Source organism: Mycolicibacterium vinylchloridicum, assembly GCF_013404075.1.
In the GTDB taxonomy this organism is placed as follows: domain Bacteria; phylum Actinomycetota; class Actinomycetes; order Mycobacteriales; family Mycobacteriaceae; genus Mycobacterium; species Mycobacterium vinylchloridicum.
This window is the reverse complement of record NZ_JACBJQ010000003.1, coordinates 172,450-287,792: the sequence shown is the minus strand read 5'-3', so window position 1 is coordinate 287,792 and position 115,343 is coordinate 172,450. Positions and strand designations below refer to the sequence as shown.

At 66.5% G+C, this 115,343-nt stretch carries 87 protein-coding genes and 2 pseudogenes (2 of these 89 only partly in view); 36 read left to right on the top strand and 53 right to left on the bottom strand.

Annotated features, from left to right (window positions below; all coding sequences use genetic code 11):
• A protein-coding gene (locus tag HPC46_RS04810) for a phosphatase PAP2 family protein (protein WP_179467321.1) crosses the window boundary here: on the bottom strand, positions 1–214 show its 5' portion. The gene continues 455 nt to the left of window position 1, outside the view; the window shows 214 of its 669 coding nt (coding positions 1–214); it begins with the start codon at positions 212–214; the stop codon falls past the left edge of the window.
• A 39-nt stretch (positions 215–253) separates the two neighbouring features.
• On the opposite strand from HPC46_RS04810, the gene HPC46_RS04805 reads away from it, so the two are divergent.
• On the top strand, positions 254–736 hold the full coding sequence (locus HPC46_RS04805) for a hypothetical protein (protein WP_179467319.1): 483 nt from the start codon (positions 254–256) through the stop codon (positions 734–736).
• Between the two features lie 18 nt (positions 737–754).
• On the opposite strand, the gene HPC46_RS04800 is transcribed toward HPC46_RS04805, so the two are convergent.
• Positions 755–1,546: a trans-aconitate 2-methyltransferase gene (locus tag HPC46_RS04800; protein ID WP_179467318.1), complete on the bottom strand. Its 792-nt coding sequence runs from the start codon at positions 1,544–1,546 to the stop codon at positions 755–757.
• 99 nt (positions 1,547–1,645) lie between these two features.
• Between HPC46_RS04800 and HPC46_RS04795 the strand changes: the two genes are divergently transcribed.
• Entirely contained in the window at positions 1,646–3,421 is a 1,776-nt protein-coding gene (locus HPC46_RS04795) for an ArnT family glycosyltransferase (RefSeq protein WP_179467316.1), read from the top strand.
• 55 nt (positions 3,422–3,476) lie between these two features.
• A pseudogene (locus HPC46_RS04790) lies at positions 3,477–4,664 on the top strand (alpha/beta hydrolase family protein).
• A 1-nt stretch (position 4,665) separates the two neighbouring features.
• Here the strand turns inward: HPC46_RS04790 and HPC46_RS04785 are convergent.
• Positions 4,666–7,113 carry a hypothetical protein gene (locus HPC46_RS04785; RefSeq protein WP_179467314.1) on the bottom strand — a complete coding sequence of 816 codons (2,448 nt, stop codon included), beginning with the start codon at positions 7,111–7,113 and terminating at the stop codon, positions 4,666–4,668.
• Positions 7,114–7,153: 40 nt separating this feature from the next.
• Between HPC46_RS04785 and HPC46_RS04780 the strand changes: the two genes are divergently transcribed.
• The gene (locus tag HPC46_RS04780; RefSeq protein WP_179467312.1) at positions 7,154–7,576 is read left to right on the top strand and encodes a hypothetical protein; all 423 of its coding nucleotides are present in this window, start codon (positions 7,154–7,156) and stop codon (positions 7,574–7,576) included.
• On the opposite strand, the gene HPC46_RS04775 is transcribed toward HPC46_RS04780, so the two are convergent.
• Genes HPC46_RS04775 through HPC46_RS04765 form a run of 3 tightly spaced genes read right to left on the bottom strand, consistent with a single transcriptional unit; the run spans position 7,577 to position 10,379 of the window.
• Positions 7,577–8,476 carry a class I SAM-dependent methyltransferase gene (locus HPC46_RS04775; RefSeq protein WP_179467310.1) on the bottom strand — a complete coding sequence of 300 codons (900 nt, stop codon included), beginning with the start codon at positions 8,474–8,476 and terminating at the stop codon, positions 7,577–7,579.
• A gap of 40 nt (positions 8,477–8,516) precedes the next feature.
• Positions 8,517–9,515 (bottom strand): alpha/beta fold hydrolase, encoded by a 999-nt coding sequence (locus HPC46_RS04770; RefSeq protein ID WP_179467308.1) that lies wholly within the window; start codon positions 9,513–9,515, stop codon positions 8,517–8,519.
• Positions 9,516–9,542: 27 nt separating this feature from the next.
• Positions 9,543–10,379, bottom strand: coding sequence for an oxygenase MpaB family protein (locus HPC46_RS04765; RefSeq protein WP_218893733.1), 837 nt, complete (start codon positions 10,377–10,379; stop codon positions 9,543–9,545).
• A 144-nt stretch (positions 10,380–10,523) separates the two neighbouring features.
• Here HPC46_RS04765 and HPC46_RS04760 point away from each other — a divergent pair, with 144 nt between their 5' ends.
• Entirely contained in the window at positions 10,524–11,144 is a 621-nt protein-coding gene (locus HPC46_RS04760; protein WP_179467303.1) for a TetR/AcrR family transcriptional regulator, read from the top strand.
• Here the strand turns inward: HPC46_RS04760 and HPC46_RS04755 are convergent.
• Positions 11,141–11,719 carry a VOC family protein gene (locus tag HPC46_RS04755; RefSeq protein ID WP_179467301.1) on the bottom strand — a complete coding sequence of 193 codons (579 nt, stop codon included), beginning with the start codon at positions 11,717–11,719 and terminating at the stop codon, positions 11,141–11,143. The two genes, HPC46_RS04760 and HPC46_RS04755, sit on opposite strands and share 4 nt — an antisense overlap.
• 119 nt (positions 11,720–11,838) lie before the next feature.
• On the opposite strand from HPC46_RS04755, the gene HPC46_RS04750 reads away from it, so the two are divergent.
• From HPC46_RS04750 to HPC46_RS04735, 4 genes are all read left to right on the top strand, one after another.
• Positions 11,839–12,960 (top strand): alpha/beta hydrolase, encoded by a 1,122-nt coding sequence (locus HPC46_RS04750; RefSeq protein ID WP_179467299.1) that lies wholly within the window; start codon positions 11,839–11,841, stop codon positions 12,958–12,960.
• Positions 12,936–13,907, top strand: a complete 972-nt coding sequence (locus HPC46_RS04745; RefSeq protein ID WP_407665464.1) for a 2-hydroxyacid dehydrogenase — start codon at positions 12,936–12,938, stop codon at positions 13,905–13,907. The genes HPC46_RS04750 and HPC46_RS04745 overlap by 25 nt, the downstream gene beginning before the upstream one ends.
• Positions 13,900–15,225 (top strand): MFS transporter, encoded by a 1,326-nt coding sequence (locus tag HPC46_RS04740; RefSeq protein WP_179467297.1) that lies wholly within the window; start codon positions 13,900–13,902, stop codon positions 15,223–15,225. The genes HPC46_RS04745 and HPC46_RS04740 overlap by 8 nt, the downstream gene beginning before the upstream one ends.
• A 72-nt stretch (positions 15,226–15,297) precedes the next feature.
• Positions 15,298–17,496: an acyl-CoA dehydrogenase family protein gene (locus HPC46_RS04735; protein WP_179467295.1), complete on the top strand. Its 2,199-nt coding sequence runs from the start codon at positions 15,298–15,300 to the stop codon at positions 17,494–17,496.
• A gap of 11 nt (positions 17,497–17,507) precedes the next feature.
• On the opposite strand, the gene HPC46_RS04730 is transcribed toward HPC46_RS04735, so the two are convergent.
• Positions 17,508–19,331: a DUF1214 domain-containing protein gene (locus HPC46_RS04730; protein ID WP_179467381.1), complete on the bottom strand. Its 1,824-nt coding sequence runs from the start codon at positions 19,329–19,331 to the stop codon at positions 17,508–17,510.
• Between the two features lie 141 nt (positions 19,332–19,472).
• Positions 19,473–21,152 (bottom strand): long-chain-fatty-acid--CoA ligase FadD2, encoded by a 1,680-nt coding sequence (gene fadD2, locus HPC46_RS04725; RefSeq protein ID WP_179467293.1) that lies wholly within the window; start codon positions 21,150–21,152, stop codon positions 19,473–19,475.
• 66 nt (positions 21,153–21,218) lie between these two features.
• On the opposite strand from fadD2, the gene HPC46_RS04720 reads away from it, so the two are divergent.
• Positions 21,219–22,430 (top strand): DNA polymerase domain-containing protein, encoded by a 1,212-nt coding sequence (locus tag HPC46_RS04720; RefSeq protein WP_179467291.1) that lies wholly within the window; start codon positions 21,219–21,221, stop codon positions 22,428–22,430.
• Here HPC46_RS04720 and HPC46_RS04715 read toward each other — a convergent pair.
• From HPC46_RS04715 to HPC46_RS04635, 17 genes are all read right to left on the bottom strand, one after another.
• Positions 22,409–23,131: a siderophore-interacting protein gene (locus tag HPC46_RS04715; protein ID WP_179467289.1), complete on the bottom strand. Its 723-nt coding sequence runs from the start codon at positions 23,129–23,131 to the stop codon at positions 22,409–22,411. The two genes, HPC46_RS04720 and HPC46_RS04715, sit on opposite strands and share 22 nt — an antisense overlap.
• Positions 23,132–23,145: 14 nt before the next feature.
• The gene (gene eccE / locus HPC46_RS04710) at positions 23,146–24,015 is read right to left on the bottom strand and encodes a type VII secretion protein EccE (protein WP_179467287.1); all 870 of its coding nucleotides are present in this window, start codon (positions 24,013–24,015) and stop codon (positions 23,146–23,148) included.
• Complete coding sequence (gene mycP / locus HPC46_RS04705; protein ID WP_179467379.1) at positions 24,012–25,385, bottom strand: type VII secretion-associated serine protease mycosin; 1,374 nt, start codon at positions 25,383–25,385, stop codon at positions 24,012–24,014. The genes eccE and mycP overlap by 4 nt, the downstream gene beginning before the upstream one ends.
• Complete coding sequence (eccD, locus tag HPC46_RS04700) at positions 25,382–26,776, bottom strand: type VII secretion integral membrane protein EccD (RefSeq protein ID WP_179467285.1); 1,395 nt, start codon at positions 26,774–26,776, stop codon at positions 25,382–25,384. The genes mycP and eccD overlap by 4 nt, the downstream gene beginning before the upstream one ends.
• Positions 26,777–26,794: 18 nt before the next feature.
• Positions 26,795–27,640 carry an ESX secretion-associated protein EspG gene (locus HPC46_RS04695; RefSeq protein WP_179467283.1) on the bottom strand — a complete coding sequence of 282 codons (846 nt, stop codon included), beginning with the start codon at positions 27,638–27,640 and terminating at the stop codon, positions 26,795–26,797.
• A gap of 3 nt (positions 27,641–27,643) precedes the next feature.
• Positions 27,644–27,931 (bottom strand): WXG100 family type VII secretion target, encoded by a 288-nt coding sequence (locus HPC46_RS04690; RefSeq protein ID WP_005142986.1) that lies wholly within the window; start codon positions 27,929–27,931, stop codon positions 27,644–27,646.
• Entirely contained in the window at positions 27,931–28,224 is a 294-nt protein-coding gene (locus HPC46_RS04685; protein WP_179467281.1) for a type VII secretion protein EsxS, read from the bottom strand. The genes HPC46_RS04690 and HPC46_RS04685 overlap by 1 nt, the downstream gene beginning before the upstream one ends.
• A 13-nt stretch (positions 28,225–28,237) precedes the next feature.
• Positions 28,238–29,770, bottom strand: coding sequence for a PPE family protein (locus HPC46_RS04680; RefSeq protein ID WP_179467279.1), 1,533 nt, complete (start codon positions 29,768–29,770; stop codon positions 28,238–28,240).
• Positions 29,770–30,081, bottom strand: coding sequence for a PE family protein (locus HPC46_RS04675; RefSeq protein WP_179467277.1), 312 nt, complete (start codon positions 30,079–30,081; stop codon positions 29,770–29,772). The genes HPC46_RS04680 and HPC46_RS04675 overlap by 1 nt, the downstream gene beginning before the upstream one ends.
• Positions 30,078–34,073, bottom strand: a complete 3,996-nt coding sequence (eccCa, locus tag HPC46_RS04670) for a type VII secretion protein EccCa (protein ID WP_179467275.1) — start codon at positions 34,071–34,073, stop codon at positions 30,078–30,080. Before eccCa ends, HPC46_RS04675 begins: the two co-directional genes overlap by 4 nt.
• Complete coding sequence (gene eccB / locus HPC46_RS04665) at positions 34,070–35,599, bottom strand: type VII secretion protein EccB (protein WP_179467273.1); 1,530 nt, start codon at positions 35,597–35,599, stop codon at positions 34,070–34,072. Before eccB ends, eccCa begins: the two co-directional genes overlap by 4 nt.
• A 57-nt stretch (positions 35,600–35,656) precedes the next feature.
• Positions 35,657–37,486: a type VII secretion AAA-ATPase EccA gene (eccA, locus tag HPC46_RS04660; RefSeq protein ID WP_325096564.1), complete on the bottom strand. Its 1,830-nt coding sequence runs from the start codon at positions 37,484–37,486 to the stop codon at positions 35,657–35,659.
• A 98-nt stretch (positions 37,487–37,584) separates the two neighbouring features.
• Positions 37,585–37,782, bottom strand: a complete 198-nt coding sequence (locus HPC46_RS04655) for an MbtH family protein (protein WP_179467268.1) — start codon at positions 37,780–37,782, stop codon at positions 37,585–37,587.
• Positions 37,763–39,055, bottom strand: coding sequence for an NADPH-dependent L-lysine N(6)-monooxygenase MbtG (gene mbtG, locus HPC46_RS04650; protein ID WP_179467266.1), 1,293 nt, complete (start codon positions 39,053–39,055; stop codon positions 37,763–37,765). The genes HPC46_RS04655 and mbtG overlap by 20 nt, the downstream gene beginning before the upstream one ends.
• Positions 39,052–43,338: a non-ribosomal peptide synthetase gene (locus HPC46_RS04645; RefSeq protein WP_179467263.1), complete on the bottom strand. Its 4,287-nt coding sequence runs from the start codon at positions 43,336–43,338 to the stop codon at positions 39,052–39,054. Before HPC46_RS04645 ends, mbtG begins: the two co-directional genes overlap by 4 nt.
• Entirely contained in the window at positions 43,314–49,751 is a 6,438-nt protein-coding gene (locus HPC46_RS04640; RefSeq protein WP_179467261.1) for a non-ribosomal peptide synthetase, read from the bottom strand. The genes HPC46_RS04645 and HPC46_RS04640 overlap by 25 nt, the downstream gene beginning before the upstream one ends.
• A 41-nt stretch (positions 49,752–49,792) precedes the next feature.
• Entirely contained in the window at positions 49,793–53,233 is a 3,441-nt protein-coding gene (locus tag HPC46_RS04635; RefSeq protein ID WP_179467377.1) for a non-ribosomal peptide synthetase, read from the bottom strand.
• A 141-nt stretch (positions 53,234–53,374) separates the two neighbouring features.
• Between HPC46_RS04635 and HPC46_RS04630 the strand changes: the two genes are divergently transcribed.
• Positions 53,375–54,970 carry a (2,3-dihydroxybenzoyl)adenylate synthase gene (locus HPC46_RS04630; RefSeq protein ID WP_179467259.1) on the top strand — a complete coding sequence of 532 codons (1,596 nt, stop codon included), beginning with the start codon at positions 53,375–53,377 and terminating at the stop codon, positions 54,968–54,970.
• A 6-nt stretch (positions 54,971–54,976) separates the two neighbouring features.
• Here the strand turns inward: HPC46_RS04630 and HPC46_RS04625 are convergent, their stop codons facing one another.
• Complete coding sequence (locus tag HPC46_RS04625; protein ID WP_179467257.1) at positions 54,977–56,326, bottom strand: salicylate synthase; 1,350 nt, start codon at positions 56,324–56,326, stop codon at positions 54,977–54,979.
• 170 nt (positions 56,327–56,496) lie between these two features.
• On the opposite strand from HPC46_RS04625, the gene HPC46_RS04620 reads away from it, so the two are divergent.
• From HPC46_RS04620 to HPC46_RS04595, 6 genes are all read left to right on the top strand, one after another.
• The gene (locus HPC46_RS04620) at positions 56,497–57,216 is read left to right on the top strand and encodes a glycosyltransferase (RefSeq protein ID WP_179467255.1); all 720 of its coding nucleotides are present in this window, start codon (positions 56,497–56,499) and stop codon (positions 57,214–57,216) included.
• Positions 57,216–58,145 (top strand): efflux ABC transporter ATPase subunit, DrrA-related, encoded by a 930-nt coding sequence (locus HPC46_RS04615; protein WP_179467253.1) that lies wholly within the window; start codon positions 57,216–57,218, stop codon positions 58,143–58,145. Before HPC46_RS04620 ends, HPC46_RS04615 begins: the two co-directional genes overlap by 1 nt.
• Positions 58,142–58,882, top strand: coding sequence for an ABC transporter permease (locus tag HPC46_RS04610; protein WP_179467251.1), 741 nt, complete (start codon positions 58,142–58,144; stop codon positions 58,880–58,882). Before HPC46_RS04615 ends, HPC46_RS04610 begins: the two co-directional genes overlap by 4 nt.
• Positions 58,879–59,673, top strand: coding sequence for an ABC transporter permease (locus tag HPC46_RS04605; RefSeq protein ID WP_179467249.1), 795 nt, complete (start codon positions 58,879–58,881; stop codon positions 59,671–59,673). Before HPC46_RS04610 ends, HPC46_RS04605 begins: the two co-directional genes overlap by 4 nt.
• 323 nt (positions 59,674–59,996) lie before the next feature.
• Positions 59,997–61,412 carry a glycosyltransferase gene (locus HPC46_RS04600; protein ID WP_179467375.1) on the top strand — a complete coding sequence of 472 codons (1,416 nt, stop codon included), beginning with the start codon at positions 59,997–59,999 and terminating at the stop codon, positions 61,410–61,412.
• A gap of 40 nt (positions 61,413–61,452) precedes the next feature.
• Positions 61,453–63,999 (top strand): alpha/beta hydrolase, encoded by a 2,547-nt coding sequence (locus HPC46_RS04595; RefSeq protein WP_179467247.1) that lies wholly within the window; start codon positions 61,453–61,455, stop codon positions 63,997–63,999.
• Here the strand turns inward: HPC46_RS04595 and HPC46_RS04590 are convergent.
• From HPC46_RS04590 to HPC46_RS04570, 5 genes are all read right to left on the bottom strand, one after another.
• A complete protein-coding gene (locus tag HPC46_RS04590) occupies positions 63,996–65,234 on the bottom strand; it encodes a cation:proton antiporter (protein ID WP_179467245.1) in 1,239 nt (412 codons plus the stop codon). The two genes, HPC46_RS04595 and HPC46_RS04590, sit on opposite strands and share 4 nt — an antisense overlap.
• Before the next feature lie 4 nt (positions 65,235–65,238).
• Positions 65,239–67,032: a flavin-containing monooxygenase gene (locus tag HPC46_RS04585; RefSeq protein WP_179467243.1), complete on the bottom strand. Its 1,794-nt coding sequence runs from the start codon at positions 67,030–67,032 to the stop codon at positions 65,239–65,241.
• A gap of 169 nt (positions 67,033–67,201) precedes the next feature.
• Positions 67,202–68,755, bottom strand: coding sequence for a hypothetical protein (locus HPC46_RS35480; protein ID WP_179466906.1), 1,554 nt, complete (start codon positions 68,753–68,755; stop codon positions 67,202–67,204).
• 343 nt (positions 68,756–69,098) lie between these two features.
• Complete coding sequence (locus HPC46_RS04575; RefSeq protein ID WP_179467241.1) at positions 69,099–69,959, bottom strand: sugar phosphate isomerase/epimerase family protein; 861 nt, start codon at positions 69,957–69,959, stop codon at positions 69,099–69,101.
• 150 nt (positions 69,960–70,109) lie between these two features.
• The gene (locus tag HPC46_RS04570; RefSeq protein ID WP_179467239.1) at positions 70,110–70,709 is read right to left on the bottom strand and encodes a GNAT family N-acetyltransferase; all 600 of its coding nucleotides are present in this window, start codon (positions 70,707–70,709) and stop codon (positions 70,110–70,112) included.
• 85 nt (positions 70,710–70,794) lie between these two features.
• On the opposite strand from HPC46_RS04570, the gene HPC46_RS04565 reads away from it, so the two are divergent.
• Entirely contained in the window at positions 70,795–71,247 is a 453-nt protein-coding gene (locus HPC46_RS04565; protein ID WP_179467373.1) for an SRPBCC family protein, read from the top strand.
• The gene (locus HPC46_RS04560) at positions 71,240–73,030 is read left to right on the top strand and encodes a sulfatase-like hydrolase/transferase (protein WP_179467237.1); all 1,791 of its coding nucleotides are present in this window, start codon (positions 71,240–71,242) and stop codon (positions 73,028–73,030) included. The genes HPC46_RS04565 and HPC46_RS04560 overlap by 8 nt, the downstream gene beginning before the upstream one ends.
• On the opposite strand, the gene HPC46_RS04555 is transcribed toward HPC46_RS04560, so the two are convergent.
• The gene (locus tag HPC46_RS04555) at positions 73,027–74,211 is read right to left on the bottom strand and encodes a cytochrome P450 (protein WP_179467235.1); all 1,185 of its coding nucleotides are present in this window, start codon (positions 74,209–74,211) and stop codon (positions 73,027–73,029) included. The genes HPC46_RS04560 and HPC46_RS04555 overlap by 4 nt on opposite strands.
• 71 nt (positions 74,212–74,282) lie before the next feature.
• Here HPC46_RS04555 and HPC46_RS04550 point away from each other — a divergent pair, with 71 nt between their 5' ends.
• Entirely contained in the window at positions 74,283–75,410 is a 1,128-nt protein-coding gene (locus tag HPC46_RS04550) for a VOC family protein (RefSeq protein WP_179467233.1), read from the top strand.
• Positions 75,407–76,345, top strand: coding sequence for a fumarylacetoacetate hydrolase family protein (locus tag HPC46_RS04545; protein ID WP_179467231.1), 939 nt, complete (start codon positions 75,407–75,409; stop codon positions 76,343–76,345). The genes HPC46_RS04550 and HPC46_RS04545 overlap by 4 nt, the downstream gene beginning before the upstream one ends.
• On the opposite strand, the gene HPC46_RS04540 is transcribed toward HPC46_RS04545, so the two are convergent.
• Positions 76,336–76,920, bottom strand: a complete 585-nt coding sequence (locus HPC46_RS04540; protein ID WP_179467371.1) for a TetR/AcrR family transcriptional regulator — start codon at positions 76,918–76,920, stop codon at positions 76,336–76,338. The genes HPC46_RS04545 and HPC46_RS04540 overlap by 10 nt on opposite strands.
• Positions 76,921–77,031: 111 nt before the next feature.
• Between HPC46_RS04540 and mhpA the strand changes: the two genes are divergently transcribed.
• Positions 77,032–78,582 carry a bifunctional 3-(3-hydroxy-phenyl)propionate/3-hydroxycinnamic acid hydroxylase MhpA gene (mhpA, locus tag HPC46_RS04535; protein WP_179467229.1) on the top strand — a complete coding sequence of 517 codons (1,551 nt, stop codon included), beginning with the start codon at positions 77,032–77,034 and terminating at the stop codon, positions 78,580–78,582.
• Here mhpA and HPC46_RS04530 read toward each other — a convergent pair.
• Entirely contained in the window at positions 78,526–78,774 is a 249-nt protein-coding gene (locus HPC46_RS04530) for a hypothetical protein (protein ID WP_005142956.1), read from the bottom strand. The two genes, mhpA and HPC46_RS04530, sit on opposite strands and share 57 nt — an antisense overlap.
• 45 nt (positions 78,775–78,819) lie before the next feature.
• Positions 78,820–79,428, bottom strand: a complete 609-nt coding sequence (locus HPC46_RS04525) for a helix-turn-helix domain-containing protein (protein ID WP_179467226.1) — start codon at positions 79,426–79,428, stop codon at positions 78,820–78,822.
• A gap of 109 nt (positions 79,429–79,537) precedes the next feature.
• Between HPC46_RS04525 and HPC46_RS04520 the strand changes: the two genes are divergently transcribed.
• The 3 genes from HPC46_RS04520 to HPC46_RS04510 are packed head-to-tail and all read left to right on the top strand — an operon-like array spanning position 79,538 to position 83,526.
• Positions 79,538–80,881, top strand: a complete 1,344-nt coding sequence (locus HPC46_RS04520; RefSeq protein WP_179467224.1) for an NAD-dependent succinate-semialdehyde dehydrogenase — start codon at positions 79,538–79,540, stop codon at positions 80,879–80,881.
• Between the two features lie 4 nt (positions 80,882–80,885).
• Positions 80,886–82,079, top strand: a complete 1,194-nt coding sequence (locus HPC46_RS04515) for an acyl-CoA dehydrogenase family protein (protein ID WP_179467222.1) — start codon at positions 80,886–80,888, stop codon at positions 82,077–82,079.
• A gap of 1 nt (position 82,080) precedes the next feature.
• Positions 82,081–83,526: an aldehyde dehydrogenase family protein gene (locus tag HPC46_RS04510; RefSeq protein WP_179467220.1), complete on the top strand. Its 1,446-nt coding sequence runs from the start codon at positions 82,081–82,083 to the stop codon at positions 83,524–83,526.
• Between the two features lie 66 nt (positions 83,527–83,592).
• On the opposite strand, the gene HPC46_RS04505 is transcribed toward HPC46_RS04510, so the two are convergent.
• Positions 83,593–84,651 (bottom strand): zinc-dependent dehydrogenase, encoded by a 1,059-nt coding sequence (locus HPC46_RS04505; RefSeq protein WP_179467218.1) that lies wholly within the window; start codon positions 84,649–84,651, stop codon positions 83,593–83,595.
• A gap of 139 nt (positions 84,652–84,790) precedes the next feature.
• Here HPC46_RS04505 and HPC46_RS04500 point away from each other — a divergent pair, with 139 nt between their 5' ends.
• Both HPC46_RS04500 and HPC46_RS04495 read left to right on the top strand, forming a co-directional pair.
• Positions 84,791–86,791, top strand: a complete 2,001-nt coding sequence (locus HPC46_RS04500) for a PTS mannitol transporter subunit IICBA (RefSeq protein WP_179467216.1) — start codon at positions 84,791–84,793, stop codon at positions 86,789–86,791.
• A 10-nt stretch (positions 86,792–86,801) separates the two neighbouring features.
• A complete protein-coding gene (locus HPC46_RS04495) occupies positions 86,802–87,560 on the top strand; it encodes a DeoR/GlpR family DNA-binding transcription regulator (RefSeq protein WP_179467214.1) in 759 nt (252 codons plus the stop codon).
• Here the strand turns inward: HPC46_RS04495 and HPC46_RS35705 are convergent.
• Positions 87,557–88,501, bottom strand: a complete 945-nt coding sequence (locus HPC46_RS35705; RefSeq protein ID WP_179467212.1) for a helix-turn-helix transcriptional regulator — start codon at positions 88,499–88,501, stop codon at positions 87,557–87,559. The two genes, HPC46_RS04495 and HPC46_RS35705, sit on opposite strands and share 4 nt — an antisense overlap.
• Before the next feature lie 195 nt (positions 88,502–88,696).
• Here HPC46_RS35705 and HPC46_RS04485 point away from each other — a divergent pair, with 195 nt between their 5' ends.
• Positions 88,697–89,893 (top strand): TetR/AcrR family transcriptional regulator, encoded by a 1,197-nt coding sequence (locus HPC46_RS04485; RefSeq protein ID WP_179467210.1) that lies wholly within the window; start codon positions 88,697–88,699, stop codon positions 89,891–89,893.
• A gap of 2 nt (positions 89,894–89,895) precedes the next feature.
• Here HPC46_RS04485 and HPC46_RS04480 read toward each other — a convergent pair whose 3' ends face one another.
• From HPC46_RS04480 to HPC46_RS04460, 5 genes are read right to left on the bottom strand one after another with little or no spacing between them, the layout of a single operon-like run.
• Positions 89,896–90,666, bottom strand: coding sequence for an SDR family oxidoreductase (locus HPC46_RS04480; RefSeq protein WP_179467208.1), 771 nt, complete (start codon positions 90,664–90,666; stop codon positions 89,896–89,898).
• Positions 90,667–90,702: 36 nt separating this feature from the next.
• Positions 90,703–91,803 (bottom strand): 3,4-dihydroxy-2-butanone-4-phosphate synthase, encoded by a 1,101-nt coding sequence (locus HPC46_RS04475; RefSeq protein ID WP_179467206.1) that lies wholly within the window; start codon positions 91,801–91,803, stop codon positions 90,703–90,705.
• Positions 91,804–91,814: 11 nt separating this feature from the next.
• Complete coding sequence (locus tag HPC46_RS04470) at positions 91,815–92,864, bottom strand: alpha/beta fold hydrolase (RefSeq protein WP_179467204.1); 1,050 nt, start codon at positions 92,862–92,864, stop codon at positions 91,815–91,817.
• A 13-nt stretch (positions 92,865–92,877) separates the two neighbouring features.
• The gene (locus tag HPC46_RS04465) at positions 92,878–95,427 is read right to left on the bottom strand and encodes a 2Fe-2S iron-sulfur cluster-binding protein (protein ID WP_179467202.1); all 2,550 of its coding nucleotides are present in this window, start codon (positions 95,425–95,427) and stop codon (positions 92,878–92,880) included.
• 16 nt (positions 95,428–95,443) lie between these two features.
• A complete protein-coding gene (locus tag HPC46_RS04460; RefSeq protein ID WP_005142866.1) occupies positions 95,444–96,553 on the bottom strand; it encodes an LLM class flavin-dependent oxidoreductase in 1,110 nt (369 codons plus the stop codon).
• A gap of 244 nt (positions 96,554–96,797) precedes the next feature.
• Here HPC46_RS04460 and HPC46_RS04455 point away from each other — a divergent pair, with 244 nt between their 5' ends.
• The 5 genes and pseudogenes from HPC46_RS04455 to HPC46_RS34850 all read left to right on the top strand — a co-directional run bounded on the left by HPC46_RS04455 (position 96,798) and on the right by HPC46_RS34850 (position 103,156).
• A complete protein-coding gene (locus HPC46_RS04455; protein WP_179467200.1) occupies positions 96,798–97,694 on the top strand; it encodes an enoyl-CoA hydratase in 897 nt (298 codons plus the stop codon).
• Between the two features lie 17 nt (positions 97,695–97,711).
• A complete protein-coding gene (locus HPC46_RS04450) occupies positions 97,712–98,926 on the top strand; it encodes an acyl-CoA dehydrogenase (RefSeq protein ID WP_179467198.1) in 1,215 nt (404 codons plus the stop codon).
• A 1-nt stretch (position 98,927) separates the two neighbouring features.
• Positions 98,928–100,022, top strand: coding sequence for an acyl-CoA dehydrogenase family protein (locus HPC46_RS04445; RefSeq protein WP_179467196.1), 1,095 nt, complete (start codon positions 98,928–98,930; stop codon positions 100,020–100,022).
• Positions 100,019–101,515, top strand: a pseudogene (locus HPC46_RS34855) (long-chain-fatty-acid--CoA ligase); the annotation flags it as partial. The gene HPC46_RS04445 and the pseudogene HPC46_RS34855, both read left to right, overlap by 4 nt.
• 24 nt (positions 101,516–101,539) lie before the next feature.
• Entirely contained in the window at positions 101,540–103,156 is a 1,617-nt protein-coding gene (locus tag HPC46_RS34850; protein WP_233716226.1) for an AMP-binding protein, read from the top strand.
• Here HPC46_RS34850 and HPC46_RS04435 read toward each other — a convergent pair.
• From HPC46_RS04435 to HPC46_RS04420, 4 genes are all read right to left on the bottom strand, one after another.
• Positions 103,153–104,610, bottom strand: a complete 1,458-nt coding sequence (locus HPC46_RS04435; protein WP_179467192.1) for a peptide MFS transporter — start codon at positions 104,608–104,610, stop codon at positions 103,153–103,155. The genes HPC46_RS34850 and HPC46_RS04435 overlap by 4 nt on opposite strands.
• A gap of 95 nt (positions 104,611–104,705) precedes the next feature.
• Positions 104,706–105,608, bottom strand: coding sequence for a LysR family transcriptional regulator ArgP (locus tag HPC46_RS04430; RefSeq protein WP_179467369.1), 903 nt, complete (start codon positions 105,606–105,608; stop codon positions 104,706–104,708).
• Positions 105,605–105,877, bottom strand: a complete 273-nt coding sequence (locus tag HPC46_RS04425) for a hypothetical protein (RefSeq protein ID WP_179467190.1) — start codon at positions 105,875–105,877, stop codon at positions 105,605–105,607. Before HPC46_RS04425 ends, HPC46_RS04430 begins: the two co-directional genes overlap by 4 nt.
• Before the next feature lie 93 nt (positions 105,878–105,970).
• On the bottom strand, positions 105,971–107,221 hold the full coding sequence (locus tag HPC46_RS04420; protein ID WP_179467187.1) for a cytochrome P450: 1,251 nt from the start codon (positions 107,219–107,221) through the stop codon (positions 105,971–105,973).
• 74 nt (positions 107,222–107,295) lie between these two features.
• Here HPC46_RS04420 and HPC46_RS04415 point away from each other — a divergent pair, with 74 nt between their 5' ends.
• The 3 genes from HPC46_RS04415 (at position 107,296) to HPC46_RS04405 (ending at position 109,014) form a co-directional block, all read left to right on the top strand.
• A complete protein-coding gene (locus HPC46_RS04415; RefSeq protein ID WP_179467185.1) occupies positions 107,296–107,904 on the top strand; it encodes a TetR/AcrR family transcriptional regulator in 609 nt (202 codons plus the stop codon).
• Positions 107,905–108,708, top strand: coding sequence for a siderophore-interacting protein (locus tag HPC46_RS04410; RefSeq protein WP_179467183.1), 804 nt, complete (start codon positions 107,905–107,907; stop codon positions 108,706–108,708). It abuts the gene before it with no gap.
• 168 nt (positions 108,709–108,876) lie between these two features.
• Positions 108,877–109,014, top strand: a complete 138-nt coding sequence (locus HPC46_RS04405) for a hypothetical protein (RefSeq protein ID WP_179467181.1) — start codon at positions 108,877–108,879, stop codon at positions 109,012–109,014.
• Positions 109,015–109,037: 23 nt separating this feature from the next.
• Here HPC46_RS04405 and HPC46_RS04400 read toward each other — a convergent pair whose 3' ends face one another.
• The 6 genes in view from HPC46_RS04400 to HPC46_RS04375 are tightly spaced (at most 32 nt apart) and all read right to left on the bottom strand, a layout consistent with a single transcriptional unit that may run on beyond the window.
• Positions 109,038–110,561 carry a class I adenylate-forming enzyme family protein gene (locus HPC46_RS04400; RefSeq protein WP_179467179.1) on the bottom strand — a complete coding sequence of 508 codons (1,524 nt, stop codon included), beginning with the start codon at positions 110,559–110,561 and terminating at the stop codon, positions 109,038–109,040.
• A 26-nt stretch (positions 110,562–110,587) separates the two neighbouring features.
• Entirely contained in the window at positions 110,588–111,754 is a 1,167-nt protein-coding gene (locus HPC46_RS04395) for a thiolase C-terminal domain-containing protein (RefSeq protein ID WP_179467177.1), read from the bottom strand.
• Entirely contained in the window at positions 111,751–112,485 is a 735-nt protein-coding gene (locus HPC46_RS04390) for a Zn-ribbon domain-containing OB-fold protein (RefSeq protein WP_325096563.1), read from the bottom strand. Before HPC46_RS04390 ends, HPC46_RS04395 begins: the two co-directional genes overlap by 4 nt.
• Before the next feature lie 32 nt (positions 112,486–112,517).
• Positions 112,518–113,375, bottom strand: coding sequence for a hypothetical protein (locus tag HPC46_RS04385; protein ID WP_179467175.1), 858 nt, complete (start codon positions 113,373–113,375; stop codon positions 112,518–112,520).
• Between the two features lie 7 nt (positions 113,376–113,382).
• Complete coding sequence (locus tag HPC46_RS04380; protein WP_179467173.1) at positions 113,383–114,561, bottom strand: aromatic ring-hydroxylating oxygenase subunit alpha; 1,179 nt, start codon at positions 114,559–114,561, stop codon at positions 113,383–113,385.
• Positions 114,562–114,568: 7 nt separating this feature from the next.
• Positions 114,569–115,343 carry the 3' portion of a cytochrome P450 gene (locus HPC46_RS04375; RefSeq protein ID WP_179467171.1) on the bottom strand. It continues 455 nt past the right edge of the window, so 775 of the gene's 1,230 nt are visible here — the last part of the coding sequence; the start codon falls outside the window, past its right edge; it ends in the stop codon at positions 114,569–114,571.

Sequence of the window (115,343 nt, the reverse complement as noted above, 5' to 3'; positions counted from 1 at the left end):
CCCGAAAGCCGTTCGGTCCGAACACGGCGCACAGCACGGCCCAGAACGCCACCCACCCGGGCCGCGTGGCACCGACGTCGTGGAACGTCTGCAGCAACCGGGTGTCGACGACCGCCAGCCACGCCCAGTTCTGCACGTAGCCGACCCACATCGCCACGTAAACGATCACCCCGACGACAGCGGAGGTGAACAACCAGGATTTTGTCGGTGCCATCCCTTCTTCAGTACCACGAGATCTGGCACGATCTTCGGCGTGGCCGTATTCCTACGGAGGTTGTTCGGCATCGGCAAGCTCCCGCGCGAGATGCGCGAGCAGTTCGACAGCGAGGGCATCATCTACCTCGCCGAGTTCGTTCCTGTGACGCGCAGGTTCAGCGGCAAGGTGCCGGGGCATCGCGCCAGCGGAGCCATCGCGAGCTATGTGGGCTCCGTGGTGTTCACGTCCCAACGCGCGGTAGCCACCCTGTCCAGTGTGCCCAAGGTCGCCGGCCGCACGATGGACGTGCGCTGGAATGATCCCCAACAAGGCACCGTCACAGCCGAGATCTCCAGCAGCGGAATCACTTTGACGGTCGATATCGCGGGCGTCGACCCCCAGTTCAGCGGCCAGCTGTCGCTGACGTACAAACTGGACATTCCCGAGGACGTGCTCACCCGGATACCAACCCGACATCTGGCGTTCGACGTTCCTCCCGAATACGTCTACCGCGCAGTCGGAGTGCCACACAATCCGTGATTGCGGCTGTATCCACCGCTACCGTGCCGAGGCGGAGCGCGAGGGACTTCCCACCTGAGCGACCACGAAGATCCGGCGGAACGGGAAGTACGTACGGCCGTCGGGCCGCATCGGGTAGGCCTCATCCAGCAGCGGGATCAGCTCGGTGCGGAACTGTTGCCACTGATCGTCGGTCAGCTGATCGCGTACCGGGGTGAGCGCGGTGCCGGTGATCCAGTTCAGAACCGCATTGTCACCGCTGAGTTCGTGGAGATAGGTGGTCTCCCAGGCGTCGACGGTGCAGCCCGCGGCGGTGAGCAACTCGGCATACCGCATCGGCGTCTCCACCACGTTGGCATCCCGGAAATGGAAGTCGCCCAGCGCCTTTGACCAAGGCTCCTGATCGGCCAGCCACCGGATCGCCGCGTGTGACGGGGCGTCGAAGTTGCCGGGCACCTGAACGGCGATCCAGGCTCCCGGCTCCAGCAGCCCTGCCCAGCGCACCATCAAGTCGTTATGCCCCGGAACCCATTGCAGCGCGGCGTTACTGAACACGACATCGGTGCCGGGCCGCGGAGTCCACACTGAGATGTCGCCCAGTTCGGCGTCGATCCCTCGTTCGCGGGCCGCGTCGACCATCTCCGGTGAGCTGTCCACCGCCTCCAGCGCGGCGTCCGGCCAGCGCTGGGCCAACTGTTCGGTGAGATTGCCGGGCCCACAGCCCAGGTCCGCCACCCGCCGTGGTGACTCGGCCCCGATCCGCGCCAGCAGATCGAAAAACGGCCGTCCGCGCTGATCGGCGAACGCGAGATACGTCTGCGGATTCCACATGCCGCCACTTCACCACATCCGCGTCGACCATGAAATCCACAGTGACTTCCCAGCTGGGGCGACGCCGGTGCAGCAGCACTGTCGTGCACCGTGGTTCGGATGCATGCCAGCACGCGGTGGCAGGCCGTCGCCCTGACCTGCCTGCTGGCCGCCACCGCCGCGCTCTACCTCTGGAATCTGCCGATCAACGGCTACGGCAACGCGTTCTATGCGGCCGCGGCCCAGTCCGGGGCCAAGGACTGGACCGCGTGGTTCTTCGGTTCCCTGGACCCGAACAACTTCATCACCGTCGACAAACCACCGGCCGCGCTATGGGTGACGGGCCTGTCGGTCCGGCTATTCGGGATGAACAGCTGGGCGATCTTGGTACCGCAGGCGCTGATGGGGGTCGGGGCCGTCGCGGTCCTGTACTTCACGGTCCGCCGCACCGTGGCCAACCCAGCGCGCGGGGCGGTCGCGGGTCTGATCGCCGGAACCGTGTTGGCCCTGACCCCTGCCGCGACATTGATGTTCCGCTACAACAATCCTGACGCGCTGCTGGTGCTGCTGATGGTCGCGGCCGCGTACTTCCTGATGCGCGCGGTCACCGGTGCGTCGTGGCGATGGCTTGCTCTGGTCGGCGTCGCTCTGGGGCTGGCATTCCTCACCAAGATGCTGGCCGGTCTGATGGTGCTGCCCGCGTTTTGCCTCGCGTATCTGCTTTTCGCACCGACGAAGTGGTGGCGACGGGTGCTGCATCTGCTGGGGGCGGCTGTGGCGCTGGTCATCTCGGCCGGCTGGTGGGTCGCGATCGTCCAACTGTGGCCCGCGGCGTCGCGTCCCTACATCGGTGGCTCGACCGACAACAATGTGCTCAACCTCGCGTTGGGGTACAACGGCGTCGACCGCATCGTGGGTGGCGGTAACGCGGTCTCACACGGGCATCTCGGTGGCTGGAGCACCCATGCCGGGGTGCTGCGAATCCTGTCCGCGGAGATGGGTTACGAAGTGTCCTGGCTGCTGCCCGCCGTCCTGGTCGCGATCGTGGCCGCCGCATATCTTGCGCTGCGCCGCAGGCTGAACCGGATTGAAGCGGCGGGCTTCACCACGTGGACGGTGTGGTTCGTCGTCTGCACCCTGGTGTTCAGCTATATGACCGGCATGGTCCATCCGTACTACACCGTCGCGCTGGCACCGGCGGCGGGCGCGCTGATCGGGCTGGCCGCGGTACTGAGCAGATCGGCGGCGATCGCGATGGTGGTGGCCGCCGCGGCCTGGGCCATCGTCCTACTGCACCGCGCCGGGCTGGGGCCGTCGTGGTCGCGCTGGGCGATCGGCGCCAGTGCTGTGACGGCCGTGGCATTGCTGCTGGCAGCGTTGACGAAGTGGCCTCGGCTGACGCCGTTCGCGCTGGCGATAGCCCTGTTCGCCAGCCTCAGTGGGACTGCGATGTTTTCGGTCGCAACCGCGGCCACCCCGCACAACGGATCGATCCCGAATGCGGCCCACACCGCTGACGTGTGGCCTACTGTCGGATCGCGGTTCGCGAAGACGATGATGACGGGTGCCAGCTCCGGCACTGTCAACCCGCAATTGGCCACATTGCTCAGCGCCACCACAACCACATGGTCAGCGGCTACGTCGGGATCGCAGGCGGCCGCATCGCTGGAGATCGCTTCCGGCACCGCGGTCATGGCGATCGGCGGCTGGAGCAGCGACCCGGTGCCCACCTTGGCGCAATTCGTCGACGACGTGCACGCCGGCGAGATCACCTACTACATCGAGAGCGGGCGGATGCGCAGCCATGACCGCAATGGCGGGGAGATCGCCGACTGGGTACAGCAGCATTACCGACCGGTCAAGGTAGGCGGCGCGACGATATTTCGGCTCTTGTGAGACGCCTGTCCAGTTAACATCCAGGGAAGGTATCCACCGGCGAAAGGCCGCGACAATGACGTCGAACGTCGACCTGCCCATCCCTGTGCCCGATGTGCCGGGTGCCGACGCCGGTTACGAGGGTCTGCCCGAGCGCTCCGACCTGACCGCACTTCAGCGGCTGATCGTGGACTCATCTGCGGTCGCCGACATCGGGCTGCGCACGGCGATCGCCTCGCTGGTCGGGGTGTCGATGCTGCCGACGGTCGCCAAGAGCATCGTCCGCCGCTCGGACCTGCACCGCGAACGCAGCAACCTCGAGTTCTACGCCGAGCTCGCCGCGCGCCAGGACCCGGCGGCCTCGTTCCCCGCTCCCACCGTGTTGCCCACGGTGACAACGCGCCCGGCGAATCCGATTGCCCAGTAAATCGCCCACGGCAACGTCCAGAACATGCGGTTCGAGAGCAGTTTCGAACCGATCAACCCCAAGATGCGCAAGCAATGGAAACAGTTGGAACGCAACAACATCGTGTGGGCCCAGCATTGGCGTCACGACGACGGACCGCGGCCGACCCTGTGTGTGATCCACGGCTTCATGGGTTCGCCGTACCTGTTCAACGGGCTGTTCTTCTCGCTGCCGTGGTTCTACCGCACCGGCTACGACGTGATGCTCTACACGCTGCCGTTCCATGGCCGGCGCGCCGAAAAGGGTTCCCCGTTCAGCGGTTACGGCTTCTTCTCCCAGGGGATGGCCGGATTCGCCGAGACCATGGCCCAGGCAGTGCACGACTTCCGCTCCGTCATGGACTGGCTGCGCGACACCGGAGTGGACCGCATCGCGCTCACCGGAATGTCGTTGGGCGGCTATACCTCAGCGCTCGTCGCCTCCGCCGACGACCGACTCGAAGCGGTGATCCCGAACGTCCCGGTCGTCACCCCCGAGCGGACGTTCGACGAATGGTGGCCGGCCAACAAGCTGATCGAACTGGGCCGTACCTTCGGCACCATCAGCCGCGAGGATTCGGCCGCGGCGTCGGCGTACCACTGCGCCCTGAACTACCGGCCGTTGGTACCGCGTGATCAGCGCCTGATCATTACCGGCCTCGGTGATCGGCTGGCACCGCCGCAGCAGGCCGAAGCTCTGTGGGAGCACTGGGATCATTGTGCGCTGCACTGGTTTCCGGGAAACCACATCTTGCACGTCAGCCAGCCGGATTACCTTCGCCGGATGAACCGCTTCCTGCGGCCGTTCATGTGGGACTAGCTCAGATCTGGGGCGGGCCGGGATAGTCGGTGAGGCTTACCACCGGGCCCATCGCGGCCAGGCCGGACGGATTCTCGAGCCACTGGTCCCGGACAATGATGGTGCTATTCGGCAGATGGATCGTGAAGTCGCCGTAGGTACGCAGGTAGGCGTCGCCGTAGGAGAGGGTGCCGGTCGAGTACGGCGGCACATTCTGCTTGACCGTGGTTGATTCGGAGTCCTTCTCCTGAACCGATCCGGTGTAGAGAACGGTTGATTCGAATTCGATCTGCTGGCCGACGAAAAGACTGGACTTCTCCTTGATCTTGATCCCCCCGCCAGCAGACCAGCTGTCGGTCTCTGACTTGTAGGTGGTGAGCGTTTCGGAGAAAGAGTTTTCCTGCGAGGCGTTGTTGTAGTTGTATCGGTCCGGCGCAGTTACCGGTGCCGTGTAATAACTTTGGCCGGTGACATTGGCCCCGCACGAGCCCGGGGTTTGGCCCGCGTTGTTGTAATAGCACGCCGCGTCCACGGCGGCGGAGGCGAGGTTCGGATCCGATGTCAGGTCGAAGCTACTGAGGCTGGGCTGGATGATGTACATCACCTCAGCGGAATTCGGCTCGTCCTCGCCGCCATCCATGCACGCCGAGCTCTTGCACTGAACCGATGACCCCCCGTCGGGGTAATTCTTGAGGATCGCTTCGCTCACGGTCGTGGGCCCGCCGTCGTTCCGCTCCCATTTCACCACGGCCTCTTGAGCGCCGTAGGTGGCGTAGTCGACTTCGATCCGCACCATCTGGAACGGCTGAAGTACGTAGCCGACGGTCGGGGATTCGTCTTCTTCGATCTCGCCGTCGATAAAGATGAGCTTCTGCGGGTACGGCGTGAGATTGACGATTTCGTAACCGCGCGTGGACAGTTGGTCGGGGTGGCCGGTGATCAGCACCTTGGGCAACCCCAGGATCGCCCGGGTTTCATCCCTCACGAAGTCCCGGATCGCCGCACCGACCGACTTGCGCGCGGGGGCGGGATCTGCGACAGGTGCCGCGATATCCGCTGGCGTCGGATTGCTGACCGGTGCCGAGGTGTTCGTGGGCGCTGTCGGAGTGGAGTGCGAATTCGGGTAGGGATCCGGGCCGGTGCCGATGGCATAGTCGACCGTGGTCCAGATGGGTGGGGCCACCAGCGAGCCATCCTCGTTCTCGGCGTCGGCAGGAACGGGGCTGACGTATTCGATGTCCGGAATCTTGATGGTGACGTCCTTGTCGATCAACGTCATGTCGACGATGTCGTGATATTCGCCGTAGGACAGCTGAATCTGGCCGTACATGCCAGGCGCCACATTGACCGTCGCGCCTTGCTTGGTGATCACGCCGTCGCTCCAGCTGTGGCCATACTTCTGCTGGAGCACCGCGCTGATCTCCGTCTCAAAGTTCAGCGGTCCGAGGGAGAACTTGACCGAGCCGCCGGCAGCGATCTTCAGATTCTCTTCGATGCCGTTGGTTTTGACCGCCTCGTGGATGACCTCGTAAGTGTTTGCGGAATCCACGGTTCCGTAGTTGAAGACCGTATTGCCAACATTTTTCGCGGCGGAGTACACGACGCGCGAGTCGACGGCCTCCTGGGTGCACGTGCCTCGGTTCTCACACAGTGCCGTGGCAACGATCGCTTGTCCGACACCATCAGTGGGAGCGATCGTGATTTCGGTGCCCGCCTTCGGTAGGAAGAGAACCGTCTGGCTCACCGCTGCTTGAGGAGTCCCCGAGACGGGAGTCGGGGTGTTGAACACATCGGATTGCACATTGCTGCTCGACGGCGTGATGAAGGCGCTGTCGAACCGGACGTAGACCTCGAAGCTGTCGGTGCCGTCCGTCCAGTCCATGGTAGCCCGGCTGGAGGTGTCCTCATCGTTGTTGGTGTAGAACCCCATCTCGACCTGGCGCGCATTGTCCAGGACATAGCCATTCTGCGGGCCAAAGGCCAGCGGGTCATACGTCGTCAGGTTCGTCAGGGTCAGCGGCCGACCGGTCAGGTTGATGAACGTGACCTGAATGCTGGGTTGGGGAACCGGAATGTCGGTGCTGGACACACACTTCGAATCCACGCACGAGCCGGGGAAGTTCTCTTCCGCCCTGCCGCTGAGGTCGGCAAGCAGCGTCTGGACCGGTTGCAACAGCGAATTCAGCGCCAGCACAATGCGACTACCCACCGGGCCCAGGGGCACGGGGCCCGACGCGGCGACTGGTTGCCTGGCGAGCTGTCCGGTCGCCGACTCCGTGTCGCCCACTTCACGACGCGCGGCGGCCGCCAGCATCCATTCCGCCGGGGATCCTGGGGTATTGGTCAGCGGTGTGACCGTCGCGTTCAACACCGCCGTCACGAGGTCGGTGCCGGCGCGCATGATGGAGCCGGGCGCGGGCAAGGTGGCGAGTCGAAGCGTCGGTGTCGCGGCGGCGAGGTGCGGCTTCATCGTGATATGTGTTGGGGTGCGCGATGTTCCGGTCTGTGATGTGACTGTCGAGGCACTCAGCTTCGAGTCCTCAGATCCGGCCTTCGGCTTACCGGCCGAACCTCTGGGTTTCGGTTTCGCCGATCCGGTCTTCGCCGCCGGGCCGGTCGACGCCGAGTTCACCGACGACGAGCTGTCGTCGGAGGACGTATCGGCCGCGGCGATGGGAGCGGGACCGCCTGCCAATGCCACCCCGACCCCCAGCGCAACGGTTGCAGCTGCCGCGCGAGTGCTGAGCATTGCTGGCTTCATCGAGTCCTCCGACCTAGCGGTGAGCGCGTTGAACAGTGCGCCGCGGGCCCTCAATATTTATCAGCAATGCCAATTTATTGGCGGTTTCAAACTCTCTGTTAATCAGTTCATGGCGGGTCGTTCGTCGCAGATACGCTCACCGATTACCTTGTCCACCAAGGTGACTCGCTGACTAACCCTTGATCGCCCTCACCAAGGTGATACTGGCCAGCATGTTGGCCACTTCGGCGTCCGCGGAGTCGGCGGAACGGCCAACGCCCTTCAAGTAGTCCACCAACGTGGTTTCCTCGGCCGTCCAGCCCCGCTCACCGAACCACTGCGCTGCGGGCGCCACCTGCTCGTTGTAGACCAGCTGCCACCACTGGCCGCGCTCGTTGCCGACGGACTTCGCTTGTTGAACCTTCGCTTGAAAGGCGTCCCGGTCCATGGGCCTACCCTCCTCGACAGCGAGGTGGCTGCCCGTACTGGCCAATGCGTCGATGCCGGTGAACAGCTGCTCCTGCGCACTGGCGGGCAGGTAGATCAGCAGACCCTCGGCGATCCAGGCCGAGGGCTGAGCGGATTGAAAACCGCTGTCCCGCAGGGCCTGCGGCCAGTCGTCTCGTAGGTCGACCGCGATCTCGCGGCGCTCGGCCGTCGGGTTGGCGCCGTGCGCGGCGACGGCCTCGCGCTTGAATTCCAGCACTTGCGGCTGGTCGAGTTCGTAGATGGTCGTGCCAGGTGCCCAGTCCAGCCGGTAGGCACGGGAGTCCAGGCCGGCGGCCAGCAGGACGATCTGACGCACGCCGGCTTGCGCCACCCTTCGGAAATAAGCGTCGAAGTAGCGGGTCCGCGCGGCTTGGAAGGTGACGAAGTGTTGTCCGAATTGCTCCGATTTCAGCGGATGATCCGGTGCTTCGCCGTCCAGCACTGCGGCCCACTGACCACCGACGGCGCGACAGAACACCTCCGCAAACGGGTCAACGGCCAGCGGATCGGGCTTCTGCGCCTCCAGTGCACGCGCGGCCGCGACGAACAGTGCCGTCGAGCCGACACTGGTGGTGATGTCCCAGGTGTCGTCGTCAGTTCGCACTGCCGCGAGGGTACGCGCAATTTCTGACAGGCCTCACCGGTCAGCCTGCGGTCGGGCCGTCGCTTTGGTCGACCAGTACCGGACCGTCCGGCGCGTCACCCAATGTCTGCAGTCCGACGGCGTCGCCGGCGTGAGTCAGGCGCAGGACGTCTGCGAGTTGTTTCGGTGCGTCGCACTGCACGTAGTGGTCGCCACCCGGCACCACCCAGTAGCGGCTGCGCCCCGGCTTGTCCTTGATGTAGGTGTGCCACACGTGGTTGGCGACTCTCAGCGGTGCGACGGTGTCGTGGACGCCCCAGACGAGGGTCGTATCGACGGTGGTGGTGGCGAAGGCCTCGAGCCAGCTTGTTTCGTCCGCGGCTCGTTCGTGCAGATATTTGATGGTGTCCGGCAGGACTCGAATGCCGTCGTCGTGTGCGAAGCAGCGTGCCAGTGCGGCGATCTCGGGGTCGTCGAGGGTTCTGCGCGGCATGAACGTGCTCGCGCCGAGACCGGCTGCCAGCATCTCGGGCGTTGTCGCTGCCGCGGTCGCGCGCGAGGTCGAATCGTCGAGTAGCGCCTGTTGGAAGGCTGTGAGGTTGGCCAACGGCAGGTAGATGTTCCCATTGGTGATGATCAAGTCGACCGGCATCGCCGCGTTGGCCTCAGCCAGCATCGTCACAGCGATCATTCCGAGGCTGCTGCCGCGATCGTGGGTCACGATCGCATAGTTGTCCAGTTGCCAGACGTCTGTGATCAGGTGCACCAGCAGCCGCGCATCGTCATACAGCGAGTACACATACGGCGACGGTGGCTTGTCGGAGAGTCCGTACCCCGGGAAATCAACGGTGAATATCTCGAATTCCGAGCGCAATTCATGGGCCAGCGCGAAATAGTCGATGCTCGACGTCGGGAAACCGTGCACACACACCAGGGCAGGGGCGCCCTGGCTGCCACTACGGCGAACGAACACCTTGAGTTCTCGGCCGTCGTTCGCCGGCGTCGTCGAACGCCAACGAAGATGGGTGCCGCCCTCTTGCCACTGCGCGAAGATGCCCACCGCCGCAGCCTGCCACTGAAACAGCGATCACACCAACGGCCGACCGGTGCGGATTCGCCGATCCAGATCACGCAACAGCAGATTGAACGGGAACTCCCGGATGAACCGCGGCGCCAGGTTGTTCACGAACCGGATGCGCGCCATCAAACGATCGAACTTTCGCTGCATGTCCGCGTTCCACTCGAGCTGCATCTCGTCGCGGAAGCGCTGCGGCAGGAATCCGGTGGTGATGAGGAGGTTGAAGCGCTCGAGGGCCTGCTGTCCCGGGAGCCGAACACCACGGATCCGTGACACCGCGAACGGGTACAGGTACTCGCGGATCGTGTCGTCGATATGCACCTTGTCCAGCTGTTCCTGCCAATACCGGTCAAAGGCGGCCCGGTCGGGAGGCCACATCTCGGCGGGCACCTGCAGGGTGGTGGCCAGCGCCATCGCCTCGCGGTATTGCCGGTCGGCAGTCTCGTCGTCCGCCTCGCCGATGAAGACCCGGGCGATGTCGACGCCGCCCTTATAGAGGCAGGCTGCCACCCACAGCTGGAGATCCTTGTCGAAGGCGTTGTACTGCACCGGGCTATCAGGGGTTGAGTAGACCTGGGCGTGCGATTTGTTGACCGCACGCCGATAGGCCTTCTTCTGCTCCTCGCTGCCGCGAGTGGCCACCGCCAGGTAGGTGAACGTCGTCCGTGCCCGCTTCACCGGATGCCGGTCGGCCCGTCCGCTCTCGACCCGGCTCTCCATCACGCCGTAGCCGACGCCCGGCCGGGCCAGCTCCATGATCACGTTCGCCGGGCCGGCCAGAAGCGCGACACCCATCAGGCCGTCGTCGAAGCCTGGCCCGCGCTTCGGGCGGCGCCACGACGGCATCGGCGGCGCGCTCACTGCGCGATCGACATGACTGATGACAGGTTCGCGGACCGCCACTATGCGCCACCCAATTCCTGATCAAAATCTGACAACAGATGTTTCCGAATATTGCCGCCCTGGCCACAGCAATGTCAAGATGGGCTAATGACGCAGGCACGCCCGTACGGCGGCGTTGATGCCGCCGATCGGCTGGCCCGGCGCCGGGCCCGGCTGCTGCAGGCGGGGCTGGAACTGCTGGGCAGCGATGTCGACCCGGCTGAGCTCACCGTTCGTGGCATCTGCCGGGAGGCCGGCGTCGCCACCCGGTATTTCTACGAGAGCTTCGCCGATAAGGACGAGTTCGTGGCGGCGGTATTCGACTGGGTGGTCGCCGAGCTGGCCGCCACCACCCAGGCGGCGGTCGCCACCGCCCCCGTCGACGCGCAAAACCGGGCGGCCATGGCCAATATCGTGCGCACCATCGAACTCGATCCGCGGGTCGGACGGTTGATGTTCAGCTCGCAGCTGTCCAACGCCACGGTGGTCCGCAAGCGGCAGGAGTCCGGCGCCCTGTTCGCGATGCTGTCCGGCCAGCACGTCGAGGCTCTGTTGCACCGCCCGGCCAACGACCGGATCAAGGCGTTCGCGCACTTCGTCGTCGGCGGGGTCGGCCAGACGATCAGCGCATGGCTGGGCGGCGCGATCACGCTGACGCCCGCCGAGCTCGCCGATCAGCTCACCGCGATCATCGATGAACTCGGCGACCCCCGGCTGTTCCGCGACTAGTTGGCCGAAACCGGCTGCCTACGGTCGGCCGCCGTCTTGGGCTGCGTCGTAGCTTCATTTTCGGTGAATTCCCTTGTCCAGCACGCAAATTCGAGAACAATACCGTCCGGGTCCAGGAAGTAGAACGACCGCACATACACGCCAGGATGGAGCTCACGGGTGGCGCCCTGGGGGCTGTCGTCGTGGTTGAGCACCGGCCCGACCCGCACCCCCTTCTCCTTGAGCCGAGCGCGGTACTCGTCGAACTTCTCCTCCGGCACGTGGAAGGCCAGGTGGTTCATCGAGCCCACCGCGCTGACGATCGAGCCAAGCCCGGGCAGCGCCGCGGGCGTGGTGCTGCCCGCCGTGCCGTCAGGAGCCTCCGCGAACCAGAAGAACGCCACGCAGTCGCCGTTGCCCGCATCGAAGAAGAAGTGCTGCCCCAGGTTGTCGGGCAGATTGAGCGACTTGACCAGCGGCATCCCCAGCACATTCGTGTAGAAATCCTTCGTGCGTTCCATGTCGGCGCACACCAGCGCGACGTGGTTGATCCCGCCGAGTTCGAATTCCGGGTTGGTGTTGTGCGGCTTGATCATGTCGTGCCCCCACAGATACTGGTCAACTCTGGTAACCGAACCTAACACCGGATTCAGGCGTGTACATCGACGCCGGCGAATATCGTCTCCTCAGCGCCCACCGCGAGGAGGTCACCCACATGCCCACCCCCGGAGTCGTCCGCGAGTTCATCGGGGTGTCATCCCCCACTGCGCGCCGAGCCGGTGCCGGCGGACATCCCTGCCAGGGTCTCTACCACCGCGGGGTCGGCCGCAAGCCCAAGGTCGCCGTCATCGCCACCCACTATCAGATCGACTTCTCCGAGCACTACCTGGCCGACTACCTGGCCACCCGGGGCGTCGGCTTCCTCGGCTGGAACACCCGTTTTCGCGGATTCGAGAGCAGCTTTCTTCTCGACCATGCGCTGGTCGACATCGGGGTCGGGGTGCGCTGGCTGCGCGAAATCCAGGGTGTGGAAACGGTTGTATTGCTCGGCAATTCGGGTGGGGGCTCGCTGATGGCGGCCTACCAGTCGCAGGCAGTCGACCCGAATGTCACACCACTGGAAGGGATGCGGCCCGCTGCCGGACTGACCGAGCTGCCGCCCGCCGACGGCTATATCGCCAGCGCGGCCCACCCGGGCCGCCCCGATGTGCTGACCGCCTGGATGGACGCCGCCGTCGTCGACGAAAACGACCCGGTAGCCAGCGATCCCGAACTCGACCTGTTCGACGAGCGCAACGGTCCGCCGTTCACCCCCGAGTTCATCGCCCGCTATCGATCCGCCCAGATCGCCCGCAATCACGCGATCACCGACTGGGCCGAGACCGAACTCAAGCGGGTGCAGGCCGCCGGGTTCTCCGACCGGCCATTCACCGTGATGCGCACCTGGGCCGATCCCCGGATGGTCGACCCGTCCATCGAGCCCACGCACCGTCAGGCCAACCTCTGCTACGCGGGTGTGCCGGTGAAGGCCAACCGCTCCTCCTACGGCATCGCCGCCGCCTGCACGCTGCGCAATTGGCTGGGCATGTGGAGCCTGAAGACCGCCCAGACCCGCGCCGAGCCCCACCTCGCGCGGGTCGACGTCCCGGCCATGGTGATCAATGCCGAGCAGGACACGGGTGTGTTCCCGTCCGATGCCCAGCGGATCTTCGATGCGCTTGCCAGCACCGACAAAACCCGGTGCTCAATCGACACCGACCACTACTTCACCACCCCGGGCGCACGCAGCGAGCAGGCTGACACGATTGTGAAGTGGATCCACAAACGGTGGCGGTAAGAGTCCTGGCGCATTTCCTTCCCAGCGACAGCGTGCTGGACATCGTTGCACCGGAATCGGATTGGCTCGACATCCGGTGGTGCCACGAGGACGACGATCAGACACTGCACCGCGAACTGCCTGACGCCGAGGTGATCTGGCATGTGCTGAGGCCATTGACAGGCGCCGATCTGCGTCTCGGACCGCGGCTGCGCCTGGTGCACAAGCTGGGTGCCGGGGTGAACACCATCGACGTCGATACCGCGACCGAACTGGGGATCGCGGTGGCCAACATGCCGGGTGCCAACGCTCCCTCGGTCGCCGAGGGCACGGTGCTGTTGATGCTGGCGGCCCTGCGGCGGCTCCCCGCACTGGACCGCGCCACCCGGCGCGGACTCGGCTGGCCGACGGATGCCGGCCTCGGCGAGACCGTGCGCGATATCGGCAGTTGCACTGTGGGATTGGTGGGCTACGGCAACATCGCCAAACGCGTCGAACGGATCGTGCACGCGATGGGCGGCACCGTACTACACACCAACACTGCACGAGACGAAACCGACAGCTGGCGTCCGTTGCCCGACCTGCTCGCCGAAAGCGACATCATCAGCCTGCACCTGCCGCTCACGCCGGCCACCGACAAGCTCATCAATGCGACCGCATTGGCTGGGGTGAAACCACATGCTGTGCTGGTCAACACTTCTCGTGGTGGCATCATCGACGAGCCCGCCCTCGTCGATGCCCTGAGCAACGGCAGGCTGGCCGCCGCCGGACTGGACGTATTCGCGGCCGAGCCCGTCGACCCCGCCAATCCGCTGCTGAGCCTGGACAACGTCGTCCTGACCCCGCACGTCACCTGGTTGACCGCAGACACCATGCGCCGCTACCTCATCCAGGCCATCGACAACTGCCGCCGGCTGCGCGACGGCAGCGACCTGGTCAACGTCGTCAACGGGAGGCAGGATGGCTAGCGTATCCACCGGCGAGAAGTCACTGGAGACGCGCGCGCTGCGCAAGGTCATCATCCGTGTCGTGCCCTTTCTCATGGCGCTCTACTTCGTCAACTACCTGGACCGCACCAATCTCGGCATCGCCAAAGCCGATATCAGCGAGCACCTGCAGCTCACCGCGAGCATGTTCGGGCTGGCGTCGGGCATCTTCTTCATCGGGTACGTGCTGGTCGAGGTGCCGTCCAACCTGGCCCTGGAGCGTTTCGGCGCCCGCCGCTGGCTGGCCCGCATCGCGGTGTCGTGGGGAATCGTCGCGGTGGCAATCGGATTCGCACCCAATGCGGCCACCCTGCTGGTGCTGCGCTTCCTGCTCGGCGTGGCCGAAGCCGGACTGTTCCCCGGCGTGATCTTCTATCTCACCCGGTGGTTCCCCGCCGCGTACCGGGCAAGGATCGTCGCGATGTTCATGATGGCCAGCCCGATCGCCGCCGCCGTCGGAACTCCGTTGGCTGCGTGGATGATCCAGGCCGGCGAGGGCCTTTTCGGATTGGCCGGCTGGCAGTTCATGATGATCGGGGTCGGTCTGCCCGCGATCATCCTCGGCATCATCTGCTGGTTCTATCTCACCGACCGCCCCGCCGACGCGCACTGGCTGCGACCCGACGAACGGCAATGGCTGATCGATGTGCTGGCCCGCGAGGAACGCGATGTCGCAGGCACTTTCGAGTTCCCGCTACGCCGCGCGCTGACCAGTCCGCGGATCTGGGCGCTGTCGCTGGTCTACTTCGGCGTCGCCTACGGCCTGTACGCCCTGGCGTTCTTCCTGCCGTCCATCATCTCCGACTTCAAGAAGATGTTCGACGTGCACCTGTCGATCGTGCAGGTCGGCCTGATCACCTCGGTGCCCTACACGCTGGCCGCGATAGCCATGTACCTGTGGTCACGTCATGCCGACCGCAAGGGCGAACACGTCTGGCACGTCGCCATTCCAATGGGACTGGGCGGCTTGGCGATTCCGATCGCGTTGTATCTGCACAGCCCACTGCTGGTGATGATTCCGGTGAGTATCGCCGCCATGGGCGTCTTCTCCGCGATCCCCAGCTTCTGGGCGCTGCCCGCCCAATTCCTCACCGGCGCGGCCGCGGCCGGCGGAATCGGTCTGATCAACTCGATCGGCAACCTCGGCGGTTTCGCCGCGCCGTATGCCACCGGAGCGCTCAACCAGTTCACCGGCAGCGACAAGGCCGGGATGTGGGCGGTGGGAGTCATCATGCTGTTGTCAGCGGTCGTGGTGGTGATCCTGCGCGCGACCCCGCAACCGGTCAGGCCGCCAGAGTGATCCCATCGAGTGGGGCATGTCTGGGCGGGTAGCCTGGCTACCAACCCACCGGTTAATAGGGAAGGCACTCACATGCCCATCGCGATCACACCTGAGCACCACGACCTCGCAGATTCGGTGAAGTCGCTGGTCGCAAGGGTGGCACCGTCGGAAGTCCTGCATGAGGCCCTCGAGACTCCGGTGCCCAATCCGCCGCCGTACTGGAACGCCGCGGCTGAGCAGGGGCTGCACGGCCTTCATCTTGCCGAGTCGGTGGATGGGCAGGGCTTCGGCCTGTTGGAACTGGCGATCGTGATCGCCGAGTTCGGATATGGCGCGGTGCCGGGACCGTTCGTGCCCTCGGCGATCGCCAGCGCGCTGATCTCGGCTCATGACCCCGACACCAAGCTGCTGGGCCAGCTGGCTTCGGGCGAGCTCATCGCCACCTGCGCGCTGGAGTCCGGTCTGACCGCGACCCGCCAGGACAGCACGCTCGTCATCCGCGGCGAAGCCCGCTCGGTACTCGCAGGCGCGCAGGCATCGGTCCTGGTCTTACCGGTGGCGATCGACAGCGGCTCGGAGTGGGTGATCCTCGATGCCGCCGAATTGGAGATCGAACCGGTGGACTCGGTGGACCATCTACGGCCGGTGGCCCATGTACGCGCCAACGCCGTCGAGGTCACCGCCGACCAGGTGTTGTCCAATCTGTCCCAGTCGGCCGGGCGGGCGATCGTCACGACGCTGCTGTCAGCTGAGGCCGTCGGCATCGCCCGCTGGGCCACCGACACCGCCGCGGCGTACGCGAAGATCCGCGAGCAATTCGGTCGCCCGATCGGCCAGTTCCAGGCCATCAAGCACAAGTGTGCGGAGATGATCGCCACCACCGAGCGGGCCACCGCCGCGGTCTGGGACGCCGCCCGTGCACTCGACGAGGCCGCCGAAAAGTCCTGGGACAACCAACAAACCGCCTACGAGTTCGCCGCCGCGGTGGCCGCGAGCCTGGCACCCGCCGCCGCTCAGCACTGCGCGCAGGACTGCATCCAGGTGCACGGCGGTATCGGCTTCACCTGGGAGCACGACACAAACGTCTACTACCGCCGCACGCTGGGCCTGGTCGCCGCGTTCGGGCGGGCCAACGAATACCAGCAGAAGGTGTTCGACACCGCGACCGCCACGGGCATGCGGGCGATCAACATCGACCTAGACCCCGAGACCGAACAGCTGCGCGCCGAGATCCGAGCAGAAGTTGCCGCGCTGAAGGCAATTCCGCGCGAGGAGCGCAAAGCCGCGATCGCCGAGGGCGGCTGGGTCCAGCCGCACCTGCCCAAGCCGTGGGGCCGCGATGCCAAGCCGATCGAGCAGATCATCATCGCCCAGGAGTTCACCGCCGGGCAGGTGAAGCGCCCACAGATGGGCATCGCGGCATGGCTGATCCCGTCCATCGTGGCGTTCGGCGACGAGGAGCAAAAACAGCGCTTCCTTCCGCCGACCTTCCGCGGCGAGATGATCTGGTGCCAGCTGTTCTCCGAGCCGGGTGCCGGATCCGATCTGGCCAGCCTGACCACCAAGGCCACCAAAGTCGACGGCGGCTGGCGGATCACCGGCCAGAAGATCTGGACCACGGGCGCACAGTACGCGCAGTGGGGTGCGCTCCTGGCGAGAACGAATCCCTCTGCGCCGAAACACAACGGCATCAGCTATTTCCTGCTCGACATGAAAAGTCAAGGTGTGGAGGTCAAGCCGCTGCGTGAGCTCACCGGCCACGCGATGTTCAACACCGTGTTCATCGACGACGTGTTCGTTCCCGACGAGCTGGTGCTCGGCGAGGTGGACCGTGGCTGGGAGGTCAGCCGCAATACCCTGACCGCGGAACGGGTTTCGATCGGCAGTAGCGAGCCCGGGTTCTTGGCCAACCTCGACGGATTCGTCGACTTCGTGAACGGTGGACACTTCGATCAGATCGGTCATCACCGGGCCGGTGAACTGATCGCCGAGGGGCATGCGGCCAAGCTGTTGAACCTGCGCTCGACGCTGCTGACGCTGGCCGGCGGTGATGCGATGCCGTCGGCGGCGATCTCCAAGCTGCTGTCGATGCGCACCGGACAGGGCTATGCCGAGTTCGCGGTGTCGTCGTTCGGCATCGACGGAGCCATCGGCGATCCCGAAGCGCTACAAGGCAAGTGGGCGGAGTGGTTGCTGGGCAGCCGGTCGACCACCATCTACGGCGGCACCTCGGAGGTGCAGCTCAACATCATCGCCGAGCGGCTGCTCGGCCTGCCTCGCGACCCGTAGGCCGCGGCGGGTCAGGACTGCGGGTAGGGTGCCCAGCGCTTGTCGAAGCCGGCCTTGCGCAGGGCGAGCTGTTCGTCCCGCTGCGCCTGGGTGATCACGGCCGTCCCGTTCGTGTCATGGGTGAGCGCGTCGAGCTTGACCACCTCGGCTTGGACGCCGGGCTGAGCCGGGTCGTCGTCGTCCAGGTTCTGGAACCGCATCGAGATGATGCCCTGGTTGAGTCCTCCGGTCGAAATCCAGTTCGCCACAAGGGGATCAGTCTGCGAGATCACCACGGTGTATGTTCCGTCGTCGTTCTTGACAGCTTGGTCGGAGTTGAGACTGGTCTGCTCGTTCCAGTAGTCGTCGGTGATCGTCCAGTCGTTGTAGACCGGAATGCTGACGAACTTTGCGTTCCCGGGGTCGATCGTCAGCACGAGGGCCTCGTCGTCGGCGAGTTGGAAGTAGCCGTTGCTCTGCAGCTGATTGGCCAGGAACTCGGCGTTGCTGGCCGGTTGCGTCATGGTGTTGGGTTGGCGCGGCATCCCGGTGTCGGGGTCGGTGGTGGCCAGCGCCATGTACTTGGCTTCCTGATTGGCGCCACGGATCACCATCAGCAACGCGGTCAGTGTCCCGCGCACGATCGGCGCGTCGGCGATCGGCAACGGTGGGACCAGGGACACCAATTTGGCCAGCAGCGGGTTGTCGTTGACCACCGAGCCGAAGAACAAGAACCCGCCGAGCTGGGCGAAGAGGCTGTTCGGCGGACCGCTCACCTTGTGCACCGCCAGATCCATCGGCTCTTCGGTGTTCCAGTCCCCCAACGTGTTCCGCACCGCAACCAGGGTGGAGCTCGAGGTCAACTGCAGATGGTTCTTCTCCCCTGGCGCGGCCGGATCGCCGCTGACGGTAATCACGAACGAACCGTCCTCGCTGACGTCGATGTCCTTGAGGCTCAAGATCTTCGATGTCTTACCCGAACTACCTTCCAACACGCTGAAGGTGGTGTCGGCGGGAATCTCGTTGTAGAACCGCCCGGTGATGACGTACTCCGACGTCTTGTTGACCGGGATGAAGCGGTAGATGGTGTCGGGGTTGTCGTAGAGCAGACGCGAACCGCCGACGTCCACGCCGTACCAGCTGTGCGGAGGCGCAACCTGTGTGACGACCGCGGGGTTCATCGGGTTGAGGATCTGCTCGGAGAACGCCGAGGCGAGCGCGTACTCGTCGACCGCGTTGTCCAACGCGGCGAGATTCGCCGCGTCGGGTCCGCCGACGAGGGCGAACTGCTTCTCGGCGGCAGCCAGGAATCCTTGGCGCAGAATCAATTTCATCAGCTTGACCGGAATGGTGTTCACGGCCTCCATAGCCAGCTGTTCGCGCGAGATCTGTTGTTGAGTGCCAAGCGGACTGACCTCGTTGGTCAGGGTGACCACACTGGTGGCAGCGGCGCTCTGCTGCAGTGATGCCGCCCTGCGGCGGGTGTAGGCGACCGCGGCCACGTCGGCGGGCGATGCGGCGGGAGTGCCGGTGGGCCCGGTGCGGCCCGTGGAGGCGACGGTGCGACGCACCGCGGTCACCGTGGACGCGGCTGAGGCGGTGGTGACGCGAGCCGATCTGCCCTGAGCGTGCCGATCGGGGGCGCTACTGGACTTCTTGGCGGTCGTCGAGTGGGACGAGGAGCCCGGCGAATGCGCGGAGCCGCCGGTGTCGGCATGCGCGGTCGGCATGGCGATCGCCGCGCCGACGCCCAGGAAGACCGCGAGTGCACCCACGCGGCCGACGTACTTCGCGTAGCTCACGATCGGCGGCGCACTGTCGTCGACACTTCGGATGGGCCGGGCCGATGGACGCATCACGCCTCCGCACTGTGGGTGTCACTTGGTGAGTCTGGTGTAGCACAGATCACATTTACTATGCAACAGCCCATTGCCTTTGCCTCATTGATGAGACATGTGTCGGATGGTGTCTTACCTCCGAGTGCGCGGGGTGAGCTACTACTGCACCTCGATCTGGCGCAGCTCCCGTTTGAGGATCTTGCCGGTCGGGTTGCGCGGCAGTTCGGAGAGGAACACCACCTCACGCGGAACCTTGTAGCGCGCAAGGTGTTCGCGCACATAATTCTTCACCGCGTCCTCGGTGAGTTCGGCTTCCTCCCGCAGCACGACGAAAGCCCGCAGACGGGCGCCCCAGTCGGGGTCGTCGACACCGAGCGCGGTCGCCTCGACGACATCGGGGTGACCACTGATGAGATCCTCGACCTCGGCGGGGAAGACGTTCTCACCGCCGGACACGATCATCTCGTCGTCGCGTCCGCTGACGAACAGCAGGCCGTTGTGGTCGAAGTAGCCGACGTCACCCGACGACATCAACCCGTCGATGATCTGCTTGTGCCCGCCACCGGTATAGCCCTCGAACGGAAAGCTGTTACCGACGAAGATCCGGCCGACCTCGCCCTGGGGCACTTCGTTGCCGTTGTCGTCGAGAATCTTGATCGTCACGCCCTTGACGACCGGGCCGACGGTGGCCGGGTTCATCTGCAGGTCCTTCGGCCCGGCGATCGTCGCAAGCGCGACTTCCGTTGAACCATAAAGGTTGTAGACCACCGGTCCGAGATCCTTCAGTGCCCGCGTCGCCAGCTCCGCACCGAGCTGAGAGCCCGAGACGAACACGATCCGCAACGACGACAGGTCGGGCTTGGTGTCCATGGTCTCCAGCGCGTCGAGCATGCGCGAGAGCATGACGGGCACCACCACGATCGCGGTCACCTTGTGTTTCTCGATGTCCTCGAGCACGGTGGCGGGCTTGAACTTTCGGTGCAGCACCAGCGTCGAGCCCAACGTCAGCGCGATCGTGGCGTGCAGATAGCCCAAAGCGTGGAACATGGGTGACGGCAACGAGGTCACCTCACCGGCGCGGAACGGAACAGCGGAAAGTACGCCACCGATCGGCGCCAGAGTCGGCGGGGTGTTGCGCGTCGCGCCCTTCGGGGTGCCGGTGGTGCCGCTGGTGAGGATGACGATCGACGACCGCTTGGTGACCTTGGGCGCGGGATCACTGCTGGTGCGGGCAATCAGATCGGCCAGAGTCTCGTCGGTGCTCCCCGACGAATCGGCCGCGTCCGGATTGGTCCCCAGCGCGCGCAGCTTGCCCAGCGGCGGCTCGGCCAGCTTGACGGCCTCGGTGTACTCGTCGTCGTAGATGATCAGCTTGGCGCCCTCACGTTCGGAGACGTCCCTGATCTGCGGTCCGGAGAACTCGGTGTTCAGCATGATGGTGCGGGCACCGACCCGCGCGGCGCCGTAGTTGGCAATCACGAACCAGCGGTGGTTGCGGGCCAGGATGGCCACGCCGTCGCCGCCCTTGACTCCCTTGGCAAGCAATGCGTTGGCCACCGCGTGGGCAGCCTCGTCGAGTTCCTTGAACGTCATCGACCCCTCGTCGTCGATGATCGCCAACTTGTTGGGCGTACGCCGGGCGTTGAGCGCGGGAACCATGCCGATCTCGCCCCACCGGCGAATGTCGGCGACCATCGACACGAGGTTCTGCGGCGGCTCGAGCCGGAAGGCACCCGACTCGATCATCTTGACCAAATAGTGCAGCTCAGAGGAGCCACGCTCGGCCAACTGCTGTGCCTTGGCCAACACCTGAGCCGGCAGATCCATGAGACTGGGCATGCCTCCAACAATATGTGACCTAGGTCGCACCCAGGACAGAACGGCCAGCCTAATTACGATGGCCTCATGGCGGACGTCATGGACATCGGAGGCCGCCAGGTCCCGGTCAGCCATCCCGACAAAGTGGTCTTCCCGGCAGCCGGCGGCCGCAATCCGGTGACCAAGAGGGACCTCATCACCTACTACCTGGCCGTCGCCGACGGCGCGCTGCACGGTGTCGCCGACCGGCCGATGATCCTCAAGCGTTTCGTCAAGGGCATCACCGAGGAGGCCGTCTTCCAGAAGCGCGCACCCGAGAAGCGCCCGGACTGGATCGAGGTCGCCGAGCTGCGCTACGCACGGGGTACGTCGGCCAAGGAGGCGGTGTTGCACGACGCGGCCGGCCTGGTGTGGGCGATCAACCTCGGATGCGTCGATCTGAATCCGCACCCGGTCCGCTCGGGTGACCTCGACCATCCCGACGAGCTGCGAATCGACCTCGACCCGATGCCCGGCGTGCAGTGGCCCCAGATTCTCGATGTGGCGCAGGTGGCACGCGAGGTTCTCGAGGATCACGGGCTGACGGCCTGGCCGAAGACGTCGGGATCGCGGGGCTTTCACATCTACGCCCGGATCGCGCCGAACTGGCCCTTCAAGCAGGTGCGGCTGGCCGCCGAAACCGTGGCCCGCGAAGTGCAGCGCCGCGCACCGGCGCTGGCGACCAGCCAGTGGTGGAAAGAGGAACGCCAGGGCGTCTTCGTCGACTTCAACCAGAACGCCAAGGACCGCACGGTGGCGTCGGCCTATTCGGTGCGGGCCACCCCGGACGCCCGGGTCTCGACCCCGCTGACATGGGACGAGGTGCCGGGGTGCCGGGCCGGGGAGTTCACCATCTTGACGGTTCCGGCCCGCTTCGCTGAACGCGGCGATCCCTGGGAATCGATGGACGACTCGGTCGGTTCGCTGGACCCACTGCTGGCGCTGGCCGAAGAACTCGGGCCTGCAGAGAAGCCGCCGAAGGGCAACAAGCCGCTGATCGAGATCGCGCGCACCAAGACCCGCGACGAGGCGGTGGCCGCGTTGGATGTCTGGCGTGCCCGCTATCCCGACGTCGCGCAGGCGCTGCAACCGACCGACATCCTGGTCGACGGCATGCGCGGGCCGAGTTCGATCTGGTATCGCATCCGGATCAACCTCGAACACGTACCCGAGGCCGCGCGCCCACCCCAGGAGGAACTGATCGCGGATTACAGCCCGTGGGAAGGGTATTCGGGCCGTCAGGCTCCTTCGGCCCAGTAGGCCTGTGCCTTGATCGACGTCCGGGGGATGCGGTAGTCCTCACGCAGGATCTTTGCGACAGCGCGGGTCGTGCGGTTGTCGCAGGCGACCCAGCCGAAGTGGTCCTCGGCGTCGTAGGCACCTTCACTGACAGCTTCGACCAGCGCGGTGCCGGACACCCTTCGGTCGATCCAGAAGATCTCGGCATTCTCACCGACCGGTAGATCCACGTCGTCATCGTGGGCGGCAGCCAGGAACACCGTGGCCGGGGTCTCGCCGATCGAATCCAGCAACGAGTTGATCGCGGGCAATGACGCTGTGTCGCCGACGATCACGTAGCCCGCCGGCGGCGGCGTGGGCAGCGCGAAGCTGCTCCCGAGCACGGTGGCCCCGATCGTGTCGCCGGGCTGAGCCGCACAAGCCCATCGCGATGCGATGCCGTCGTGCAGTGCGAATTCGATGTCGACGGTGTCGCCCGCCGGATCGGGATTCACCAGTGTGTAGCCTCGCTGGTGCAGTTTCCCATTGTCGGGGAACCACATTCGGATCCACATCGTCGGATGAACCACTCGACCGGCCAGCATTCCGCCCGCATTGAAGTTCAGCCGCAGGTAGTGCTCACTGATCTGCTCGCGACCGGTCACGGTCAGTTCGTATTCACCGGCGCCGAACAGTTTGAGTACGGCACCCTGCCAGCCGCGGGTCGGCTTGTTGTCCACCATGTGGCTCCCTTTCGTCAATTGACCACGCGTGCACCTGATAACGGGTGCAGCGCAGCCAGTGCACTGGCCTGTCGCCCGGTGATCGCTACCAGCCCCGGCAGCGCCGCCGCCGGCCGGTCTTCGGTGCGGATCGCCGCGCCCGCCCTGACGCGGTCCGGCGACGACGTTCCCGCGATCTCCACCACTGTCCAGGATTCGGTGGCGCCGTCGCTCACCGCCGCCAGAGCTTCAGGGGTCGTGGCCGCGTAGGCGGTCAGGTGACCGCGTTGGTCGGTGACCGACCGCCACCGTTCGCACGCGTCCGCTGCCACCAGTTCCGGCAGCTGATTCGGGTCGGCAAGTGTAGCGGTCCAACCCATTTCACGGAGGTGGCCGATGAGCCTGCGGGCCGCGTTCTCGGCGGCATCCCGCAGTGGTATCTGCGCCGACCTGCCCTGAAGAGCACTCAGATTCCGCGCGGCGCTGACGGTCAGCCCGATCCACGTCGTCGCGCCGGCCCGAGCGGTATGGGTGGTGACGCGCACCGCATCGCACCGCAAACCATAACGATCGAGGTAACCCGCGAGCAGACCGTGCGGTAGTTCACGGTCGCGGTTGTCGACACGCACCAGCACCGTCGTGACCGCGTCGGCACCTGACACCCGTAGATCGGTCGGTGTGACGTGAATCGGTTTGCGGTGCAACAGTACCCGCAGACGCAGTCCGACGATCGTGGTCAGGTAGCGGCCGCGCCACCAGAGCAGGGCGAACATCGCCACTGCGACGGCGCCACCGAGGGCCCACCGGTCATTGGTCGACTGCCACGGGTAGGTGAGCACCCCCGAAACAACGGCCAGCAGTACGACGGTGAGGCGCCCAACGCCAGGGGCGGGTATGCCGGTCAATCCAGTTCCTCCTTGCGTCTGCGCGCGGTGACAACGACGACCGCGACGACGGCCGCGAGCACCGCCGTCCCGATGAAAGCCACCGTTCGCGACGTGTGATCTACCACCGGTGGCGGCGCAGGGGCCGCAAGTTGTTTGGTGGTTTGTGTCGCTGCGGTGTCGCTGCCCGGGTTGATCGTCCAGGTGAGGGCTCCGACCGGATCGAGAGTTCCGGCGCCGATCAGGTTGGAGGGGGCCTGTGCGCCGTTGTGAGCGGTCGACGTCAGTCGCCGCACCACTTCATCGGCGTGCATATCCGGGTTGCGGCTTCGGACCAGCGCCGCCGTGCCTGCGACATACGCGGCGGCGAAACTGGTTCCGTCCAGTGGTGCCATCCCGCCGCGGCCGTCGGGCATGCCATTGGCCAACCCGCCCGTCGAGTCGTTGCTGACCGACACGATGTTCTCGCCGGGCGCGGCGATGCCCACCCAGGGTCCGGCCATGGTGAAGTCGGCCGGCTGCCCCTGGGCTGTCAACGCCGCGACGGACAACACATATGGCTGCCACCAGGACGGTACTGACACCGAGGTCACGCCCGCCCAGTTGCGCGGATCGCCGGGCCGTGACGGATCGCCGACCGGATTCGATGCGCATTGCATTCCAGGTTCGCCGGTGGTGGTGGCACCGGAATTGCCTGCGGCCGTGACGATGACGACGTCCTTGTCGATCGCCGCGTAGCGCAGGGCCGCTCCGAGGGTCTGCTGATCGCCGAGTCGGTCGGGTGCCAGGCAGGCGGCCGTCGAGATGTTGATGACGGTGGCGCCGAGGTCGGCAGCGCGCACCACCGCTCGGGCCAACGTCTCGATCTCCACGCTGGCCTGCACCGAGGCGAGGTCCCGGCCGCCGGCGTTGGGTGAGAATCTCGGCGAGGTCTGCCGGATGGACAGCAGCCGCGCTCCTGGAGCCACGCCACTGAATCCGTCGGGGCCGGGTTGCCCGCCGATGATTCCGGCCACCAGCGTGCCGTGGCCGTCGCAGTCGGTCAGCCCGTCCCCGGCGGCAAGGTAGTCACCGCCACCGGTGACGTTCGGCAGCCGCGGTCCCGGTCGTACCCCGGTGTCGATGATCGCCACCGTCTGGCCGTCGCCGCGCGAATACGCAGCTGCGCCTGCAAGATCGAGCATTGTCTGGTTGGCGGTCACCACCCCGGGATCACTGCCCGGCCGGATCCCGGTGGTGACGCATTCGGAGCGTTGACTCATCCCACCGGTGGGCCCGGCCGCGCCGGGCGGTGGCGGTGTCGCGGGATCCGCGACGGGCGGGTCGACGGCACCGGCCGCCGGAGCGGTGACCAGCAGCACCACCGCGGCAACCGCGGCGGCCCGCATCATCGATCGAGGACCCATGTGAAGATGCCGGCCAGATAGAACACCACCGGGATCAATGAGGCGTCGAGACCGGCGGCCAGGAAGCCCACCAGGCGGCGCACCGGCAGCGAATACCGCTGCGCCGAAGCCGTATCCGGGTTGACTGCCACGACCACCCACACGGCGGTCAACGCGCCGAGCACCACCGCAGTCCAGAGCGCAGGGATGAAGCGCTGATCCACGACGTAGGCGACCAGCAGCCCACCGGCGACCAGGAACGGCTGGGCAAGCAGCCAGCCCTTGCAGGCCGCGGTGTCCCACACCCTGGCCCGCAACACTGCCGCGGCCGCGGCGGCCACCACCAGGTACCAGCCCCAGGCGCCCGGCGCTTCGGTACGCCCGGCCACCAGAAGTGAGCCTGCCGACGACAAGAGCACTGCGCCCGCGATCAGACCGGTCTGATGGGCTTCGCCGACGCGCACCCGGCGCGGCAGATCGGCAAGCAGCCGGGCCGCCGGGCTCGACGGCGTCGGATCACCGGGCGCCGGGATCACCGGCAACGGGAAACGCGCCCACATCGCCGCAAGCCCGGGTGCCGACACGGTGATCAGCAGGGCCAGCACGATCAATGCGCACCCGACCATCAGCGCGGGCAGTTGCCACAGGGACGTCGCGGCGGCCACCAGCAGGGCACCTGTCCCGACAACCGCTGTGGCGGTGAACAATCCGACACTGCGTTCGGTCTGGGTCAGGACGATCAATGACCATGCGGCCACACCCGCGGCCGCCAGCATCACCTGCGGAGCCCCCCACAGTCCCGGAACGGCCAGCCAGAAGGCCGCCGCGATCGGGAGCAGCGCCGCCGCCGACACCTGCGTCGCCACCCGAGCCGAGCGCGCCCGCAACAGCAGACCGGCGACCGCGGCGAGCACCGCCAGAGCGCTCACCGCATAGAGACCGATCACCGATGCGGTCGCCGCACGATGGGCGACAGCGATAACGGTCAACGCAACGACGAACACCGCCGCGGCCAGGCGCGCGCCCAACTGCAGGCGGTGCGGTCCCCAGGGTCTCTTGCGTGCCGCCGAGAAGATCACGGCCGCGTCGGCGATGTCCTCGACCACCCCTGGCGTCGTCGGCCCTTCCGGAATCGGCTGCAGGGCAAGCAGGTCGCCGTCGACCACGCCGACCGTGTCCAGGCTCGCATCCACGCTGAACGGCGCGCCACCGATCGGTGCCAGCGTCATCGGCGTGGGGACCGCTGTCTCTCCATCTGAGTCCGGCTGCGGTACAAGCCGTTTCACCGCGGGCAGTATCTCGCGCAGCGGCAGCTCGGCGGGCAAGGCCACGTCGGTGATCCGGCCGTACGCCAGCACGGCGACGCGCACGATCGGCAGCACCGGGGTTTCGGTCATTGTTGTTCTCTCTCTTGATCAGATGGTGGTGCTGGAGAAGTCGCGCGCCAGCGCGGCGGCGGGAAACCAGCGGCCGTCGGGCAGTGTCGCGGTGAGCCGATCGAGCGCCAGGGCGATCGCAAATGGGGTGCCGGGCGCGAAGGTCGAAAGCCACTCGCCGTCGGCGGCGAGTTCCGGGTTCACCAGCACGCGGCCCGCCTCGGCATCGATGATGCCCACACCGACCTCGCTGAGGGTGTGCACGCCGTCGCGGGCCGAGCCCGCACGCACCTCGACATAGCTGCGCGCCCCGGTGAACACCGATCGCACCACCGGGACCGCCGAGGCCGGCAAGCCCAAGTGGTCCAGGACGGCGCCGAGATCGGCTCCGGCACGCAAGCGTTCGTCGGCGCGAACCCCGACCCGGGTCGGCAGCACGAACTCGGTGAACCGCGCCGGCGCGCGACCGGCCAGGCCCGCCGTGACCACCGGGGCCAGCAGCGCGGGATCGGTGATGTCGACTTCGGTGAAGGTGACCAGCTCTCCGCTGCGCAGCGCCACGACGGTGCGGTCGCCACGCCGGGCCACCAGTCCGCGCAACAGATCAGCACCGCTGCCCCGCACGTAGCGGAGTTCCAGCCACCGCTCCGGCGCGCACACGGTGCGAACCCACCGCACCACCGTCGGATCCACTGACCCGTCGTCCGACATCACCCCCGTGCGGGTCAGTTCCGCGCGCAACCGGGCGAGTGTCAGCCCGGCTTCGCGCGCTGAGGTCAGGGGTGGCGTGATCGCCAGCACCCACGGAAGAGAGCCGGCGCCAACGCTGTCGGCAATGAGCCAGGCAGAATCGGCGGTCAGCTCGACCGCGTTATGTGCGGCCAAGTCTCAGCCCCACTTGGCACCTTCGGCTTGGTCGCGCGCCTGCATCGACAGCGTGTTGCTCTCGTGGGTCATCGACATCGCCCGATAGGCGCGCACCAGTTCCTCCATGGCCAGGTTCCATTGCGCCTGCCAAGCCTGGTACGTCATACCCGTCTCACCCTGCCAGGCGCCCTGCAGGGCGGACTGTTCGGTGGCGATGTCGGCGCCGACCGCCTGCAACGTCCCGGCATACCCGGCCATATCGCCGGCGTGCGCCATCATGGCCGGGTAGTTGTACATGATCTGGGACATCAGAAACCTCCGTATGTCGTTGCGGCAGCGGCATCTGCGGCGACATAGGTGCCGCCGGCCTCGCCAAGGTTGATCTGGGCGATGTCCAGAAGCGAGTTGACCTTCGCGGCAACCTCGACGAACCGCGCGTGCGCGGCCTGGAAGGCGGCCGACGACTCACCCATGTGGAAAGCCTGGGCGGACATCGCGGCCTGCTCGGCTTGAGCGATCGTGCTGCGCATCAGCGCGGTTTTGGCGCCGAACGCGGCCTCGGCGGCCACGAGCTGCGGTATGTGGGCGTCTAACATGCTCACTGCATTTCTCCAATCATTCTCGGTGGTAATTTGTTTCGTCGTCGGGATTGCTGTCCCAGGTGGTCGGCAACATCGGCATGGTGGGCCCCTCGCCTGTGGCGGTGGCGAGTTCGGTGAGCCCCGCGGCGGTCACACCGCGAGTCCGGGTCTTGGTGCCCGCGAAACCGATCGGTCCCGCGCCTCGATCCGAGGACGAGGTGCTCGGCTGCGGCGCCGGTTCCGGGGGCGGCCCGACATCACTGTCGAGGTCCATGTACTCGTCGCGGTGGCCACGGTCTTTGACCCGCTGGGCGCGCCGGCGTCTGGCTCGCTCTTTGGCCTGCACCGAGGACAGTGCGGCGGCCGCGGGGGCGGCTTCCGGTACGAGGGCCTTGCTGCCGCTGCCCTCGGTCAATGCCGGACCCGGATCTCCATCGGGGTCGGCGCCGCCGACGGCGTAGAAGATGCCCTGTGCCGCGGGTACCGGTGCGGCCGGCGCCGCGGGGGCGGCCGGCGCTGCGGAGGCCGCCGGCGCGGGGGCTGCGGGCGCTGGAGCAGCCGGCGCGGTCGAGGATACCGGCCACATGTTCGGTTGCTGCGGCTGTGCCGGCAACGCAACGGGTTCGGGGGCGAGGTCGGGCGCCGGCATGTTGGGCTGCAGAGCCAGCAGGCCCAGCAGCGGAAGCGCCGCCGCCGCGAGCGCAGGGAGCAGGAACGGCGAGCTCAACGCCAGCCCCCAGGTGGTCCATCCGACCGGCTGAAGGATCGCCTGATACACCAATGCCGACAGCAGCGGACCCCATGTCGCCCAGGCCTGAGCCGGGTTGGTCAGGAAGTCGACGATCATCTGCTGGATGCTCTGCACCGGGTGCGTAAGGAAGTCCCAGATCAGGTCGCCATCCGGAAGTGCCTTGACGTACGCCTCGAGCAGCTGGATGAGCCAGTTCGAATTGGTCAGCGAGGAACCGGATTCGCTGGCCTGAGGCGCCACGGCCGTCGCGGCCAGCGCCGAGGACGCCTCGGCACCCGGCAGCACGATCGTGGGGGCCGGCGAGGTCTGGGGCGCAGCGGCCAGCGCGGTGCCGGCCACGGCCTGATAAACACTCATCGTCGTGGCGGCCTGAATCCACATCCGAACGTAATCCGCTTCATTGACGGCAATCGGGATGGTGTTGATACCGAAAAAGTTGGTGGCCAACAACACCCCATGCACGGTGTGATTGGCGGCCAGCTCGACCAGCGTCGGCATGGTGGCCAGCGCGGTGCTGTACGCCGCGGCGGCAGTGTGGTGCTGTATGGCCGCCCCGGCACTGTTGGCGCTGGCCTGTTCGAGCCACGCCAGATACGGCGCGTGGGCCGCGACGTACTGCTCGGCGCTGGGCCCCTGCCACGACCCGGCCTGGACGGCAGCCAGAATCTGAGTGAGTTCCACTGCCGCAGCGGAGTATTCGGCGCTCAGTATCTGCCATGCCGAGGCAGCGGCCAGCAGCTCACCGGCGCCCGGCCCGGCACTCAGCAGCGCCGAGTGCACCTCCGGTGGTGAAGCGAGCCAGATTGGCGCGGTCATCAGCCTCCCCGTGCGATCAGGTAGGAGGCGGCCACGGCCGCATCGGTGGTGGCGTAGCCGGTACCCGACTCACCGATCGCGGCACCCGATCGGCCCAGTTCGGTGACGCCTTGGGCAGCGGTCGCCGCATGCTCCAGTCCTTGGGCACTGAAGCCGGCCGCGGCCTGCAGCGAGACGGGGTCGGCCGCCGGGGGCACCACGGCGGTGATCAACGGCGTCGCCGCCGCGTGCGCGGCGGCCAGCCGAGCGGTCAAGCCCTCTACCGCAGCGCTGGCCGAGATCAGGCCCTCAGGGATGACACGTAGGGTCATGATGGGTTGTCCTCTCCGAATCGGGTCCGAGATGTGCTGTGCGCGTGAGTGAATGGATTGACAAGTTGAATGTGGTCGAGGCCGTCGCTGTCGCCGAGCAGCATTGCGCGACCGACCGGCATCCTGGTGAACCGGTGCCCACGGATCTTGGCACCGTCGGCAGGGTTGCCCGACAGCATCACCACACCCGCCTGCAGGTCATTCATCCGACGAAGCAACGGGTTGGTCATCAGCGTGTGCGCTGATCCCCCGGCCCGGCCGGTGACGATCACGCGCAATCCGAGATCGCCTGCCGCCGAAAGCAATCCCAGTAGCGGCGTCCACGGCCGGTGGCCGGCGTACGGACCGCTCATGGCGGGGCCGTCGGGGATCTGATCGACATCGTCGACGATCAGGTAGTGGGTGTGCGCTGACCCGCCCTGGGTTCGGTAGTTCCATGAGGCCAGTTCGGCGGTGGGCAAGCCGGCCGGTGGCCGGCGCTGTTCGATGAGTGCTGCGAGTCCCATCACCGCCGGGGTGACCCGGTCGATATTCGCGCTGTACTCGTTGTCGACGAACAGCGGCTCGTCGACAAGGTGCAGGCGCCGGTCGAACACCGTGAACGCGACCTCCGATGCGGTCGAGTTCTCCCTGATGGTGCGGATCACATGGCGCAGCAGGGTGGTTTTGCCCGTCTTGCTGTCGCCGAACACCATCAACAGCGGATGCTCGGCGAAATCGTGCACCACCGCCGCCAGATCCAGCTCGCGCTGGCCCAGTACCACCCGCTCGCCGCCGCGGTACAGCGGCGCCACCTCGGCCGGATCGAGGTCGGCGGACAGCAACCGCACCGGCGGCGCCTGCAGCCCGGGATAGGCGGCGTTGATCGCCGGGATCCGCCCCAGATCGGGCTCGGCGAACAGGAAATGCTCACCGGCCATGGTCAGGCCGCGACCCGGCTGGTCGTGCGGCACCGATTCGGCGGGACGGCGCAGGCCGTCGGTCACCCGGACGTTGCTGTCACGCGGGTCAGGCAGGCGAAGCTCCAGACGCAACCCGAGACCGTCGCGCATCGCCAGCGGCACCTCGAGCCAGTTCGGCGTGGTGACCACGACGTGGATGCCGTGTGCCAGGCCGGTATTGGCCAGTTCGGCAACGACGGCCAGCAACGGGTTACGGGTGTTGAACTGATCGGTGTTGTCGCGACCGAAGGCGTAGAGATTGTCGATCAGCAGGAACACTTCGCCGTACTCGTCGGAGTGACCGCCCTGCCCTGCCGCAGTGCGCTGCCGCGACCGCAGTAGCTGCTCCAGCTCGCCGAACGTGCGCCGGATCCGCTCGGGCTCCAGCGGCGAGGCGACACTGCCCACATGGGCCAGGTCTTCCAGGCCGCGCAGCCGACCGCCGCCGTAGTCCAAGCAGTAGAACGTGACGTCACGCGGCGAGTGCAGTGCCGCGGCCGACAACACGAATGTCAGGAGCGCCGTGGACTTTCCGGACTTCGCGCCGCCGTGGATCACCATGTTGCCTGCCGACGACCCCGCCTCGAAGATCAGCGGGTCGCGGCGCATCTCGAAGGGGCGGTCGATCTCGCCGAGCGGCCAGCGCCACTGTCGTGGCGACACCGCCGCGTCGGCCAGTACCTCATCGAGCGGGATGGCGTCATCGAGCGGTGGTAGCCACAGTGGCGGTGCCTTCGGTCCGTACTGTGCCAGCTGATCGCCGATGGTGGTGATCAACTTGCGGGGCAACCCCGCCGGGGCGAACCGCTCGTCGGACAGCACCACGATGTCTTCGTCGAGTGCCGCCGGGCCGGCCGTGAACGGCACGGGCTCGGGTGCCGCGGGTACCACATAGGACGTGACGGGGCGCGGCGGATCGTAGATTCCGTCGACATAGGTGCTCCGGAACTTGATCGGCATTGCTCCCGGTGCGGGCACCAGGAATCCAACTCCCTTGTGCTCCTTGCCCGATTCGATGTGGTAGGCGTCTTCGGAACCGATGATCTGCCGGGATGCCGCGGGGCTGGCCACCTTGAGCCCGATCCGGTAGGAGGTGTTCTTGTCGATATCGCGGATACGACCGATGTCGAGCGTCTGTGACGCGAACAGGATGTGAATCCGGAACGAACGCCCCTTACGGGCGACGTAGTCGAACAGCTCGGCGTACTCGGGGTGCTCGGCCAGCATGAGCGTGAACTCGTCGGCCACCACGAACAGTGTGGGCAGCGGCGGAAGTTCGATCCCGACCTCTTCGGCGGCGGGGCGCGCAGCCTCATACTCCGTCACCGAGCCGAAGGCGCTGCCCTGCACGCGCCGTCCGAAATCGCGCAGCATGCTCTCGCGGCGGGCCACCTCACCGCGCAACGTGTCGGCGAACCGGTCGGCCAGCGACTTCTTCTCGGCCATGTTCGATATCACCGCGACCACCTGGGGGAAGTGGCGGAAGATATCGGCCCCTGCCTCACCCTTGAAGTCCACGTAGATCACGATGAGCCGGTCAGCGGAGTGCGTTGTCAACAGCGACAACAGAATCGACATCAGCGTCTGGGACTTGCCCGAGCCGGTCATACCGATCATCAGGCCGTGCGGACCCATCCCGCCTTCGGCCTCGTCTTTCAGGTCGAAGTAGAGCGGCAAGCCGGTGGCGGTGACACCGATCGGCACCCGCAGCTCCTCGTCCCGCAGGCGAGGCGCCCACACGTCGGCCACATCGAGCGCGGACGCGTCGGGAATGCCCATCAGCGTGGTGAAGCTCGCGCCGCGGGTGGCCGGCGACCGCAGGCCGGCGTGCGTCGGGTTGGAGTCCCAGCGCGCCAATCCGCGCGCGAGATGGACGGCTTCGGCCTGCGACATCTGGTCCGCGCGGTCGATATAGGGTTGCCAGCCGCCGGTTTCCCACCGCTGGATCGAACCGTCGGCGACCCGCAGAACGGGGCGCTCGGGATCGGGATACTGACCCGCGCGAGGCGCGGATTCTGTTGCGGCGATGTAGATCACCGTGACTCCGGACCACCCGGTCGCGAGCACCGAGTCCTCCGGTGCGTGGGCGGGGTCGTCGACGACGATCAGCAGGTGTCGCAACGGATCGTCTGAGTCGCTACCGAACAGTGGGCGCTGCGCCAGCGCCGGGCCGATGGACGCGATCAGGTCGTCGACGTCGGCGGCCAGGTAACGGGCCGGTCCACAACCGTCGAGTTGACCCGGAATATCGCTGTGTGGAAGCCATTTCAGCCAGGACCACTCTGGCGACTCCAGCTCGGGGCTGGCCAGCGCGATGCCGAGTGAAGCGGCATCCTGCCAGGTGATCGCCTGTCCCAGCCAGGCGCGCAGCGCCGCACGGACCTCGGCGGCGTCACCGACCACGGTGATCCGCGACACCGTCTTGAGGTCGATACCTCGCGGAGCGTCTCGGACGACACGCTGGGTGTCCAAGAGGGCACGTAATGCGCTGTGCGACACCGGTTCCAGATCGACCTCGTCTGCCGCGTCCTTGACCCGCAAGGTGGTGTGCAGCGGTACCGTGTGCAGTCCCGCTCGCACTACCAGGAAGTCGCTGTCGTGTGGGTCGCGCTCCCATTGCCGCCGCGAGCCGGGAACTGCGGCCAACGCCGCCGGATCGGGGTGCGACCACAACAGCGCGGCTCGTTGCGCGGCAGCCTCGGTGCGCACGTTGTCCCGGATCACCGACAGGTAGCGCAGGTAGTCGGCGCGTTCGGCGTCGACCTCTTCGGTGCGCATCTTGTTGTCGGTGCCCCGGTAAAGCGCGGTGGCCGCCAGTAACAATACGAAAGGAAAGAACAACGTCTGGGGTGAGATCAGCCGCATTCCGGTGGCGACCATCGCCACGATCATGCCGACGATCAAGAAGACGATCAGGAACGGCAGCGCCCGTCGCAGCAGCGAGGGCGGCACCACCCGAGGCAATTCAGGTGGTGCCTCGATCACGATTGCGCCCTTGTGGGTCTTCGGGCCGGGCATGCGCCGGCCCGCCTCAAAGATCAGCCGGCTCATCGGGGCTCCTGCTTCAGCGCGAGGCCAACGGCGTCATAGGCGATCAGCGCGTCGGATTGGGACAATGCCGGACCGGGCGCGAACAAGGTCAGCGCCGACCACGGGATCGGTAGCGGCGGCTGAGTCAGACCGAGTGCGGCGACGGCCTTTTCCGCGGTCTGGTGATCTCCGCCGATCCCATACCGGGCCCCGGTGTCGGAGATCCAGAACAGTGATCCGGCGGGCGGAGATGCCGGCTGCTGGCCGACGGTCTGCACGAAGTAGCCACGGCCCGGCGGCAGCGCGACCCGGGTCGCGGTACCCGGATTGGCACCGCCGACGAGGTCGACGGATCGCAGGCCGTCCGGCAGCGGCAGCATCGAACCCGACAGCAAGGTCAGCGAACTTGTCGCGGCGCCATCGACTTTGGTCCACATGGCACACGTCACCGGCGCATCGGCCGCGGCGACGAGCTTGACCGGCGCAGCGGGAAACGCCGCCACGTCGAGCTGCGACGAGACCGGCAGCCGGGCGATGTCGTCAGCGCCGAGGTGGGGCGGCTGCGCCAGCCCATAGGAATTGGCATTGCGCAGCACAGCGGCCAGCACGGGGCTGATCGGCTGCAGCCCGTCAGCCAGCACCGCGTAATTCATCGGGGTGGCGTCATTGCTGTAGGCGATCACCACGGCACCGATCGGGGCCGCGACGGGCAACGGATATCCCGCGGGCAGTCCGGCATCGGGGATCTGGGGTACTCGCAGCGCAGGAGCCTCCGGGACCGCGTTGAACAGGCCCGGCACGATCGACCGCGGCGCAGCCGGCGAAGCAGGCAGGCCCAACGCGTCGGTGACCGCTCGGTCAGCGAGGTCGATCGCACTGCGCCGGCCGTCCCACAACAGCCAGGTTCCCTCGGCGCCGCCGACCAGGATCGCGCGGCCGGCCGCCAGCGCATCGGCATGGGCGCCACCGCGTGCCACCGGCCCGCCGACCACCGAGGTGCCTGCGGCGTCCGCCGGCCCACCGGTGCCGTCGCACACCGTCCATGCAGCATCACGAGATGCGTTCTGCACCATGCGTTCCGGAGCTCCCGGTATGCCGATCATGCTGCCCCTGGCGAAGGTGTCCAGCTGCTCACTGCTGACGGTGGTGGGATCTACCGGGCGCCCGACAGCCAGCCGCGCCGACGTGAGATTCAGCACCGGATGCAGCCGGTCGTCGAGGCGAACGTAGAGCGCGGACGTCGAACGGTCGGCCAGCACCGGGTCACTGCCGGGCACGCCACCGGGACGCAGCCACGAGAAGACCAGGCAGCCGATCACCGCGGTCACCGCCAGCAGAACGCCCATCATCACGGCGCGGGACTGGCTTCGCAGGGGGTCGACCAGCATCCGGGTGTCGTGCAGCGCCAGCCCGGATGCGATGCGGCGCATGACGAATCGCCAGCCGGTCACCTGGTGACGGGTGATGAACCCGCGCCGGTATGTGACTTGCTCGGGGTTGTCGTTGGCAGGCGTCCGTGACGAGAAGGATCGGCGGTGGTCGGTCATGCGCCGCTCCTCCTCATCGCTCGTGCCTCGCTCTGCATCGTCGCCGGCGGTGGTCGGTCATGTGGGCACCGTCAGACCCAGACCGCGCAGCAGCGGAACCACCGCGTTGCGCACATCGGCGGCGGTGATGGTCATCATCTGCTCATCGGTGAAATCAGCACCGGCCAGGTCCATATGGTCCAACCTGAATTCTCTTTCCTCCTCGGAGCGTTCGACGACGTTGCGGACGAACCGGCCGTTGCCCGCGATATCGAGGCTGCGCCGGGCGACCCCGGCCGAATCCGGGGTCGTCGAGTTGGCCAGCTGACCGAACAGTTCCTCGAGGTTGTGCCGTGCCGCGGCCTCGAAGACGCTGTCGCGGTTCGCCGCCATGGACACGGCGATGTCGACGAGCTCGGCGGCCGAATAGGACGGGAATACGATGCTGCGGGTGAACCGCGATCGCAGGCCCTCGTTGGTGTCCAGGAAGCGGTCGAGGTCGGCGCGGTAACCCGCGATGATCACCACCAGCCGGTCGCGGTCGTTCTCCATCCGGGCCAGCAGGGTATCGATGGCCACCAGGCCGAAGTCGTTCTTCGCACCCGTCGCGACCAACGCATACGCCTCGTCGAGGAACAGCACACCGTCCAGCGCGCTGTCGATGATGGCGTTGGTTTTGGCCTCGGTCTCGCCGATGTGCTGGCCGATCATGTCGGCCCGGTGTACCTCGCGGACGTTCTCCCGCTTGAGAAGTCCGAGGCCGCAATAGATCTTGGCCACCACGCGCGCGATGGTGGTTTTACCGGTTCCCGGCGGGCCGGCGAACACCAGGTGGTGGGTGCGTTGGGCCACCGCCAGACCGCGCTCCTCGCGACGCAAGGCCATGGCGACCGAGCTCTTCAGTCGGGACACCTGGTCCTTCACCTCGTCGAGGCCGATGAACTCGCCGAGTTCCCGCTCAGCCTCTTCGAGCAACGCGGCCTTACGTTCACGCGCCTCGGGATCGACGAAATCGTCTGCGGTGGGCTCGGTTTCGATGTCCCACAGATCGGTTCTGGCGTCGATGCGGGCGGCGGTGGTGGTGGCGATACCGAACGTCGGATCGGACAGTGCCTGTTCGACCTGCTCGTTGCCCGGGTTCGCGGCGTAGAGGTCCTGCAACACGTCGGTGGCGGTGTCCTCGTCACCGTAGGCGCGCAATGACAGCGCCTTGGTCAGCGCACCGTCCACGGCGGCCACCGCCACCGGCCCTTCGGGCTCCTCGAGGTGGGACAGCGCGGGGGCGAACATACCGAGGCGGGCCAGGGCCACACCCAGGGAGATCTTGGCGGCGTGGGCGAACAGCGGGTCGAGGCCGGGGTCAGTGACCACCGGGGTCAGCAGCTTGACGACGTCGGCCCAACGCTGAGCCCGGTGCCGCAGGGCCGCGTCGACCCAGCGCGCCTCGCGCCAATCGGGCCTGCGGGCACGGATTTCGGACACCACCTCGTCGGCGGCATGGAAGTCACCCTCGATGGCCAGTCCGGCGGCGTGAGCCAACCGGAAGTCGTCCGGCGTGGTGGCGCGGAACCGCAGGTAGAGCCCGGTGTCATAGTCGAAGCCCAACGCCCCGGCCGGTAGCTCGATCCGCCGCTGCAGCGTGCCGCTGGTGTCGATGGTGCGGACCACCGCAGCGAGCACATCCACGGTGGTGGCGCCGGTGGCCGCGAGCCCGGTCCAGGCATCGCACTGGTCGTAGGCGACTCGTGTCAGCTCGGTGAATGCGCGGCGAGCGGCCACGATATCGGCGGGCCGTCGCCGGTCGTATACCGGCAGGCCAAGAGCCTTGCAGCAGGTCGCGAACCGGCTCACCAGGTCTGCGTCGAGGCGCGCTGCGCGCACTCTGGGGATTACCACACCGTTGTCCATGGGCATCGTTCCGGGGCAGCCGTCGATGCCACCCCCCACTCCTTAGGTTTGCCTAACCTGAAGAAAGTTAGCATTGCATAAGTAGCCTGTCGAGGCCCTCAGCGCAGGCTCTTGGGCCGCATGTCAGACCAGTTCTGCTCGACGAACTGCACACACTCGTCGCGGGAAGCTTCGCCGAACACCTGCCGCCAGCCTGCCGGGATCTCGGCGAAAGCGGGCCACAGGCTGTGCTGCTCCTCGTCGTTGACGAGCACATGAAACCGGCCATCCTCGGCGTCAAAGGGATTGGTACTCAACATTCCTCCTGGTTGTTGAATGTGCTTGGCGGGTGTTGCATCCTCCGCCGAGGACGCGGTCGGACAGCAGGCCCAGGCAGCTGAGGTTGGGAAAGCCCGGGCCTTGGCTGAGTCCGGACAGATTGGGCAGGAACAACTTCGGCGCGACCCCGGTCAGCGCAAGGTCGTCGCCGATGGCCTGCTGTAGCCGGTCGCTGGTCAGCGGGCCGTTCAGCCTGACCTCGAGCAGGTCCAGCACGTCCTGGCCCAGCAGCGGCAGAAACCACAGTGAGCCGGCCCCCGAACCGTCGATCACCAGGTCGAACCCGTGCACCGTCTCCAGCCGCTCGCCGTGCCGGTCGGTGTGCAGGGTGATCCTGATCCGGTCGTCGGCGGCAACACCATGCGCGACCCGGCCGCGCAGATGCCGGATGCGGTCGTCGGCCAGCAGTGAGTCCTGAACGCGCGCCGAGAACACCCCCCGGTCGGTGCGGGCCAGCACATCGCGCCGTTCGGCCACCGTCAGGCCGGCCCAGTCTGTCGGATCGCTGAACATCCGGTTCTCGAAAAAGCTCTCGCCCCTGGTGAACAACGTCGCCTGCGGGGAGATCACCGTGATCGTCGAGACCCGGTGCTTGAACAGTTCGTTGAGCATCGACGCGGCCGTCTCGCCGCCACCGATCACCGCAACCCGTTCGGCGTCGATGCGATCGTGGTCGGCAGCCAGCTGCCAGAACTGGGCAATGGAGAGGACCTGCGGATGCCCGGGCAGCACCGATCGATCGGGCTGGCCTGGGCCGGTGATCATCACCGCGTCGGCCGCGACGGTGTCGTCACGGGTATGCAGCAGCCACGACTGACCGTCCAGCGACAGCCGGGTGACCTCACCCTCGACCACGGTCAGCCCCGCGGCCTCGCCCACCCAGCACAGATAACCGGCCCACGTCTCGTGGGTGGGAGCCGGTTTGCCGCGGTCGACCCATTCGGCGAACTGCCCGGTCGCCACCAGATACGACTGCCAGCTCAGCCGCATCATCCGCTGGTCGAGTTCGGCGTTGCGGCCGGGAAGGAGCGTCGAGCGGTACGGGAATCCGACGTCCTTCTCCGGGCTGGTGCCCAGCCGGTGCCGGCCGTCCGTCCAGCCGCCGCCCGCCCGCCAATTCGCAGCGACTGCAGTCTGCTCGACCGCCACGATCTCCGGTGTGGCCACGCCCATCTCGCGCAGCATCGCGGCCTTGGCCGCCACGGCAACGGCTTTGGCTCCGGCCCCGAGGATCGCCAGCCGCCCGGTCATCGCGGTACCTCCGCCAGTTCCCGGAGGACGTCTTGCCAGATCGACTGCAGCGCAATCACATCCGCATCACTGAAGATGTCGGATAGCGTACGCCATTGGGTGACCAGCTTTCCGCCGGCGATCGCGGCGACGAGTGTCAGCTCGTGTCGTACCGCGAGGTTGGGCTCGGTCATGATCGGGACACCGGCGAGTAATCCCCGATCCAGTAACGAACCCGCGCCCAGGTCGAGCCGGCCTAGGTAATTCAGCAGCACCTGGGGGCCGCGGAACCCGCGGAGCCGCTCGGCAGTATCGGATCGCAGATAGCGCAGCAGGGCATAGTCGGTTGCCTCACCGGTTATCTCGGGCATCGGCTCGCCCGGCCTGATACGCAACGGATAGATGGCGCTGAGGAGACCGACCGTGTCATCGGCACCGGTACGTCCGTGCGTCTCCAGTGCCAGCAGCGGGACGGAGCCGGCCTGGCCACGCTGGTCGCGCCAGTGCGCGATCAGCCGGGCGCACGCATCGGCCAGCACGTCTTGGATCGGCGACGGTGCACGCAGCAGTGCCGAGGTGACGTCATCCTCGGTGACCGACACGGTGATCGCGAGGTCGCCGAACCGGTCCACCCGCGGACGAATTCGCCGGGCGCCCAGTGTCGGATCCTCGCCGTCGAGTTGCGCCAGCCAGAAGTCGACGGTGTCGAGCTTGCTCACGCGCTGGGCGAGCGTCTGTGCCCATCGGCGATAGCTGACCCGCTCACCGCCGACCAACTGGGTTCCTGGTGTGGACCAGTTGGCCGTCAGCTCCCCGAGCACGATGCGCCACGACGCGGGATCCATCGCCAGCACATGAACCACAAGAACGAGGACTCCCGCATCACCGGGACGGTGCAGCCACAGCGCCTCGATCAGGTGTCCGCGTTCCGGATTCATCCGTTCGATGGCCGCGGCGGCGTGCTCGGTGACCGTGTCGGCCAGCTCACCGCTCACCTCCACCTCGGTCAGCGGAATCCGCTGCCGGTCAGCGGGGAGGAACGTCATGGTCGGCAGATCGAGCCGGCTGCGGAACATCTCGTGCCCCGCCGCAATACCGTCCAGCAGCAGGCTCAGCCGTTCGGCGCTGGCATCCGCTGGCAGCGTGATCGCCTCGATCTGGGCCAGCCGGCGCGGATCGCCGTGCTCGTACAACCAGTGCACCGCGGGCAGGGCCGGGATCGGACCCTCCGGTTCCGGTCCGGCGGCCAGTTCTTCGGCGGTATCCCGGTCCACCGCGGCCGCCAGCTCGCGAAGTGTGCCGCATTCCAGAACCAGTCGGGCCCGCAGTGGCAGTCCCAGACGACGCGCGGCCTGAACCAACGACAGCGCGACGATGCTGTCGAGGCCCAACTCCAGCAGGTCGGCATCGATGTCGATGTCGGAGAGGCCCAGCAGTCCCGCAATCGCGTGGCCCAGTGCGACTTCCGTCGGCGTGCCGGGCAGCTCCGGAGTCTCGTCGGGGGTGGCCGCCGCGGCCAGCGCCGATTCGTCGACCTTGCCGTTGGCGGTCAGCGGGATGGTGTCGACGACCACCAGCCGGTGCGGCATCATGTAGCGCGGCAACCGGTTTCGCAGCGAGGTTCGCAGGGCCGGCACCGTAACATCACCCGCGACATAGGCGATCAGCCTGGGGCCTGCCGCCTGCCGGTGCACGGCGAGGTGTGCGTGCCGAGCGCCGGGCACGTCCTCCAGTACCGCCTCGATCTCCCCTGGCTCGACGCGATGGCCGCGGACCTGGATCTGGGCGTCGGCGCGGCCGATGAAAGACAGTGCGCCGTCCCGATCCCGGCGCACCAGGTCACCGGTGCGGTACATCCGGCCGCCGCCGGGCGCGGCGACGAACCGTGTCGCGGTCTCGGCGGGCCGGCCCAGGTAGCCGCGGGTCACCTGTTCGCCGGCCAGGTACAGCTCGCCCACCACGCCGTCGGGTACAGGGTGCAGCCATGCGTCGAGCACCACGGCGCCGGTGGAGCGGGTCGGATGACCGATGGCAGGTGAGTCGTGGTCGGTGATGGCCGCGACGACGGCCTCGACGGTCGTCTCGGTGGGTCCGTAGCAGTTGTGGGCCGCCAACAACGTTTGGGTGCAGGCTTTCCGGATATCGGTCCAGTCCGCCGACCCGACTGCCTCGCCGCCAAGTGCGAGCACCGACAGCAATCCGCGGTCCAGCAATCCGGCTCGGCGCAGGTTGCTGAACAGTGACGGAGTCACGTCGAGCATGTCGATCCGGTGCCGGTCGATGATGTCGACGAGCGCCTCGGCGTCGCGGCGGTCGGTCTCGTCGATCAGGTGCACGGTGTGGCCGAACAGGAGCCCGGCCAACGGCTGCCAGGCGGCGTCGAACGCGAAGGACCAGGCGTGCCCGATGCGCAGCGAACGGCCCAGCCGCTCGGCGGCGGGCCGCAGCATCCGCTCGACGTGATCGTCGATGTAGGCGAGCAGGGCTTGGTGAGTCCCGATGACGCCCTTGGGTTCTCCGGTCGTGCCCGAGGTGAACACCGCATAGGCGGCTTGCCTTGGCGCCGTGGGAGTCGAGAACCGCGGTGCAGTGTTGACTGCGGCCATGGTGTCTTCGTCGATGACCAGCGCGGCGCCGGTTTGGGCGAGGATCGACTGCACCCGCCCGGCCGGCATACCGTGTTCCAACGGCACGTACATCCCGCCGGCCTTGAGCACACCGATCATCGCCACCACGTAGTCGGCGCTTCTCGGCAGCCGGATCGCCACCGCGGTTTCGGCGCGCACGCCCGAGTCGGCGAGCAGTCCGGCGAGGCGGTCCGACCGTTCGTGCAACTCCCCGTAGCTCAGCTGGCCGCCTTCCCAGCACAGTGCGGTCGAATCGCTGTGCGCCACCGCGGCTTCGGCAAATCTGTCGGCCACCCCCCGCAGAGGTTCGGTGTGGGTCGGCTCAGGTGGGCCGATCGGGCGCGCCTCGCCGTCGAGCAGGATCGAGATCGCACCCAGCGGCCGGTCCCACCTCTCGATCAGCCGGCGCATCGTCTGCAGCACCCGTGCACCAAGCACATCAGCGGTCATCACACCCAGCGCGTTGTCGGTGACCTCCACCAGCAGCGTCAGTTCGGCACCCGTGCGGTAGGCAGCGATCGTCACCGGGAAGTGCGTCAGGCTCTCCATCGCGGCCGGCCGGAAGCTCACTGCGCCTGCCGAGAACTCTTGTCCGCCGACCACGCCCGAGGACGGGAAGCTCTCATAGACCAGCAGGGTGTCGAACATCTCGCCCACCCCGGCGAACGCGCGTAGCTGTGAGTGCGTGAGGTGACTGTGGTCGCGCAGCCGGGCCGCATCTCGCTGTAGCGCCGAACAGTGCTGGGCGACAGTTGTGTTCGGGTTCAAGCGCACCCGCAGAGGAATGGTGTTGATGAACAACCCCACCATGGTCTCCACGCCGGCCAGTTCGGGAGGACGGCCGGAGACGGTGACCCCGAACACGACATCGTCGCGGTCGGTCAGCCGCGACAGGATCAGCGCCCAGGCCATCTGCAGCAGTGTGTTGAGCGTGATGCCGCGCGAGCGGGACGCCGCGGCGAGCTTCTCGGCATCGGCGGCGGGCAGCGTCAACTCAGTACGTTTCGGGCGACCCTCAGCGTCGCCGCCCAGCGCCGGCGATAGCAGCGTCGGTCCCGGCGTACCGGCCAGGTGTTGGCGCCAAACCTGTTCGCCGACCGAAGGATCTCGATCGGCAAGCCAGCCGATGTAGTCGCGGTACAGCCGGGGTGATGGCAACGCGTCGGGGTTTCCACCGGCGCGGTAGAGGGTGAGCATCTCGCCGATGAACACCGGCAGCGACCAGCCGTCGATCACGATGTGGTGTGCGGTGACCACCAGACGCCAGCGCTGGCCGTGCAGTTCGATGAGCAGGAATCGGATCAGCGGGCCGTCATGCAGGGTGAACGGCCGGCTACGTTCGTGTTGTTCGAGTGCGGCCGCATGATCGTCGTCGGCCCGCACCTGCTTCCACGGCAGTTCCACTGCCGACGGCACGATCTGAACAGGACGTGGGAGGTCCTGATGCCAGAAGCTGGCGCGCAGATTGGGGTGGCGCACGAGCATTGCGCAAGCGCACTCTCGTAGCAGGTCGACGTCGAGCGGCCCGGTCACGTCCGCGGTCATCGCGATGACGTACGGGTCGTCGGCGTCGGGGCCGATCAGCGTGGCGTGTGAGTACAGGCCGAGCTGCAGCGGCGATAACGCCAAGACGTCGTCGATGTCGGACGTGGTCACGACGGATGCGCCTTCGACCATGACGATTTCAGTGCGTCCAGATCGCCCGCCGACAGTCCCGAAACGCTCATCGCCTCGTGCCGGGTGTCCGCGCCGGCCTCGGCCTGGCCGGCCGGCCCCTGCTCTTCGATCGCACCGGCCAGTGCTGCCACGGTCGGGTACTCGAAGATCATCCGCGGGTCGACGGTCAGGCCGACAGCCCGCATCCGCGCGGCCAGCTGCACCGACAGGATGCTGTCACCGCCGAGCGCGAAGAAGTCGTCGTCCCGCCCGATTCCCGCCACATCGAGCAGCTGGCCCATGGCTCCCGCGACGGCGCGCTCGGTGTCGGTCCTGGCCGGCTCGCTGGTCCCGGTGGTGTGTACCTCGGGCCGGGGCAGCGCGGGCCGGTTCAACTTGCCGGATTCGGTCGCCGGCATCGCGGCGAGCACGGAGATCGTCGATGGCGTCATGTAGCCCGGCAGTGCCGCAGCGACGGACGCGCGTACCGCGGCGGCGAACTCGGCAGGGTCGGACACCGGTTCGTGCGCAACCACGTAGCCGGCCAGGGTGGCCCCGCTGGGTCCGTCCCAGGTACGCGCGGCCGCGACGGCGACGCCGTCGGCGGCCTTCAGTGCCGCTTCGACTTCGGCGAGTTCGACGCGGAAGCCGCGCACCTTTACCTGGTGGTCGGTGCGGCCGACGAATTCCAGTCGGCCGTCCTCGGTCCACCGGCCGCGGTCACCGCTACGGTAGAACCGCGAGCCCGGCTCGGCTGCATAGGGATTCGGAATGAACCGAGTGGCGGTCAGCCCGGGTTGCTTCCAGTAGCCGCGCGCGATCTGCTCGCCCGCGTAGTACAGCTCGCCGACCACACCGATCGGCACCGGCTGCAGCGCGTCATCGAGAAGATAGACCTGCGAACCCTCCATCGGCCTGCCGATCTTGGGGGTGGGCAGGTCCAGCGGGCCACGGATCAACGCGCCCGAGGTTTCGGTGGCACCGATGGCATTCAGCAGCTCAACGGTTCTCGCCGAACTCTCACCCACGCAGGCGACAAGACGCTGCAGCAGTGAGACATTGACCGGCTCACCGCAGGTCACCAGGCGGCGTAGCGCGCGAACGGCGTCCGGCGCGTTGTCGACAAGAGCCGACACCAGACTGGCGACACCGGTGACCTGAGCCACCGAGTGCCGTTCGATGAGCCCCGCCAGCGCCTCGGCGTCACGGTGCTCGGCGTCGTCGGCGACGATCAGCGTCGATCCGGCCACCAGCCCGGCCAGTGTCTCGATGCACCCTTCCAAGAACGTCATCGGCGCTTGTGCCAGCCGAATGTCCCTGCCGGGCACCGGGTAATGCTTGAGCTGCCAGGTCAACCGGGTGCTCATTGCCCGGTGGGTGCCCACCACGCCTTTCGGCTTGCCGGTTGAGCCCGAGGTGAACATCAGGTACATCGGGTCGTCGGGACGCGGCGGGGCAAGCGGCGCAACCGGATCGGTGGCGTCCAGCTCCGCCCGAACTGCCGGGTCGTCCATCGAGATCAGTGTGACGCGAGAGGCAGCCGGCATCGACGCACCCGCTTCGGCGGTCACGACCACTACCTCGGGCGCGACATCGTCGAGCATGAATTGTTTGCGCGTCTGCGGATAGGTCGGATCCAGCGGGAAGAACCCGGCACCGGCCTTCATGATGCCGACCAGTGCGATCACCAGATCGATCCCGCGCCGCATCGACATCCCGACCAGCGAGCCCGGCCCGACACCGTGGCGCACCAGCAGGTGTGCGAAGCGGTCCGAACGGTGGTGCAGCGCAGGATAATCGAGGTGCTGGCCACCGCAGCGCAGCGCGATCCGGTCCGGCCCCCAGGCCCGGCCGGCCTCGAGCAGCCCTGGCACGGTGCGGGGCCGGTCGGGCGGCGACGGGATACCTCGGCTCTGTGCGAGCACCTGCTCCAACTCGGCGTCCCCGAGCAGGGTGACGTCCCGCAGCGTCGCGTCGGGGTCGGTGGCGAAGGCCTCGATGACCTGGCCGAGCCAGTTCGCGAATCGATGCATCGTCGAATCGTGGTACAGCTCGGTGCGGTAGATGAGGTGGCCTCGGTAGCCGTCGTCACCGACGAAGAAGTTCACGCTCAAATCGGCGTGGGCCACGTCGAAGGTCGGCTCCAGCGCGGTGAACCGGGTCTCCCCGTCTCCTCCGGCCTCGATGAGTTGATCTTCGGGCATCTCCTCGCGGACATGCACGACGACTCCGAACAGCGGGTTACGGGACAGCGATCGCACCGGGTTGACCGCGTCGACCACCCTGTCGAACGGAAGATCGGAGTTGGCGTAGGCGGCCAGCGCCATCTCGCGGGTCCGCAGCAGCACTTCGCGCAAGGTGGGGTTGCCCGACAGGTCGTTGCGCAGTACCAGGATATTGACGAAGAAGCCGACCAGGCGGTCCAATTCGGCGTCGGTACGACCGGCCACCGGGGTGCCCAGCGGGATGTCGTTACCGCCGCCGGCCTTGTGCAGAACAACGGCGATCGCGGTCTGCAGCAGCATGAACTCGGTGATGCCCAGTTCGCGGCTCAGCGCGGTGAGCCGCTCCCGCACATGGGCGTCGAAGCGCAGCGGAATCGCCGCGCCGGCACCGCCGGCCATCGGCGGCCTGGGCAGATCCGGGCGCAGTCCGGTGTCCTCCGGCAGCCCGTCGAGTTGCCGCACCCAGTAATCGCGTTGGGCGTCCATCAATTCGGCGTCGGAGAGCAGTTCGACCTGCCAGGCGGCGTAGTCGCGATACTGGATCGGCAGGGGCTGCCAGGATGGCGCGCGCCCCTCCCGCCGTGCACGGTATGCGGTGAGCACGTCGGTGAACAGCACACCGGCCGACCAGTGGTCGGCCGCGATGTGATGCACGACCATCGACAGCACGGTCTCTTCGGGGGTGCGCAGCACCGCGATGCGGATGGGCAGTTCTGACTCGAGGTCGAAGCGGTGTGCCCGCTCGCTATTGAGTTGTGCTGTCAGCCAAGCACTATCCGCGCCTTCCAGGCGCCGCACACCGACGGCGTCGGCGGTCTCGACGGTCTGGTGGGGCACACCATCGATCTCGCGGTACACGGTGCGCAGGATCTCGTGACGGGCGACGGCGTCGCCGACGGCGGCGACCAATGCGTCGACGTCGCACGGTCCGGTCAGCCTGGCTGCGAACGGGATGTTGTTCACCGGGCTCGGCCCGTCGACGCGGTATTGGAACCAGCTGCGCAGCTGCGCCGCCGAAAGCGGGGAGTGCTCGGCATCGGTGGCACGGGAGATGAGCTGCGGCCGAATCGAATTCGGTTGGGCAGCACGCAGACCATCGATCAGGGTGGCAAGCTCACCGGGGGTACCGCGCTCGAAGATGTCGCGCACGCTGACCTCGACACCGCATGCCTCGCGGACGGCAGCGACCAGCTTGGTGGCCAGCAACGAGTGTCCACCGAGGCTGAAGAACGAGTCGTCACAGCCGACCTGGTCGGCGCCGAGCAGGTCGGCGAACAGCCCGGCGACGGCACGTTCGGTCTCGGTGACCGGCGCGCGATAGTCGACCGCTGGTCCTATCTCGGGCTCCGGTAGTGCCGCCCGGTCGAGCTTTCCATTGGCGGTGACCGGGATCTCGTCGACGATGACGTATGCGGCCGGGATCATGTATTCCGGCAGCGCCGCGGTGACCCTGCTCTTGATCCGGTCGACATCGACGGACTCACCGGCGGCCGGCGCCACATAGGCGATCAGGCTCTTTCCGAGGTGCGACAGCTCGGTGGCGACCACGACCGCGTTACCGACACTGGGGTCGACCGTGATCGCAGCGGCCACTTCTCCGAGCTCGATGCGGAAGCCGCGGATCTTGACCTGCTCGTCGGCACGGCCGACGAACTCCAGATCGCCGTTGTGGTTGCGGCGGGCCAGGTCACCGGTCCGGTAGAGCCTGCCGCCCGGGTTGAACGGGTCGGCGACGAATCGTTCGGCGGTCAGCACCGGACGGTTGTGGTAGCCGCGTGCGAGTTGGGTTCCGCCGATGTAGATTTCACCGATCACGTCGACGGGCACCGGTCGTAGGGCGTCATCGAGCAGACGGATCGTGGTGTTGATCTTCGGCGTGCCGATGGGCACAACGCCCGGCCCCTGCCTGCCCTCGACCTTGAAACGTGAGGCGTTGATCACGGTTTCGGTGGGACCGTAGAAGTTGTGCAGCAACGCGTCGAAGGTGGCGTGGAACTTGTCGGCGAGTTCGCCGGGCAGTGCTTCACCGCCGATCGGCACCCGGCGCAGGGTGCGCCACTGTTCGACTCCGGGCAGCGACAGGAAGAGACCGAGGAGGGAGGGCACGAAGTGCATCGACGTGATGGCCTCGCGCTGAAGCAGATCGGTGAGATAGCCGATGTCACGCAACCCGTCGCTGCGCGGGATCACCAGGCGCGCACCTTGTGCCAGCACTCCGAAGATCTCGCCGATGGACACGTCGAAGCTCGGCGAGGCGACCTGCAGCAGGTGGTCGTCCGGGCTGATCCGATACTCCTGGGCGAACCAGCGGAAGTAGTCGGCGACGGGCAGGTGCGGTACCGGCACGCCCTTGGGCAGACCGGTCGACCCCGACGTGTAGATCAGGTAGGCGGTGTTGTCCGGCCCGAACGGCCGCGTCAGATCCGATGGCGCGAGATCGTCGGCGGACAACTCATGGGTTCCGGTGATCGGCTCCCGCACCACCAGCTTGGGATCGGCGTCGGCGAGGATGTACGCAATGCGGTCGGCCGGATATTCGGGATCGACGGGTAGGTAGACTGCGCCCGCTTTCGCGATGCCCAGCGCGGTGATCACCAGCTCCGGCGATTTCTCGAGCAGTACTGCGACCCGATCCTCGGCGCCGATCCCCTGCGCGACGAGCCAGCGTGCGTGCTGGTTGGCCGCTTCATTGATCTCGCGGTAACTATAGCGGCGCCCCTCGTAGACGACCGCGATCGCGTCCGGTTGCAGCGCGGCCCGCTCGGCGACCAGCTCGCCGAGTGTCATTGGGGGGCAGTAGAAATCCTCACCGCGTGACACCTGTTCGAGCCACTCGTTGTCGGCCTCGCCCAGCAATGCCAGATCGGCCAGCACCCGGTCGGGCTCGGCCAGGGCGTCTTTGAGGAGCACGACGAAGCTGTCGAGCAGTTGCCGGGCCAACCGCGCATCGATCACCTCGGTGAGGTACTCGGCCTCCACCTCGACCTCGCCACCGGTGAACTCCACCATGAAGCCCAGTGGCAGCTGGGCGAACTGGCCGCGGTACTCGGCCCGCCGGCTCTGCAGCCCAGGCGGGTTGAAGCCGTGCCCCTCGGATTCGCGCACCCCGAATCCGACCCGGGCCATCCGCTCGACACCGTAGCGCCGGTCCGGGTTGAGTTCCCGCACCACCCGGTCGAGGTTGACGCGCTGATGAGCGAAGGCACCGACGGCGGTGTCGCGGGCGGCGATAACGAGGTCGCGGAAGGTGCCCCAGCGGTCGGGCCGCATCCGCAGTGCGACGGTGTTGCCGTAATAGCCGATGACATCGTCGGAGGTGCGATTGAGAACCGGTGCGGCGACCAGGAAGTCATCGGCGTGGGTATAGCGGTGCATCAGCGCGGAGAACGCCGCGAGTAGCACCATGTACGGCGTAGCGCCCGTGTCGCGCGCGAGTCTTGTCACCGCGTCGACGGTGTCGGTGCCCAGTCGGGTCGCGCACCGGTCGGCCCGCCACTCCGTGGGCACTGCCGATCCGTTGGCTCCGGGGAGTTCCAGCGGTTCGGGTGGGTCGACGAGAAGTGCCCGCCAGTACTCCACATCGGCGTCGTCGGTACCGGACAGCGGTCCTTCGGCGGCTGGCGCCGGCTCGAGGTCCTCGTCCCGATAAGCCCTGGTGAGATCGGCGAAGAACACCCGCCAGGAGGCGTCGTCCCAGGCGATGTGATGGGCCGCCAGCAACAGCACGTGCTCGTCGCGCGCGATCCGGGCCAGCGTGATCCGCAGTGGCGCTTCGGTGTTCAGGTCGAACGGTGTGGTGAACGCCCGCTGCGCGAGGACCTCCAACCGCAATCCGCAGGCCTGCGCGCTGAGCTCACGCAGATCATGCTCGGCCCAGTCCGGTTTCAGGTCGTCGTGCACGCATGCGCGCGGCTCGCCGTCGGCGCCAGTGCGGTAGGTGGTGCGCAGTATCGGGTGGCGCGCGGCAACGGCGTCGACCGCGGCGTGAAGTCGCGAGGCGTCGAGATCGCCGATCAGCCGATAGGACACTCCGACGTTCAGCAGCGCGCCGGTGGTGTCAATGGAGTGGACGAACCACATCCGGCGCTGGCCGTCCGTCATCGCAGCGGGGTCCGCCGCCGCGGCCGGCTCTGCCAGCAAGCCGCGCTGGGCGAGCTTGTGGCGCAACAGCTCAAGGCGCTGCCGGTCGGCGGCAAGAACGTCAGTCATTGGGATCTCCTCGGTGTGGGTGATCGTCGAGCGCGGCGGCGTCAGCCCGGTGGCCGCTGCACTGAGTCGCCGGCTGTCGTGAGCGCCAGGGCCACCGCAGCGCTGTCCATGTCGGTCACTTCGAGGTACAGCTCGGCGATCTCCTCGATCCGACCGGCGGGTTCCAGTTCCCGGAGCCGGTTGGCCAGGCCTTCGATGGTGCGGGTGGCGAAGATGTCGGCGACGCTGACGCCGGAGACATCCAGCCACTGCCGGATCCGCGCGACGACGGTGGTGGCCAGTACGGAATCACCGCCCAGACTGAAGAAGTCGTCGCCGACTCCCAGCCGCGGTACGCCGAGCACCTGGGTGACGATGGCGGCCAGCGCCGACTGAAGGGGCCCGGATGGTGGCCGGTGCCCAGCAGCGGATTCGGCGTGATCGGCCAAGTGCCGCACCACAGCCGGCCGGTCGACCTTTCCGCCGACTGTATAGGGAATGCGGTCCAACACCTCGATGTGTTGCGGAATCATATGGGGCGGAAGGGCTTTCCCCAGACGTTGCCGAAGTTCGTCGACCCCCGGCGAGTCCGGTGCGAGCACGACACCCGCCGCCAGCCAGTCCTGTGAGCCGGAACGGGACGCGACAGTCACCGCGACCGCGCCGGTCACGCCCGGCACCCGCTGCAGCGCTGCCTCGACCTCACCGAGTTCCACCCGGTACCCGCTGATCTTGACCCGGTTGTCGGCTCGGCCGACGAATTCGCAGGTCCCATCCGGCCAGAACCGGGCCAGGTCACCGGTGCGGTACCAGGTCACGCCGTCGTGGTCGACGAAACGTTCCGCGGTCAGGTCGGGCCTGCCGCGATAGCCGCGGGCGATGCCACGCCCACCGATCCACAGCTCACCGACCACCCAGTCCGGGCAATCGTCGCCGCTTGCCGTCACAACGCGACACCGGTTGTTCGGCAGGGGTTTTCCGAACGGAATCGCGGTCCAGTCCGGCGGCACATCGGCCACTTCGCACATGGTGTTGTGGATCGCGGTCTCGGTGGCCCCACCAAGTCCGGCGAACCGCACGTCGGGAGCGCGCTCCCGCAGTAGCCGAGCCATCGCCGGGGTGACCCAGTCCCCGCCGGTCGGGACCACCCGAATCGTCGGTAGCGGTCCGGCGACCTCGAGCAGCATGGCCAGCCAACCGGGCAAGAAGTGCAGCACCGTGACCGCGTGAGTCTCGATGAGGCGCACCCAGTGATCCGGGTCGCGACGATGCTCCTCGTCGACGACGACGATCGCGCCGCCGGTGGCCAGGGTGGCGAAAACGTCCAGTACCGAGATATCGCACTCCAGCGTGGACAGCGCCAGGCATCTGTCGCCGGGTCCGAGCCCGAAATGTTCGGTGATGAACTCGACGGTGTTCATCGCGGCGTCGTGGGTGACCTCGACGCCCTTGGGCTCACCCGTCGAGCCCGAGGTGAACAGCACGTAGGCAAGCCGACTGGGTTCGCCGGTGACGAAATCCAATTCGATCCCCGAGCCCCGCGCGATGGCCTCGCCGATGGTCATCGCCGGCACTGCCATATCGGGCAGTTCGGTGCCGCACACCAACGCGATATCCACCGTCGCGCCCGCGACGATCCGCCGAGCCCGCTCCGCCGGCTGGTCGGCACCGATGGGCAGGTAGACCCCACCGGCTGCATGGATCCCCAGCAGCGCAGGCACCTGCTCAGCGGTCTTCGGGCCGAGCACCGCGACGGTGCCCCCGTCTAGGAGGCCCGCGGCACGCAACGCGGCAGCCACCGCCAGCGCCTGCCGCCGCAGTTCCGCATACGACCAATCACCCAGGCTGCTGAAGACCGCCGGGGCGTCGGGCTGGCGCGCGGCCGTGTCGAAGAAGCCGTCGTGCAGCATCCGCCCGCTGGGGGTGGTGCTCGTCGTCACCACTGCCCGCACGGCGCATTGCTGCGGAGGCAGGAGCGACTCGCGGGGGGCTTCCCAGGCCGCGTCGTCGTGCGCCAGCCGCCGCACCTCGTCGATGTGGCGGGCGAACATCGCGTCGATCACGCCGGGGCAGAACGCGTCTTCCCTGACGTCCCAGTTCAACAGGACGCCGCCGTCGAATTCGGTGACTTGAGCGTCGAGCAATACCTGAGGACCTTGGGAGATGATCCATTCCGGCGAGCCGAATTGTGTTGTCACTTCGGGGCTGAACAGCTCACCGAGTCCGAGCGCGCTGGTGAACACGACCGGCGCCAGCACTTGCGTCCCGCGATGACGGCTGACGTCTCGCAGCACCGACAGGCCCGGATACGACGCATGCGATGCCGCCTCGTGCATGGTCTGCTGCACCGCCTGCGCTCGCTGGGTGGGAGTGTCGGCAGCGGCGAGGTCGATATCGAGAAGCAGTGACGAGGTGAAGTCACCGACTACCCGATCAATGTTGGCGTGCAACGGTTCCCGCCCGAACAGCGGGACGTTGAGCAGGAAGCGCGGGTCGGCCGACCAGCCGGCCACCGTGTCGGCGAACGAGGCGGCCAGCGTCATCGCCGGTGTCACGCCCCGCTGCCGGGCACGGTCGAACAGCCCGTCGCGGGTGGCCGGATCCAGCCAGTACCAACGTCGCCCTGGCCGGTTCGGGTCGGTCTGCTGGGCGGCCGGCCGCAGCGGCAGTGCCGGCGCATCGGGCAGCTCGGGCACCCGCGCGGCCCACCACTGCCGGTCGGCTTCGAAACTGTCGGGCTGCGAAAGTTGTTGGCGGTACTGCTGATAGGTGTAGCCGATGTCAGGAAGCGGCTCACCGCGGTACAGCGCGGCGAGGTCGGCCATCAGCGCCCGATAGCTCATCGCGTCGGCGGCCTGCATATCCAGGTCGACATGGAGGCGGGTGCGGTCCCGCGGCAGCAGGGTCAGCGTCAGCTCGAGGACCTGACCGGACAGCTGCTGGCGCGACTTGGCCGCGCGGATGGTTGCCAGCTGTCGGTCCACCGCGGCGTCGTCCGCGTCGCGAAGGTCGGTGACCGTAACAGGAATCGGATCCGGCGCGCTGCCGATGCGCTGGGTGCCGTCGGGGAGGAATTGCACGCGCAGCATCGGATGACGGGCGGCCAGTCGGGCGGCCGCCCGGCGAATCCGCTCCGGGTCCACCGCGGAGCCGTCGAACTCGACATAGAGATGGCCGGCCACGCCGCCCAGCTGTTGGTCGGCATGCCTGCCGATCCACATCGCGTGCTGCATCGGCGCCATCGGGAAGGGCTCACCATCGGCAGACTGGGGCGCAGCCGGCGCCGGGTCGGGCCGGTCGGCCGGGGTGAGCAGGGCGGCCCAGGCGCGGACCGACGGGGCCGCGGCCAGCCTGGCGAAGTCGATGTCGAAGCCGGCCTTACGCCAGCCCCCGGCCAGCGTCATCATCCGGATCGAATCCAGCCCCTGTGCGATCAGGTCGCCATCCGGGTCGATCTCGCCGTGGTCGATGCCGAGCAGCTCGGCGACCCGGTCGGTGATCATGGCCGCTTGCGGACCTCCCAGGTGTGGGGAGCCGTCTTCAGCCCCGGTCACTGTCGCCTCCCTGCACCTGTACAGCCTTGCCTAACTTTGGGAAGGCTACCCTATGCTCACCAAGCGGACACGCCTACCTCAGGGAGCGCAATGACCGGGTTCACGCCCTTCCCGCCGGACCGCGCGACGGCCTACCGCGAGGCGGGTTATTGGACCGGTCGGCCCCTCGACGAGATCCTTCGATCGGCGGCCGAGCGCTGGGCCGATCACTCGGCCGTCATCGACGGTCGGACCCACCTCACCTACGCCGAGTTGGACCGGCGCGCCGATGCCGCAGCGGCGGGACTTCTCGCCATGGGGATCGGCAGTGGGCAGGCCGTATTGGTGCAGCTGCCGAACAGTTGCCAGTTCGCGGTCGCGCTGTTCGGCCTGTTGCGCGCCGGCGCGTTGCCGGTGATGTGTCTGCCCGGCCACCGCGACGCTGAACTCGCGCACTTCCTCGACGTCAGTGCCGCCGTCGGCATCATCGTCGGCACCGACGCCGGGTACGACTTCCGGGCGATGGCGCAGCGGCTACGCGACCGTGACAATCACCTCGAGCACATCATCGTCGACGGCGACGCGGGCCCGCACACCTCCTGGGCACAGCTGTGCGCGGGCGACGGACAGCCACCTCGGCTGCGCCCGGACATCAGCGGGCCGGCCCTGCTTCTGGTGTCCGGGGGTACGACCGGCGCGCCGAAGCTCATCCCCCGCACCCACGACGACTACGTCTACAACGCCACCGCCAGCGCCCGGCTCTGCCAACTGACCAACTCGGATGTGTATCTCGTCGCTTTGCCTGCGGGCCACAACTTTCCGCTCGCGTGTCCCGGCCTATTGGGCGCGATGAGTGTCGGCGCGACGGTGGTGTTCGGGCGAGATCCCAGCCCGGAAGCGGCCTTCGCCACGATCGCCCGCCACGGCGTGACCGCCACGGCACTGGTGCCTGCGCTGGCACGGTTGTGGGCGCAGGCCTGTGAGTGGGAGGAACAGCTGCCGGCCACCTTGCGATTGCTGCAAGTCGGTGGTGCAAAGCTCGCTGCCGACGACGCCCGGCACATCCGGTCCACGCTCACCCCCGGACTGCAGCAGGTGTTCGGCATGGCCGAAGGCCTGTTGTGCTACACGAGAATCGACGACCCCGCCGAGATCGTCGAACAGACCCAGGGGCGTCCGCTGGCCGAGCACGACGAGCTGCGAATCGTCGACGACCTCGGCGTCGCGGTGCCCGACGGCGAGCCCGGTGAACTGCTGGTGCGCGGGCCGTACACGATCAACGGCTACTACCGGGCGGCGGCGGAGAACCAGCGTTCGTTCACCCCGGACGGCTTCTACCGCAGCGGCGACAAGGTGCGCCGCTTCGCCAACGGCTACGTGGAGGTCACCGGCCGGGTCAAGGACGTGATCCTGCGGGCCGGCGAGACGGTATCCGCCCTCGATCTCGAGAGTCATCTGCTGACCCATCCGGCGGTCTCCGCCGCGGCCGCCGTCGGCCTCCCCGATCCGCACCTGGGTGAGAAGATCTGTGCTGCAATTGTTTTCCGGGGAAATCCGGTCTCACTGCCTGAGCTCAACCACCATCTCGACGCCCGCGGTGTTGCCGCGCACAGCCGGCCGGACATGGTCGCGCCGATGTCCACATTGCCGACCACAGCGGTGGGAAAGGTCGACAAGCGCGCGATCCTCGCACAGTTGGCTCCCTAGACCGGGTCACTCCGCCCGCGGGACCAGATGGGGCGCCAGGCACCCCATCTTCTCGCACGTCTCCTCGAATTCACGCTCGGGTGACGACGCCGCGATGATGCCCGCACCGGCACGCAGCCACGTCCGCGAATCGACCTCGTAGATCGCGCGCAGAGCGAGCGCGGCATCCAGGCCGCCATCGGGCGTGAACATCGCGACCGCCCCCGAGTACAACCCCCGCGGCATTTCATCGAGCCGCAGAATCGCCTCTACCCCAGGTGCTTTCGGGATTCCCGACGCTGTGACCGCGGGGAACAACGCCTCCAGGGCATCCATCCGGTTGTGCGCGGGATCCAGCCTGGCGCCGACGGTCGAGCCGAGGTGCTGGACGCTGCCGCGTTCCCGCACCGTCATGAAGTCGGTTACCGCGACGCTACCGGGCTCCGCGACCTCAGCGATCTCGAGCATCGATGTGCGGACAGACAATGCGTGTTCGACGATCTCCTTGGAATCGGATTCCAAATCGTCACGGGCGGCTTGGTCATCACTGATCCCACGGCCGAATGCCCTTGTGCCGGCCAGCGGTTCGGTGATCACCGCTCCGTCACAGTGCACTGCGGTCACCAGCTCGGGACTGAATCCGAGCGCCCGGATGCCACCGAGACGCATCAGGAACGACCGTGCCGGCGTGTTGTTCCTGCGGCCGACACTGTAGGTCGCCGGGAAATCGACGGTGAAGGGAACATCGACGGTGCGAGACAGAATCACCTTCTGATAGCGGCCATCCCGGATCTCGGCGACGGCCGTCGCGACGCGGTCCCGGTACCCGCTGTGATCGGCAGAGACATCCACCTCACGGACCCGCCGGTTCATCTCGTCGGGCCGCAGGTCGGTCACGGCCGCGCGAAGCGCGTCGTCCCCGTTGATGACGTCGATCCCGTTGGCCGAGATGATAACCCGGCTGACGGGAGTGAAGATCCGTGCCAGCGGTGTACCGGCGGGAACTCGGTCGAACAATCCCAGCCGGTGCGCGCCGAGCTCAAAGGCGATCCACCCGAACGCCGGTTCGCCGTGGGCCTGCACGGTGTCCAGTGCTTCAGCCAGCACCGCCGCGGGCCGCCCGCTCCACCGGTGGCTCACCACGGAGCCGCCAGCGCTGACGCGGCATTCGTCGCGATCGAGCTCGATGGACGCCCGAGTGCCGATCGCCAGCGTCCAGGACCCGTCCTGCTCGTAGACCAGATAGTCGGCGCCGCTGCGCTCGGCAACGGTGTCAGCCAGGTGTGCGACCACATCTGCCGGAGCCATTCCGTCCGGCAGTCCTGCCCACCCGGATGTCTCGATCGGCGATCGCGGTGCCGCGGTCACATCGGTCATTCGTTGAGGGTAGCCTAACCTGTGTTCTCGATTGGACCTCCGTTCGGCCGCCAGATAACCCCAGGTCGCGAGCGTGGGTGGCCCCGACGTAGCCCACCAAACCGGCCGAACAATCGTTAGGCTGCGCTGATTTGTCCTGTTCTCACGGGTGCTGGAGGGATTGAGCCGCGGTGATCTCGTTCGTCGTCCCGACCCTCAACGAGCAGCAAGGCATCGAAAAGACCCTCGTCTGTCTGGCGGCCTATTCGGGCGACCACGAGATCATCGTGTCCGACGACAACAGCACCGACGACACCGTCGAGATCTGCCGGCGCTACGCCACCACGATCGTCCGCTACAACGAGCCGGAGAAGCGGACCATCGCCCAGGTCAGAAACCGAGGTGCGGCGGCCGCCCGCGGTGACTACCTGGTCTTCGTCGACGCCGATGTCCTCATCCCGGATATCGACGACTTCTTCCGCACCTCGCACGCCCGGTTCGAATCCGACGAGCGCCTGGTCGCGCTCACCGGCGGGACCCGGGTGATGCCTGAATCCGCCTCAGTGGCTGATCGATTCGTGTTCACGATGCTCGGACTGCAGTTTCTGCTACAGAACAACATCCTGCGGGTGGGCGCGGCCAGCGGGAAGTTTCAAATGATCGCCTCCGACGCATTCGCGACTGTCGGCGGATTCAACGAGAACCTGGTCGCCTCCGAGGACATGGACCTCTTCCGGCGCCTGTCCCGCATCGGCAGAACGTATTTCGCCCGGGATCTGATGGTCTACCACTCCGGCCGACGCGCCAGGGCGCTCGGCTGGCGCAAGCTTCTGTGGCAGTGGTTCAGCAATTCCGTCTCGGTGTTCTTCTTGAACCGATCGGTCAGCAGGGATTGGAAGGTGGTCCGCTGATGATCGAGCTCGATCGCCTCGGCAAGTCCTACGGCGGGGTGTCGGCGTTGACCGACGTGAGCTTCACGGTGCCGACCGGGTCGGTGCTCGGACTGCTCGGGCACAATGGCGCAGGTAAAACGACTGCGGTGCAGATTCTTTCGACGTTGATACCGCCGACCAGCGGGCGGGCCACGGTCGCCGGATACGACGTCGTCGAGCAGGCCGCCCAAGTCCGGGACAGCATCGGCGTCACCGGGCAGAGCGCCAGCGTCGACAACGTGATCACCGGGCGGCAGAACTTGACACTGTTCGGACGACTGCGGGGTATGGGCCGCAAGGACGCTCGCCACCGTGCCGACGACCTGATCGGCCAGTTCGAACTCGACCACGCGGCCGACCGACCCGTCTCCACCTATTCCGGTGGGATGCGGCGCCGCCTCGACATCGCCGCGGCTCTGGTCGTGACGCCCAAGGTGCTGTTCCTCGACGAGCCCACCACGGGCCTGGATCCGCGCAGCCGCAGGCAGGTCTGGGAGCTGGTGTCCGAGTTGGCCGCCGACGGCGTGACGGTTCTGCTCACCACCCAGTACCTCGAAGAGGCTGATGTACTGAGCGATTCGATCGTGATCCTCAACTCGGGGCGAATGGTCGCACACGGCACCGCCCAAGAACTCAAGCAGCAGGCCGGCGCGACCTACTGTCAAGTGACCCTCGTGCGCGCCGCCGACGTTCCGCGCGTCGTCGCCGCACTGGGTGAGATTGACGACGTCGATGCCGACACCGAGACCAACACCGTGTCGGTGCGCGCCCGCGATGGCGTCGGCACGCTCGCCGAGGTGATCCGCCGCACCGACCAGCTGGGCATCGGCCTTGTCGACATCTCGCTGCGCAAGCCGACTCTCGACGAGGTGTTCATGCACCTGAGCACGGCGACGCTGGCCCCATGACCGCGATCACCGCGCTGACCGAACGCGTCGTGCACACCGCCGTGCGCGATTTCGATCTGGCGCTGTCCGTACTGGTGCCGGTGGGAACACTGCTGGGGCTGAGCGGCGCGTTGCGCTACGTCATCGACACCGGGGAGATGAGCTACGCCGACTATCTGGTGCCGGCCGTCATCGTCCAGGCCATGCTGCTCGGCGCGGTGACAACCGCCGATCGTGCGGGCCGGGAGCAGGCCTGCGGCCTCGCACTTCGGCTACGGACACAACCGATCTCGCTGCTCGCTCCGATGATCGCGCGCATGCTGTACTGCCTTCTCCGCGGGATCTTGTCACTGGCCGCCGTGCTGGTGACCGCCTACTTCCTGGGCTTCCGGATCACCGGCGGCATCGCCTGTACGGTGGCGTTCGTCATCATCCCGTTGTGCTTGACCCTGGCGCTCTCGCTCGGCGCGGACGCCACCGGCACCTGGCTGCGCAGGATCGGCGGAAGCCAACTTCTGCTGATGCCGCAACTGATCCTGATCTTGGTCTCGACGGGATTGGCTCCCGCCGAGGCCTTTCCGAACTGGGTTCAGCCTTTTGTGCGCTACCAACCGGTCTCAGTGGTGACCGATACCATCCGCGGGCTGGCGGGCGGCGAAGTCGCGGGCCATCAGCTGGCGATCACCACGGTATGGTGCCTGGGCCTTCTCATTGTCTTCGGGCTGATTGCCGTTCGTATGCAGAAGCGGCCGGTATGAGCACGACCATCGCCACGCGTCGGCGGATCATGCCCGCCCTCATCCTGACCGAGCGCATGTTCATGCACTGGCGGCTGCATCCCATGGTGCCGCTGCAGTCCGTGCTGGTACCCACCCTCTTGCTGTTGACCTACTACCTGGTGATCAGCAAGTCGATGGTGCAGCTGACCGGATCCGACAACCTCGCCACGCTCGTGCCGATGTGCATCGTGGCCGGCACCATGATGGGGACCCTCGGCGCCGGTTTCCACATACCCGGCGAACGCGACAGCGGTCTGCTGAGCCGATTCTGGGTGATGCCGGTGCACCGGAGCAGCTTCCTGGCCGGCACCCTGCTGGCCGAAGCGGCGCAAACATTGACCGCGAGCTTTCTGCTTCTCCTGGTCGGGATGGCGCTCGGATTGCGGTTCGAGGGTTCCTGGCACGCAGTCATCCCGTTCCTGCTCCTGCCCGTGTTGGTCACGCTTGTCTTCGCCGCCGTCGTGATGGCCGTCGCGGTACGCAACAACAGCGCCCCGCTACTGACTCTGTTGGGCGGCACGGCAATTGGGATGGCCTTCTGCACCGGCGGGGTGGCGCCGCTCGAGCACTTCCCCGATTGGGTCGAGCCGATCGCGCGCGCGCAACCTCTGGCTCATGTCATCGAGGCGATGCGCGCACTCGCCCAGGGTGAACCGGCCGGTCACGCCCTGCTCGCCGCACTGGCGTGGCTGATCGGGCTCGGCGCGGTGTTCGTCCCGTTGGCGGTACGGGGGTATCGCGCCGCCGCACAATCCGGGGGCGCCGGCTAGCCCCACACCGTGACTCGTCGCGGATGCGTCATCTCAGCAACCCGCTCGAGTTGAGCACGGCAGCACAACCGGGTGGCCGAACGGGTGGAGATTCCTCGATACGCCCGTCGTCCACCGGAGCGGCCAAACGTAGCCCCCACAGGAAACGCCAAGCCCGCAATAATGGCCACAACCAAGCGCCGGACGAGCATCCGGCCCAGGGCGGTGCGCCGCCGTGCTTGCTCACGCCACAGCCGGCGGGGTGCTCAAGCATGTGACCAAATTGCATGGCCCGGCTGATTTTCGGTGCGTGCATGCGTTCTCGGAAGGAGGAAACCGACGCGATGAAGTTCGCGATAGCCGTCCACGGGACTCGCGGCGACATCGAGCCGTGTGCAGTGGTGGCACTTGAACTGATCCGCCGCGGCCATGACGTTTCGATGGCGGTACCTCCCAATTTGATCCCCTTCGTCCAGGCGTGCGGTATCGGGCCTGCGCTGCCCTACGGCGTGGATTCGCAGCAACAACTCGAGGCGTCGATCTTCCGCAAGTCCTGGGGCATCCGGAACCCGCGCAGGGAGTGGCGTGAGCTCGAGGACTATCTGAGCCAGGGCTGGGCAGAGATGAGCAACGCCCTCGTCGCGCTCGCTCAGGACGCCGATCTGATCCTCACCGGCACCACCTACCAGGAGGTGGCGGCCAATGTCGCCGAGCACCTCGATACGCCACTGGCGTCCCTGCACTACTTCCCATTTCGCGCGAACAGCGTGATGTTTCCCTGTGTGCCCGGGTGGCTGGCACACGCGATCTGGCCGATGGCCGAGTCGCTGTACTGGCGGCTGATGAAGCGAGCCGACATCGCCCAGCGACGGGCATTGGGCTTGCCTCGCACCCGGAAACGGGCGATCCGCCGCATCGTGGAGCTGAGTGCGGTGGAGATCCAGGCTTATGACCCACTGCTTTTCGACGGCCTGGCACAGGAGTGGGCCGGGCGCCGCCCGTTGATCGGCTCCCTCACCCTGGAACTCGACACCGACAGCGACGCTCACACCAACTCGTGGATCGACGAGGGCGAACCGCCCATCTATTTCGGATTCGGCAGCATGCCCGTCGAATGCCCGGCAGCGGCGGTGGCGATGATCACCGAGGTGTGTGCCGAACTGGGTGAACGTGCGCTGATCTGTTCCGGGGTTTGGGATATTCCCGAAAGCTCGTCCCCGGAGGTACGCATAGTGCGGGATATCAACCACGCCAGGGTCTTCCCGAAATGCCGGGCCGTCGTTCACCACGGCGGGGCGGGGACCACGGCGGCCGGCCTGCGCGCAGGGATGCCGACGTTCGTCTTGTGGATCAGTGCCGAGCAGCCGCTGTGGGCCAAACAGGTCACCAAACTCGGTGTCGGTACCTCCGAACGCTTTTCCATCGCCACCCCCGAGTCGATCCGGACCGGGCTGCAGACGGTGTTGGTACCCGAGTACCGGCGGCGGGCGGCCAAAGTCGCCGAGCAGATGAGGACCCCCCGGGACAGTGTCGAGGCCGCGGCCGATCTTCTGGAGGCCGCAGCACGCGACGGCCGCGCCGGGGAACCACAATTCACCTATGTCGGCAGTCACCGGCCCGCCGACCGCCACGAGCACGAGATGTCGCCTGCGGCATTCGACAACACCGGATGCGATGTACTGACCGATCGCGCACATCAGCGGGTGATCCGGTTCAACGCCGTGCATTCGAGCGACCGCCGGATCCCCGTTGCCGAGTGATCCCGGGCCGGCGCGGCGGTTACCGGTTGGACTGACAGTTGTGGGCGCGGGCGCTGCCGCCGTCGCGGCGACCCAGATCTGGCGGCGTCGCAGGCAACGGATTGCGGCCGACGTCGCGTCGCCCCGCTTCTCGCCACCGCCTGCCGAGGTTCCGCCGGAACGCCCCCTCGAATATCGATCGGTGGCAGCGCATTTCGGGGCGACCGCGGGCAACCACCCCAATCGGGTCGCGCTGCACACCGGAGCACAGTCGGTCACCTACGGTGAGCTGTTCTCCGCGGCGTGTGCAGTGCGCGAAGGAGCCCGGCGCTGCGGCGAATCACCACGAGCCGCTCTCCTTCCGGGTGCCCTCGACGCCGCCACCGTATCCACCATCCTCGGCCTCATCGCGGCCGGCACCGTCGTGGTGGCACTCGACCCGGAACTCCCCCGCAATCGCACCGATACCATCGCGGCGATCCTCGGGGAGCACGACTACGAGGTGGTTCCGGTCGAGACGTCGACTACGGTCGGGAAGATCGGGGGCACGCTCGGGTCAGATGCCGACACCGGGGACGTCACCGGTATCCAATTCACCTCTGGCTCCACCGGTACTCCGAAAGCCGTGCTGCACACCAACGGACTGTGGTTGGCCGACGCGCAACTACTGAACGACAGGTTCGGCCTCGCCGAGGGTCGCAAGGTGGCACTGTGCATGCCCATCAGCTTCGCCGGCGGGCTCAACGTCTTGATCGGCTCGCTGCTGGGCGGTGCCGAGGTCGTGGCCGTCGACCCGCGCGAGCACACCGCACGGGAGGCGTTCGATCGCATCGAAGAGTCCCGCGCCCAGGTGATCACCTGCACACCGTCGTTCGTCGACGCCCTGCACCGGGCCGCCGGCGGCGCCACGTGGATGCATGTCGAGCGGATCGTCACCACCGGTGAGCCGATACAGGCTCGCCACGTGAAGCTCGCTCGGCAGCTCGCACCACGAGCGGTGGTCACCAACTGGGTCGGCTCGACGGAGACCTTGGCCATCGCCAGCCACGACATCCCACCGACCGCGCCGCTCCCACGCGGCGTCGTTCCGGTGGGAATCGCGGCCCCGCACAAAGACATCGCGATCGACGAGAACGGGATCGTCTCGATCACCTCCCGGTACCTTGGTCCCGGCTATCTGGACAGCTCGGCCTCGAAGGCCAGCTTCGTCGACAATGGGGACTCCACCACGACGTATGCCGGCGGTGATGTCGGGCGGTGGGACGACGACGGCAACCTCGTTCTGTCGGGCCGGGCCGACAACACCGTGAAGATTCGCGGCTACCTCGTCGAGCCCGCCGAGATCGAAGCGATGCTGGCGTCCTATGACGATATCCGCGAGGTCGCCGTCGTGACCGATGGTTCACCGACACCGGTACTCACCGCCTATGTCGCGCCCAGTACCACGGAGCGGACGCCGTCGGTCGCCGAACTACGGGCCCGCCTGCATCGGGACCTGCCGCCGTGGATGGTGCCTGCCAACATCGAGATCCTGGCCGCCCTGCCCCGAGGCGACCGCGGCAAGGTGGACCGGATGGCGCTCCCGAAGCCGAACCGGGCGCCCTTCGAATCTCCCTGCGGCGAGCGGGAAACCGTGGTGGCGAAGCTGTGGGCCGAGGTGCTCTGCGTCGATCGCGTCGGCCGCACCGACAGTTTCTACGCCCTGGGTGGCGACTCGTTGTCGGTGGCGCAGATGCTGGTCACATTGTGCGAATCTCGGGGTATCGCACTGAAACCCACCGATCTCGCCAGCGCCCCGACAGTTGCGGCCTTTGCGCAGAAGCTGGGTACCGTGTGCACGGCGGACCGACGACGACTGCAGCCGACCACAACGCCATTGCGCCCACTGTCGGCCGATACCGCCGACACTCCCTTGTTCTGCTTCACCGGTGCCGGTGCCTCCGCGTTGTGCTTCCTCCCGCTGGCCGAGCGGGTCGGAGACCACACCGCGGTGTACGCATTCGAGCCGAGCGGACTCTCCGAACGCGCATTACCCGACTGGTCAATAGACCGTGCGGTGCAACGACATTGGTCCGATCTGCGCCGCATTCAGCCGCACGGACCCTACACGCTGATCGGCCACTCCCTGGGCGCGCACATCGCCGTGGAGACCGCCCGCGCGCTGCAGGCCGATGGCGAGGCTGTCGAGATGGTCGTCTTGCTGGACCCTTGGCTCTCGCCCCGAGTGGCTTGGGATGCGCGCCACGATCTGCCCGGCGCGACGGTGACGCTGCAAACCGACGAAGCGAACGGGTTCGCAACGTGGTGGGAACGTCAGAAGACGATTCCGCTGGCCGGGCTGTTCTCCGCCAACTACGACCGCAAGACCAGAGCCATCGAAGAAGTCGGAATGATCGCGGCATACCGGCACCGGCCGGCGCCGTGGGATGGTCGGGCACTGCTGATCCGCAGCCATCTCAACGCTGACGACCCACGACTTTGGCAGCGCGTCCTGAACGGGCAGTTGGAATCTCACGTGCTGGACTGCGATCACCATTCGATCGTGCGGACACCACATATCACATCGGTCGTCGACTTGATTCTGGCCGCCCGCGGGGCGCGCTGTTAGGCGGCCTCCGCGACTTCCGCGGTTTCCCGGGTCTCTGTGGTTTCTGCGCCCAACGCGCGGTAGAGCGGTGTGGTCACTGCCGTAGTGGCTATCGCCAGACCACACAGCATGGCGAAGGCGAACGGGCTGATCAACCGTGCCTGGTAACCCACCGATGCGATGGCAATCTCGGTGACGCCGCGGCAGTTCAACAACACACCCAGCTTCGCCGATGCTCGCCACGGCCAGCGACTCATCGCGCCGAACATGACGCCAGCCGCCAGCTTCGACGCGACAGCGACGCTTGCCAGGACCGCCACACAGGCCAGACCGTCCCAGCTGACCAATTCACGCAGCGCCTGCAAGGGAACCGACATCGCGATGCTGACGAAGAAGGCCGGCCACAGCACGTTGACGATCGAGTTGAACCCGCGCCCCGAGGACGCGTCGGCCAGTGCCGCGGGGAAGGTGAAGCCCGCGATCACGGCCCCGATCGCCGGATGGAAGCCGAGCAGCTGCGTGGCGGCAGCCCCGCCGAGTGCGGTCACCGCCATCATGGCCCAGGCCGATGCACCGCGGTTCAGCACATCGATCCGTGCGACCGCGCGGGGGATGACGAACACGACGGCCACCAAAAGAGCCGCGCCGACGACCACCGTCCGGGCCGACATGGCGGTGGCGTGGGAAACAACCACCAAGGCAGTCACCAGAATCCAGGCGAAGCCGTCGGTGACAACAGCGATACGCAGGGCCACCTGCGCGACGGAGAGTAATGCGATGCCCAGGTCCTTGACGATCAACACCAAGACGGGCACCGCCGTGACACCCAAGGCGACACCGACGAAGAGCCATCCATACACGTCGTGGTGTTCGGGGCCGCCGATGCGTGCAGCGAACGGCCACGCCGCCAGCGCGGACGCCGCGATGGGAATGACGACACACGGCGCCAGCCGCCAACCGATCGAGGCATCGCCCGACGTACCGAACCGCCGAAGCTCGTTACCCGCGGCGAACATCAGCAGCAGCAGTCCGGCAGTTCCCACCGTATCGAGCAGCTGGCGCGACGTCGACGAGACAAGCTCGGACCGAACGGATTCGGGGCACGCGGCCAGGGCAGTCCCCACCGCGATGCCGACGACAATCGGCCCTAGGACCCGTGGATGACCGATCCGGCTGAACAGGCTTGCGATGGTCACCGAACCGATGACGATCACGGCCAGGGTGGTCAACCCTTGTAAGGCAGCACCGAGTGGCACCGGATCAACCCACTGTCCTGGTAGATACCAACCCGCTTACCAAAGGGCCCGACGACTCGTAGCGGGCACCCAGAAGCGGATTGCCGCCCCAATTCAGTTGGGGAGTCCCCATCAAGTGTTTCGGGTGAAAGGACGAAGGTGTCATCTGCAGCACGGCATGTCGAAAAGCCATGTCCCGCCGGTTCTCGACAGGTTCGGAATAGAGATCGTCGAGGGCTGCGCGACCGAGGTTGTGCGGCCCGACGATTCGGTAGCTGGATTGGTTGAAGCTGCCGAACCACAACTGGATGAACAATTTCGGATTGACCAGCATCTTGCTCATCGGAACAAGACAACCGATCTCACGCGCGAGTGCGTCCAAATACATCACCTGCGACGGGATGGATTCGGTCTGGCGCGGACTCAAGGCCGTCCAGTGGTCTTCCCATTTTTTCTCCCGCGCAATGACTTCGTCGAGGTTGTCCGGAAGCTGTTGCGTGCCGCTGCACACCCGCGCGAAATAGCGGGCCTGCATCTCCGCGCACACCGGAATCCCGCCCGAGAACGGGCGGACAAACCCGATGAATGCCACCGAGCCGTCGTGGTCTGGGTGCAGGAAGTGCTTGTACAAGTTGCGGACGTTCCCGTCGTCGACCCGCAGGTCGCCGATATCGAAGTCGTGCTCGAAACCGGTGCATAGGACGACGGTGTCGAACTCGCCGTCCGTTGCGTCCCCGAACACGACTCGACTGCCGTCGGAGCTCTCAATTCCCTTATCTTTCAGCGTGACTCGGCCCACAGCGATCGCGGGAATGAAGCTCACGTTCTTGCAGAAGATGCGCCGCGGGCTCCAACTACCCTCTGGATGGGAGCGGCGGTTCCACGTCTCGATCAGCTTCCAGTTCTCGTCGTTCTCCAGCGTCGCCACATCGAGTTTCGCCGGGTCGACGGGATCGCCCATCGGGTTCATCGCGGGTTCGGCCTTGCGGCGGCTCGCGCCGAACGCGCCGAGTACCGACGTGGCGAACCCGTAGATCACGGACATGACCAGGAAGAGCGCCTTCGCGAGCGCATCGCGGCCCCAGAAGGATTCGAGTTCAAGCGGATACGTGGTGGCCCGCCGGTACATCTCATGGTGGTGTGCCCGGACGGTGCCGTGATCGGTCGTTCGGATTCGGTCGGACACCCTCGGCAACAGGTAGGTGTATGACCGGATGGCCAGCGTGCAGGCACTGGCGACGTCGCCGATCTGACGGACGATATCGGCGCCGGATTCGGCGAGGCCGACGATGAGCACACGCTTGTCGCGGAAACGCTGATTGTTCCGGTACTCGGAGGAATGCACGATCTCGCCAGTGAATTTCTCGAGTCCCGCAACGGTCCGGTTCGGGGTCTTGAACGGCCCCGAACAGACCGCCACGGCATCGAACGATTCTTCAGAGTCGATGCCGTGGCGATGCACCGACACGACCCAACGATCGGAAACCCTTCGGATATCGGTGACTTCGCTGCCGAATCGGATCCGCTCACGCAGCCCGAAGCGATCGGCATATGCGCAGAGGTATTCGAAGTATTCCGCGCGGGTGTAGAACTTCCGATCTCCGCGGAAAGGGAAATCCGAATAGGCCATCAGCTTCATCGAGATCGTCAGATACAGGTCGTCATAGGCCTTCATCTGGTCGCCATCGCCCTCGTGGCGAAGCCAGATCCCGCCGATGTCAGGGTTCTTGTCGAAGCAGACGACCTCGTGGTCTTCGTCGAGGAGTTGCTTGATGGTCGTGAGCCCACACGGCCCCGCCCCGACGACGCACACCTTCATCCAAGTCCTCCGACATTCCTACTGGTGCCGCACCCCGCAGAGATATTAGGGCAGGCTAACTTCGTTTGGGGGGCTACCTCTTACCGCCCGAAAACGGCAGCGGGTACGAGTCCCGGCTGTGTTGAGCCGAGACCCGTACCCGCGTCAATGCGTGCCGAGCGCCAAACCGCTAGCTGCTGTTGCTGGCCGTTCCGTCGTTGCCCTGGTTGCCGTTACCGCCGCTGCCGGTGCCGCCGGTGCCGCCGTTGCCGCCCGTGCTGGACTTGCCCGCACCGCCGGTAGCGCTACCGCCGCTGCCGCCGTTGCCCCCGACACCGGTGGCCGTGCCGTTCTGGTTTCCGACCGACATACCGCCGTTACCACCCGTGCCGCCGTTGCCACCGCGGGCGTTGCCGCCAGTCGCGCTACCGCCGTTGCGGCCGGCGCCGCCGTTACCGCCGATGGCGCCGCCGTTACCGCCGTTACCGCCACGGCCGCCGGTGGTGTTGCCGTCCTCGGTCGACTTCGCGTTGCCACCGGTGCCACCGCGGCCGCCGAGACCGGACAGGCCGGCGCTACCGCCGCTGCCGCCGGCGCCACCGGTCGCGCTGCCGGCTTCCGAGGTCGCGCTGCCGCCCGAGCCACCGGCGGAGCCCATGGCGAGAAGGCGTCCGCCGCCGGTGCCGCCGGCACCGCCGACAGCCTTACCGCTCTGGTACGCCGTGGCGGTGCCACCCTTACCACCGTTACCGACAAGGACATTCGGCGAGGACCCGGCCAGCCCGCCGTAACCTGCGGAGCCGCCGGTGCCGCCGGTCGCGGTCTGGCTGCTGGTCCCGCCGGTGCCGTCGGCCAGGCCGACCGTGGCGTTACCGCCCGCGCCGCCCGCACCTGGGCCGTAGTCGTTGATCGGGTACGACTCGGGGTCCTGCGGCAATCCCCAGAACGAGCTGCCGCCAGCACCGCCGTTGCCACCGGTGGCGTTGCCGTTCACCGACGAAGCAGCACCGCCCGCACCCCCGTTGCCGGCCTTGCTCGCGCCGGCGCCGCCCGTCAGGGCGCTGAGGACCGAGAGAGCCCCGCCATCGCCACCCTTACCACCGTTGCCGCCCACCGCATTTGCGCCCGCACCCGCGGCGCTGGTGTTGGTGTCCGAACCGCCCGCGCCGCCGTTGCCACCGTTGCCGGAGAACAGGCCGGCGTTGCCACCGTTGCCACCGTTCGTGGCGGCCGAAACCAGGGTGCCGTCGTCGGAGTACACGGCGTTCAGGCCGGTGGCGCCGTTGCCGCCATTGCCACCCAGCCAACCTGCGTTACCACCGTTGCCGCCGTTGGCACCGGCGCCGCCGTTGCCGAACAGCAGACCACCGTTGCCGCCATTGCACGCTGCGCCAACGCAGTCCGCCGCGGCGTCAACACCGTTGCCGACCAACCAGCCGTTGACACCGACGGCATTGGCCAGCACCGACTTGGATGCGTCGGCATTCACGATGCTCGCGGCCGCGGGCACCGACGAGCAGCCGGGGTCGGCGAGGCTGCCCGAGGTCTCGCAGGAGACCAGTCGGATCTCATGCGCCTGCACGCTCTGCGCCGAAATCGTGGTCGGCTCGTCGAGCGCGACGGCGGCAGCGGCGGCCGCCAGCGCGAAAAGTCCGATCATCGCCGCCCCGGCGACTCCTGTCGTCGTCGCGTACTTTTGAGTGGAATGCGTTGCGGCTCTTCGCTGCCCGGACATCGCGTTCATACAATCCCTTTGCAATTTACGGCCTGGCCGCGGTGGCAGGCGCTGGTTCTGTGCGTTTCCTCCAGAGAAAGCAGCATCATCTTTGGATTGCCTTGCACCCGGGTCAATACCTACGTCGGGCGAGCAGATCGCAATTTCAGCTGTTTCCCGACCGAAACCGCCGTGGCACCGAACCGGCTTCGAGGCCGAATGCCCGAGGTCAGGCGGGATAGGCCGAGGTATCCGCGGGTACTCATAGATGCGTTCGAACCCCACCGAAAAGATTCTTCGAAAGTCGCGAATTTCCCCCACTCGCGACCTGCCTGCAGAACGTATTGCGACATAACAGGTTCCGATGGCGGTGTCAGGCCGAGTGCCGGCAGTCGGTGCCGGCGAGCTCGAGAACCTCGCGCGCGCCACGCAACGCAGCCCGGCTGCGTTCGAGGGCGGGAGCCTGCCAGAGCACCGGCGCCTCGATGCTGACCGGGACACTCGATGGCAGCGCACGCAGCATCGCCACCAGGTCGATGTTCCCCGCACCGCTGGGAAACAGTCGGGCGTTACGGCCCTGGTATCGCAAGGCGTCTAAGGTTTTCGGCCGTTCGGCGACACCGTCGCAGATCTGGACGTAGTTGATCCATTCGGCCGGCAACGCAGCCAGGTCGGCGGGCGTGTTAAGTGCCCGGTCGTAGTGCAAAGCGTCGACCAGCACCCCGAGATTCGGATGCCCACAACGGGTTACGATCGCGGCGGCCTGCTGGAGGTTCACCACATCAGTCCACGGCATCGGTTCGAGGTTGGGGGTCAGCCCGTAATCGGCTGCCAGGTCGGCAAGTTCGCCCAGACGGTCGGTGAGCCGGGCGTGATCGGGATCGTTGCCCGTGACCAAGATCTGACCCGAGCCCAGATAGGCACCGGTCTCGACAACGGCTTCGTAGTCGTGTCGAACCCGGGTCTGGGGTGTCAGGCGCAACACTTCGATGTCGACCAGCGCAAGGCCCGTGTCATCGAGCCTGCGGCGGGTCTCGCGAATCAGCGGAGTCATGCCGATCGTGGGGCGCAGCGGTTCCTCTTCGGTGGCCCGAATGAGGCGAAGACCGACGGCATCGAACCCCGCCCGTGCCGCGCAGTCCACCATCTCGTCGGGTCCCAGTTCGAGCACCGTCAGCGGCGCCAACGAGATCGGACGGGCGATACCGACCACGTCAGCTGTAGGTATGCGCATGGATACTCCTCGTCCTCCAACACCTCCCGTGGTCACAGACCTGCCATTGTCGGGGAAGCGCGCCGAAAATTGGGGGCTCCCTTATCGTGAGGAGCTTTCCGGTACTGAGAGAACAACGAGCAGCCGGGCTAATCGGCCCGAATTCGGCGGCTACGTCAGGTCAGCAGGTCGATCGAACGCGTACAGCGCCATCCGCCGGTTCGACATGTCGTACTCGCCGAGAAACCTGCAGCCCGCGACTTCACAGACCGTCCGGGCGGCGGCGTTGCGATGGTCCGGATCGAACATCACTCGACGACAGCGGGGTTCGGCGGTGAACAGGCTGGCCATGATCCGCGGGAACAGGCCGAGTCCCATTCCCCGGTTGACCAGCGCCGTGTCGGCGATCGCTGCGTGCAATCCGAGATCGTACGGCTCGGCGTCATAGCAGGGCGCGATCGAATCCTTTGCCGCCCGGTATATCTCGAGATAACCTCCCGCGACGCCGTTGAGGCTGGCGATCAGCGGCAGCGAGTACGTCCCGCCGAGCTGAGCCCGCAGGTGCGCCTCCCAGCGCTCGACCGTCCAGTCGTACTCCCACGCCTGCGCCAGGTGCGGCCGGTTCATCCACTCGGCCACCATCGCGGCATCTGACACCGTCGCAGCCCGCAGCGCATACGGCGGGTCGACATTCGGGACCGGCGGCGCAGGCACCGCTGCCACCTCGTCAGGCAGGTCGGTGAGCGCGCGGGCAAGAACAACCTCGGTCATCGTGGGGAGCGTAGCTCACCAGGCCAACCCGGTGGCGGCCCCTGATCCGGCAACATCCCGTTCTCGGGTGCGGTTGAATGGTGCGGTGGCCGAGATTCGCCGTAAGCGCACGGTAGCGGCCGAGCCGCAGGCAATTTGGGATGTGCTGACCGACTTCGGGGCGGTCAGCACGTGGGCCGACTTCGTCGACCACTCGTGCCTGCTGGAACATGGTCCAGACGGTAACGCCGTTGGCACATCGCGCCGCGTCCAACTCGGGCGCAACACGCTGGTGGAACGGATCACCGGCGTCGACCCGCCGCATTCACTGAGCTATGACGTCGAGGGCCTTCCCCGTCTGGTGCGCCGGCTCCGTAGCAACTGGACTCTGCGGCCCATCGCCAGGGGCATGACCGAAGTCACCCTGTCGAGCGCAGTGACCATCGGTTCCAACCCGATCCAAGGGGTCGCCGAACGGCTCTTCGGCCGCGGCTCCGTCAAACAACTCGACCTGCTCCTCGACGGGCTGGCGAAACGAGTGGAGGGCAACAATGTCTGACCGCCCCGGGGCGAGCGAAGCGACGGGAAAGGCGCCCGACATCATCATCGTGATGACCGACGAGGAGCGTGCGACTCCGCCGTACGAATCCGCCGACGTCCTCGCCTGGCGGCGGCGCGCGTTGAGCGGCAGGCGATGGTTCGACGAAAACGGGGTCAGCTTCACCCGTCACTACACGGGGTCGCTGGCCTGTGTGCCGAGCCGGCCCACGATCTTCACCGGCCAGTACCCCGACCTGCACGGCGTGACCCAGACCGACGGCATCGGCAAGGTCTTCGACGACTCGCGGATGCGCTGGCTACGTCGTGGAGAGGTCCCCACGCTGGGCAACTGGTTTCGCGCGGCGGGCTACGACACCCACTACGACGGCAAGTGGCACATTTCGCACGCCGACCTCGACGATCCGGCGACCGGCGGTCCGCTGGCGACCAACGACGACGACGGCGTCGTCGACCCGTTCGCGGTACAGCGCTATCTGGACGCCGATCCACTCGGACCGTTCGGCTTCTCCGGCTGGGTCGGTCCCGAACCGCACGGAGCCGGACTGGCCAACAGCGGATTCCGGCGCGACCCCCTGATCGCCGACCGGGTGGTGACCTGGCTTCGGGATCGCTACGCGCGCAGGCGCACCGGCGATGCCGCCGCGATGCGGCCGTTCCTGCTCGTTGCGAGCTTCGTCAACCCCCACGACATCGTGCTGTTTCCCACCTGGGCGGTCCGCAGTCCGCTGGCGGCCTCCCCGCTGGATCCCCCGCCGGTACCCGAGGCGCCCACGGCGCACGAGGATCTCCGAACCAAGCCGGCCGCGCAAATCGCCTTCCGGGAGGCCTATTACTCCGGCTACGGACCCGCGCCGGCGATCCAGCAGGTGTACGACCGTGGCGCCCAGCGCTATCGAGACCTCTACTACCGGTTGCACGCCGAGGTGGACGGGCCGATCGACCGGGTGCGCCGCGCAGTGACCGAGGGGGGATCCGACGACGCCGTGCTGGTCCGAACCGCCGACCACGGCGACCTTCTCGGCGCACACGGCGGACTGCATCAGAAGTGGTTCAACCTCTACGACGAGGCAACACGCGTGCCGTTCGTGATCGCCCGGGTGGGCAACCGCGCGACACAGCCGCGACTGGTCACCGCCCCGACGTCGCACGTCGATCTGGTGCCGACCCTGCTGGGAGCTGCCGGCATCGATGTAACTACCGTCGCCGCAACACTTTCCGAGACTTTCTCGGAGGTGCATCCGCTGCCGGGCCGGGACCTCATGTCGATTGTGGACGGCGCGCCCGCCGACGAGGACCGCGCGGTGTACATCATGACCCGCGACAACATGCTCGAAGGTGACACCGGCGCTTCCGGTCTGGCCCGTCGGCTCAAGCGGACCGTGAATCCCCCCGCGCCGCTGCGCATCCGGATTCCGGCACATACGGCAGCCAACTTCGAGGGACTCGTCACCCGCGTGGACGGCCACCTGTGGAAGCTGGTGCGCACCTTCGACGATCCGGGCACCTGGACCGAACCCGGGGTGCGGCACCTGGCCGCCAACGGTCTCGGCGGGGAGGCGTACCGGACCAACCCCCTGGACGATCAGTGGGAGCTCTATGACCTCACCGATGATCCGATCGAGGCCGTCAACCGCTGGACCGATCCGGCCCTGCACGACCTGAGGGCGCAGCTGCGGACCCAGCTCAAGCAGGTGCGCGCCGAGGCGGTGCCCGAGCGCAACAACCCGTGGCCGTATGCGGCGCGGCGAGCACCGAGGCCACCGCGGCGGCGGTTCGGCTAGCCGGCAACCAGCTTCAGCGGCAGGCGCTGGTGGCGGCGGATGATGTTGTTCACCGCCCAGGTGGGTGGTCCAAGCACCTCGATGCGGGCGACCCGGTCCACCAGCGCGCGCAACAGCGCTGCGGTCTCCATCCGGGCCAAACCCTGTCCCGCACAGGCATGGGCGCCCTGGCCGAAGCCGATGTGACGACCCGCGTCGCGAGTGATGTCGAACGCGTCGGGCCGATCCCACTCCCGCTCGTCACGGTTGGCGGAGGCATACATCACCAGTACACGCGCCCCTGCCGGCATTGTGTTTCCCGCGATGTCGGTCTCCTTGCGGCATTGCCGTGCGAACGCGCGCAGCGGTGCCTCGTAGCGGACTACCTCGTTCACGGCGTTGGGAATTCGGTTCGGCTCGGCTCTGAGGAGCTGCCACTGGTGGGGGTGTGTCGCGAAGAGATACAGCGCGTTGGAGATCGCGCTGATGGTGGTGTCCAATGACGGGGCGATGTAGTCGACCAGCAACGGTGGGCACTCGTCATGTGCCAGCCTGCCTTCGTCGGCGGCGATCAACAGTTCGTGTGCCATGCTGCCGTCGAGGACATCGCGTCGGCGCACGACGCGACGCGCGAACCTGAGCATCTGCGCGGTCCCGGCGACCGATTTGACGGCCTGCCGATTCAACGGTCCCAGTGCGTCGAACGTGGCACCGGCCCAGTGGATCAAGTGGTCGCGCTCGTTGCGCGGCCAGCCCACCAGGTCCGGTACGACGGCCAATGGCAGTGCCGACGCCAACTCCACCCCGTCGATGGCACCGGTCTTGACCGCGGCATCGACCACCTCGGCGGCAAGCCGATCGACGGAGTCGGCGACAGATCGCAGCGCGCGCGGCAACAGCCGGTGAGCGACCAACTTCCGTCGCCGGTCGTGCTCGTCGCCATCGCTGTTGAGCGTGGTGCCTCTGGACAACCGGTTGCTGAGGTGATTGAGGGCGACCCCGTTTCCGGAGATGAATGCCTTGTCGTCGCGCAACACGGCCTTGCATTCGGCATAGCGTGGCAATGCGTAGACCCGCTGCCGCGCCAACCACACCACCGGCCCCGCCTCCCGGAGCCGTAGGTAGTGCGGGTAGGGGTCGATGATCGCCGATCGGGCGTAGATGTCCGGTCGATACACCCTGGCGTTGTGCGGATGCCGCATCGCCACCTCCCTTGACTGAGGGTTCCGTCGTATGTGACGATTTCGTCAAACAATAGGTCAGGAGGTTCGCGATGGGCAAGGCCGGCGTACACAACGCCTTGCACAGCGAGCAGGGCGCGCTGTGCGGTGAGCATCCGGACCGGTCCCGAAATCCGGTGATCAAGGTCCGTGACCTCGCCTGGCTGGAGTTCGAGAAGCCCGACTTGGCCGCCGCCGAGACCTTCGCCCACGCCTTCGGCTTCCGGACAGTCGCTCGTACGCCTGATGACCTGCAGCTCCGCGGCGCAGATGCCGGGGCACCATGCGTGGTGATCCGCCGGGGCACGCAGACCCGGTTTCGCGGGATCGCGTTCAGAGCCCTCGACGACGTCGACGTCCACACGGTCGCCGAGGCCAATGGCGCCGTGGTCGAACCATTGCCGGAGGCACTCGGCGGGCTGTCGGTTCAGCTCACCGATCCCGGCGGCATTCCGGTGAAGGTCGTCGCCGGACTGCACGAACTGCCCGAACTGCCGGCCCAGCCGCCACAGGTGTTCAACTTCGGTCGCCAGGCCACCCGCGTCAACACCACCCAACGGCCACCGCGGGCACCCGCAGTGGTTCAGCGACTGGGTCACGTCGTCATGCAGTCGGCGAAGTATCTCCAAGCGCTCAACTGGTACCTCGACAACCTCGGGCTCATCGTCAGCGACTTCCTCTACTTCCCCGGCCAGCGCGGGCGCGGGCCCACCATGAGCTTCATCCGATGTGATCGCGGTTCCGTGCCCGCCGATCACCACACGCTGGCCCTCGCATTGGGCCCGACGAACCGCTACGTGCATTCGGCCTATCAGGTCAGCGATCTCGATGCGCTGGCCGCCGGCGGCGAATACCTTTGCGAGCGGGGCTATTTCCGCTCGTGGGGCATCGGCAGACACATTCAGGGCAGCCAGATCTTCGACTATTGGCGAGACCCGGATGGGTTCCTGGTGGAGCATTTCGCCGACGGTGACATGTTCGACAACTCCCTGGAGGCGGGCTGGGCGCCGTTCACCGCATCCGGCCTTGCCCAGTGGGGACCGCCGGCAACCGCGGACTTCCTCGGAACCAGCCCCAAACATGCTCGGCACGAGGTGATCTCGATGATCACCGGCTTGCGCGAGAAGAACGAGTTCGACGTCAAACGCCTCATCGGCTTGCTGAAAGTTGCTACCTCATGACCACTTCCGTTCTCCGCACCGCAGACGCATGGTGGGCGCTCACCCCGGCCGGCGCCGTCAAGATCGCCACCTCGGCGCGCACCACCGCGGATCTGTTGGTTGACCGCGCCGCCATCGACGCGGCGGCACAGGGCACCGACACCGTCGACGTCGACGACCTCGACCTGCGCTCGCCGGTGACCACCCCGTGCCGGGTCGTGGCACAGATGACGAATTTCGCCTCCCACGTCCGCGATGCCGGCATGAACCCCAAGACCATCCCGTTGACCTTCTTCCGCAAGTCGTCGGCGTCGATCAGCGGGCCATTCGCCCCGGTGCGCAAACCCGCGCACGTCCAGTTCCTCGACTACGAGGTGGAGATAGGACTGGTGATCGGCCGCGACATCCCGGTCGGCACGACAATTTCCGCGGAAAGCCTCAGCGACCACATCGCGGGTCTGGTGGTGACCAATGACGTGTCGGCGCGGGACATCCAGCTGCCACAGACTCAGTTCTACGAAGCCAAGTCCTACCCGACCTTCACCCCGGTGGGCCCGGCCCTGGTGTTGCTCGATGCCGCCGAGCTCGCCCGTTTCGGTGATCTGCGGCTGCGATTGACAGTCAACGGCGAGGAACGTCAGAACGCATTGGTCGCCGGGGACATGCTCTACCCGCCGCTGGCGGCACTCCAATCACTCTGCCGTTTCCAGGATCTCGCGGCCGGTGACCTGATCCTGACCGGGACGCCCGTGGGCACCGCGCTCAGCGCACCCCCGAAGCCGATCGAGATCATCGGCTCGTTATTACCTCCGGCGATGAAGTGGAAGGCGTTCTTCAAGCGCCAGGCCACCAACCCGAGATACCTACGCGCCGGCGACGTGATCGAAGCGTCGGTGCGCACCGACGACGGTGCCATCGATCTCGGCACCCAGCGGATGACAGTTACCTACTCCTGAAACACCATGTCCGGCAAGGGTAGTGAGCAAATCTGGTGGGCGTCTTGAGCCGACATGCCGAACAACCGCAGGACTTCCTCGGTGACGGCATCGGCCGTCGCGCCCGCATCCCGGTGCGGACGCGCCTGCAGCAGATACCCGAGACCCAGCAGTGCTCCTGCCGCCACCGACAGGGTCAGTTCCGGATCCTCGACATGAAAGCGCCCGGCCGCGACGGCGGCGTTGATATCGCGCATGGCACGGGGTGCCAGGCCGCGATCCGAGGACAGCAGAGCACCCCAGTTGTCCAACAGGATGCGGCTTTCCTGCGGACGTGCCCGGAAGAACCGGCCGGTCAGCCGGAAGCTGCACGCGAAGACGGCCGCCGGGTCCTCGATATCGGCGGTGAGTTCGTCCAGCACCGCGCCGTGCGAGTCGAGGACGTCGGCGAGAGCCGCCTCGAACAGCTCATCCTTGCTCTCGAAATGGTTGTAGAACGAGCCCATCCCGACGTCGGCCGCCTGGGTGATCTCCAGAACGGGCACGTTGAGCTTGCCCGCGGCGATCATCGACTGAGCCGCCCTGATCAACGCCATCCGCGTGCGCTGCTTACGGCGCTCCAGCCGATTGATCGGCGCTTCGGTCACGGGCCGAATACTACCGGTTCTCACTACTGATGATTTCCTCAGTTGCTCGAAAGGGTGGCCATGCGCTGCACTGATGCCCCGCCGGTGGTGATCGTGGGTGCCGGTCCCACCGGGATCACCGCCGCCACGCTGCTCGCCCAGTACGGTGTCCGCAGCCTGGTGCTCGACCGCTATGCCGACGTCTATCCGCAACCTCGCGCCGTGCATCTCGACGACGAGGTGTTCCGCATCGTGCACCGGCTGGGGATCGCCGAGGAGTTCAGCAAGATCTCCCGGCCCGCGCTCGGTCTGCGGCTGCTGGACCCGCAGCTGCGGGTGCTGGCCGAATTCAACCGCGATCCCACCCGCGCACCGCACGGCTACCCGGAAGCCAACATGTTCGACCAGCCCGAGCTGGAAGCGCTGCTGCGGACCAATCTCGCCCGCCACCCGCTGGCCACACTGCGAGGCAACGTCGAAGTCACCGACATCGCCGGCATCGCCGACGGCCGCAGCCGGATCACCTACACCGACCGTGGCGACGGCAGCGAGCACACGGTCGACACCGAGTACGTGCTGGGGTGCGACGGCGCCAACAGCCTGGTTCGGGCACGCATGGGATCGGCCATGCGCGACTTGCGATTCGAGCAGCGGTGGCTGGTCGTCGACGTGGCGACCACCGCTGACCTGGAGCAGTGGGCAGGCGTGCACCAACTGTGCGATCCGCACCGAGCCGGAACGTTCATGCAGATCGGTGAGGTGCGCTACCGCTGGGAATTCCGGCTACTGCCAGGCGAGACCGCCGGCGACTTCGGCACAGTGACCGCGCTCGCGCCGCTATTGGCGCCGTGGACGGCGGCGGTGAGCATCGACGAGCTCGATCTGATTCGAGTGACCGAGTACACCTTCCGTGCTCAGATCGCCGACCGGTGGCAGTGTGCCAACACCTTTCTGCTCGGCGACGCGGCACACCTGACGCCGCCGTTCGTCGGCCAGGGTATGGGGGCCGGAGTACGCGATGCGATGAATCTGGCCTGGAAGCTGGCCGGCGTGATCAATGGGTCGTTGCCACAGGCCGCACTCGACACCTATGAGCGGGAGCGAAAGCCCCACGCTCGCAAGATGATCGGCATTGCGCTGATGGTCGGGCGCGCCATGACGTCGGGCGGGCGCTTCGGCAACATGTTGCGCCGCACGATCATCCCGCAGATTCACCGGATACCCGGACTCCGGGAGCGGGTGATCGATTCCAGGACACCTCCGCTGCACCGCTCGGCACTTGTCCACCGATCGTACTTACCCGGCCGGCTCGACGGGACGATGTGTCCCAACGCGATCGATGGCAACGGCCGGCGCCTCGACGACGTGCTGGGCAACGGTTTCGCAATCGTGACGACGCGGCAACCAAGTGTGAGGTTTCAACGGCTCGCCGAACAATACGGCGCCGCAGTCCATGTGGCGTCACCCGGCAGCACGCTGGCGGATTGGCTACGCAATGGCCGTGCCGGCGCGGCGATCATCCGGCCCGATCGGACCGTGCTGCGCGCGGGTCGTGATGGCGAGGCGCTGGCGCGCCTACTCGGCCGCTATCTGGTGGCTGTCAACGAAAACCAGCGTGCCGGCGTCCAGTAAAACCGCCCAACGCCGCGCTGCGTCCGAGATGTGGACGTCCCCGACGTCGACGGCGTGGCCGGCCAGGTCACCGAAATCCTCGACGATCACACCGCGCACCTCGTCGTCGGTGTCGACATAGACCCGGACACGTTGATCGACGGCGAGCGCTTCGTCGCCGTCAGCACGCTTTCCCGCTGACTTCTTGACCACCCGAATACCTTCCCCGCCACCTGATGTCTAGCCAGTAGAGCACGTTCAGACCCGATTCGGGCCGGAATTCCGTGGTATTGGCGGCACGATCGACCACAGGACTTCGCTTTCGGTGTCCCCCGGGTTGTCCCAGGAGTGCACGGCCTTGGCCGAGAAGGTGTAGCAGTCGCCGGTTTTGAGCACCGACTCCTGTCCGTCGACGCTCAGGCGCAGGCACCCGCGGAGGACGAACACGAAGATGGTTTCCGACTCCAGCGTGTACGCGCCACCCGTCCCGCCACCGGGGCTCAACACCGAGCGCATGACCTGAAGGCTGCGTTCGGTCTCCGGGGTCAGCAGATACTCGCGGATTCCACTGCCGCCCATCTCCACTGGCGCTCCGCCACCGCCGCGAACGACCGCCGACTCCGGATAATCGAACAGCGAACCCACTGAGACACCGAGGATTTCGCACACCTTGAGAAGGTTGGGCACCGAGATCGTGGTCTGGCCACGCTCCACCAGGCTCAGGAATCCCTTGGTGAGTCCGGCACGGTCAGCGACCGCCTCCAGCGTCAACTCCCGCTCCTTGCGGAGCGCACGCAGTTTGGGTCCCAGGCGGTTCATCCACCCGTCGACGCCCGCCGGAACATCGGTGGGCGCGCCCTGTGACATCGGGGCACCTCACCTTCACCGGTCCATCGGTCGGCGACCCTTGCGCCGCCAAAGTTTAGCGGTATATAACTTTCATTAGTTTTACACCACTAAACCATCAGGACGGAATATGAGTCTGTACGCAGTGGTCGACCCGAAATCCGGTGAGGTTGTGCGGGAGTACCCGACCGCCACCGACGAGCAGATCGAGCAGGCGCTGGCCGCTGCCGCCAAGGCCTACCGGGAGTGGTCGAAGACATCGACGCTGGCCGACCGGGTGGCGCTGATCCGCCGGGTGGCCGAGCTGCACACCGAGCGCCGCGAGAAGCTGGCCGAGATCATCCACCGCGAGATGGGCAAGCCGCTGGACCAGGCCCTCGGCGAGGTGGACTTCAGTGCCGCGATCTACGAGTACTACGCCGACAACGCCGAGAAGTTCCTGGCCGACGAGCCGATCCAATTACTCGACGGCGAGGGCAGCGCAGTGATCAAACGCGGCCCGGTCGGGGTGCTGCTGGGCATCATGCCGTGGAACTACCCCTACTACCAGGTGGCCCGGTTCGCCGGACCGAACCTGACGCTGGGCAACACGATCATTCTCAAGCACGCTCCGCAGTGCCCGGAGTCCGCCGAGGCCATCCAACAGATCTTCGACGACGCGGGCTACCCCACCGGCGCCTACGTCAACGTCTATGCCACCAACGAGCAGATCGCCGACGCGATCGCCGACCCGCGCGTGCAGGGCGTCTCGCTGACCGGCTCCGAGCGGGCCGGCGCCGCGGTGGCCGAGATCGCGGGGCGCAACCTGAAGAAGGTCGTACTGGAGCTCGGCGGGTCCGATCCGTTCATCGTGCTGTCCAGCGATGATCTGGATGCGACCGTCGAAGCGGCGATGGCGGGCCGGTTCGAGAACACCGGACAGGCATGCAACGCCGCCAAGCGCTTCATCGTGGCCGCCGACCTCTACGACGAGTTCCTCGACAAGTTCACGACCAAGGTCATCGAAGCCGCCGACGGCCTTGCCCCGCTGTCCTCGCTGGGCGCGGCTCAGCGACTGGCCGAGCAGATCGACCGCGCGGTGGCCGACGGCGCCAACCTGGTCTCGCAGGGCAAGCGCGATGGCGCGTACTTCCCACCGGGCGTGCTCACCGGGGTCACCCCCGATTCGGCGACCTACCGCGAGGAACTGTTCGGTCCCGTGGCGATGGTATTCAAGGTCGACTCCGAGGACGAGGCCGTCGAGTTGGCCAACGACATCCCGTTCGGGCTCGGCTCGTATGTGTTCACCACGGATTCCGAGCAGGCCAAGCGGGTGGCCGACAAGATCGACGCCGGAATGGTCTTCGTGAACGTGGTCGGTGCCGATGGTGTCGAGTTGCCGTTCGGCGGGGTCAAGCGCTCCGGCTTCGGGCGGGAACTGGGGCGCTTCGGCATCGACGAGTTCGTCAACAAGAAACTGATCCGGATCGGATAACCCCATGAGCGCCACCACCGCGCCGGCCAAGAAGGACCTCTACAGCCCGCTGGAGCTGTTCGCGACCGACCGTCTGCTCGACTCGGACGAACGGGACATCGCAGCGACCGTGCGCAAGTTCGTCGACACCCGGCTGCGGCCGAATGTCGAGGACTGGTTCGAATCCGCCACGCTGCCAAAAGAACTCGGCAAAGAATTCGGCCAGATGGGCTTGTTGGGGATGCACCTGCAGGGGTACGGCTGCGCGGGCACCAACGCGGTGAGCTACGGCCTGGCCTGCATGGAACTCGAGGCCGGCGACAGCGGTTTCCGCAGCTTCGTGTCGGTGCAGGGCTCCCTGTCGATGTTCTCGATCTACCGCTACGGGTCCGAGGAGCAGAAGAACGAGTGGCTGCCCCGACTGGCCACCGGCGACGCCATCGGATGCTTCGGGCTGACCGAGCCCGACTTCGGCTCGAATCCGGCCGGGATGCGCACCCGCGCGAGGCGCGACGGAAGCGATTGGGTGCTCGACGGCACCAAGATGTGGATCACCAACGGCAATCTCGCCGACGTCGCGACCGTGTGGGCACAGACCGACGACGGCATTCGGGGCTTCCTGGTGCCGACCGACACTCCGGGGTTCACCGCCAACGTCATTCACAAAAAGCTGTCGTTGCGGGCCTCGGTGACCTCCGAATTGGTGCTCGACAATGTCCGGCTACCCGCTTCTGCACAGTTGCCGGAAGCTGATAGCCTCGGCGCGCCGCTGTCCTGCCTCAACGAAGCACGGTTTGGCATCGTGTTCGGCGCGCTGGGTGCGGCCCGGGACAGCCTGGAGACCGCGATCTCCTATGCCCGCGAGCGTGAGGTCTTCGATCGTCCGCTGTCGAGTTTCCAGCTGACCCAGGAGAAGCTGGCCAACATGGCCCTCGAGCTGGGCAAGGGCATGCTGCTGGCGGTTCACCTCGGCCGGATGAAGGACGCCGAAGGCGCCCGGCCCGAGCAGATCAGCCTGGGCAAGCTCAACAACGTCCGCGAAGCTTTGTCGATCGCCCGGGAATGCCGAACCCTGTTGGGCGGCAGTGGCATCACGCTGGAGTACTCACCGCTGCGGCACGCGAACAATCTCGAGTCGGTGCTCACCTATGAAGGCACCTCGGAGATGCACCTGCTGTCGATCGGGAAGGCCCTGACCGGGCAGGCAGCGTTCCGCTGAGGTGAGCGAGCCGAAAGAACTGCGGCAGTTGATCGCCGGACAATGGTGCGCCGGCAGCGGGGACACGATCAGCAGCGTCAACCCGACGCGGCCGAGTGTGGTTGTCGCAGAGGGGAACTGCGCGACGTCGGCCGATGTCTCTCACGCCGTCGTGGCGGCATCTGAGGCACGTCAGGGCTGGGCCCGCACGCCGATTCATCAGCGTGGCGCAATCCTGCTGGCGGCCGCCGCGATCGTCGAGCGCAACGCAGCCGCATGGGGCCTGGAGCTGGCCACCGAGGAGGGCAAGACCAAGGCCGAGGGCATCGGCGAGGTCGGCCGGGCCGCCCAGATCCTGCGCTACTACGGCAACGAGGGCGACCGGCAGGCCGGTGAGGTCTTTGCGTCACCGCGAGCGGGTGAGCAGATCCTGGTGACCCGCAAGCCGATTGGCGTGATCGCGATCATCACCCCGTTCAATTTTCCCATCGCGATCCCGGCCTGGAAGATCGCGCCTGCGTTGGTGTACGGCAACACGGTCGTGTGGAAACCGGCCACTACCGTTCCGCTGCTGGCGATCCGGCTCGCAGAAGCGTTGACCGATGCCGGGCTGCCGCCCGGTGTACTCAACCTCGTGATCGGCGATTCGCCGGTCGGTGAGGCGTTGGTCGACCACCCGGATATCGGGGCGATCAGCTTCACCGGCTCGACCGCGGTGGGCCGGCGGATCGCCGCGGCGGCCGCGGCCCGCGGGGTGCCGGTACAGGCCGAGATGGGCGGGAAGAACGCGGCCGTGGTTCTCGACGATGCGGATATCGAGCTGGCGCTGGACCAGGTGATGCTGGGGGCATTCCGCTCCGCCGGCCAGAAGTGCACGGCCACATCGCGGTTGATCGTCACCGAGAGGATCGCGGACCGCTTCCTTTCCGAACTCGCAACCCGAGCAGGCGCGCTGGCCGTCGGCGACCCTACCGACGATGCGACGCAGATGGGACCGGTCATCACCGGGGCCGCCCAGCGGGGCATCTACGGGGGCCTCGGCACAGCGATGGCACAGGACGCTGAAGTTCTCGCCGGCGGCGAGCCCTACTTCAAAGGCGTACTGGCCGAGGGCTTCTTCGTCGCACCCACGGTCATAGAGCTGACGGCACCAGCCGACATCTGGGTGGAGGAGCTGTTCGGCCCCGTGCTGACCGCGCGGCGGGCCACCGATGCCGACGAGGCGTTCGCCCTGGCCAACGACAGCGAATTCGGGTTGTCGGCAGCGATATTCACTCAGGACCTGGCTCGCGCGCTTGCCGCGGTCGAGCAGGTGGACGTCGGTGTGCTGCACATCAACTCGGAGTCGGCGGGCGCAGACCCGCACGTGCCGTTCGGCGGTGCGAAGAAGAGTGGGCTCGGACCCAAGGAGCAGGGCACCGCGGCGCGCGAGTTCTTCACCCACAGCACGACGGTCTACCTGCGTTGACTGAGCGCTGACGCGCGAAACACCAGCGTTTTCTCGAACGCCAGTACTCACTCGACGTGAATGGCCCTACGGCTCGACGGTGACCTTGATGGCCTCGCCGCTCTTGACGATGCCGAAGGCATCGAGCACGTTGTCGAGCGAGATGTGCCGGGTGATCAAGTCTTTGACCGGGACCTGTCCGGTGGAGATGTATTCCAGGGCGCGCTTGTTGTGTTCGGGCGCTGAACCATTGGCGCCGTGGATGTGCAGCTGCCGGTAGTGCACGACATTGGAATCGCACGTGATCGTCGGATTGGTCTTGGGCAGACCGCCGAAGAACGAGATCCGGCCGTTGCGCGCGGCCATCGCGATCGCCTGCTCCTGGGTGATGTTGGCCGCCGTGGCGGTGATGATCACGTCGGCGCCGCGTCCGCCGGTCAGTTCCATGACCTTGGCGACGACGTCGACGTCGGCTGCGTTGATGACCTCGTCGGGGCTGACGGCATCGGCTGACATCGCCAGCCGGCTGTCGTTGACGTCGACAAGATAAACCGGGCCGCACTGGTGCACGCCACGCGCAATCCGGATGTGCATACACCCGATCGGGCCGGCGCCGAAGACGACGACGGTATCGCCCTCTTCGATCCCGAGCAGTTCCTGCGCGTTGATCGCGCACGCGAACGGCTCGGCGGCCGATGCTTCATCGAAGCCGACGTTGTCCGGGATGCGGTTCAGGCCGTCGACGGCCAGCACCTGCTTGGGCACGATCATGTACTCGGCGAACCCGCCGTCGTACTGATAGCCCACCGAGGTCTGGTTCTGGCAGACCGCCATCCAGCCCTTGCGGCATTCGTGACACTTCCCGCACGGAACCGCGGCGATCACCTGCACCCGGTCACCGGCCTTCCAGTCGCTGCCGTAGGACCCGTTGACGTCCGCACCGACCTCGACGATCTCGCCGGCGATCTCGTGGCCGATGGTCCGCGGAGGAGTGAGGTTCTGGTGACCGTTGTAGAAGATCTTGACGTCGGTACCGCAGGTCGAGCAGTTGCGCACGCGGAGTTTCACCTCGTCAGGGCCACAGGTGGGCTCGGGGACCTCCTCCAGCCGGACATCCTCGGGGGCGTAGAAGCGCAGGGCCTTCATGACGATCGTCCTTCCGATGCGACGGTGAGCTGGTCCACACTCTAGCGGCAATCCGGGCATAAAACCACAATTTATTGCGCCCGTTTATGACCGATTGCTTGCATTGTTGCCCGGTTGTGCGGTTTACTGATCTACAGCTGTGACCGGCATCACCCCCAAGATCGGAGGCCTCGAGTTGTCCACCACCGAGACGAAGCCGCGGACCGGCGCACGGGTTCACGTCCAGAAGCTGGGCACGTCGCTGTCGAACATGGTCATGCCCAATATCGGCGCGTTCATCGCGTGGGGCCTGATCACCGCACTGTTCATCAAGGCCGGCTGGCTGACCGGCATCTTCCCGGGACTGCGTGACCCGGGCGGATGGGTGGCCAAGATCGGTGGCTGGGGGGACTTCGCCGACGGCGGCGTCGTCGCGCCGATGATCACCTACCTGCTGCCGATCCTGATCGGCGCCACCGGCGGCCGGATGGTGTACGGGATCCGCGGCGGTGTCGTCGGTGCGATCGCGACCATGGGTGTCATCGCCGGGACCGACATTCCGATGTTCCTCGGCGCGATGATCATGGGGCCCCTCGGCGGTTGGGTGATGAAGAAGGTCGACGCCATCTGGGACGGGAAGGTTCGTCCCGGCTTCGAAATGCTCATCGACAACTTCTCGGCCGGCATCGTCGGGCTCATCCTGGCCACCTTCGGCTTCTTCGGAATCGGTCCGATCGTGTCCTCGTTCAGCCACGGCGCCGGCAACGTCGTGGATTTCCTGGTCGCCCACGATCTACTGCCGCTGACATCGATCTTCATCGAACCGGCCAAGGTGCTGTTCCTCAACAACGCCATCAACCACGGCGTGTTGACCCCGCTGGGCACCACGCAGGCGCTGGAAACCGGCAAGTCCGTGTTGTTCCTGCTCGAGGCCAATCCCGGGCCTGGGCTGGGAATTCTGTTGGCATTCATGGCATTCGGCCGGGGTGCGGCAAAGGCGTCGGCGCCGGGAGCTGCGATCATCCAGTTCTTCGGCGGCATCCACGAGATCTACTTCCCGTACGTGTTGATGAAGCCGAAGCTGATCGCGGCCACCATCCTGGGCGGTATGACAGGCATCTTCATCAATGTCCTGTTCAACTCGGGTCTTCGTGCGCCGGCAGCACCCGGCTCGATCATCGCCGTCTACGCGCAGACCGCCTCGGGCAGCTACCTCGGCGTCACACTGTCGGTATTCGGTGCAGCCGCAGTTTCATTCGCGGTCGCCGCCCTGCTACTGAAGACCGACAAGGCCGACGACGACGGGGACCTGGCCGCGGCCACCGCAGAGATGGAAGCCCTCAAAGGGAAGAAATCCAGCGTGTCCGCGGCACTGACAGGGTCCGCCGGCCGCGGCCCGATCACCAGCATCGTCTTCGCGTGCGATGCCGGTATGGGCTCCTCCGCGATGGGTGCGTCGGTGCTGCGCAAAAAGATTCAGGGTGCCGGGTTCACTGACGTCAAAGTCACCAATCAAGCGATCTCGAATCTCACCGACGACTACGGGTTGGTGGTCACTCACCAGGACCTCACCGACCGCGCCCGGCAGAAGACACCGTCGGCCGCCCACGTGTCTGTCGAGAACTTCATGAACGCCCCGCAGTACGACGAGATCGTGGAACTGCTCGCCAGGACCAACGGCGCTGCGAGCGCGCCTGCCGTCGACGAACCGGCCGACGAGGCCCCGGCGCAGGACGTGCTGACCGTCGAATCCATCGTGTTGACGGGTACGGCCACCACGCGGGATGGCGCGATCAGCGAAGCGGGCAGGTTGCTGGTGGCGTGTGGTGCCGTCGAACCGTCGTACGTCCACGCCATGCACGAACGGGAGGGCTCGGTGTCCACCTACATGGGCAACGGCCTGGCGATCCCGCACGGCACCAACGAGGCCAAGGACTCCATCCGGCGCACCGGAATCTCATTCGTCCGCTATGCCGAACCGATCGACTGGAACGGCAAGCCGGCCGAGTTCGTGGTCGGTATCGCGGGGGCCGGAAAGGACCACATGGCGCTGCTGACGAAGATCGCCGGGGTGTTCTTGAACTCCGGCGAGGTAGCCCGCCTCCGCGAGGCCACCACCCGCGAGGAGATCCAATCGGTACTCGGCGGCACCGGCGGGTGAGAATAGCGACGTGGATTCGGATACCCGCCAAGGCCGCATCGTCGAGTTCGCCCGCACCAGGGGGCGGGTCGAGGTAGCCGCGCTGGCCGAGGAGCTGGATGTCGCGGCCGAGACCATCCGTCGCGACCTGAAGGTCCTCGCCGGGCGCAGGATGCTCAAGCGCGTTCACGGCGGCGCCATCCCGCTGGAGACGGCGGCGTTCGAATCGACGGTCGAATACCGCAGCCAGGTCGATCTCGCCGAGAAGCACCGGATCGCCGGCGGCGCCACTGAGCTGCTGCACGGAGCCGAAACGGTCTACCTGGACGAGGGTTTCACCCCGCGGCTGATCGCCGAGCGGCTCGCCGATCACGAACTGACGGTGGTCACCTCCTCGCTGCTGGCCGCCGAGGCGCTGGCTCACAGCGAGTCGGTGACGGTCCTGCTGCTCGGCGGACGGATGCGGGGCCGCACCCTGGCCACCGTGGACCATTGGGCCACTGACATGCTCGGCAGCCTGGTGATCGACATCGCTTATCTTGGGACGAACGGTATTTCACCCGAACACGGGCTCACGACACCCGACCCGGCGGTGGCCGCGGTGAAGCAGACCGCCGTCAAGGTCGCCCGACGCCGGGTTCTGGTGGCCGCCCACACCAAGTTCGGCGTCAGCAGCTTTTGCCGGTTCGCCGAAGTCTCCGACTTCGACTCGATCGTGACCGGCACCGAACTGTCCCTCGCCGAGGCCCGGCGGTACGAGGCGATGGGGCCGTCGGTCGTCCGGACCTAGGGCCCCCGCCGGGTCAGTCGGTGGTACAGCGCCGCAGCCTCAGTTCGGTTGGCAGCTCCCAGCTTCCGCAGGATGCGCTTGACGTGTACCTTCACCGTGTTCTCGGTCAGGAAGAGGCCGGTGGCGATCTGTGCGTTGGTCTTGCCCAACGCGACGCTGCGCAGCACATCCCATTCACGCGGGGAGAGCCGCTCGGTGGCATGTTCGGCGCTCGGCAACGGCGACACCGCCGCCAGCCGCACCGGCGCGCCCTGGTTCGCATCATCGTCGGCCACCCGCTCACCCGGCGCGGCCGACGCCTGGTTGATGACCCTCAACCGGTCGGCCAGTTGCGCGCGCTCGATGGCCAGGCCGAGACCGCCTGCGTACAGGCCGAGAAGCCGGCGATCGATCTCCGCAACGCTGCGATCGGGGTACCGATCGGCATGCACCATGGCCACCGGAAGACCCCACGCCTGAACAGGTGCGGCAACGTAATCGGTTGTCCGCGCGAACCTCACGAGCTTGCGGAAGACCCTGGTGTTCGATTGCGCATCGGCGACCAGAATCGGCGTTCCACTGAGCAGCATCTCGGATTCGACCAGCTGGCCGGCCAACCGTCGGGAATGTGCGCTTCCGAATGCGACGAGCTGCTCGGCGAAGTCGGGATCGTCGACGGTATAGGCACTTTGGGTCAGCCAGATCCCATGGTCAACGCGGGAGAACATCGCGCGGGTGAAGCCGATCTGAGCCGCCGCCTCGGCCGCTAGTGCCAGCAGTTCGTCCATGGAGGAAGCCGCGACGAGGCGGTCGACCGCCTTCTGCACCCCGGCGATCAGATGCCCGGTGTCGGGCTCGCGCACGTCGCTTCGTGGCCGGGGATGACCACCCACGACGGCGGGAAGACGACTCAGCGAAGTCCCGCCAGAAGTCTTCGCCGTCGCATCAAGACGACCGATCACCTTGGCGAGAGTACGCGGACCAGACAATTATGTCTATAGCTGATAACTACTTGTGTCCCTGATTGGCGGTCCAATATCCCACGAAGACACCCTTTTTGATCGAGTGATGTATTTTTTTAGTACGTTCCCGATTGGGGCCTTACGCAATCTGGGAAGATGTGGCGATCCGGCGATCACGGAAGGAGTACTCCAGCGATGCAGCCAACCGCACCGACCGTGCGCCGCAGGCCGAAGGACCGCAAGAAGCAGATCCTCGATCAGGCTGCCCGGCTGTTCATCGACCGCGGATTCCATTCGGTCAAGCTGGAGGAGATCGCCGAAGCAGCCGGTGTCACGGCCCGCGCTCTGTATCGGCACTACGACAACAAGCAGGCCCTGCTCACCGCGGCAATACTGAACGCGCAGGACGAGTATCAGAGTGTCCGCAATCCCGAGGGCCGCGCACCAGAGTCGACGAGCCGCGCTCTGCACGCCGAATTGCCCGAATTGATCGCAGCCGCAGTCGAGACACGCGCTCTGACCGTGCTGTGGCAGCGGGAAGCCCGTTATCTGACCGCAGCCGACCGTGCGGAGGTACGCGGCCGGATCAACGCAATCGTCGCGGGCATGCAAGCCGGCGTGCGCCTGGAGATGCCGGAGTTGAGTGCCCCGCACGTGGAACTGCGCGCATGGGCCGTATCGAGCACGCTGACCAGCCTTGGGCGACATAGCCTCAGCCTGCCGGGCGCCGAGTTGAAAGAGCTGCTGTACCGCGCATGCATGGCGGCCGCCCGTACCCCTCCGGTCGGGGCACTCGAGCCGCTGAAAGAACCGGCGGACCGGGAGCTGGCGTCGTTCTCTCGCTACGAGACCCTGCTGGCCGCGGGTGCACACCTGTTCCGCGCCCATGGATTTCCCGCGGTCAGCACCGCCGACATCGGTAAGCGGGTGGGTATCGCCGGCCCGGGGCTGTACCGGTCCTTCGCCTCCAAGCAGGCCATCCTCGACGCCCTGGTGCGCCGTCTCGACGAGTGGTCGGCGCTCGAGTGCATCCGCGCGTTGCGCTCGAATGATCCTGTGCCACAGCGTCTCCGCGACCTCGTGGGCGGGCGGGTGCGGATCAGTCTGGAGGATCCCGATCTCGTCTCGGTGTCCATCACCGAGCTGTCTTCGGCATCTGCCGAAGTTCGCGACAGCTTCACGAAGAACCAGGCCGACCGCGACGGCGTATGGATCGACCTCGTCCGTACCCTGGTCCCGCAGACCTCGGTCGCACAGGCTCGGTTACTGGTCGCCGCCGCCGTCAGCTTCATCGAAGATGTCTCGCGGACATGGCATCTCACCCGCCGGACCGATGTCGCGCTGGAGATGACCACCATCGCGTATGCGATCCTGACCAGCCAGGCCGACTGAGCTCACCACAGTGCCGCGAGTGTTCCCCCATCGGCGACCTGCGCCGTTCCGTTGACCATGGATGCGTCGTCCGACAGGAGGAAGGCGACGACGCTGGCCATCTCGTCGGCCCCGGCCATTCGACCCTGCAGCCGGCCGATCATCGTGTCTGCGCCGCCCTCACCGAGGGCTTCGTCGAACATCGTCATCGCGGTCTGCTGCATCGGGGTGTCGACGAAGGCGGGCAGCAACGCGTTCGATCGCACATTCGCCGAACGCAATTCGGCCGCGGTGATGCGGCTGAGGTGAATGATCCCGGCTTTGGACATCCCGTACGCCGCGGTGCCTGCGGCCGCTATCTGACCGCCCAGCGACGACATGTTGACGATGGCACCACCGCCCCGCTCGATCATCCGGGGTGCAGCGTGTTTGGTACACAGCCAGGCGCCCCGCAGATTGATGCGCATGATGCGATCGAAGTCGTCGACAGTGGTCTCCAGCAGCGGCGCGAAGTGCACGACACCGGCATTGGCGACAAGCTTGTCCACCCCACCGAACGTCGCGGCGCAGGCCTCGACCATGGCGATGACCTGTGCCTCATCGCTGACATCCACCTGATGGCCGACTGCGCCGCCACCGATGTCCGCCGCTGCGGCATCGGCAGATTCGGCGTTGATGTCGGCGCACAGCACCCGGCAGCCCTCGGCCACCAGCCGTCGTGCGATCGCCAGGCCGATACCCGCTCCCGCGCCGGTCACGATCGTGGCTTTGCCGGCCAGGTCCGGATGCGTCATCGCGCCGTCGCTCCCATCATGTTGTCCCAACATTCCTCAGCCGACTGCCGACCACATCGACGCGGCCGACTCGACGTGCAGCCCGTGCTCGCGGATCGCGCCGAACATCAGCAGCCCCAGTTCGGGTGCATCGTCGGACAACCTGACGGTATAGACACCGAGGTCACGCAGTATCCACGCGACAGTCTCCGACAGCAGATCAGGAGCAGCCGTGGTGGCGAGCAGACCGCACGCACGCGGTGCCCGCGGGCGCAGGTAGACGATCATGCCGGTACCTTGCGCACGCATCGCCGCCACCGCAGCGTCGAGTTCGGCGCCACAGCTGCAGGCCAAGGACCCGAACACGTCACCGCTGAGGCACTCGATATGGACGTACAGCGGCATCGGCGCATCCGCGTCGGCATTGCCGGCAATCATCGCCAGGTGCTCGCACCCGTCACCGGTGTCGCGGAATCCGACCACCCGGTAGGTGCCTGCGCCAGTGGGTAACAGCGTCTCCGCCGAGCGCACCACCTGCGGCTCGGTCCGGCGCCGATACGCGGCGATCTCCGCGATCGCGACGAGGGGCAGACGATGGTGCTCGGCGAACGCCACCAGTTCGTCACGGTCCGCCATCGCGGCCGGATTCTGCTGGGACACAATCTCACACAGCACGCCCGCGGGTCGTCGCGCACCAAGCCGCGCCAAATCCACCGCTGCCTCAGCGGCACCCGGCGTGGAACCCAGGACTCCCAAGCGCCCGGCCTGTACCGGGACCACATGGCCGGGCCGCCGGAAGTCGGCCGGTGTGGCGTCGGCTGCCGCGAGCGCGGCGATGGTCCTGGCCCGATCGATCGACGAGATCCCCGTGCCGGTCTCGCGGAAGTCGACGGCAACCCGGTGTGTCGCGGTGCCGCTGGGTTCGCCGTCACAGTGGCACACCGGCGGCAGGTTCAGTCGCTCGCATTCCGATCCGGGCAGCGCGACCCGCACGTAGCCGGAACCGTGTCGGACGGTGAAGGTGAGCAGTTCGGGAGTCGCCGCATCCGCGGCGAACACCACATAGCCTTGTCCCTCAACGTCATCCATCACCACGACCGGACGGGCCGTGGCGACCGCCGAGACGGCGCGCCGAACGCGTCCGTGTGAGGTCTTCATCGCCGAAGCCTCTACCGCAGTCCGGTGATGAAATCGAGCAGCAGCCGGTTGGTCTCCTTCGGCTCCTCCTGCTGGATCCAGTGCCCGACGCCGTCCACCATGTGGGTGCCACAGAAGTTCACCATCACCTCGTTCGCGCGTTCAGCGGCTTCGGCACCCCAGGTGGTGCCCACGTCGTACTGACCGCCGATGAACAGCGCAGGCGGGATCAGCGGGGTGCCCTCGTACTCGGCGAGGTCGTGCCAGTCGTTGTCGATATTGTGGTAGAAGCTCAGCGGACCACCCAGTCCGGACCGCTCGAATTCCCCTGTGTAGAAATCGAGGTCGGCCTCGGTGAACCAATCCGGCATGGTCTCGGGGTAGACGAAGGCGTCCTTGAGCCGGGCCCCGTGCGGCATGCACAGCGGCCCGGACCGGATCACCTCGATCGGATCCATGGCGTCGAGGTCGACCCCCGCGGCCAACGCCGCTTCGGTGGCGACCCGCATGGCGTGCCCGGACACTGTGTAGGTGAGGCCGAGGAGCCAGCCGCGCAGATCCTCCTCGATCTCGGTGATGATCGCGTCCTGTTCGGAGAAGTAGTCCTGATACCAGACTTTCCCGGGCCCGGCCAGTTCCAGGTGGTAGTCGTTGGGACGCTTCTCGCCGAAGGGGCTGCCGGGCAGGCCGATCACACCCCGCCCGGCGAACGGCACGCTGATCCCGACGACACCGCGACAGCGTTCGGGGTGCAGCCAGGCGAAGGTCCACGCGACCGGGGCACCCCAATCGTGTCCGACGACGACCGCTTGCTTCTCGCCGTAGGCGTCGATGACGCCGACGATGTCGCCGGCCAATTCCTTGATACGGTAGGCCGTTTGCACCCGGTACTTCGATGATTGGCCGTAGCCGCGCTGGTCGATGGCCACCACGCGGTAGCCCGCGGCGGCCAGTGCCGGAATCTGGTGCCGCCAGGAGTACCACGACTCGGGGAAGCCATGCACCAGGACCACCAGCGGTCCCTCGCCCTCTTCGACGGCGTGGATCCGGGTGCCCCGGCAGTTCAGCATCCGATGGATCATCTGAGCCTCTTCTCTAGTGGGAGCGGGTTGCCGCCAAATCGACCGGGATTTCTTCGATTTGGCCGAGCCGGTCGGGGGTCGGGATGGTGCGGTTCTCGTAGTTGCGTTCGATGAGGGTCTTCTCTCCGGACAGTTTGGTGCGGGCCCACTTGCCGACCACCCGCGCGGCCACCTTCGGCGTCATCAGCGCCGCGGCCGGTTTGACCAGATGCACGACGGCGAGGAACTCGTTGTAGACCTCCGGATCGTCGTGCACCAACTCCATCACCCGGTCCATGTACCAGGTGAGTGCGCCGAAGTAGAAGGGCCGCTTTTTTTGGGCGTCCTTGAGCCAGTCGAAACGCAGGTTCTGTTCCCGGATGACGAACCAGGCGGTGTCGGCCAACTTGGCGATGGCGCGGAAGTAGCGGTGCGGCAGTTCCGGGTGATTGGGTTCGTACTTAGCCAGCAGCAGCTGCATCTCCCGCACTTCCTTGAGCGCCAGAGTCATCCCCAGCCCGGACACCGGGTCGGCACTGGTGTAGGCATCGCCGACGACGAGCAGAGCGCGCGGCAGGTTGCGCTTCTTCTCATAGTGCAGCCGCAGCATGTTGGGGTAGCGGAAGTTGTAGATCGGCGAGGCCGGCTCGAGTCCGTCGATGTTCTCGCCGATCACCGCCGACGGCATAAGGTCGGCGAACTCGCGGAACTCCTGAGCCGTTCGTGGCGGCGAATAACAGTTGTAGGCAACCAGTGACGTGGACAGGATGGTGCGTGAACTGTCGGTGTAGTACTGGGCGGCGTAGGTGTCCTCGTAGGGGCGGTACGCATAGCAGATGACCATCACCTTGTCGTCCCATTGCCGCTCGGGGGGCACCTTGTGGAACATCGTGGAGTAGAAGCAGTTGATGATGTCCTGTTCGACTTCCGGAGAACCGATCCCGATACGGTCCAGGAACTCCGGGAAGCGGGTGTTCTTTCCCGAGGCGTCGACGACGAATTCGGCTGGTACCAGGTCCAGTTCATCGCTATCGGCAGTGACCGCGACACCGATGACGGTGTTGTCGGCGCGGTCGTACACCAGGTCGGCCACTTCGGACTCGTAGCGGAAGCTGATGCGCGGTTCGGAATCCAGGCGGCGTCGCACACACCACTCCAGCAGCGGCCGGCCGGCGCAGACGATTTTGATGGGACCGGTACCGGGCTTCTTCCACGCCCCGCCCAGGCGAATACGGTACTGGGCCGCCATGTCGACGTCGAACGCGCCTTCGCGGACCATGTCGTCGATGATCCCTGGAAAGAACCGTTCCAGTTCGATCCGCCCGGCGGTCAGCAGATGATGCAGGTGCCAGCCCTGAGCCGCTCCCGGCCTGCCCTCGCGGCGGGCGTGTGGTGCGTCCTTCTCCAAGACGATGACCTTGTCGAAGGTCTCACTGAGCACTTTGGCCGCGGCGATCCCCGCGATGCTGCCACCGACGACCACCGCAGTTCCACGGCCGCGGCGGCGGACGTCGGCCAGATCGATCGTCGCGTAGTCCAGGCGTGGCGGCGTGCGTCGTCGCGCCGCCCCGCTGGCAACGAATTTCTCGTAGTACAGGCCAGTGCCGTGGATGCCGTTGTCGTCTAGCCATTTTCGGGTGGAGTCGACCATCCCGGCCGGACCGCACACATAAACGTCGGCGTTGCCGCCATCGAACATGCGCGCATCGAGGACATCGGCGACCCGGCCCACCGCTCCGTCCCATTCCGGGGTCGGACGTGAGACCACGGTGTGGACTTCCAGCCCGGGCAGCCGGCACTTCAGCGCCTCGAGTTCGTCGAGCTTGCACAGGTCTTCGACTTCGGATGCGGCGTACAACAAATGGACCGGCCGATGGTGACCGTCGTCCAGGCTCTGCGCCATCGCGAGGATCGCCGACAATCCGGTGCCGCCGGCCACGAGAACCACCGGCCGCACCGGCGGCCGGAGGAAGAACCCACCCTTGCTGCACCGCATGGCGATTCGGTCGCCGGGTTTCGCGTCGTTGCGCAGATAGTCCGACATCACACCTTGGGGCAACAGTCGGACGATGAACTCCACCTCGGTGCGGCCGTCGGCCGGATGCGCATACGAGTAGTTGCGCCACGCAGTGGTCCCTGGCACCTGTAACTGAGCGAACTGCCCGGGCAGATAGACCAGCGGGTCCAGCCCCGAGACGTCGATACGCAGCAGCGCCGTTGTCGGCGAGACCCGCTCCACCGCGGTGACCACACCAATTCCGGTCACGATCCGCGCGGCATTGTCATCGGCGGGGTACTGCAGGTTGATCACACAGTCGGACTTCGCGAAGGTCTGACACGTCAGCACCTTGCGGGCATCCCGTTCGACCTCGGATAGCCCTTCGGTGCGACCCATCTCGTAATCGCCTGAGGCACAGGTGGCTACGCAGGTCCCGCAGATCCCGCTCTGGCATTCGTTGACGATCGCGATGCCGTGTTCCTCGGCAGCCTCCAGGATCGACTGATCCGGCTGCACCGGCATCGTCTTGGACGTTCCGTCCGAATACCGCACGGTGATCGCTGGGACGTCTCTGGCCACCTGCATTTCTCCCGTCCTCTCGTCAGACGATCAACGACGCCGGTTTCTTGGCGATGCGGGCGTTGAGCCGCGGCATCACCTCTTCAGCCAGCAGTCGCATGGACTCCTTCCACGGACCCGGATTGTCGAGGTAGTCGAAACCGAGGATCAGAAGGTGCCCGAATCCACCAACCTGGTCGTAGGTGGCCTCCAGCTTGTCGACCACCGTCTCGACCGAGCCGACCACAAAGGTGTTCTCGGCCAAGTACTCCGGGGTCACATCCTCGTCCGGTACCGATGGGTTGTGCTTGTAGAACTTGGTCATCCCGAACATCCGGAACGTCGGCAGGACGTACTCGCGCATGTTGCGGCCCATCATGCCGTCGACGGCATAGCGGAAGGCCTGCTCGTCGGTTTCGGCGACGACGACCTCACGCACCAGTCGCCAATCCCGGCGATCCGGTGTCCGCCCGGACCGTTCGGCACCTTCCAGCACCGCATCCCAGTGCGTGGCAACATATTCGGCGTTCAGGTCCAGGCTCATCGGGAGATAACCACGCTCGCCGGCCAGCTTCAGCGTCTCAGAACCGGCACTGAATCCGGTGACTCCGATCGGCGGGTGGGGTGCCTGGAACGGCTTGATATGCCGCTTCATCAAGCCCTCGAACATCGGCGCGATTCCGTTGGCATTCCAGTACTTTCCGCGGAACTCCCACGGCTGGTCCTCGGTCCAGACCTTGAGCATGATCTCGAGTGCCTCGCGGGTCATCTCGCGGTGCTCGCCGTTCTTGCCGTCGACGTCGAACAGTGCCCAGTCCCCCGGAATGCCGCTGGCGCCGACACCGAGCATGAAACGGCCCTGCGCGAGGTGGTCGAAGTACGCCACTCGGTGGGCCAGCTCGACCGGATGGTGATACGGGAGCAGGTGAGCGCCGGGGGCGAGCTTGATGTTCTTGGTGCGTAGCAGTGCCTGAGCCAGCAGCAGGTCCGGCGCGCAGATCGGTTCCCACGGCACCGTGAAGTGCTCGCCGACCCACGCCTCGACATAGCCGAGCTCGTCGGCCAGCGTGATCAGGTCTAGGTCCCACTGGGTCGCGTCGTACAGGCTGCGCTCCGGTGGATGTGCCGGCATCAGGAAAAGTCCGATCTCCATCGTGAACCCTCTCGGTAGTGGTCGGGCAAGCGCGCCTGATCTGTCAGCTGCGACGTGCACCGCCTCTTTCGACATTCAACACAGTACTAGCAAGATACTTGATCCGATGCAAGAACCATTTTTCTTGCTTGTTTAGTCACCTGCTAGTTTTTATATGAGCGTATCGGCTATGGACATTTTCATCGTTGCCCGCGTAGCGTGCTGCATCAGCGGCGGCCATAGCCAGCTTGGGAAGGGAGCATTCGTGCAGCATTTCGACTACATCGCCTATGACGTGATCGACGACGGCCGGATCGCGGTGATCACGCTCGATCGCCCGAAACAGCGCAACGCGCAGAACCGCGGGATGCTCGTCGAGCTCGGGACGGCGTTCGAGCTGGCCGAAGAGGACGACACCGTGCGAGTTGTCATCCTGCGCGGCGCGGGCCCGTGCTTCTCGGCCGGTCACGACCTCGGATCCTCCGACGACGTCCGGGAACGCTCCACCGGCCCCGGCCAGCACCCCACCTACCAGTGCAATGGTGGGACGCTGACCGGCGCCGAGGCCCGGCACCGGCAGGAGTGGCACTACTTCTTCCAGAACACCAAGCGGTGGCGCAATCTGCGCAAGATCACGATCGCCGAGGTGCACGGACTGGTCCTGTCCGCCGGCCTCATGCTGACCTGGTGCTGCGATCTGATCGTCGCCGCCGACGACACGATCTTCGCCGACGTGGTCGGTACCCGGCTGGGGATGTGCGGGGTGGAGTACTTCGGCCATCCCTGGGAGTTCGGCCCCCGCAAGGCCAAAGAACTGCTGCTCACCGGCGACTCGCTGAGCGCCGACGACGCCCACGGGCTCGGCATGGTCAGCAAGGTCTTCCCGACCGATGAGCTCTCGGCGCGCACCATCGAGTTCGCCCGGCGCATCGCCAAGGTGCCGACCGTCGCCTCCCTGCTGATCAAGGAATCGGTGAACCAGACCGTCGACGCCATGGGCTTCTCCACCGCCCTGGATGCCTGCTTCTCACTCCACCAGCTCAACCACTCGCACTGGGCGGAGATCAATGGCAACCCGCTGGGGATCGGCACCGTCGAGGACGGACTCGAAGACTGGCGGCTGGCCCCGGAAATCCTGCCTGCTGCCAAGAACCGGCCCTGATCGGGAGCGAAGCACAGGTGGACATCGACTATCCCCCCGAAGCGCAGTCGTTTCGCGACGAGATCCGGGCATTCCTGGCCGAACATCTGCCCCCGGACTGGACCGGACCCGGCGCGCTGCCCCCCGAAGAACGGGAAGATCTCCGGCATCGGTGGCGCAAGGTCCTCGCCGACCGTGGGTTGGTGGCCGTCTCCTGGCCCAAGGAATACGGCGGCGGCGGTCTGTCCGTGATCGAGCAGGCGGTGCTGGCCGAGGAATTCTCCCGCGGTGGCGCACCCGAGCGCGACGAGAACGACATGTTCGGCATTGATCTGCTGGGCAACACCCTGATCGCCGTCGGCACCGAGCAACAGAAGAAGCATTTCCTGCCACGCATCCTGTCCGGGGAGGACCGCTGGTGCCAGGGCTTCTCCGAACCGGAGGCGGGGTCGGATCTCGCGTCGGTGCGAACGAAAGCTGTTCTCGACGGGAGTGAGTGGGTGATCAACGGCCAGAAGATCTGGACGTCGGCGGGTCCGACGGCCAACTGGATCTTCGTACTGGCCCGCACCGACCCCGAGATGCCGAAGCACAAGGGCCTGTCGATGTTGTTGGTGCCGGTCGACCAGCCCGGGGTGGTGGTGCGGCCGATCGTCAACGCGGCCGGGCACGCGTCGTTCTCCGAGGTCTTCTTCACCGACGCCCGCGCGAAGGCCACCGATGTACTGGGCGGTGTCGGCGGTGGCTGGGCGACCGCGATGACCGTCCTCGGCTTTGAGCGGGGGTCCCAGATCACCACTGCGGCAATTGAGTTCGGTCGAGGGCTGGATTGGCTGCGGCAGCTCGCCAAGGAGCGCGGCCGGAACACCGATCCGCTGATCCGCGATGAGCTGGCGTGGTGCTACTCGCGTGTGCAGATCCTGCGCTACCAGGGCTACCGCGGTCTGACCGCACTGCTGAACGGGCAGCGCCCCGGCGCCGAGGCCGCGATCAACAAGGTGGTCTGGAGCGAATACTTCCAGCGCTACACCGACCTGGCTGTCGACATCATCGGAGTCGATGCGCTGTCCGCCGACGGGCCGGGAAACGGTGAGGCGCTGATCATCCCGGTACCCGGCACACCCAACTCCGCAGCCTGCTGGCTGGACGAATTCCTCTATGCACGTGCCGCGACCATCTACGCGGGCAGCTCGCAGATCCAGCGCAATGTGATCGGCGAACAGCTACTCGGACTTCCCAAGGAGCCACGCTGACATGGATTTTCGGTACAGCACCGAACAATTGGACTTTCGCGATTCGATGCGCGCCTTCCTGCAGGAGGCCACGCCACTGTCGTGGGTACGCGAGGTCGCCGGCGCACACGGCCACGACGAGAGGTTGTGGCAACGGCTGTGCCGCGAACTGGAACTCCCCGGCCTGCCGGTCCCGACGGAGTACGGCGGCGTGGGCGGCTCGCTGGTCGAATCGGCGATCGTGTTCGAGGAGTTCGGCCGCGCACTGACCCCGGTTCCATTGGCATCCCACGCATTCGCCGTGCACGCCGTGCTGAGCGCGGGAAGCGAGGAACAGCGTCAGCGTCTACTACCCGGACTGCTCGGCGGTGCCCGTATCGCCGCGTTCGGGGCGACCCGGCCGGGCGCTGCCGACCCGGCATCTGCCACAGTGTCGGCCGCCCGCGACGACGGGCGCACCGTACTGAACGGCGTATGCGCCCCTGTTCTGCACGGCCACGTCGCCGCGATGTTCGTCATCGCAGCGCTCGCCGAGGAGGGTGTCGGACTGTACGTCGTCAACGCCGATACTCCCGGCGTCAGCGTCGAGCGACTGCCGGCATTCGACATCACCCGACCTGTCGCGCGCGTGACGTTGCGGAATGCCGTGGCCGAACCCCTCGACGCGGCACCGGATCAAATCGAGCGGGTCTTCGACATCGCCCGAGTGCTGCTGGCAGCCGAGATGCTCGGCGGCGCCGAGGCCTGCCTTGAGCTCAGCGTCGAGTATTCTTGTAGCAGAAGACAATTCGACCGGGCGATCGGCATGTTCCAGGCGGTCAAACACATGTGTGCCGAGATGGCGATCGAGATCGACGCGACCAGGGTGGCGGTCATGTTCGCGGCGATGAGTGCCGACGACCCCGGCGAACTCGCCATCGCCGCGCCGCTGGTGAAGGCACAGGCCGCCGACACGTTCACCCAGTGTGCGGGGACAGCCACCCAGGTGCACGGCGGCATCGCCTTCACGTGGGAGCACGACCTGCACCTCTACCTGCGTCGCGCCAAGACCACGGCGGCGCTGTTCGGCAGTAGCACTCAGCACCGGGCACTTCTGGCCGACCGGGTCGGCTTATGACCACCTCCGCATCGACCGGCATCACACTCAGCGACACCCTCGCCCGGCATGCCCGGGTGCGTCCCGACGCCGTCGCATTCGCCGACCCGAACCGCCGGGCGACGTTCAAACAGACCGATATCCGGGTGACCCGCCTGGCCAACGCACTCGCACAACGCGGCATCGGCCGCGGCGACCGAGTCGCGGTGCTGGGCCTCAACAGTCTCGAACTCGTCGAAACCTGGTTCGCCACATTGCGTCTGGGTGCCGTGGTGGTGCCGTTGAACTTCCGCCTGGTCGCCGACGAGATCGCGTACCTGCTGGCCGACAGCGGCGCCACAGCCGTGGTCGTCGACGCCGCACTGGCACCATCGGTCGGATCGGCGGAATCGGTGCACACCACCCTGACCATCGACGGCACGCTGGAGAGCGCCATCGACGACGCCAGTGCGGAACCCGTCGACGTCTCCGTTGGCGACAACGACCCCGCGTTCATCATGTACACCTCAGGGACCACCGGCTTTCCCAAAGGTGCTGTGCTGTACCACCGTAACCTGTACCTTCACGCCTTTAGCTCGATCGGCACGCTGGGCCACCGCGCCGACGACGACTGCTGGCTCGGCGTTGCGCCACTGTTCCACACCGCCGGGGTGTCCGGCATGTTGCCGGCGTTCCTCACCGGCGGCAAGGTCGTCATCCCCTCATCGGGCGGGTTCGACGCCGAGGCGACGGTGCGCACCATCGTCGCCGAGCGGGTGACCTCGTGCTGGATGACTCCGGCGCAGTGGCAGATCGTCTGCGCGATGGACGGACTCGCTGAGTGGGACCTGTCCTGTCTGCGGCGCATCTGGTGGGGTGCCGCGCCGGCCTCGACCACCCTGCTGCGAAACATGACCGACGTCTTCCCAGGGGCCGAGATCATCGCCGCCTTCGGGCAGACCGAGTGCAGTCCGATCACCTGCCTGCTGCGCGGCGATGACGCACTGGCAAAGATCGGCTCGGTGGGCACGCCGATGCTCAACGTAGAGGCCCGCATAGTCGACGACGACATGAACGACGTCGTGCCGGGCACCGTCGGCGAGATCGTCTATCAGGGCCCCCTGGTGATGGCCGGCTACTGGAACAAACCCGCCGAGACCGCGGAGGCTTTTCGCGGCGGATGGTTCCATTCCGGTGATCTGGTCAGGCAGGATGAGGACGGCTACATCTACGTGGTCGATCGGAAGAAAGACATGATCATTTCCGGCGGAGAGAACATCTACAGCGCCGAGGTGGAGAACGTGCTGGCGGCGCACCCGAAGATCGCCGAGGTGGCCGTCATCGGTGTGCCGGATCCGAAGTGGGGCGAGACTCCCCTGGCCGTGATCGTGCCGCGCGATCCCGCCGACCCGCCGTCGGCGGATGAGATCGAGTCACACTGCCGCGAGCATCTGGCCGCCTACAAACGGCCACGCCGCGTCGCCATCGTCGAGGCGTTGCCCCGCAACGCGAGCGGCAAGGTGCTCAAGACCGTCCTGCGCGATCGGAACGGCGCACCGTTGTCGTATTCGGCCGGACCCGATGGCGTTGAACTGCTGGACGAGACCATCGGCGAGAACTTCGAGCGCACCGTCGCGGCCCATCCCGATGTCGACGCGCTGGTCGACGTCGCGACCGGCCGACGATGGACCTATGCCGAACTCAACCGTGAAATCGACTCGTTGGCAAGGGCTTTGATCTCATCTGGCATCGACAAGGGTGACCGGGTCGGCATCTGGGCGCCCAATTGCGCCGAGTGGACCCTGCTGCAGTACGCGACCGCCAAGGTGGGCGCGATCTTGGTGACCATCAACCCGGCCTTCCGCACCCATGAGCTGGCCTACGTTCTGCGGCACGCCGGCGTGCGGATGCTGGTGTCGGCCACCGACTTCAAGTCGTCGGATTACTGCAGCATGGTCGCCGAGGTGCGCCCCGAAGTACCCGAACTGTCCGAGGTGGTGTTCCTGAACTCGCCGGATTGGGACGCACTGCGGCAACGCAGCGACCAGACTTCGGCCGACGATCTAGGCCGACGGATGGAGTCCCTGACACCCTCGGATCCGATCAACATCCAATACACCTCCGGCACAACGGGTTCCCCCAAGGGGGCGGTGCTGTCGCACCGCAACATCCTCAACAACGGCTTCTTCGTCACCGACCTGATCAACTTCGGTCCGGGCGACCGGCTGTGCATCCCCGTGCCGTTCTACCACTGCTTCGGCATGGTGATGGGCAATCTTGGCTGCACCACCCACGGCGCCACGATGGTGATACCGGCCGCGGGCTTCGATCCCGGCGCCACCCTGGCCGCGGTCGAACAGGAGCGCTGCACTGCGCTCTACGGCGTACCGACCATGTTCATCGCGATGCTCGGCCACCCCGACCTTGCGCACCGCGACGTCTCGTCGCTGCGGACGGGCATCATGGCCGGCGCGCCGTGCCCGGTGGAGATCATGAAACGCTGCCTCGAACAGCTGAACATGTCAGAGGTATCCATCGCCTACGGCATGACCGAAACCTCGCCGGTGTCGTGCCAAACCCTGATCGACGACGATCTGGAACGGCGCACTGCGACAGTCGGGCGCGCGCATCCGCACGTCGAGATCAAGGTCGTCGACCCCGAAACCGGTGCGCTCGTCGAACGCGGTGCGACCGGCGAATTCTGCACCCGCGGCTACTCGGTGATGCTCGGCTACTGGAATGACGAGGCGAAGACCGCCGAAGCCATCGACGACGAGGGCTGGATGCACACCGGTGATCTGGCGGTGATGCGCGACGACGGCTACTGCCAGATTGTCGGGCGGATCAAGGACATGGTGATCCGCGGCGGCGAGAACGTCTACCCGCGCGAGATCGAGGAGTTCCTGTACACCCACCCCGATATCGACGATGTCCAGGTGATCGGCGTTCCCGACCCCAGGTACGGAGAGGAGATCTGCGCGTGGGTCAAAATGCGCGCGGGCGCCGTGCCCCTGGATGCCGCGGCCGTGCAGGAGTTTGCGGCAGGCAAGCTGGCGCACTACAAGATTCCGCGCTACGTCCGGGTCGTCGACGACTTTCCGATGACCGTCACCGGCAAGGTGCGCAAGGTCGAGATGCGTGCCGAGATGATCCGGCTGCTCGACTCGCCGCGTTAGTGCACGCCCTCCATCAACCGGCTGACCCGGGGCGCGAACCCCCACACGACCACACCGACGGCGATGGCGACAGCGCCGAGAATGCCGAAGTAGGCGAACTCGCTGTCCGCGCTGTAGTAGCCGGACAGCACACCTGACATCGCGGTGCCAAGGCCGACGGAGAAGAAGTACAGCGCCATCATCTGGGCCCGAAAAGCATTGGGTGCCAGCTGCGTGGTGACCGACAGCCCGATCGGCGACAGCATGAGTTCGGAAATCGCGAAGACACCCATGATCGCCACGATGAAGAGCGCGGGCACGCTGCGTCCTGTGGTGCCGGCCATGGGAAGGAACAGCAGGAACGCCACCCCCATCCCGATCACGCCGTAGGCGAACTTGCGCGGGGTGGTTGGCGCACGCCGGCCGAGCTTGGTCCACATCGCCGCAAAAAGCGGTGACAGCAGGATGATCCACACCGGTTCGATGGAACCGATCCAGTTGGACGGCGCCCGCCACCCGAAGATCGACCAGTTCATCCGCTCGTCGGAGTAGACCGCCAGCACCGTGAAGATCTGCTGGAACAGCGACCAGAACACGGCATTGGCGATGAACAGCGGGATGAACGCACGTACGCGGGTGCGTTCCAGCGGTTCGACGCTCGGGCTACCGAGCATCACCGCGAAGTAGCCGATCGACGCGACGACGAGAATGCCCGTGGTCACCTGGGACAGGTTTGCCAGCGTGATCAGACCCACGATGAAGGCCACCACCGCGAGAGCGATGAGCACCAGCGCGATGGCCGCAGTGCGCCAGAATTCTTTGTGCGACAACGGGTGTGGGACCGTACGACCGTGTTCGCCGAGGTTACGACGGAAGACCACGTACTGGGTCAGACCCAGCGCCATACCGACGGCCGCGGCACCGAAACCGTAATGGAACCCCAGCTTGGTCTGCAGCAGACCGGTGATGAGCGGGCCGACGAAGGCACCCAGGTTTATACCCAGGTAGAACAACGTGAACCCACCGTCACGACGCGGGTCGCCGTCGGCGTACAGCGTACCCAACAACGAGGACGCATTGGCTTTCAACGCACCCGATCCCAGAGCTATCAGCACCAATCCGACCGCGACGCCCGCCAAGCCGGGGACGATTGCCAGCGCGATGTGGCCGCACATGACCACCACTCCGCCATAGAACACGGTGCGCTCCATGCCGAGCAGCCGGTCTGCTATCCACCCGCCCAGCACCGTGGACAGATAGACCAGGCCGCCATACGCCCCAACGATGCCGGTCGCGGTGGCCTTCGGCAGCGCCAGGCCACCGTCCGTGAGCGTGTAGTACAGGTAGTACCCGAGGATCGTGAGCATCCCGTAGAACGAGAACCGCTCCCACAGCTCGACACCGAAAAGGTTGGCCAAACCGACGGGATGTCCGAAAAAGGTTCTTTGCGTGGTCAACGTCTCAGCATCGGACATGGCTGTCACGATGCCACATCCTCAACCGCTGTTCAGCGGTTCGTCAGCCTTCGAGACCGCCTCCCGCCCGCCGGAACAGTTACGCCCACTGGTCGCTAACTCCGCCTTCGCAATACCTCTGCTGCAGCCAGAACGGCACCGGTGACGGTGTCCATCAGCGGACTCTCGAGTTTCCAGCACTGCCAGAACAACGGAACGTCCAGATGGACCTCACAGACCTGGATGAACGTCCCATCGGCCAGCGCCGTCGCCGCCGACTGCTCGGGATACATCCCCCAGCCCAACCCGGCTCGCACCGCTGCGCCGAATCCTTCCGCGGTCGGCACGTAGTGGACAGGTCGGCCGACGACGCGACCAAAGACTTTGCGCACCAACATGTCCTGTAGTGCATCGTCGCGGTTCCAGGCCAGCGAGGGTGCGCGCGCCACCGCGTCGGCGGTGAAACCGCCTGGCAGATGGCCTTTCACGTAGCTGCGGCTGGCCACCGGCAGATACCGCATGACGCCGAGCGGCCGCACCCGGCAGCCCGGTACCGGCGTGCGCTCAGTGGTGACGGCACCCATCACCACACCTTCGCGCAGCAGCCGTGCGGAATGATCCTGGTCTTCGATTCGGATGTCGAACAACACATCCGGCAGGTCCGAGAGCACCCCGGCAAACCACGTCACCATCGAATCAGCGTTGACCGCCATCGCAATCCGCGGTCGCGGCGCCGACTCACCGCCACCGGCCATCTCGGCGATGGCCTCCGCCTCCAGCATCGCGGTCTGAGCGGCCAGTCTGAGCAGCGGCTTCCCGGCCGCAGTTGGCACACAAGGCTTCCCACGGACGAGCAGCACCTGCCCCACATATTTTTCCAGCGCCTTGATGCGCTGGCTCACCGCCGATGGGGTCACGTGCAAGCGCTCGGCCGCGGCCTCGAAACTGCCGAGCTCCACAATCGCGGCGAAGGCCGCGAGCTGACCCGAATCCAGCCGGGTCTCCCCGGAGGCGCTCAGTAGCAGGGATCCGAGCCGGGCGTGTAATACGGCACCCCTTGCGGCGTATAGCACGGTGGCTGACCGGAGGCCGCCTGCGCGGCGGCGTCGTCCGCGGTCGCCACCTCACCGCCTACCACGACATCACCGGCCACGTTGGTGCATCCACCCACATCGACATGCCGTCCCCCGACGTCACCGCACACATCGGCCTGTGCGGCCGGTGCAATCACCACCGGCGCTGCGACCATTGCCATGGCGCTCAACAGCGCCGCTGCCAGCTTCTTCATGGTCCCTGCTCCCACTCTCAAGACCGACTCAACGGCATTATCGCCGCTGTCGCGCCTTGCCGCGGCGTATTGGCCCGAGCGTATCCGCAGGCGTTACTTCAGTGAGCAGCGGATCGGCAGATGTTTGATCCCACCGACGAAGGTGGTCGCCGAGAGTTCCGGCTCGCCGGCGAGTTCGATCGTGTTGATACGCGGGATGAGTTCGGAGAAGAAGCTGTTCATCTCCATGCGAGCCAGCGCAGCGCCCAGGCAGAAGTGCACGCCGTAGCCGAAGGACAGGTGCTTGTTCGGGTCTCGGCCGACGTCGAAGCGCATCGGGTTGTCGAAGACCTCTTCGTCGCGGTTGGCCGAAACATAGGACAGGAGAACGGATTCACCCTTGGCGATGGGGACACCGCGGACTTCGGTGTCGGCCTGGGCGGTGCGCATGAATTCCTTGACCGGTGTGACACAGCGGACCATCTCTTCGACGGCGGTGCCCATCAGACCCGGATCATTTTGCAGCCGTTGCAGTTCGGCGGGGTTGCGTACCAGTTCCAGCAGCCCGCCGGCGATTCCGGCGCTGGTGGTGTCGTGGCCGGCGCTGGCGACGATCACATAGTAGGACGCGGTGTCCATATCGGACAGCGGCTCACCGTCGATGGTCGCGTTGGCGATCGCCGAGGCCAGATCCTCGGTGGGATGTTCCCGGCGGGATGCGGTCAACGCGGCGAAGTAGGTGAAGAAGTCGAGCAGCACGGCAAGCATCGCGTCGCTGGATCCATCACGCTGGAATTCGGTGTCGTCCCCGCCGAACAGTTCCTGGGTGAGCTTGAGCATCCGGGGGAAGTCGGATTCCGGCAGACCAAGCAGGGTGAGGATGACGTAGAGCGGATAGTTGACCGCGATCTCTTGAGAGAAGTCGAGCTCCGGACCCCGCTCTGCCATCTGGTCGACGTAGATCTTCGCCAGCTCGTCGCAGCGAGCCTTCAAGTCCCGCATCGCCTTCGGGCGAAACCAGTCCGCACCGATCTTGCGCATGTCGCGATGATGCGGGTCGTCCATGTGGATCAAGGTGCTCAACCCGATGCCGGCTTGGCGATCGGCCAGTAGCTTGTCGTCGAGTTCGCTCGCGACGAGGATCGGCCGGGGATCGTTGGTGAACAGGTCGTTCTGCCGCTCGATGTCCATGACGTCGGCGTGTTTCGTGACGGCCCAGAACGGCCGATAACCCTCGACGTCGACCCAGGACACCGGCGCATGCTTGCGCAGATGCGCCAGCGCCGCGTGCAGCTGAGCTTCGTCGGTGTAGGACTGCGGGACGGCCAGAGCGCGCGCCGCGTCGTCCATGATCCGTGCGGTCATCGACAACTCCTTATAATCTGGAACGATTGCGTTCTAGATTATGATGCACGCCACAGATAGGTCAAGATGTCGTCATGACTGTCGAGGGACGCACCTACGGCGGGCTCAGCTCCGAACAACGCTCGCAAGAGCGCCGCGAACGGCTGCTCGAAGCGGCCGGCGAACTGATCGCCGAGGGTGGCATTGCGCCGTTGACCGTCGACCTGGTGTGCCAGCGAGCCAAACTCAGCAAGCGCTACTTCTACGCCGAATTCAGCACGAAGGACGACCTTCTGGACGCCTGCGCCGAGGCGCTGTACGACCGGCTCAAGGTCGCGATGGAGGCGGTGCTGGCCACCGCTCCCCTGGCCGAACGTGCCCACGGTGTGCTGCGCACGGTGGTGCAGACATTGGTGGCCAGCGCCGCCGATTCGCGCCTGTACATGGAGTCGCCTGGATTCCCGCGGCTTCGCCAGCTCCAGCAACGGGAGATCAGCGAGTTCACCGAACGCATCGCCGCCGAAGCAATGCCGTTCGAAGGGCGTCCCAAGCCGTCGGTGGACCGCATGCTCGCGACCAGGGCAATGGTCACCGCCGCTACGGAGCTGATCAGCGCTTGGCTGCACGGCGATATCGATACCGATGAGGACACGCTCGTCGCCACCCTCACCGCCATCACAGTCGGCGCCGCCCGGGCGTCGTAGATGAGCTTCTCGCCCGCGTCCGTCATCGAGACGGTCCAGCTCAGTCCGCGGCTGCGCCGGATCAGCCTGCGTGTCGACGAGCCCGAGTCGGTGGCCCTCCCGGTCGGCGGCGACTGCGCCGTCGGGGTGTATTTCGACCCCACCACACCCGAGGAAGGCCGCACCTACTCGGTGCGCCGCCACGACGGCGACCAGATCGACCTCGACGTCGTGCTGCACACCGGCGGTCGCGGCAGCACCTGGGCGCAGACCGTCAACGCCGGGGACCGGGTCGGGCTCGACCACGCCCGAGCGTGGTACCGGCGGCCGCCGGGAACCGCATGGCAACTGCTCGTCACCGACCTCTCGGGCCTGCCGGCCACGGCGCGGATCCTCGAGGAGACACCGCCGGCCGTGGCGACCACCGTCGTCGTCGAGGCCGCCGACCATCACGACCTGGACTATCTTCCGGTCCGCCCCGGCATGACGGTCGTTCCGAGCCTGGGCACCGGCAACGGGTTCGCACCGAGCCGGCTGGCGCACCTCGTTCGCCAGGTCGACCTCCCTGCCCAGGGCTACTGCTGGTTCGCCGGCGAAGCCGCGGTGTCTCGCGAGGTCCGCAAACACCTGCGCGGTCGAGGCTGGACCATCGACCAGTACGACATCACCGGCTACTGGCGATTCGACTCACAGACCTGGGATGCGAGGTTCGCCCTGGTCAGCGGTGAGCTTGCACAGGTCTACGAGCGCGCGATCGCCGCGGGTAAGGGCCACAAGGTGGCGTCCCAGGAGTTCGACGAAGCCTTGGAGCGGGCCGGTCTGTGAATGAGCCGGTCGAGAGCCATTCAGGTAGCTCGGCGTGGCCAGTTTGTGATGTACATCACCTATGCTCCAATTGATGACTCAGGTCACAACCGGAGGTGTTCGATGAACGGCATGCACCCTTCTAGAAGGCCCCTTCCGTCCAGTGCGATCAACCCGCACCGGGGCGTGATGGCTTTCCTGATGATCGTCGTCGTCATCGCCGGCATAGTCGGCGTGGTCGTGGCACTGTCGATGGGCCACTCAGCAGCCGTGCTGAGCATCGTGCTCATCGCCTTCGGACTGATCGCGGCAGCCGCGATCTGCTAGTGGCCGACTGCCGATCTCGGCAGTCACCGCACCCGATTGAACCGCTCGGGTATGTCGCGGTACTCGTCGCGGATGGCCGGCTTGTCCAACTTTCCATTGGGCAGCCGGGGCAGTGGATCGCTGCGAAGCACGATGTAGCGCGGGACCTTGTAGTCCGACAGGATCGCTTCGCAATGCCCGACCACGGTGGATTCGTCGAGACGTGAGCCCGCGGTGACAGTGATGATCGCCGCCGGCGTCTCCCCGAAGCGCGGATCGGGCGCCGCGATGACGGCGACCTCCTCGACGCCGTCGAGTGTTCTGATGGCGGACTCGAGCTCGACCGGTGAGATGTTGATACCGCCGGAGATGATGAGTTCCTTGATGCGATCGAGGAACGTGATGCGGCCCTGTTCATCGCGGACGCCGACGTCACCGCTGTGCAGCCAGCCGTCGCGGATCGCTGCCGCAGTGGTCTGCGGATCGTTCCAATAAGCCGGCGTGACACCGGGCCCGCGGACCACCAGCTCGCCCGGCTCCCCAGGGCCCGCCATCGACCCGTCATCGAGCATCACGGCGACTTCGGTGAAAATCGATCCACTGCCGCACGAGTCCGGGTGCTCGAGTGCCTCGGCTTTCAGAGTTGCCGTGGCCACCCCTCCGGCTTCGGTCATTCCGTAGATCTGACGCAGCAGTACGCCCTTGTCGGCCCAGCGTCGCAGCAGGTCGACCGGCACGGCAGCGCCACCGACGATCGCCGTCTGCAGCGAACTCAGATCGGCTTCGGCGAACTCCTCGGCACTGGACAGCGCTTCGAAGACCAGCGGGACACCGAAAAGGGCGCGGACCGAATGCTTCTCGATCAGCGTCACCGCTCGTGACGGATTCAGCTCCGGCTCCACGACCAGAGTGCCGCCGAGTACCGAGGTGATCAACAGCCCGTATACCAGCCCAGGGGTGAACGCCAGTGGCAGGACCAGCAGGGTGACGGTGCCGGGCCGGAAACCCTCCTCGGTTAGGGTGTTCTCCAACACCATGCCCATCAACGTCCGGCTGGTCAGGACCACCCCCTTGGACAACCCGGTCGACCCACTGGTGAAGATCACCGCAATCGGGTCCTCGGGGTCCGGTTCGATCGCGAAGTCGTCCGGATCGCCGTTGCGTTGTGCCTCAACGATATCGAGCGTCCAGAGCGTGAATTCGCGTCCCGCGCCGCGCGCCTCGTCGACTCCGGCGACGTAGGTGGGTGCGGCGATCACCGCGCTGATCTCAGCATCGTCGGCGATCTTGCGGATCTCGGCCGGCTTCAGGCGCGCGTTCAGTGGTACCAGCGTCGCCCCGCACTTCATCACCGCCATCGCGGCGATCGGCCATTGGACAACGTTGGGCGCGAGAAGTCCGACCCGGTCGCCGGGTTTGACTCCATCGTCGGCCAGCTTTCTGGCCAACCTGCTGGTCCACTGGTGCAACCGGCGATAACCGATCTCGTCCTCGCCGATGATCAACGCACTGTGGTCACCTTTGGTCCTGGCCCACCAGCGCAATGCCGATGCCACGGTCGCGGCCATCGTCCTCCTCGATCCTGTGAACTCGGTCAGATCGTTGCTGCTGAGCCGAATACGGTGGAGCTCACCAATGGTGCCATGGGGCCGCCGATCAGAAGTGAGATGTCGGCGTTGTCCACCGGATTTGGTGAGCCACCGCGGATCTGACGTACCGCCTCGGCCACCAGCCCGATACCGTGGACGAATCCTTCGGCGATGTTGCCTCCCGCGGTGTTGATCGGCAGGCCCCCGCCGCCGACCGTGAGGTTGGCAGGCGTCAGGTAGTCGCCGGCCGCCGGACCATTGGGGCACAACCCGTGGTCGATCATCGCCGCGACAGCGGGTCCGGTGAAGTTCTCGTAGACCTGCGCCACGTCGACGTCCCTCGGCCCGATCTGTGCGCCGGCCCACAGCCGCTGCACCATCGCGGGATGGAAACCTGCGCTGGTGTAGTCGTGTTCGTTCTCGACGGACTCGTTCCATCCTGCCGCCGCGCCTTGAACGCCGGAAAGGATATAGGCGGGGCGGCCGCGGTACTCGCCCACCCGGTCGGATCGAACCACGAGAAGTGCTGTAGCACCGTCATTTTCGCGGGAACAATCGAACAGCCGCAACGGTTCGGAGATCAACCGGCTGCGTTGGTAATGGTCATGATCCAGCGGGCGCCCATACGCCACCGCGTTCGGATTGTTCTGGGCATGGCGATAGCCGGCCAGCGCCACCGCTTCGAGTGCGGATGCGGGCACCCGGTCGACCTCCAGCATCCGCTGGGTGCGCAAGGCGCAGACCTGTGCCGGTGCCAGCATGCCGTGCGCGGTGTAGAGGTGGCCCATGTGGCCCTTGTTGTACGCCCCGCGCCCGTCGGTGCCCTCGCTGAGGCCGCGATAGACCACGACGCAGTCGGCTTGACCGCTGTAGACCGCTGCCGCCGCGCAATTCACGGCCGCGGCAACGCCGCCTCCCCCGCCGCCCCAGACCTGAGTCGACCACCGGACCTCACGAACGCCCAGCGCGGCGCCCAGCACGAGCCCTTCGCTCGAATCGCTGGCGTAGGAGACGAATCCGTCGACCGACCGTGGGTCGGCCCCAGCATCCTCGCAAGCCCGCAAGATCGCCTGCAAGACCAGTTGAGCCGACGAGAAGGGGCTCGTGCCGCGCTTGTAGTACTCGGTCGCGCCGACGCCGACGACAGCGGTGGCGCCGCGGAAGGGCCTCATCGGGCCGCCCCGTCCAACTGCCACCGGACCAGCGGCCAGTGTTCGTCGTCGGGAGGCGACTCGACGTGACCTCGCACCGCTGCCCCGATCGTGGGGTTCACCCCGTCGGCATGCGCCAATACGCCCACCACGCGGCGGTTTCCGGCCCCGGGCAGTTCGACGAGAACCACGACGTAGGGCAGATGCCCGGTCGCTTCCCGGCCGAACGGCTGCCAGGTTCTGGTCCACGAATAGATCGTTCCCACCGGTTCGACCTGCTGCCAACGCAATTCAAACGAATGGCATTGCGGGCAGATCGGCCGGGGCGCCCAGATCCAGCTTCCGCAGCCGGCACACTGCTGCAGAAGGAGTCTGCCATCACGCAGGCCCTCCCAGTGCGGTGTGTCGAGCCCGTCATCGGACGGCCCGGCCAGGTCCATCCACGGGGGCGTGTCGGGGATGTTGCGGACGCTGACCACCCGCCACGTGCCGTCGTCGAACTGCACCCAGCGGCTGCGCAGTTCAAACCAGTCGTGATCGGGTGTGATGTAGCGGATCACCGCGTCGTAGCGACCGTCTTCGACGCCGGTGATGCTACGTACCTCGAAGCCCGTCAAGCGGTTCGGCACATCGGCCGACGCGATGAGCTGACCGATGCGGTCCGGCAGGAAGTCGGCCAACACAGCGTCGTTGTCGGCAGCTGCGACGGCCTTGCCGTGCGCCTCGACCGTCGCAGCGAGCTCCTCTGGCACAACGGTATTCAATTGTTGTGGCACAACGGTGTTCAACTGCTGCCTCCGAGTTGGTAACGCACGTCCGTGCGATCGTGATGGAAACCTGCCAGCCGGGCGGCGTTGACAATTCGGGCGTCACCGGAATCGACATGAACGACCGCGCCGGAGAGTCCCACCTCCGCGGCGACTGCGACGGCACCGTCGAGCAGACGTCGCAGGGCCCCCGGCGGAGCCGATGGCGCGGCGTCGATGAAGTCCACGACCGCACAGTCGCCGAATTCCTCCGAACCGACGGGCTGGCGATTCAGCGCGACCGTGCCGACGACCCGGCCCGCCTCCCGCAGCGCATACCGGGGTCCGCCGGCGGTGGATCCACAGGGTTCGAGCACCGGCGCGGCGAGGTCCGATTCGGATTCGATACCGCGGATCAGTTGCCAGACCCGGTGTGTGCGCGGGATCAGAAATCTGTCGCTGAGCCGGCCGCTGGCCGGATGGTTGCCACGGGCCCATGCGGTGATCGTGTGCGCGCCGGTCCCCAGCCAACCGCCCGGACCCGACGTGACGAGCCCGACCTGCTCGAGCAGCAGCGTCATGATGCCGATCGACCGCAGCCCGGGATCGATCACGGCCGCGGCCTCAGCGCGTCCACCCGCCGCTCCGGCGAGACGGAGCAGACCGGCGATGCACTCTTCAGCGTTCGGTTCGTCCATCGCAGTGGCATGCGGAAGCATCCAGATCAGAAGGTGCCGATCAGGTGAATCCTCGGTCGCCAAGGACTGCGCCACGTCGGCGAAATCGATGGTGGTGTAACCGGGCTCCGCATCGTAGGCCGCCGCTCGTGCCAGCAGACCGGCCAGCTCATCGGCCTCAGGCCGGCTAAGTTCGGTGCGCCATTCGTATTTGATCATCGCGGTGCTACGAGGGCGCGGCGCCCTCGGCGAGGAGCCTCTTGGTCTCCCGCCGGAACACCTGGTTGGCCGTCTCGTTCCGGCCAAGCACCATGTCTCCGGCATCGGCACTGCCCATGCCCTGCTGGGAGTTTCGCAGGAGGGGAAAGTCCTCGCTGTGCAGCACGGTCAGGAGGATCTCCCAGTTCTTTTCCCACCGATGGTTCCAGTGGTCGCCGTCCATTCCGGAGACCTCCAGCTTGGGGACCATCAGCCGTTGCTCCATCCGGGACTTCGTCGCATCGGTCGGATGAGGACGGAAGGTCAACAGCTGAAAGTGATCCGGTTGACGAAGCAGGGTGCTGTTGGGCAGCAGGAAGTGAGTTTCGGTGACATAGGGGTCCAGCGGGCGATCACCGGGATCCTCTTCCAGCCAGCGGTCGATCGACTTCCGCGGGGCGATGAACCGACAGTGCCTGCCGAAGTCCTCGAACGCCATCACGTTGGTGTGAATGATCTTTCCGGCGGAGTTCGGGTGAGCGTACTGAATGTGGTAACCATCCAGGAACGCGTCCTGCATGATCTTCCAATTGGTGGGCTCGTCGAAGCCCGCCGCCCGGAAGCACACCAGATCCCCGAGGCCGTAGCCGGCCAGAATGCCATCCATCTCCGGTCCGAGCCAGCTAGCGACATCGATTGTGGCAGAAGCACTGTCGACGATCCAGATGAATCCGTGCCGCTCCTCGCAGGGCAGTTCCACAAGCCCGTGCTTGCTGCGATCGATGTCGCCGAAAGTGTTATCGCGGGTGATCATTCGCAGCGAGCCGTCCGGGTCATAGGACCACCGGTGGTAGGCGCAGGAGAAGAACCTGCAGCGCCCCTTCTCGTTGTCTTCGAGCAACGCGCCGCGGTGACGGCAGAGGTTGACGAAAGCCTTTACGCCGCCATCCTTCTGACGCACCAGCAGCACGTTGTTGCGCGGCATCTGCACGGTCATGAAGTCGTAGGGCTTGTCGACCTCCGAGCTGTGGGCGACGATCGAAGGAACCCTGCCGAAGATCAGGTCGCGCTCGCGCTGGGCCAGTTCGGGGTCGGTGAATTCGTGCGCGGAGAACGCCACCACGTCGTCGAACTTGTCGGTGGTCTCGTTTCGCAGGAGCTCGATCGCGCGCCGGATTCGGTCCGGGCGTGGCAGTGATGTGGTCATTGCCGCCTCACTTCTCAGGTGTGAACGTGATGGGCATGCGGCGGCAACCCCGTACCTGCGTGGAATGGAAGATCGGTGGATCGGACTCGACGAGCTGGTAGTCCGGGATTCGCCGGTGAAGTTCCTCCAGCGCGATCGTGAGCTCCACGCGCCCCAGGTGGGACCCCAGGCATCGGTGCGGCCCCGACCCGAAAGAGAGGTGGCGGTTCGGATTCCGGGTGATGTCGAAAGTCTCGGGAGCGTCGAAGTAGTCGGGGTCGCGATTAGCCGTGCACAGCAGCACGATGAGCTGATCGTCCTTGGCCAGGTGCACTCCGCCGAGTTCGGTGTCGCAGGCGACGCGGCGGCCCGCCGCCACCGCCGCCTCGATACGCAGAACCTCTTCGACAGCCTTCGGCAGCAGACTGGGATCGGCGATGAGGAGGTCGCGCTGCGCGGGGTTGTTGACGAAATGCACGATCGACCACGCCAGTGATCCCTGCACGGTGTGCAGCCCGCCCATCAGGAGCAGGAAGAACATCCGGAACAGCTCTTCGTCGGTGAGCAGCCTGGTGCCGTCGGGCAGGGCGACCTCGGTGTGGATCAGTTTGGACGTGGCGTCCTCGCCGGGATTGGCTCGTCGCTCGGAGACGACGGTGTTGAAGTAGCCTGCGATCGTCATCGCGGCCATCATCATCGCCTGATCGGACTCCTCTTTGGTGCCGCCGGGCTTGCCGAACAACACCGCATCGGTAGCCTCGGTGAACATCTGCGCGTCTTCGATCGGCCAGTCCATGAGTGCG

Coding starts and splice junctions, on each gene's coding strand:
- HPC46_RS04425 (WP_179467190.1), bottom strand. CDS start 105,877: ATGAAGAAGCTGGCAGCGGCGCTGTTGAGCGCCATGGCAATGGTCGCA.
- HPC46_RS04615 (WP_179467253.1), top strand. CDS start 57,216: ATGATCGAGCTCGATCGCCTCGGCAAGTCCTACGGCGGGGTGTCGGCG.
- HPC46_RS04610 (WP_179467251.1), top strand. CDS start 58,142: ATGACCGCGATCACCGCGCTGACCGAACGCGTCGTGCACACCGCCGTG.
- HPC46_RS04795 (WP_179467316.1), top strand. CDS start 1,646: ATGCATGCCAGCACGCGGTGGCAGGCCGTCGCCCTGACCTGCCTGCTG.
- HPC46_RS04385 (WP_179467175.1), bottom strand. CDS start 113,375: ATGATCAAATACGAATGGCGCACCGAACTTAGCCGGCCTGAGGCCGAT.
- HPC46_RS04395 (WP_179467177.1), bottom strand. CDS start 111,754: ATGAGGCCCTTCCGCGGCGCCACCGCTGTCGTCGGCGTCGGCGCGACC.
- HPC46_RS04690 (WP_005142986.1), bottom strand. CDS start 27,931: ATGTCCCAGATCATGTACAACTACCCGGCCATGATGGCGCACGCCGGC.
- HPC46_RS04645 (WP_179467263.1), bottom strand. CDS start 43,338: ATGGTCGAAGGCGCATCCGTCGTGACCACGTCCGACATCGACGACGTC.
- HPC46_RS04630 (WP_179467259.1), top strand. CDS start 53,375: ATGACCGGGTTCACGCCCTTCCCGCCGGACCGCGCGACGGCCTACCGC.
- HPC46_RS04415 (WP_179467185.1), top strand. CDS start 107,296: ATGACTGTCGAGGGACGCACCTACGGCGGGCTCAGCTCCGAACAACGC.
- eccCa (WP_179467275.1), bottom strand. CDS start 34,073: ATGAGCCGGCTGATCTTTGAGGCGGGCCGGCGCATGCCCGGCCCGAAG.
- HPC46_RS04380 (WP_179467173.1), bottom strand. CDS start 114,561: ATGACCACATCACTGCCACGCCCGGACCGAATCCGGCGCGCGATCGAG.
- eccB (WP_179467273.1), bottom strand. CDS start 35,599: ATGACCGACCACCGCCGATCCTTCTCGTCACGGACGCCTGCCAACGAC.
- HPC46_RS04570 (WP_179467239.1), bottom strand. CDS start 70,709: ATGACCGAGGTTGTTCTTGCCCGCGCGCTCACCGACCTGCCTGACGAG.
- HPC46_RS04400 (WP_179467179.1), bottom strand. CDS start 110,561: ATGGCCGCGACCGTGGCATCGGCATTGCGCTGGTGGGCCAGGACCAAA.
- eccD (WP_179467285.1), bottom strand. CDS start 26,776: ATGACCGAAACCCCGGTGCTGCCGATCGTGCGCGTCGCCGTGCTGGCG.
- mhpA (WP_179467229.1), top strand. CDS start 77,032: ATGCGCTGCACTGATGCCCCGCCGGTGGTGATCGTGGGTGCCGGTCCC.
- HPC46_RS04480 (WP_179467208.1), bottom strand. CDS start 90,666: ATGACGCATCCGGACCTGGCCGGCAAAGCCACGATCGTGACCGGCGCG.
- HPC46_RS04605 (WP_179467249.1), top strand. CDS start 58,879: ATGAGCACGACCATCGCCACGCGTCGGCGGATCATGCCCGCCCTCATC.
- HPC46_RS04585 (WP_179467243.1), bottom strand. CDS start 67,032: ATGAAGGTGTGCGTCGTCGGGGCGGGGCCGTGTGGGCTCACGACCATC.
- HPC46_RS04445 (WP_179467196.1), top strand. CDS start 98,928: ATGGATTTTCGGTACAGCACCGAACAATTGGACTTTCGCGATTCGATG.
- eccA (WP_325096564.1), bottom strand. CDS start 37,486: ATGGACAACGGTGTGGTAATCCCCAGAGTGCGCGCAGCGCGCCTCGAC.
- HPC46_RS04465 (WP_179467202.1), bottom strand. CDS start 95,427: ATGCAGGTGGCCAGAGACGTCCCAGCGATCACCGTGCGGTATTCGGAC.
- HPC46_RS04525 (WP_179467226.1), bottom strand. CDS start 79,428: ATGTCACAGGGCGCGCCCACCGATGTTCCGGCGGGCGTCGACGGGTGG.
- HPC46_RS04765 (WP_218893733.1), bottom strand. CDS start 10,379: ATGCCGTCGTGGCGCCGCCCGAAGCGCGGGCCAGGCTTCGACGACGGC.
- HPC46_RS04505 (WP_179467218.1), bottom strand. CDS start 84,651: ATGAAGGCCCTGCGCTTCTACGCCCCCGAGGATGTCCGGCTGGAGGAG.
- HPC46_RS04730 (WP_179467381.1), bottom strand. CDS start 19,331: ATGCGTCCATCGGCCCGGCCCATCCGAAGTGTCGACGACAGTGCGCCG.
- HPC46_RS04600 (WP_179467375.1), top strand. CDS start 59,997: ATGAAGTTCGCGATAGCCGTCCACGGGACTCGCGGCGACATCGAGCCG.
- HPC46_RS04635 (WP_179467377.1), bottom strand. CDS start 53,233: ATGATCACCGACCGGGTCGCCGAGCTGCTCGGCATCGACCACGGCGAG.
- HPC46_RS04540 (WP_179467371.1), bottom strand. CDS start 76,920: ATGGCGTTGATCAGGGCGGCTCAGTCGATGATCGCCGCGGGCAAGCTC.
- HPC46_RS04720 (WP_179467291.1), top strand. CDS start 21,219: ATGGCGGACGTCATGGACATCGGAGGCCGCCAGGTCCCGGTCAGCCAT.
- HPC46_RS04640 (WP_179467261.1), bottom strand. CDS start 49,751: ATGACTGACGTTCTTGCCGCCGACCGGCAGCGCCTTGAGCTGTTGCGC.
- HPC46_RS04800 (WP_179467318.1), bottom strand. CDS start 1,546: ATGTGGAATCCGCAGACGTATCTCGCGTTCGCCGATCAGCGCGGACGG.
- HPC46_RS04410 (WP_179467183.1), top strand. CDS start 107,905: ATGAGCTTCTCGCCCGCGTCCGTCATCGAGACGGTCCAGCTCAGTCCG.
- HPC46_RS35480 (WP_179466906.1), bottom strand. CDS start 68,755: ATGAACGCGATGTCCGGGCAGCGAAGAGCCGCAACGCATTCCACTCAA.
- HPC46_RS04475 (WP_179467206.1), bottom strand. CDS start 91,803: ATGAAGACCTCACACGGACGCGTTCGGCGCGCCGTCTCGGCGGTCGCC.
- fadD2 (WP_179467293.1), bottom strand. CDS start 21,152: ATGCCCAGTCTCATGGATCTGCCGGCTCAGGTGTTGGCCAAGGCACAG.
- HPC46_RS04680 (WP_179467279.1), bottom strand. CDS start 29,770: ATGACCGCGCCAATCTGGCTCGCTTCACCACCGGAGGTGCACTCGGCG.
- HPC46_RS04435 (WP_179467192.1), bottom strand. CDS start 104,610: ATGTCCGATGCTGAGACGTTGACCACGCAAAGAACCTTTTTCGGACAT.
- HPC46_RS04545 (WP_179467231.1), top strand. CDS start 75,407: ATGACCACTTCCGTTCTCCGCACCGCAGACGCATGGTGGGCGCTCACC.
- mbtG (WP_179467266.1), bottom strand. CDS start 39,055: ATGACCGGGCGGCTGGCGATCCTCGGGGCCGGAGCCAAAGCCGTTGCC.
- HPC46_RS04485 (WP_179467210.1), top strand. CDS start 88,697: ATGCAGCCAACCGCACCGACCGTGCGCCGCAGGCCGAAGGACCGCAAG.
- HPC46_RS04755 (WP_179467301.1), bottom strand. CDS start 11,719: ATGATCAAGCCGCACAACACCAACCCGGAATTCGAACTCGGCGGGATC.
- HPC46_RS04520 (WP_179467224.1), top strand. CDS start 79,538: ATGAGTCTGTACGCAGTGGTCGACCCGAAATCCGGTGAGGTTGTGCGG.
- HPC46_RS04625 (WP_179467257.1), bottom strand. CDS start 56,326: ATGACCGATGTGACCGCGGCACCGCGATCGCCGATCGAGACATCCGGG.
- HPC46_RS04470 (WP_179467204.1), bottom strand. CDS start 92,864: ATGATCCATCGGATGCTGAACTGCCGGGGCACCCGGATCCACGCCGTC.
- HPC46_RS04420 (WP_179467187.1), bottom strand. CDS start 107,221: ATGACCGCACGGATCATGGACGACGCGGCGCGCGCTCTGGCCGTCCCG.
- HPC46_RS04575 (WP_179467241.1), bottom strand. CDS start 69,959: ATGCGCATACCTACAGCTGACGTGGTCGGTATCGCCCGTCCGATCTCG.
- HPC46_RS04560 (WP_179467237.1), top strand. CDS start 71,240: ATGTCTGACCGCCCCGGGGCGAGCGAAGCGACGGGAAAGGCGCCCGAC.
- HPC46_RS04785 (WP_179467314.1), bottom strand. CDS start 7,113: ATGAAGCCGCACCTCGCCGCCGCGACACCGACGCTTCGACTCGCCACC.
- HPC46_RS04550 (WP_179467233.1), top strand. CDS start 74,283: ATGGGCAAGGCCGGCGTACACAACGCCTTGCACAGCGAGCAGGGCGCG.
- HPC46_RS04675 (WP_179467277.1), bottom strand. CDS start 30,081: ATGACCCTACGTGTCATCCCTGAGGGCCTGATCTCGGCCAGCGCTGCG.
- HPC46_RS04740 (WP_179467297.1), top strand. CDS start 13,900: ATGGCTAGCGTATCCACCGGCGAGAAGTCACTGGAGACGCGCGCGCTG.
- HPC46_RS04750 (WP_179467299.1), top strand. CDS start 11,839: ATGCCCACCCCCGGAGTCGTCCGCGAGTTCATCGGGGTGTCATCCCCC.
- mycP (WP_179467379.1), bottom strand. CDS start 25,385: ATGATGCGGGCCGCCGCGGTTGCCGCGGTGGTGCTGCTGGTCACCGCT.
- HPC46_RS04735 (WP_179467295.1), top strand. CDS start 15,298: ATGCCCATCGCGATCACACCTGAGCACCACGACCTCGCAGATTCGGTG.
- HPC46_RS04405 (WP_179467181.1), top strand. CDS start 108,877: ATGGCTTTCCTGATGATCGTCGTCGTCATCGCCGGCATAGTCGGCGTG.
- HPC46_RS04715 (WP_179467289.1), bottom strand. CDS start 23,131: ATGGTGGACAACAAGCCGACCCGCGGCTGGCAGGGTGCCGTACTCAAA.
- HPC46_RS04460 (WP_005142866.1), bottom strand. CDS start 96,553: ATGGAGATCGGACTTTTCCTGATGCCGGCACATCCACCGGAGCGCAGC.
- HPC46_RS04555 (WP_179467235.1), bottom strand. CDS start 74,211: ATGCGGCATCCGCACAACGCCAGGGTGTATCGACCGGACATCTACGCC.
- HPC46_RS04760 (WP_179467303.1), top strand. CDS start 10,524: ATGACGCAGGCACGCCCGTACGGCGGCGTTGATGCCGCCGATCGGCTG.
- HPC46_RS04515 (WP_179467222.1), top strand. CDS start 80,886: ATGAGCGCCACCACCGCGCCGGCCAAGAAGGACCTCTACAGCCCGCTG.